Origin of the sequence: Erythrobacter cryptus DSM 12079 (assembly GCF_000422985.1) — a bacterium.
In the GTDB taxonomy this organism is placed as follows: Bacteria; Pseudomonadota; Alphaproteobacteria; order Sphingomonadales; family Sphingomonadaceae; genus Erythrobacter; species Erythrobacter cryptus.
Window position 1 is genome coordinate 55,060 of the sequence record NZ_AUHC01000008.1, and the last position, 99,048, is coordinate 154,107.

Here is a 99,048-nt window from a genome sequence, read left to right on the forward strand (position 1 = left end):
GAAGCACTGCTACGAGCTTGAAAGCGGGCTTTATTTCGATGTTTCAACCGTGGCCGATTATGGTCGGCTTGCCCGGGCGCAGACCGATCAGGGCGAAAGCCGGATCGAGCCGGTGGCGGGCAAGCGCAACCCGGCCGATTTTGCCATCTGGCGCAAGACCCCGCCGGGCGAGAAACGCCAGATGGAGTGGGACAGCCCCTGGGGCCGCGGCGCCCCGGGCTGGCACCTCGAATGCAGCGTGATGAGCGGGGCGGTGCTGGGCTTTCCCTTCGACATCCACACCGGCGGGATCGATCACCGCGAGATCCACCACCCCAACGAGATCGCCCAGAACCAGGCCCATTGCTGCACCAACGGCCTTGATGAGCCGAAAAATTCGGGCGCAAGGTTCTGGATGCACAACAATTTCCTGGTCGAACGATCGGGCAAGATGTCGAAATCCTCGGGTGAGTTCCTGCGCCTTCAATTGCTGATCGACCGGGGCTATCACCCGCTTGCCTATCGGCTGATGTGCCTTGCTGCGCATTATCGCTCGGAACTCGAGTTTTCCTGGGAGGGCCTCGGCGCCGCGCTCACGCGCCTCAAGCGCATGGTGATGGCCGCCGCCCCGCTCGCCGATGTGGCGATGCAGGCGGGCGCTGCCCATCCCAGGCTCGCGCCGGCCATGGCAAGGTTTGCCGAGGCGATCAGCGATGATCTCAACACCCCGGTGGCCCTGACCGCGCTCGAGGAGGTGCTGGGGATGAAGAAGGTCGATCCCGCCGCCAAGCGCGCGGCCATCGCCGAGATCGACAGCGTGCTCGGCCTTGATCTTCTCACCCTCACCCGCGAGGGTCTGCGCATCCGTCCCAAGGATGCGGCCATCACCGAGGATGAGATCGCAGCCGCGCTCGCCCGCCGCAACGAGGCCCGCGCCGCCAAGGATTTCGCCAGCGCCGATGCCATCCGCGCCGAGCTGGCCGCTGCGGGCGTCGAGGTGATGGACGGCGATCCCCTGGGCTGGGAGTGGAAATTGGGGTGAGGCCGTGCGGGGGGATACGATGAAGGGGACAAAGCCATGACCACGCGCCCGGTGATCCTGGCCATTTCCGGCCTCATCCGCCCGCTGCTCGAGCCGCGCCTGCCGCAAGGCCTCGAAGTGCGCTGGTTCATGACCAAGGAAGAGGCGCTCGCGGCGGTGGCCGATGCCGAAATCGGCTGGTTCGACATGAACGATCAGGCCGCCATGGCCGAAACCCTGCGCGCGGCAAAAAAGCTCAAATGGCTCAATTCGATCTATGCCGGGCTCGATTTCCTGCCGATGGAGGTGCTGATCGAACGCGGCATCATCGTCACCAACGGGGCCGGGATCAACGCCATCACCATCGCTGAATATGTGGTGATGGGGATGCTCACCATCGCCAAGGGCTACCGCGAGGTGGTGCGCGCGCAGGATCGCCGCGAATGGCTGACCGATTCGCCCGGCAAGCGCGAACTCGCAGGATCGAAGGCGCTGCTGCTGGGCTATGGCGCGATCGGGCGGCTGATCAAGCCGCGGCTCGAGGCCTTCGACGTTGCGGTGAGCGTGGTGCGCCGTTCGGGCGGGCCGGGCACGCTCGGCCCTGATGAATGGCGCGCGCGGCTGGGCGAGTTTGACTGGGTGATCCTCGCCGTGCCGGCGACGGCAGAAACCGAGGGCATGATCGGGGCCGAGGAACTCGCGGCGATGAAGCGCGAGTGCGTGATCGTCAACATCGCCCGGGGCAGCGTGATCGATCAGGAGGCGCTGGTCAAAGCCCTTGAAGCCAAGGCGATTGCCGGCGCCTTTCTCGATGTCACCACGCCCGAGCCGCTGCCCGCCGATCACCCGCTCTGGGCGCTTGAGAACGCGCACATCACCATGCACCTTTCCGGCCGGGCGCAGGACAAGATGTTCGTCCGCTCGGCCGAGCGCTTCCTCGACAATCTCGGCAAGTATCTCGCCGGAGAGCCGCTCGCCCCGCTGTTCGACCCGCGCAAGGGCTATTGAGCCGGCCTGTCGCCACGGCGTTTTGCACCTTGGCGCTTTTCTGCAATACTCGCTGCGCGTGATGCGCCATCACGTGGGCGCGGCCGGGCAGCGCCGGGGGGCGCGCCGGGCCGCAACTTCAGGCTCGGCCAGCAAGGGGGGTAAGGCATGAGCAAGACGCAGAAGGCATCGGACCTCTTCATCGAGTGTCTCGAGGCCGAGGGGGTGGAATATATCTTCGGGGTGCCGGGGGAGGAAAACCTCGATTTCCTCGAGAGCCTGTCCAATTCCACCAAGATCAAGCTGATCCTCACCCGCCACGAACAGGGCGCGGGCTTCATGGCGGCGACCTATGGCCGCCACACCGGCAAGACCGGGGTGTGCATCGCCACACTCGGGCCGGGGGCCACCAATTTCGTCACCGCCGCGGCCTATGCCCAGCTTGGCGGCATGCCGATGCTGATGATCACCGGGCAAAAGCCGATCAAGAAATCCAAGCAAGGCCGCTTCCAGATCCTCGATGTGGTCGGGATGATGACCCCGATCACCAAGTTCACCCACCAGCTGGCGAGCGCCGACAACATCCCCAGCCGGGTGCGCGAGGCGATCCGCCTGGCCGAGGAGGAAAAGCCCGGGGCGGTGCATCTCGAATTTCCCGAGGACATCGCCGAGGAGCATACCGCCAGCCGCCCGATCGCCGCGAGCCTTGCCCGGCGCCCATCGGCCGAGCAAAAGGCGGTGCGCCAGGCGGTGCTGGCGATCGAGGCCGCCCAGCGCCCGCTGCTGGTGATCGGCGCCGGCGCCAACCGCAAGATGTGCGGGCGGATGCTGCGCCAGTTCATCGACAAGACCGGGATTCCTTTCATCACCACCCAGATGGGCAAGGGCGTGGTCGATGAACGCCACCCGCTGTTCCTCGGCTGCGCGGCGCTTTCGGCGGGCGATTTCGTCCACCGCGCGATCGAGGATGCCGATTGCATCGTCAATATCGGCCACGACGTGATCGAAAAGCCGCCCTTCTTCATGAAGAACGATGGCGAGGGTGCGGTGGGATCGGACAGCCCGCCCACGGTGATCCATGTCTCGACCCGCACCGCCGAGGTCGATCCGGTCTATTTCCCCCAGATCGAGGTGATCGGCGACATCGCCAATGCGATCTACCAGATCAAGGAGGACATCGTCCCCCAGGGCAAGTGGGATTTTCGCCGGATGCGCGAATATCGCGCCGCCGAGGTGGCGCACACCGAGGCGCTGGCGGCCGATGCCCGCTTTCCGATCTTCCCCCCGCATCTGGTGGCGCAGGTGCGCGCGGCCATGCCCGAGGACGGGATCATCTGCCTTGACAACGGGGTTTACAAGATCTGGTTCGCGCGCGGCTACACCGCCTATCTGCCCAACACCGTGCTGCTCGACAATGCGCTGGCCACCATGGGGGCGGGCCTGCCGAGCGCGATGATGAGCGCGATGCTCTATCCGGCGCGCAAGGTGATGGCGATCTGCGGCGATGGCGGGTTCATGATGAACAGCCAGGAGCTGGAGACCGCGGTGCGCCTTGGTCTCAATCTCACCATCCTCATCCTGCGCGATGATGCCTATGGCATGATCCGCTGGAAGCAGGCCAACATGGGCTTCAAGGATTTCGGCCTCACCTATGGCAACCCCGATTTCGTCAAATATGCCGAAAGTTATGGCGCGATCGGGCACCGCGTGACCAGCGCCGAGCACCTTGCCGATCTCTTGCGCCACTGCCTTGCCGAACCGGGGGTGCACCTCATCGACTGCCCGGTCGATTACAGCGAGAACGACCAGATCCTCAACCGCGACATCAAGCGGCTGAGCAAGGAACTGTGAGCAGGGGTGTCATCCCCGCGCGCGCGGGGATCCAGTATTACGCCGGGCGCAAAGCCCGGCCTGCGCGGGGATGATGGATGTGAAACTGAAGGATACCTACCCGCTCTATCTCAACAACAAGGCCTTGCAGCCCAACGCCGATCTTGCCGTGACCGACAAATATACCGGGAAGATCGCGTTCCGCACCGCGTTGGCGACGCCCGACATCATCGAGGAGGCGATCGCCGGGGCGGTGCGCGCGGCCGAGCCGATGGCGCGGCTGGCCGCCTATGAGCGGCAGGATGTGCTGATGCACTGCGTTGCCCGTTTCCGCGAACGCTTCGACGAGCTTGCCCATGCCCTGTGCGTCGAGGCGGGCAAGCCGATCAAGGATGCCGAGGGCGAGGTCACCCGCCTCATCGACACCTTCCGCATCGCCGCCGAGGAGGCGGTGCGCAACTATGGCGAGGTGCAGCCGCTCGACATCTCCCCGCGCGCGCGCGGCTATCAGGGGATGTGGAAGCGCGTGCCGATCGGCCCGTGCAGCTTCATCAGCCCCTTCAACTTCCCGCTCAACCTCGCCGCGCACAAGATCGCACCGGCGATCGCGGTGGGCTGCCCCTTCGTGATGAAGCCCGCTTCCAAGACGCCGCTGGGCGCGCTCATCATGGGCGAGGTGCTGGCCGAATGCGACGTGCTGCCCGAAGGCGCCTTCTCGATCCTGCCCGCGAGCCGCGACGGGGCTGACCTGTTCACCGAGGACGAGCGGCTGAAGCTGCTCTCCTTCACCGGCTCGCCCGCCGTCGGCTGGGAGTTGAAGGCCAAGGCCGGCAAGAAGAAGGTGGTGCTCGAACTGGGCGGCAATGCCGCGGTGATCATCGACAAGGACGCTGATCTTGCCGATGCGCTCGAACGGGTGATCTTCGGCGCCTTCTACCAATCGGGCCAGTCCTGCATCGGGGTGCAGCGCATCCTCATCCATGCCGAGGTTTACGAGGCCTTCAAGGCGATGCTGGTGGCAAGGACCAAGACGCTGGTGGCGGGCGATCCCAAGGACCGGGCGACCTTCATCGGCCCGATGATCTCCGAAGGCGAGGCGCGGCGTTTGAAGGGCTGGATCGACGAGGCGATCGCGGCGGGCGCGACGCTGCTGTGCGGCGGGGGCCTGAGCCGCGGCAACATGCTTGAGGCGACGCTGCTTGAGAATGTCCCCACCGATGCCAAGGCGAAGAACGAGGAGGCCTTCGGCCCGCTCGCGATCCTGCAGAAGTTCGACCACTTCGACGAGGCGCTGGAAGAGGTCAACAATTCCAAGTTCGGCCTTCAGGCCGGGATCTTTACCCGCGACCTCTTCCAGATGTTCGATGCCTGGGACCGGCTCGAGGTCGGCGGTATCGTCATCAACGACGTGCCGAGCTACCGGGTGGACAACATGCCCTATGGCGGGGTCAAGGATTCAGGGCTGGGGCGCGAGGGCGTGCGCTTTGCCATGGAGGACATGAGCGAGATCCGCAATCTGGTGATCCGGCGCACGTCCTGATGGCAAGGCCCCCTTTTGGGGACTTGTTTTCGGGTGCTGTTGCTTCTGCATTGCTAAGGGCACCTGCGGGCGCGCGCCTTTGCGCATGCGGGCTGCTGGCGGCGCGGGGGAAGCGCGCCGCCGGGCCGCTCGTCAGGCTCACCCCTCTTCGAGCAGCAGCAGCACGCAGGTCACCTCGAGCCGCTCGATCGCCCCGAAGCGGTGATCGACCTTGGTGATGCTGGCATCGGCGACCAATTGGCCGGGAATGGCAAATTCGTGCTCGGGCAGGCGCTCGATCAGCTCCTCGCCGGCGGCCACCGCCTCGGGCCCACAGAATTCGAGCACGATCTCGTGGCGGGTGCCGGAAAAGGTGATCGAGGCCCAGGCCCGCTCCTCGTGGCAGAGCACGGCGCCGTGCCCGGCGGTGAGCTGCATCAGACTGCGGCGCAGGCGGTCGGCAAGGCTCGGGCGGGGGCGCAAGGCCCGCCCGCGCGACTTGGCCTCGAACCGCGCCGGGCCGGGCCAGCGATCGGCGAAGGGATCGCGCAGCGACTCGGTCAGCATCAGGCGCGCTCCTTCTTCTCGGCGGCGACGCGGTCGGCATAGCCCTGCATCCAGGCGCGGGTGCGCAGCTCGGTTTCGGGGCGGGGGGTGCGGCCCATCCTGAGGTCGAGCACGAAGCGCGGATCGTGGGCGGCGAGGCGCCCGAACTTGGTGGCGGGCAGCTTGTGCTCGCGCAGGAAGGTTTCGATGGATCGAAGCAGCATGGTTTCGCGTCCCTGTTGGTTGCCGGATCGAAGGCGGTGCACCGGGTGATTCGCCCGATGTTCCTGTTTTGTTTCATCACATTTCCTACTTGTCTAGGAAAAATCCTTCACGTAGGATGTTGTCATGCTTCCTTCCCCGGCAGCCAGGCCCGCAATCCCTCCCGGCCCGCGCGCGCGGCTGCTGGAACTGGCGCGCGCGCGCGGGGTGAGCCTCGCCGCGCTGTCCGACATGATCGGGCGCAACCCTTCCTATCTCCAGCAATTCATCCGCAAGGGCTCACCTCGCAAGCTCGAGGAGCAGGACCGCGCCCGGCTCGCCCGCTTCTTCGGCGTGGACGAGGCGGAATTGCGCGAGGTGCAGGAAAATTCCTACGCACAAGTCCCTGGAGGGCGGAGCGCCGCCGAGTGGGTGGAGGTGCCGCGGCTCGATCTCGGCGCCGCGGCCGGGTTGGGGCGCCTGGCGCGCGATGAGGCCGCCTTCGACACCTTCCGCTTCTCGCGCCGCTGGCTCGCCGAACAGGGGCTCGATCGCGCGCGCCTCGCCGCGCTCAGGGTCGAGGGCGATTCGATGGAGCCGCTGCTCAATGATGGCGATGAGATCCTCGTCGATTGCACCCCGCGGCCCTTGCGCGATGGCATCCACGTGGTGCGCCTCGGCGAGACGCTGATGGTCAAGCGCCTCGCCAGCGCCGGGCCGGGGCGCATCGCGCTGCTCTCGCAGAACCTCGCCTACCCCCCGCGCGAGGTGGCCGCCGAGGAGCTGGCGATCATCGGCCGGGTTGTGTGGAAGGGGGGGCGGGTGTGAGCGGTATGTGTCTTGCCGAAGAAAGCATTTAAACTAACCTGCGCGCATGCAGACCATTATCATCCTTGCCTTGCTTGCATGTGCCGGATTGATCTTGATCGGCATCATCAGACTGGTTGATGGAATCACCCGCCAAATTTGGCGGAAAGTCAGACCTTTTCTGGTTGCGCTCGTAGCAGCCCTCGTTGCGTTGATCGGCGGGGCGGTTGTTTTTGGATCATTGCTGGCAGCCGATGACGCTGCGCTGGCGGGTTTGGCCCTTTCCATCGCTGCTTTCATTGCAGCCTACATGATCGCCCGTGGATGGTTCGCACGGAACTGGTCCGGCAAGATTGATCGCGTCACCGAATTGCGATTTCAGGCAGAGCGTCAAGGTGACCTCCCGCCCCCAAAGCCGCCTGCGCCCTTCAAGCGTCTGCCCGTCAGAAACCCGCGCCCTTGGCGGCGTGGTGACATGCGTGAGCAGGCCCGATTTCTTCATGTTGTGGCCTATCTGCGGTCAGTCTTGCCGGAGCATAGCGAGAGCATCGCTTTTTCAGAGAAGGCGATCCTTGCAATGTGGGGCCGCGCTGCCAATTCGATGGACATGACGTTTCATGATATCGAGACCGACATCACCGTTTGGCTGGGCCATTGCGAGGCATCACTCGAAGAAACGCAAACCCTTAGTCGCATCCAGCATATGGCCCTCTGCGAAAGGCTGGTTCACAGTTTGGAAGCAAAGGCAATCAAGGCACGGCAAGTTTTGTTGCAGCATGGCGATGCGGCAATCGACACTCTGAAGGACCGCACGGATCGGATCGCGAAGCTGTGAGCTTGCACAGAGACAATCAAGCCGCCACATCCCGGTCATGACCGACACCCCCAAGCCCACGCCCCCCATGCGCGCCGCGATTATCCCCGTGACGCCGCTCCAGCAGAACTGCTCGCTGATCTGGTGCACGAACACCATGAAGGGCGCGCTGGTCGATCCGGGCGGGGATTTGGGCAGGCTCAAGGAGGCGGTCGCCAAGGCGGGCGTGACGCTCGAGAAGCTGCTCGTCACCCACGGGCACCTCGATCATTGCGGGCAGGCAGGGATGCTGGCCGAGGAACTGGGCCTGCCGATCGAAGGCCCGCACGAGGATGACCGCTTCTGGATCGAGCGGCTCGATGAGGACGGGGCGCGCTGGGGGATGGTGGCGAAAAGCTTCACCCCGACCCGCTGGCTGAAGCACGGCGACACGGTGAGGGTGGGCGAACTCACCTTGGACGTGATCCATTGCCCCGGCCACACGCCGGGCCACGTGGTGTTCTTCCACGCGCCCAGCCGCTTTGCCATCGTCGGCGACGTGATCTTCCAGGGGAGCATCGGCCGCACCGATTTCCCGCGCGGCAACCACAAGGACCTCATCAATTCGATCACCCAGCGCCTCTGGCCCCTGGGCGAGGATGTGCTGTTCGTCCCCGGCCACGGCCCCACCAGCACCTTCGGCCAGGAGCGCAAGACCAACGCCTTCGTGAGCGATTACGCGCTCTCCTGAAGGCCGCTGCTGCGCCGCGGGCTGGCGCGCCCCTCGCAACGCCCCCCTCTGGCGGGCCGTGCCGCGGGCAAGGGCGGGGGTTCTACATCACCCCCATCACCGTCAGCACCGCGACCGCCGCAAGGCCAAGCTGCACCAGCATCGTCACCAGCGTGCCGACCATCCGGCCGACCTGCGCCTTGCCCCCGTCCATGCCGAAGCCATGCGCCACCCGGCCCACAAAATAGGCCGCCGCGACATAGGCGAGCCAGCCCCCGCCGCGCCCGGCCAGCTCGATTCCCGCAATCAGCACCAGCACGAAGGCGGTGTTCTCGACATAGTTCAATTGCGCGCGCATCCGCCGCTGCAGGCTTTCCTTGCCGCCATCGCCGACGCTGATCTGAAGCGCATTGCGCAGCGCCGCGATGCGCAGGCCCAGCCAGATGTTGAGCACCGCCGCAGCGGCCGCAGCGGCGAGCGTAACCGGAAGCATGATCATTGGTGATGAGACCCCTCTTGTTTAATGCCTGTGATGCTAGGGCGCGGCGCGCCTGCTTGCAACGCGCGATTTTTTCGCTATAGCGCGCGCCTTCCTGCCGCTTCTGGCCAAGGCTTCGCGCGCGCCGGCTTGACCGCTTGTGCGCGCCGCCGCCTTGCCGTAAGGGCGGCGCACGAATCCCGCGCCGGTGGCGCAGATTGACCTGTTTGTTCGAGGAATTGGTGCCGCCATGGCTGTCCCCAAGAGAAAAGTAACGCCCTCGCGCCGCGGGATGCGGCGTTCGCACGATGCGCTGAAGGTCGAGGCCTTCCACGAATGCCCCAATTGCGGGGAATTGAAGCGCCCGCACAACATCTGCGGCCATTGCGGCTTTTACAATGGGCGTCAGGTGGTGGCTGTCGGCTAAGCGCCGCTGACACCGCAATCAGGCCGGAGAGACGCATCATGACCTTGCCGCGTATCGCCGTTGACGCGATGGGCGGGGACGAAGGCGTGCGCGTGATGGTCGAGGGCGCGGCGCTGGCCCGGCGCCGCCATTCCGATTTCAAGTTCCTGCTGGTGGGGGACAGTGCGCGGATCGAGGCTGCGCTCGAGCATCACCCCAATCTGCGCGCCGCCTCCGAGATCCTCCACGCCGATGACGTGGTGGGGGGCGACGAGCTGCCGAGCAAGGCGATCCGCCGGGCCAAGACCACCAGCATGGGCCTCGCAGTCAACGCGGTGAAAACCGGCGCGGCCGGCGCCGCGGTGAGTGCGGGCAACACCGGCGCGCTGATGGCGATGAGCAAGCTTGCGCTGCGCACCATGCCGGGGATTGATCGCCCCGCGCTCGCCGCGATCATGCCGACGCTTCAGGCCCATGATGTGGTGATGCTCGATCTGGGCGCCAACACCGAGGCCGATGCCCGCAACCTGGTGCAGTTCGCGGTGATGGGCGCGGCCTATTCGCGCATCGTCAACGGCTTTGAAAAGCCGGTGGTGCGGCTGCTCAACATCGGCACCGAGGAGATCAAGGGCACCGAGGAGCTGCGCGAGGCCGCCGCCATCCTCGCCGAAGCCACCCGCGCCGAGGGCCTTGCGCTCACTTTCGACGGCTTTGTCGAGAGCGACAAGATCAACCGCGGCGAGACCCACGTGGTCGTCACCGACGGCTTTTCCGGCAATATTGCCTTGAAGGCGATCGAAGGCTCGGCCCGCTTCGTCACCGATCTGTTGCGCCAGGCCTTCACATCCTCGCTGCGTTCGAAGATCGGCTTTCTGGTCTCGCGCCCGGCGACCGAGCTGCTCAAACACCACCTCGATCCCAACAACCACAATGGCGCGGTGTTCCTTGGCCTTAATGGCGTGGTGGTCAAAAGCCATGGCAGCGCCACCGCCAAGGGCGTGGCCAATGCCGTGGCGGTGGCCGCGCGGCTGCTCGAGAACAAGCTGACCGAAAGGATCGCGCAGGACCTTGCCCAGCTCGGCGAATCTGCGCTGCGCCGGCCCGCCCGCGCGCCATCAGCGGCGGCGGCGCGCAGCGGCGAGAGCGGCGCCGGCGGGGGCGCGGCGTGAGCGGATCGCGCCTGCTCGGCACCGGCTCGGCCCTGCCGCGCCGGATCGTCACCAATGCCGAGCTTGCCAGCCGGGTCGATACCTCGGACGAATGGATCACCGCGCGCACCGGCATCCGCCAGCGCCACATCGCCGGCGAGGGCGAGACCACCTCGACGCTGGCGATCGCCGCGGCCCGCGCGGCCCTGGCCGATGCCGGGGTGGAGGCTTCGAGCATCGGCCTCATCGTGCTCGCCACCGCCACCCCCGACAACACCTTTCCCGCCACCGCCACCAAGGTGCAGGCGGCGTTGGGGTGCACCGGCGGCATCGCCTTTGATGTCGCGGCGGTGTGCTCGGGCTTTCTCTATGCGCTTGGCGTTGCCGATTCGCTGCTCAAGACCGGCATGGCCCGCCGCGCGCTCGTGATCGGCGCGGAGACCTTCAGCCGCATTCTTGACTGGGAGGATCGCACCACCTGCGTGCTTTTTGGCGATGGGGCAGGGGCGGTGGTGCTCGAGGCGCCCACGGCCGCGGCGGCGGGCGATCCGCAGGCGCCGGGAATCATCGCCACCCGGCTCCACGCCGATGGCACCTGCCACGATCTGCTCTATGTCGATGGCGGGCCTTCGACCACGCAGAGTGTCGGCTACGTGCGCATGCGCGGGCAGGAGGTGTTCCGCCACGCGGTTGTCAACCTTGCCGATGTGCTCAAGGAAGTGCTTGAGGAAGCCAAGGTTTCGGTCGATGAGATCGATTGGGTGGTGCCGCACCAGGCCAATGCCCGCATCCTCGATGCCACCGCCAGGAAGCTTGGCATCGCGCCTGAAAAGGTGGTGATGACGGTGCAGGATCACGCCAACACCTCGGCCGCCTCGGTGCCGCTGGCGCTCGATGTCGCGCGCCGCGACGGGCGCATCCGCGCGGGCGATCTCGTCATGCTCGAGGCGATGGGCGGGGGCTTTACCTGGGGGGCAAGCCTCATCCGCATGTAACGCGGCCGGCCGCTTGTCTCCCGGCGGCTAACAGGCGCCTTGCGCTGTCCCCGCCGTTCTCCGGCATCGCATTGCAAAAGCGGCGAAAAATCTGTAAGAGCCAAGCTATCTTTCGGGTCGCGCCGCGAGGGAGAGTTCGCATGATGCGTTCGGTGGGCACCTTGACCCGGGCCGATCTGGCCGAAGTGATCAACCGCAAGATGGGTTTCAGCCGGGCGGAGTCGCTCGATCTGGTCGAGGCCATCATCACCAAGATGAGCGATGCCCTGGTTCGGGGTGAGAACGTCAAGATCTCAGGGTTCGGCAGCTTCGTGCTGCGCGACAAGAACGAGCGCATCGGGCGCAATCCCAAGACCGGCGTGGAAGTGCCGATCACCCCGCGCCGGGTGCTCACCTTCCGCGCCAGCCAGCTGCTCAAGGAACGGATCGCCAAGGGGTGATCGCCAAGGCAAGGTGAGGCACGATGCCCGGGTTTGACGAGCGCAAGGACGAGGGCGCGCTGCGCACCATCGGCGAGGTGAGCGACAGGCTCGGGATCAAGCCCCATGTGCTGCGTTACTGGGAAGCGCAGTTCCCACTGCTCAGGCCTCTGAAGCGCAGTGGCGGGCGGCGCTACTATCGGCCCGAGGACGTGGCGCTGATCGCCGAGATCGACCGGCTGGTCAACCGCGAGGGCTATACCTTGAAGGGCGCCGAGGCGGTGCTGCGCGCCGCCGCGCGTTCGCCGCATGATCGGCGCGCTGCCGAACGGCGCAGCGGTGAGCGCCGTGCCGCCGCACCCGATGCCGATGGCGCGCCCGGGGTGCGGCTGGTGGTGGACGAAGGGCCTGAAGACCTCGCCGAGACGATCGCTGCGCTCAAGGCCATCCGCGCCCGCCTCGCCGCCGCGCTCGAGGCGTGAGGATCACTCCGCCGCCAGCAGCGTCGCTTCGCCAAGATCGACGCTGACGAGGCGCGAGACCCCTTTTTCGGCCATGGTCACGCCGAACAGGCGGTGCATCCGGCTCATCGTCACAGCGTTGTGGGTGACGATGAGGTAGCGTGTGGTGGTGGTGCGCACCATCGCATCGAGCAGGTCGCAAAAGCGCTCGACATTGGCATCATCGAGCGGCGCATCGACCTCGTCGAGCACGCAGATCGGCGCCGGATTGGTGAGAAACAGCGCGAAGATCAGCGCGGTGGCGGTGAGCGCCTGTTCGCCGCCCGAAAGCAGCGAGAGCGATTGCAGCCGCTTGCCCGGCGGCTGGGCGTAGATTTCGAGGCCCGCCTCGAGCGGATCGTCGCTGTCGATCAGCGCAAGGTGCGCGCTCCCGCCCTCGAACAGGCGGGTGAAGAGCTGGCGGAAATGGCCGTCCACCGCCTCGAAGGCGCTGCGCAGGCGCTCGCGCCCCTCGCGGTTGAGACTGCCAATCGAGCCGCGCAGCCGCGCGATCGCCTCGACCAGTTCGGCCTGTTCGGCGGCGCTGGTGCCGGCCTCGGCCTCGATCCGCGCCAGTTCCTCGGCGGCCACAAGGTTGACCGGGCCAAGCCGCTCGCGCGCCGCGGTGAGCCGCTCGAGCGTGGCCGATTCCTCGGCCGCCGGGGCAAGGTCTTCCTCGGCAAAGCCGAGCCGGGCAGGCAGCAGCGGCGGCGGGCACTGGAAGCGCTCGCCCGAAATGCGCGCCATCTCGGCCCGGCGCAGCTCCTCGTTCTCGGCCCGGGCACAGAGCCCGGCGCGGGCCTCGCGCGCCTCGGCCAGCGCCTCGCCCGCCGCGGCGAGCGCCGCATCGGCAGCGCGCTGGCGCGTCTCGGCCGCGCGCATCGCGGCCTCGGCCTCGGCCAGCTCGGCGGCAAGGCGCTCAGCGGTCTCCTCGCCTGCGGCAAGTTCGGCGGCGAGCGCGGCGGGGCGATCGGCGTGGAGCGCGTGCTCCTCGGCGATCTCGGCGAGCCGCCGGGCGGTTTCGGCGAGGCGCCGATCGGCATCCGAGGCGCGCGCCTGCCAGCCGGCATGGTCGGCCTGCTGCGCGGCGAGCCGCTCGCGCGCGGCGGCCAGCGCCTGGTCATGCGCGGCCAGCTCTGCGAGCGCGGCCTGCACCGCGGCGCGGGCCGCAGCGTGGCGGGCCTGCGCCGCCTCGAGCGCGGCGCGCCCGGCATCGCGCGCGGGCAGGCGGCTGCGCGCTTCTTCGGCGGCGGCAAGATCGGCGCGCGCGGCAGCGAGCTGGGCCTCGATCTCGCTGGCGCTCGCGGCCAGCTCGGCGAGGCGCGCGGCGCGGCGCTCGCGCGCGGCCTCGGCCTGATCGAGCCGCCGCAGCGCCTGGCGCTCGGTCTCGATCGCCTGGGCAAGCGCACGCTCCGCGGCGACCAGCGCGGTCTGGAGCGCGGCGAGTTCCTCGCGCACCGCGCGCTCGTGCGCCTCGGCGGCCTCGGCCGCGGCGCGCCGGGCGGGAAGGGCCGCATCAAGCTCGGCGAGGCGGTTGGCGGCCTCGAGCTGGGCGGCCTCGGCGGCGCCCTCGCCGCGGGCGATGAAGCCGTCCCAGCGGCGCAGGTGGCCGGCGCGGGTCACCAGCCAGTGCCCGGGGGCGAGCGCACGACCATCATCCTCCTCGAGGCAGTGGACGAGCGCGAGCCGCGCGGCAAGCTGCGGCGGACAGGCGGACAGGCGATCAAGCAGGCTGTCCGCCACCGGCGCGGGAGCCTCGGCCCCGGCCCAGAATCGCCCCTCGGCCGCGGGCGCGGGTGCGCCGAGCGGGGCCTTGGCATCGCGCCCGAGCACCGCGGCGAGCGCGCGCTCGTAGCCGGGGGCGACCTTGACCGCCTCGAGCGCCGCAGTGAGGCCTTGGCGCCCGGCCTCGCGCCGCGCCCGCGCCTCGCGGTCGCGCAGCAGCGCGGCGTGCTCGCGTTCGATCCCGGCAAGCTCGGCCCGCGCCGCGGCGAGCGCGCTTGCCGCCTCATCGCGCTTGGCCTGGAGCGCGGCCTTGCGTGCCTGATCGGCGGTGAGCGTCTCGCGCTGGCGGGCAAGCGCGGCGGCGGCTTCCTCGGCGGCGCGGCGCGCGGCGGCAAGCTCGGCCTCGGGATCGCCGCTCGCTTCCAGCTCAGACCGCGCCCGGGCCAGCCGCGCGGCCTCGGCCTCGATGCGGGCGAGCCGCGCGGCGGCCTGTTCGCAGGCGGCTTCGGCGATGCGCCATTCGGCCTCGACCCCGGCGTGATCGGCGGTGGCCTTGGCAAGCGCCAGTTCGGCGGCGCGGTGGGCGCGCTCCTTGTCCTCGCTCACCGCGGCAAGCCCTGGGCGCGCGGCTTCGGCGGTGGCCACCGCGGCGCGGCTCGCCTCGAGTTCCTGCCCCAGCCGGGCGAGCGCCTCGACCGCGGCGCCGGTGAGCCGGTCGGCATCATCGCGGTCTTGCTCGAGCCGGCGCTGCTGGCGGGCCAGATCGGCAAGCCGCGCCTCGGCCGCCTCTAGCTTCTCCGCGACCGCTGCCATGCGGTGCGAATGGGCGGTGCAATCATCGCGCCGGTCGGCCAGTTCCTCGCGCGCGGCGGCCAGCGCCGCGGCGGCGGCGGCCTGTTCGGCCTGGGCCTCGGCCTGGCGCGCCTGGGCGGCAATGACCTCGGCCTCGGCGGCGCTCGCCGCAGCGCGCGCGGCGGCGGCAGCAGCGGCGGCCTCGCGCCAGCGGGCGAACAGCAGCCGCGCCTCGGCCGCCTGGATCTGCTGCGACAGTTCGCGGTAGCGCTCGGCCTGGCGGGCCTGGCGCTTGAGGCTGGCGATCTGCGCGTCAAGCCCGGCCATCAGGTCTTCAAGCCGGGCGAGGTTGGCCTCGGCGGCGCGCAGCTTGGCCTCGGCATCCTTGCGGCGCACGTGCAGCCCGGCGATCCCGGCGGCTTCCTCGAGCATGGCGCGGCGCTCGGCCGGGCGGGCGGCGATCACCTGGGCGATCTTGCCCTGGCTCACCAGCGCCGGGGAATGGGCCCCGGTGGCGGCATCGGCAAAGGTCAGCGCCACGTCGCGGGCGCGCACGTCGCGGCCATTGACCCGGTAGGCGCTGCCCGCGCCGCGCTCGATCCGGCGGGTGACGATGAGTTCCTCGCCGCGATCATCGCTGGCGTGGAGCACCACCTCGGCAAAGTCGCGCGGCGGGCGGGTGGCGGTGCCGGCGAAGATCACGTCCTCCATCCCGCCCGAGCGCAGCGACTTGGCCGAGGTCTCCCCCATGACCCAGCGTATCGCTTCAAGCAGGTTGGACTTGCCGCAGCCATTCGGCCCGACGATCCCGGTCAGCCCCGGTTCGATGCGCAGTTCGGCCGGCTCGACGAAGCTCTTGAAGCCGCTGAGCTTGAGCCGGTGGAACTGCATCACCTGCGCGCCTGCCCCCCGCTGCCGGCGCCTTCAGCGCGCCCCGGCGCGTTGCAGCAGCGGTTCAAGCTGCTGCCACTGGGTCACGTCGAGCTTGCTGCCGTTGAGCAGGAAGGTCGGGGTGCCGGTGACCTTGTCGCGGGCATTGTTGGCTTCGACCTGTTTGACGAGGGCGTCGATCCTGGCGCTGTCGGAGAGGCAGACACGCGCCTGATCGGCGCTGATGCCGCGGGCGGAGAAGAACGCGATCAGGCCTGTCGCCTCGGCGATCGCGAAGAAGCGCTGATCGATCGGCAACTGGCCGGCCGCCTCGACCGCCTGCGGATTGCTCTGCAGACCCTGGAACACGGCTGGCAGGTTCTGCCACACCTGATCGGAGAGCGGCTGATATTGTTCCTTGGCCCCGCACCGGGCCAGCAGCGCAATCACGAGATCGAAGCTGTTGAGAAAGGTCTCGCGCTGTTCAAAGCTGACCACACCGCTCGCCACATACTTGTCCTTGAGCACCGGCTTGCCGGTCTGGGCAAACTCGGCGCAGTGGGAACAGGTGTGCGAGGCATATTCAACCAGCTTGAGCGGCGCTTCCGGATTGCCGATGCGATAGCCGCCCTCCTCGGTCACCGCGACGACATCGGCCCATTTGGTGCCCGGCGGCGGGGCGATCGCCGGGATCGGCTCGCCATTGGCCGCGCCGCTCGCACCGGTGGCATCCGTGGCATCGGAGCAGGCGGCAAGCGCGAGCGGGGCTAGCGCGAGGAGGAGGGGCAGGCGCAGGCGGGACTTTCGCATCGGCACGGGATCCTTGAGCAAGGGTCTTGGGGTGGGGTGATAGCCGCGCGCGCGCCCGCGCAGCAAGGGGCGCCGGCGCGGCTGTGAACAGCCGGGATCAGCCCGGAGCTTGCGGGGCAAAGCGGGCCGAGAGCACCGGATAGAGCGCCTTCCAGCTGTGGACATCGGCAAGCAGCTTGCCATCGAGGGCAAAGCTCGGGGTGCCGGGCACCGCGAACTCGTCATAATCATCCCTGGCATTGCGGATCAGCGCCTTGGCGGCGGCATCATCCATCAGGCAGGCGTCGATCTCGGCCTGGCTCTGCCCGCGCTTTGCCAGCATCGCCGAAAGCCCCAGCGCGCTCGCCATGTTCATCCGCGCCGCCTTGTCGCCCCGCGCCCAGATCTGCTGCTGGCTCTGCGGCGCGTTCTGGGCGCGCGCCAGCCAGTCGCTCTGCGAGAGCATCAGCACCTGGTGCCGGGTCTTGAACCCGGCAGGATCGCCACACTGGGCGAGCAGCGAGACGGTAAGATCGATGGCGTTGCGGATCACCGGGCGCACCTCGAGCGCGAGCTTTCCGGGGCCAAGCAGCGCCAGCTCGATCGCCGGTTCGCCCTCGATCGCAAATTGCGCGCAATGCGGGCAGGTGTAGCTGATGAACTCGATCAGCCGGCCATCCGCCTCGGGGTTGCCGATCAGGTGACCGCGCGGCGTGCGGGTGATGGTCGCCTGCCAGGCCTTGGCCTTGGGCTTGGGGGCAAGGCTGCCCTGGGGGCTGGCAAGGCTCGGCTGCCCGGCGAGCGGGGTGGCCGCGGCGAGCGCCAGCGCGCCCGCGGCGGCGGCAGCGGCAAGAAGGAGCGGCTTCATCATCGGGGGTATTCGTCCTTGGTGGGGAGGCTTGAGGCCTCGCTCTCGGTGAGGCTGCGCGCCAGCGATTCGAGCACCGCGCGCAGTTCCGGATCGCCAATATCGCGCAGGCTGTCGCCCAGTTCCAGCGGGATCGGCTTCAATGAGGGCGGAGGCGGGGGCGGGCGGCGTTCGGGCGGGGGGGGCACCCGGCCCTGGCGCAGCTTGATGCGCGCCACCGCGCGATAGCCGAAGAAGCGGTTGACCCGCGTGATGATCTCCTCGCCAAGCTGCTGGATCAGCGGGGCATGGGCCGGAACCACCACCAGATCGAGGATGCCTTCGGCCTTCTCGCCCGGGGGAAAGCGGATCGCCTCGGGCCGGCACACCCGGGCGTGCTCGGCCCCGACGATCTCGCTCCAGCGGGTGACGATCGAGCTTTGCACGAAGCCGAAGCGGCGGAAGGCCGCCCGGCCGATCTCGGGCGTCAGCTCGCCGATCGCGCGCACCCCCTGTCCGCGCGGGCGGACATAGGGCTGGGGCTTGCCGGGGGCCTGGGGCTTGCCGGGTTTGGCTTGGCCGGGTTTGGCGGGATGGCGCGGGCCGCTTTGCGTCATGGCGCCTGCCATGCCATAGGCGCGGCGTGGGTGCCAGCATCTCCGACAAACTGCTTGCCTGGTATGATCGCCATGCCCGCGATCTGCCCTGGCGCCTGCCCCCCGGGGCGCCGCGGCCCGACGATCCTGATTTTCCCTATCGCGTGTGGCTGTCCGAGATCATGCTTCAACAGACCACGGTGGCCGCGGCCAAGCCCTATTTTGCCCGCTTCATCGCCACCTGGCCGAGCATCGCGGCGCTGGCGGAGGCTGACGAGGCCGCGGTGATGGCGGCCTGGGCGGGCCTTGGCTATTATTCGCGCGCGCGCAACCTGTTGCGCTGCGCCCGCGAAGTGGCGGCGCGCGGCGGCTTTCCCCGCAGCGAGGCCGAGCTGCGCCGGCTCCCGGGGCTTGGGCCCTATACCGCCGCGGCGATCGCCGCGATCGCCTTTGGCGCGCGGGCGGTGGTGGTCGATGCCAATGTCGAGCGGGTGGTGGCGCGGCTCTTTGCCATCACCGTGCCCTTGCCAGCGGCGCGGCCGCAAATCCGCGCCGCGGCCGAGACCATCACCCCCGCGGGGCGCGCCGGGGACTTTGCGCAGGCAATGATGGATCTGGGCAGCCAGGTCTGCACCCCGCGCGCGCCGCGCTGCCCGCTGTGCCCGCTGGTCGAGGCTTGCGCCGCGCGCGCTGCGGGCGATCCTGAGGCCCTGCCGCAGCGCGCGCCCAAGCGCGCCGTGCCCGAGCGGCGCGGCACCGCCTTCTGGATCGCCCGCGCCAATCCCGCAGTCGCTGGCGGCGCCGAGGTGTGGCTTGTCACCCGCCCGCCGCGCGGGATGCTGGGCGGGATGCGCGCGCTGCCCGATGATGGCTGGAGCGCGCGCGCCGATGGCACGGGCCGCGCCCCGATCGCGGGCCCGCGCCGGGCGCTCGGCGCGGTGCGCCACGGCTTTACCCACGCGCGCCTCACCCTTGCCGTCGAGGCGCTTGAAACCAGCGCCGATCCGCCGGGTGAGGGGGCTTGGTGGCCGGTGGGCACGATCGAGGAGGCCGGGCTTGCCAGCCTGTTCCTCAAGGCTGCACGGCTGGCGCGCGCGGCGGGCGCCTAGATCACCCCACCGCCCAGCGTCAGGCGGAGGGCCGCGATCAGCAGCACGATCAGGCAGAAATTGCGCCCGCCCTCGCGATCCGACAGCGCCCCCAGAACGATCCCGACCACGATCAGCGGCAGGGCCAGCCAATTGGCCCAGCCCAGCAGCGGGATCTGCGCCGGGATCACGATCACCAGGCTCACAAGCCCGACGAGGTAGGCAAGCGCGTTGAGCATGTGTCTTATATAGATAAGACACTGCCCGCGCGCAAGCCGCGCGCGGCCCGGCGCTTGCTGTGCGGTGATTGACCAGCCCCGCGCCCTGCCGCAGGAAGGGGCGCGCATCCCAGTCGGAGATTCTTGCCCCATGACGATTGACCCCGCTGCCGCCCCCGTGCTCTCCCGCCGCGCGCTGATCCGCACCAGCGTGCTGATGAGCGGCGGGGCGATGCTGTCCACCTTGCCTTTTGGCCGGGCGGCCCTTGCGCTCCACGATGTCTCGGAAAGCTGGCCCCATGTCGCGGCCCTGGCCGAACGCTATGTCGCCAGCGGCAAGGTTGCCAACATGCTGATGACCTTCGGTTGGGGGGACGCGCCCCATGCCCACACGGTGGGCGGCGGCACGCTCGCGCTCGGCAAGGCCGAGCCGGTGGACGAGAATTCGCTCTACCGCATCTATTCGATGTCCAAGCCCATCACCGGCATGGCGACGATGATCCTGATCGACGAAGGCAGGCTCGGGCTTGACCAGCCGCTTTATGAGATCCTGCCCGCCTTTCGCGACATGCAGGTGCTCCTTGATCCCGAAGGCCCGCTCGACAACACCGTGCCGGCGATCCGCCCGATCACCATCCGCCACCTGCTCACCCACACCGCCGGGCTTGGCTACCAGATCGTCAGCAAGGGGCCGCTGCGCGATGCCTATAATGCGCAAGGGATCGTCGGCGGGCGGGTCAGCCGTATGCCGCTGCCGGGCTTTCCGCCTGTCACCCCGGCGCCGGGGCTTGCCGCCTGGGCCGATCGGCTGGCGCAATTGCCGTTGATGTATCAGCCCGGCACGCGCTGGAGCTATTCCTGCAGCATCGACCTGCTCGGCCGGGTGATCGAGGTGGCCAGCGGGATGCCCTTCGAGGCCTTCCTGCAAAAGCGCATCTTTGAACCCTGCGGCATGACCAGTACCTTCATGACCGTGCCGCGCAGCGAGGCGCACCGCCTCACCGACAATTACGGGATCGTCGGCGGCACCCCCTTCCCGATCGATCCGGGGACCAATTCGGTCTATCTCGATCCGCCCGAGGTGCCCGCGGGCGGCGGCGGCCTCGTCTCGAGCCCGAAGGACTATGACCGTTTCCTGCGGATGCTGCTTGGCTATGGCCGCATCGATGGGCGCTTCGTGATGAGCGAGGAAGCGGTGCGGGTGGGCACATCCAACCTGCTGCCCGAAGGGGTCGATCTTTCCGGCACCTGGATTGAGGGTGAGGGGCACGGCGCGGGCGGGCGCGTGCGCGGGGCGCAATATGGCTGGGGCGGGGCGGCGGGCACGCTCGCCGCGGTCGATTTCGATCTCAAGCTGCGCAGCGGTCTGTTCACCCAATACATGCCGGCCGAGGCCTATCCGGTGCGAACCGAGTTCCAGGCGGCGATCGAGGCCGATCTTGCCGCGCTGCGGGCAGAGCGCAAGGCGGCGTGATGCTGAGCACCCTGCCCGCCGCCGCGCCCAAGCCAATCGCCTTTGCCGGATCGCCGCTCGATCGGGCCGATCACATCCGCATGGACGATGAGGCGCTTGCCGGACTGATGAACTGGCGCGCGCGGGTGCTGCTGCTCGATGGGCTGCTGCCGGGGGTGGACGATCAGGGCGGGCTTGTCTGGGGCAGCCTTGCCGATGTCCCGCCCGAGGCCGAGCTGGTGTTCCTCGGCCTCATCGAGGGCAAGGCCCATTTCGCCCCCGTGCCGGCGCAGGGGGCCGAGGGGCCGGCCTATGCCATGCCGCGCGCCTGGGCGCTGATGACCCAGCTCTCACCGCCCGATCTTGCCATCTATGGCGCCGCGCGCAGCCTGGTTGATTGGCACGCGCGCCACCGCTTCTGCGCCCGCTGCGGCGCGCCCACGCGGCTCGCCAAGGGCGGCTGGCAGCGCCACTGCGCGGCCTGCGGGGCCGATCACTTCCCCCGCACCGATCCGGTGACGATCATGCTGGTCGAGCACGAAGACAAGCTCTTGCTCGGCCGCCAGCCGCGCTTTCCGCCCAAGATGTATTCGGCGCTCGCAGGCTTTGTCGAACCGGGCGAGACCATCGAGGAAGCCGTGGTGCGCGAGATCCGCGAGGAGGCGGGCGTGGCCGTGCGCGATGTGCGCTACATCGCCAGCCAGCCCTGGCCCTTTCCCAGCCAACTGATGATCGGCTGCACCAGCGTGGCCGACGATCCCACGCTCGCGATCGACACCACCGAACTCGAAGACGCGCGCTGGTTCACCCGCGCCGAGCTCGAGGCCGCGCGCGCCGCGGGCGAGGCGGGGACCGAGCTGCTCTATTTCCCGCGCCCCTTTGCGATTGCCCATCATCTCATCTGCTGGTGGCTCGACCGATGAGCAGCGCCGGGCCCGAGCATGTCACCATCGACATCTTCTCCGATGTCATGTGCCCCTGGTGCCTGATCGGCTATGGCCAATTGTCGCGCGCGCTTGACCAGTTGCAGGGCGAGATCGCCGCAAGCATCCGCTGGCGCCCGTTTGAACTCAACCCCGACATGCCACCCGAGGGGGAGGAACAGGAAGCCCACCTCGCGCGCAAATATGGCCGTTCGGCTGCGCAAGGCGCGGCGATCCGCGGCCAGATGCAGGCGCTTGCCGCCGAGGCCGGGGTTTCGCTTGCCTGGGAAGGCGAAGGCGCGGCGCCGACGGCAATGATGTGGAACACCCGCGCCTGTCACAAGCTTCTGTCCTTCGCGCTCGATGAAGCCGGGCCCGAAGTGCAGACCGCGCTCAAGCTCGCGCTGTTTCGCGCCCATTTCAACCAGCGCCGCAACATGGCCGATGCGCAAGTGCTGCTCGAGATCGCCGCGCAGGTGGGGCTGCACCGCCTGGCGGCGCGCGCGGCGCTCGCGGATGCGGCGCTCGATGCGCGCGTGCGCGCCGAACAGCGCGAGGCATGGGACATGAACATTACCGGGGTTCCGGCGATGATCGTCGAGGGGCGTTTTCTCATCCCCGGGGCGCAGGCGCCCGAGACCTATGTCAATGCCCTGCGCCGGGTGGTGGAGAGGCGCCGCGCCGCAGCGGGCGAGGCGCTCACATAAGCCCCAGCTTTTCCAGCTTCATGGCAAGGTGCCCGGGCAGGGCATCGCCCAGCGCCTCGCCCTCGGCCAGATCGCGCGGGGCATCGGCCGCGGAAAGATAGCGCCAGCCCTGGTGCGCGCGTTTGGGCTGAGGATGGACGCGGATCAGCCGCGGTGCAAGGCAGATGTCCCAGCGGCCATCGGCGGTCTCGGCAAAGCCGAGGATCGGCGAACGCGCCACCAGCGTGTGGTTGACGATCCAGTAGAGCGAGCCGCCGATGCACTCGGCATGGCGCGTCGGGCGGTTGCGGGTGGTGAGGCGCACCTCGCGCCGGCTCTGATACCAGCTTGCAAGCTCGGCATAGCTTTTCGCGCCATAGGCGATCTTGGTGAGATGGAGAGGCATGGGGCAAGGGTTCATGCCCGGCCGCGCGGGCAAGTCAACCGGCGAGGTATTGTTCGAGCGTCAGGTGCAGCCGGCGGATGCGCGCTTCCTGGTAGTTCCCGAGCGTCTGCCCGCCCTTGCGCGAGGCCCGGGCGCCCTCGCGCTGGAGCAGCAGGTTCTCGGTGTCCTGATCGAGGATTTCGGCGAGGGCAAAGCCGGGGATGGTGGTGTAGCTGTCCTCCACCCCGAGGCGGATCGGGGTGGCCGGGGCAGGGCGCGCGCCGCTTGCGGGCAGGGGCTGGAGCAGCAGGATCTCGTGCAAGGTCTCCTCCACCCCCAGCGGGCGGAAGCGATAGCACAGGCGGATATTGATGCCGGGGAAGAAGAAGGCGTTGGGAAAGAGGAAATATTCGATCGAATCGAGCATTTCCGCGGTCGAGACGCGCGACAGGTCGGTGCCGAAGGCCGCGCCCAGCTCGGCGCGCAGCAGCCGGGCATGTTCGGCCCGGGCGCTGGTGCCGGGGGACAGCGCTGCCGGATCGCGCCCGAGCCGGGCGAACACCGTCTCCTCGCGCACCGGGCGCGGCAGGTGGGGGCTGGGCACCCCGATGGCGTGGATGAAGCGCGAGACATGGGGACCGAAGATGTCATACTGGGCATTGGCATCAGCGGCGGTGTAAAGCGCCTGCGGATGGGTGGCGAGCACGTGCCAGGCCTCGAGGAAGGCCTCCATCGCCATCTTCCAGTTGGCGGGCAGCACCTTTTCGGTGTGGAGCGCGACATAGCGATCATCCATCGGCCAGTGGCGGAAATGCTCGGGGATCACCTCGAGCTGATGGGCCAGCGGGGGCGGCGCTGCCCCCATGTGGATGAAGACGAAGCCGCCCCAGGTCTCGCAGGCGATTTCGTCCAGCCCGAAATCGGCCTCGCGCACATGGGGAAAGTCCCAGCGGCACGGCATTTCGCGCAACGAGCCATCGAGGTTCCAGCTCATCCCGTGGAAGGGGCAGCGGATCGCCCTGCGCACGCCGCCGCGGCTGCCCTCGCGGGCAAACTTCATCCCCCGGTGCGGGCAGGAATTGATGAAGGCGCGGATGCGGCTGTCCTCGCCCCGGACCACCAGCACCGAATGGCGCCCGATGTCATAGACATGGCGATCACCCGGCGCCGGGATGTGCTCCTCGCGGCAGGCCCATTGCCAGACATTGGGCCACAGCCGCTCCATCTCCGCCTCGTAAAAGGCCGGATCGTGGTAGCGGGCAAAGGGAATGTCACCATCGCCGAGGAAGGCATAGCGCTGCTCGCGCAGCGGCGGCGGCGGATCGTCGCCATCGGCGGCAAGAATGTCCTGATAGGAGGGGCCGGGGCAGCGCGCCGCCCCCGGGGGCAGAGCAGGATCGCGCGGCGGGGCAGGATCGCGTCTGCTCACGCTCGCATCGCCTCGCGCCGGTAGAGAGGGTCATCGGGCTTGCGCGCGCCGATGAGGAAGGGCGCGCGTGCGAGCATGGCATCGCTTGCCGGATCGTCGCGCAGCCAATCGACGAGTTCGGCGCGATAGGCGATCTTCCAGATGCCGCCGCGCCGCTCGTAGCGATCGAGATAGCGCCCGGCGATGAACAGATCGCGCGGCGCGCCTTGCGCATCGAAGCTGCGGTGCCAGGCCTGATAATAGACCTCGCCAAAGGCCTCGTCCGCGCCGGCAAAATCAACGAGGTGTTGGCCGATCAGATGATGGTTGCGCGCATGATCCTCGAGCGCGGCCATGCAGAAGGCGGCAAAGTCCGCAGGGCCGCCGGAAAAGATGCCATATTCGCAGCGCGCATCGGGCCAGAACTGGGCCGCGAGCAGCGCTTCGTCGAGCCGGTCGAGTGCGCGCATGTAGAGCGCGGCAAGATCGGCAAGGGCAAAGCGGTCCTCGGCCCTGGCGCTCATGCGATCGACAGGCCCCCATCGACGATGAAGGGCGCACCGGTGGCAAACTTGCTTTCATCGCTCGCAAGATAGACGACGAGATGGGCAATATCCTCGACCTCGCCCATCCGCCCGATCGGCTGGGCGATGCTGAAGGCCGCGCGGGTCGCTTGCGGGTCGGGCGTGCCGGCAATCACGCTTTCGACATTGGGGGTGAGGATCGTGCCGGGCTGGATGCAATTGACCCTGATGCCGTTCTTCTCGCGCGCGCAATAGAGCGCGATCGACTTGGTGAGCATCGCCACGGCCGCCTTGGCCGAATTGTAGGCGGCCAGATCGGGGGAGGGCTTGTTGCCCGCGGCGGAGGAGAAATTGATGATCGAGCCGCCGGCGCTCCCCCACTCCTTGTGGCGCGCCATCAGCGGGATCGCTGCCTTGCAGCCCATGAAGATCGAATCGACGTCAACCGTGTAGCAGCGGCGGAAATCTTCCGGCGTTATGTCCATCACCGAGCCATAGACGGTGATCGCGGCGTTGTTCACCAGCACGTCGAGCCGCCCGTGGCGCGCTTCGACCGCGCCGATCACCTCCTGCCAGCGCGGCCAATCGGTCACGTCCTGGTGGAGGAAGTCGCAGCCCAGCGCCGCCGCGCTCGCCGCGCCGACTTGCGCATTGATATCGGTGATGATGACGCGCGCGCCCTCGGCGATCAGCGCCCTTGCCGCGGCCTCGCCGAGGCCCATCGCCCCGCCGGTCAGCAGCACCACCTTGCCGGCCACGCGCCCTGCCATCCTGCTCTCCCCTCGTCTCCTTGGGGAAAGAGGGCTATCAGCCGACCAGCCCGCTGACCACTGCCAAACTGAGGAAGACCAGAAAGCCCATCGAATCGGTCGTCATGGTGACGAAGATCGAGGAGGCGATCGCCGGGTCGCCCTTGAGCTTCTGGATGGCGAGCGGCACCAGCACCCCGGCAAAGCCGGCGATCATGATGTTGCACAGCATCGCCGTGCCGATCACCGCGCCGAGCAGCGGGTTGCTGAACAGGAGGGCGACGATGGTGCCGATCACCAGCGCCACGGTGCTGCCGTTGAGCGCGGCGATCGACAGCTCGCGCCGGATCGCCCGCCAGGTGTTGGCATCAGTGAGCTGGTTGGTGGCAAGCGCGCGCACCGTCACCGCCAGGGTCTGCGTCCCGGCATTGCCGCCAATGCCAGCGACGATCGGCATGAGCGTGGCGAGCGCGACCATGGTGGCGATCACCTCCTCGAATTGGGCGATCACCGAGGATGCGACCGAGGCGGTGAGCAGGTTGGCAAGCAGCCAGCGCACCCGGGCCTTGTAGCTGTCAGTGATCGGCTCGTTGATGTCGCCATCGCCCGCGCCCGAGAGCAGCAGCGCGTCCTCGCCGGCTTCCTCGGAGATGATGTGGACGATGTCGTCCACCGTCATCTGCCCCACCAGCCGCCCGCTCTCGTCCACCACCGCGGCCGAGATCAGCGCATATTTCTGGAACATCAGCGCCACCTCTTCCTGATCCATGGTGACAGGGATCAGGGTCTGGTCGCGCTTCATCACATCGGTGAGGCGGACGTTGCGCGGGGTGGTGAGGATCCACGAGAGCGCGCAGGTGCCGACCGGGTGGAAGCCCTCGTCCACCACGAAGACCTCGTAGAAATCGTGCTCGATATCGCCCTGTTCGCGCAGGTAATCGATGAGATCGCCCACGCTCATGTGCTCGGGCACGGCGACGAAGTGGCGGCTCATCAGCCGCCCGGCGGTCTCCTCGGGATAGGCGAGTGCGCTTGCCACCGCGGCGCGGGTTTCTGGCTCGAGCTCGGCGATCACCGCGGCCTGATCGGCCGCGTCGAGGTCCTCGATCAGCTGCACCGCATCATCGGTGTCGAGCTGTTCGGCGATGGTGGCGACCGCCTGGGCGGGCAGGGCCTCGATCAGGTCCTCGCGCACGTAATCGTTGAGCTCGGCGATCACCTCGCTGGTCATCAGGTCGCTGATCGCTCGGGCAAGCTCGGCCCGTTCGGAGCGCTCGAGCAGTTCGATGAGGTCGGCAATGTCGGCGGCATGGAGCGGCTCGACCAGGTCATAGACCGCGCCCTTGTCGCCCGCCTCGAGCGCGGCGCGCACGGAAGCGACGTAATCGGCCTTCAGCCGGTTCTCGCTGTCGAGCCGCTCGTCATCGACCCGGTCATCCGGGCGCACGGCAACCTCGCCCGGATCGGCGATCCCTGCCGGTTCGTCGATGATGCGCTCCTCGGCCATGGCGCGGCGTTTACGGGGGGAGGCGCGAAAAGCAAGCGCGGGAGGGTGACAGCGCGCGATTGCCTGCTAAAAGCCGCGCCCAGCACCAACAGGAGACCGCAGCCATGGCCGAAACTCTTACCTTCACGCTCGATACCGGCGATGGCGTGCCCAAGGAGGTGGTGATCCGCCTGCGCCCTGATCTGGCCCCCGGCCATGTCGCGCGCATCACCGAGCTGGCGCAGGAAGGCTTTTATGATGGCGTGGTGTTCCACCGCGTGATCGATGGCTTCATGGCGCAAGGGGGCGATCCTACCGGCACCGGCATGGGTGGCAGCGACAAGCCCGATCTCAGGGCCGAGTTCAGCGATGCCCCGCATGTGCGCGGCACCTGCTCGATGGCGCGCACCAGCTATCCGCACTCGGCCAATTCGCAGTTCTTCATCTGCTTTGACGATGCCACCTTTCTTGACGGGCAATATACCGTGTGGGGCGAGGTTGAAAGCGGGATGGAGCATGTCGATGCCCTGCCGCGGGGCGAGCCGCCGCGCGCGCCGGGGAAGATCGTGAAGGCGACCGTCGCCTGAGCGGCTGCGCCCTTCCGGGCGAGGGGAAGCCGGCAGGGCCGGGGCGCGGCGCGGTTGTGCGCGCGTCGCCCTGCGGCTAAGAGCGCGCCGATCATGAAACCCACCCGCGCCCCCCAGACCTACCGGGTCAAGAGCTTCGGCTGCCAGATGAACGTCTATGACGGCGAGCGCATGGGCGAGCTGCTGGCCGAGCAGGGCATTACGCCCGCGGCGGAGGGTGAGGAGGCCGATCTCGTCATCCTCAACACCTGCCACATCCGCGAGAAGGCGGCCGAGAAGGTCTATTCCGATATCGGCCGGCTGGTCGCGGCGGGCAAGGAGAAGGGCAAGGCGCCGCTGATCGCGGTCGCCGGCTGCGTCGCCCAGGCCGAGGGTGAGGAGATCATGGCGCGCGCCCCGGCGGTCTCGATCGTCGTCGGCCCGCAGGCCTATCACCGCCTGCCCGCGATGATCGCGGAAGCGACGCGCGGCCGGCGCGCGACCGATACCGACATGCCCGCGATCGCCAAGTTCGACGCGCTTCCGGCGCGGGCGAAGCGCGGGCCCAGCGCCTTCCTTACCGTGCAGGAGGGCTGCGACAAGTTCTGCACCTATTGCGTGGTGCCCTATACCCGCGGGGCGGAGATCTCGCGGCCCTTCAACGATCTCATCGCCGAAGCGCACCGGCTGGTGGAGCAGGGCGCCAAGGAGATCACCCTGCTCGGCCAGAACGTCAACGCGTGGAGCGGCGAGGACGACAAGGGCCGCCGCGTGGGGCTTGGCGGGCTCATCCGCCGGCTGGCCGTGATCGACGGGCTGGAGCGCATCCGCTACACCACCAGCCATCCCAAGGACATGGATGATGACCTCATCGCCGCGCATGGCGAGGTCGAAAAGCTCATGCCCTATCTCCACCTGCCGGTGCAGAGCGGCAATGACCGCGTGCTCAAGGCAATGAACCGCCAGCACAGCGCCGAGAGCTATTTGAAGATCATCGAGAAGGTGCGCGCCGCGCGCCCCGATATCGCGCTTTCGGGCGATTTCATCGTCGGCTTTCCGGGCGAGAGCGAGGCCGAATTTGCCGACACGCTGAAGCTCGTGGACGAGGTGCGCTATGCCGCCTGCTTCAGCTTCAAGTTCTCGCCCCGGCCCGGCACCCCTGCCGCGACCATGGAGGGCCAGGTCGCGGCGGACGTGATGGATGATCGGCTCCAGCGGCTTCAGGCCCGCATCGCCGCGCACCAGCTGGCCTTCAACGAAGCCAGCCTCGGCAAGACCTGCACGGTGCTGGTCGAACGCCGCGGGCGCCACCCCGGCCAGTGGCTGGGCAAATCGCCCTGGCTGCAATCGGTGCACTTCACGGGCGATCACGCGATCGGCGATCTCGTCGAAGTGGAACTGGCCGCAGCCGGGCCCAATTCGCTTTCAGGGCGGGTGCGCACCGCGGTTGCCGTGTGATGACTTTCCACCGCCGCGTGGGCGCGCGGCGCTTGCTTTGGCCCGAGGCGCGCCTAGGCTTGCGACTCGTGGGCCGGGGATCGCCCCCGGCCTCAGCCGAAGGAACCTATGGGCCGCAGACCCTCCCGTGCCGGCAATCCGGCGCTCTCGTCTGATCCGCGCGGAGGCGCCGCAGGCCGGCGGGCGCGGGCCGATCTCACCTTTGAGAACCAGGCGCTGCTCGGGCCGCTGTTCGGCCAGTTCGATGCCAACCTGGTGCAGGTGGAAAACCGCCTCGGGGTGTTCATCCACGCCCGCGGGCACCAGGTGATGATCGAGGGCGCCGAGGATGATGTCGCCCGCGCGCGCGATACGCTCAATTCGATGTATGATCGGCTCGCCCGCGGCGAGGCGCTCGATGCCGGGGCGATCGAAGCGCTGATCGCCATGTCGGCCGAGCCGACGCTCGAGGGGATCATTTCGGGCGAGCACGATGCGCCCGCGGTGATGATCCGCACCCGCAAGAAGACCATCGTGCCGCGTTCGGCCACCCAGATCGCATACATGCGCGCGCTGGCGCGTGATGATATCATCTTCGCGCTTGGCCCGGCGGGCACGGGCAAGACCTATATCGCGGTGGCCCAGGCGGTAAGCCAGCTCATCACCGGCTCGGTGCAGCGGCTGATCCTTTCGCGCCCGGCGGTCGAGGCGGGGGAGAAACTGGGCTTCCTGCCCGGCGACATGAAGGACAAGGTCGATCCCTATCTGCGCCCGCTCTATGATGCCCTCAATGATTGCATGCCGCCCGAACAGGTGCAGCGCCGGATCGACAGCGGCGAGATCGAGATCGCGCCCATTGCCTTCATGCGCGGGCGCACGCTCGCCGACAGCTTCATCATTCTCGATGAGGCGCAGAACACCACGCGCGAGCAGATGAAGATGTTCCTCACCCGCTTCGGCCAGAACAGCCGCATGGTGATCTGCGGCGATCCCAAGCAGGTGGACATTCCCGGAGGCCCGGCGATGAGCGGCCTCAATGATGCTGTGCGGCGGCTCGAAGGCGTCGAAGGCTTCGGCACCATCCGCTTCACCGCCGCCGACGTGGTGCGCCACCCGATCGTCGGGCGGATCGTTGCGGCCTACGAGAACGACGGCGAGGACGCAGCCTAAGGCGCGCTAGCGATCGGGGTGATCGGCGGATCGGCAAGCGGCCAAAGGCGGGTGGGGCTGATGGTCTGGAACCACACCAGCACATCATGGCCGACCACCGGATCGCCCGGTATCTGGCCCGTGGCCGGATCGCTGATCTGCCAGGCATCGGGCACCACCACCGCACCGGCCCAGCCGCGCCAATAGGGTCGCGTGGCCCAGCTGGCGATCAGCGGGGTTGCCGGGCGGGTGGCCATGTCGATCCACATCGCCTGCGCTCCGGTGCGGTCGAACAGGTTGCCGAGTTCCCCGGGGCGGTTGTTGGCAAGGCTCACCACGTCGAGATTGCGCCGCGTCCTGAGGTCGGGCGCGCCGTCCGGGCCGAGCGCGGTGATGGTCGAACGGAAGCTGCCCTTCGACCAGGTGAAGCCCACCGCGGCATAATCTGCGCCCAGCCTGTCGCCGATGGTGCTGCCGAGCGTCTGGAAACCCATCGCCCGGACAAAGCCGGGCACGTCCCTCATCACATGCGAATCATGCGCCCACAGCACCGCGCGCTCGCCGGGGGCGAGCATGGCGATGGCGTTCTCGCCCATGAAGCGGTCGCGCCGCGAGAAATAGGCCGGATCGGCCTTTGACTTGTCGGCATCCTCGCGGTCGAACTCGAAGGCGGCGAGCGCCTGCTGCGCGGTGATCGCGGCAAAGCGTGCGCGGGCAAAACCGGGCGCGGCGCGCACCGCAGGGGCAGCACTCTCGAACCATTGGACGAGCGCGGCGGTGGTGGCCATCACCCGGTCAAATTCGGCGCGGCTCGAGGTATCGACCCAATCGACGAAGCGCCCCCCGGGTTTGAGCCCCCCCATGTCTGCCGCCCATTGCGCGGCTTTTGCCGGATCGTGCGCGGCGATGAAGTCGAGCGCCACGGCGCTGTCGCGCCCGGCATCCTGACAATCAAGGCCGACGATCCGCACCGGGTTTGCCGCGTTCTGGTTCCAGGCGCGCAGCCACAGCAGCAAGCCGGCAAATTCGTCGTTGCGCCAGATGCGGAAGAAGGATCCCGTGCGCATCACCGCGGCCGGATCGCCCGTGCCTTCGCGCACATAGCGATCGAACTGCTCGCCCGCATCGCGGTTGGCTTCGAGCAGCAGCGCCGTCACCTCGCCGCTGCGCACCAGCTGCTTGATCAGCTCGGCCTTGAAGGCCTGGTCCTGGTGCGAGCCGTGCGTTGCCTCGCCGATCCCGACAATCCGCGCGCGGCCCAGCCTCTGCGCGAGCGGGGCGAGGGTATCGCCATCATAGGCCGAAGGATCAAAGGCGATGCCCTTGTCCTTGAGCCAGGCGATCGCGGCGGCCTCTTCCTCGACGGTTGCGGGCGCGGGATCGGGCATGGCCGGCTGGGCAAACGCCCCGCCTGTCCCATGAGCCCACAACAGCGCGGCCATCGCCAGCGTGAAAAAGCGCATCGATTGTCCCCCCCGGGAAGTGCACAAGGCGCTAGCTTAGCCGCAGCCCTGCGCCGAGCGAAGCGGAAAATCACGCCAGGCCAAAATTCTGTCCGGCTGGCCCTGCGCGCCTTGCCCAAGCCGCAAAAGCAAGGTTTCGCGCCGCGTCCGTTGGCACTATCGGCACCTCATGCAGCTGGATATCGACATCGTGGACTGGCCCGAGGGCCCGTGGGAGGAACTGGCGCAGCGCGCCGCGCGGGCCGCGGCCGAGCACGAGCCGCTGCTCGCCAATGCGCGGCTTGCGGCGAGCCTGCTGTTCACCAGCGATGCCGAGGTTCACGCGCTCAACCGCGAATGGCGCGGGCGCGACAAGCCCACCAACGTGCTTTCCTTCCCGATGCTCGCGCGCGGCGAACTCGCGGCGCTTGCGTCCGATGGCCCGCCGGTGCTGCTCGGCGATATCGCGCTGGCGCATGAAACCTGCGCGCGCGAGGCGGCGGACAAGGGCATCGCGCTTGCCGATCATGCCACCCATCTGATCGTCCATGGCCTGTTGCACCTGGCTGGCCACGACCATGTGGCCTCGGACGAGGAGGCCGAGGCGATGGAGGCGCTCGAGCGGCGGATACTTGCCAAACTGGGCATCGCTGACCCATATGGCGACTGAGGCAACAGGGAGCACCCCACAAGGCCATGGCCGATTCCCATTCGTCCGCACCCCCGACGGGAGAGGCGGACAGTAGCAGCGGGCTGATGTCCGCGCTGCGCCGGCTGCTCGGGCTCGACAGTGCCCGTTCGCTGCGCGAACAGCTTGAAGAGGCGATCGACGAGCACGAGGAGGAGGGCGCCGATCCCGGTGCCGATGCCGCCCGCAGCAGCCGCGGCGATCTGTCGCGGGTCGAGCGGCAGATGCTGCGCAACCTTTTGCACTTTTCCGAGCACGATGCCGATGACGTGGCGGTGCCGCGCGGCGAGATCATCGCGGTCGATGCCGCGATCAGCTGGGCCGAGCTGGTCGCCGCCTTCGCCGAGCATGGCCATTCGCGCATGCCGGTCTATCGCGAGACGCTCGACAATGTCATCGGCATGATCCACATCAAGGACGTTTTCCCCTTTCTGGCCAAGGGTTTGCCGCCGCCCGAGGACTGGACCACGCTGATGCGCCAGCCGCTCTATGTGCCGCAGACGCGCGGCGCGCTCGACGTGCTCGCTGACATGCGCACCCAGCGGGTGCACCTCGCCATCGTGCTCGATGAGTTTTCCGGCACCGATGGCCTCATCACCATCGAGGATCTGGTCGAGGAGATCGTCGGCGAGATCGAGGACGAGCACGATGATGCCCCGCGCCCGCTGATCGTGCCGATCGGCGAGGGCATGTGGGACTGCGATGCCCGCGCCGAGCTTGATGACATCGCCGAGGAGATCGACCCGCGCCTCGCCGAGGTCGAAGAAGCGGTGGACACCCTGGGCGGGCTTGCCTTCGTGCTGGCCGAGGCGGTGCCGCAGGTCGGCACGGTGCTGGAACATCCGAGCGGCTGGCGCATTGAGGTGACCGCGGGGGATGAAACCCACGTCACCCGGCTGCGGCTGCACCCCCCGGCAAGCGAGGCAGAGGTGCAGTAAGCGCAACGGAGCGCTTGTCCACACAAATTTCCTTTCCTTTTTTGCATCCTTTCGGCGTCTCGGGCGTATCTGCGCGCACAAGGAGACCCGTCATGCCCGCCCGTCGCTTGCCTCCCCTGCGCGCGCTCGAAGCCTTCATGCGCACTGTCCGCCTCGGCTCAGCCCGGGCCGCGGCCGAGGAGATCGGCCTTTCGCCCTCGGCGCTCTCGCGGCGGATCAGCAATCTCGAGGAATTCGTCGGCAAGAAGCTCTTCACCCGCGCGCGCCAGTCGATGCAACTCACCGACGAGGGCCAGGCCTTCTACGAGGCGGTCAATCCGCACATGGAAGCGCTCGCCCGCGCGATCGAGAGCCAGTCGGACAATATCTCGCTGCTGCGCCTCAGGCTCGGGGTGCTGCCGATGTTCGGCAGCCAGCGCCTGTTCCCGCGCCTTGGCGAATTGCGCAAGCGCCACCCGCTGCTCCACATCGACATCGACACCGCCCCCCATCTAGAGGACCGCGTGGGCGACACGCTCGATGCCGCGATTATCCTATCGCGCGGGCCGGCAAGTGGGCTCCATGCGGTGCGGCTCGATCACAACCTCGTCCATGCGATCTGCTCGAAGGAGGTGGCGCGCGCGATCGGGCCCGCAATCACCCCCGAGGTGATGGCCAAGCAGACCTTCCTCATCCACAACGAGCTGCCCGAAAGCTTCATCGCCTGGAAGAAGGCCAATGGTCTGGAGAACATGGATCCGGTGGCGATCGACCACTATGATTCGGGCGCGCTGATGCTCGAGGCGGCGGCCCAGGGGCTGGGCATTGCGATCATGCATGATGATCACCTGCGCCGCGCCAATGACAACCGCCTGACCAACCTGCCCGGCGTGCCCGTGGAAAGCCCCTATTCCTACTGGTTCGTGTGCAAGCCCGTCGCGCTGGAGAGCCGCCCGGTGCGCATCTTCCACGATTGGCTGGTGCGCGCCGGGCTTTAGGCGCCAGGGCGTGCGGCGGCCTCAATCCGCCGGGGGCTCGACCGCCTCGGGGGCATAGCGCACCGGCGGCACGCTGTGGGCAAAGGGGCGCAGCGGGCGCCCGAGGATCTCCAACAGCCCTTCCTCGATGCGGCGGCGCGATTCCTGCCCGATCGCCTTGCGGCCCTTGAAGTCCTCGGGGCTGAAGGGTTCGAGAAAATGCACCCGCAGGCGGAAGCTCCCCCGGCGGGCGAGCACGCGCTTGGCGTTGTTGATCCCGCTTTCATTGCCGATCCAGCCGATCCACTCGGCCACCGGGCCATAGTCAAGGATCACCGGCTGCACCAGCACCCCCGGCGGGGGCGGCTCGAGCACCGAGAGCATCGAGGTCTTGAACGGCAGCAGCGATTGCCCGTCGGTGGTGGTGCCTTCGGGGAACACCGTCACCGACCAATTGTCGACCAGCGCTTCCTTGAGGGCATTGATCTGTTCGGCAACGCCCATGCGGTGCTCGCGCTTGACAAAGACGGTGCGGTTGAGCCGCGCGAGCCAGCCGACCAGCGGCGCCTCGGCCAGTTCGGCCTTGGCGACAAAGGCGGTGCCGCTCGCCCCGGCGAGCGCGAGGATGTCGATCCACGAGACATGGTTGGCGACGAAGAACACGTCGCGCTTCAGATGGGTGCCGATCACCTCGACCCGGGCGCCACAGACCCGCGCGGCATAGCGCAGGAACAGCATCGGGAAGGGCGAGCCATAGGCAAAGGCCCGGTAGAGATAGTGCAGCGGCACGAAGATGAGGAGCAGGCCGACAAGCGCGAGCGCGCGCAGGCCGATGCGCAGCCAGCCGAGCGCGGAAACCGGCGTTGCCTCACCCCTTGCGGCCGCCTCGCGCAGCGCCCGTGCGCGCGCATCCGGCGCCGCGGCGGCGCGCTCAGTCATTGCGCGAGAGGCGCACGCCGTAAAGCTCCATGCGGTGATCGACCAGGCGATAGCCGAGCCGCTCGGCGATCTGGCGTTGAAGCGCCTCGACCTCGGGATCGACGAATTCGACCACCTTGCCGGTCTCGACATCGATCAGGTGATCGTGATGGGCCTCGGGCACGGGTTCATAGCGCGAGCGGCCATCGCCGAAATCGTGGCGATCGAGGATGCCGGCCTCCTCGAACAGGCGCACGGTGCGATAGACCGTGGCGATCGAGATGCGCGGATCGATCGCCGCGGCGCGGCTGTGCAGCAGCTCGACATCGGGGTGATCGTCGCTCTCCGAGAGCACCCGGGCGATCACCCGGCGCTGTTCGGTGATGCGCAGGCCCTTTTCGGCACAGAGTTGTTCGAGATCGATTTTCCGGGTCAAGGAAACGCTCCATCGCAAGGAGGCGCCCGCCCCGCCGGCGGGAAGGCGCGCCCAAAAGCCAAGCCGCCCCAACCCTACAGGGACGAGGCGGCTTGCTCAAGCGGGCCGGGGGCCCTCTCAACAGCGGCCTTGCGGCCGGTGCCCGCGGCTGCGACCCGGGGCGGCACAGTCAGCGGCCGATCAGGCGGCCTTCTTGGCGCGGCGGCCGCGCGGCGCGGCGCCGGGCTTGCGCCCCAGCCCGATCTGCTTGGCAAGATCGCGGCGCTTTTCGGCATAATTGGGGGCGACCATCGGATAATCGGCCGGCAGGCCCCACTTGGCCCGGTATTCCTCGGGGCTCATGTTGTAATTGGTGCGCAGATAGCGCTTGAGCATCTTCAGTTTCTTGCCGTCTTCAAGGCAGACGATGTAATCGGGCTTGACCGAATTGCGGATCGCCACCGCGGGCTGCGGCTTGGGTTCTTCCGCCGCCGGGGCCTCGCCCAGCGCCGCCAGCGCAGCATAGACATTGGTAATGAGCGCGGGCACATCGGCCACGGCCACCTCGTTATTGCTGACATGGGCAGCGACGATATCGCTCGTCAGCGTGATAAGCGTTTCTTTCATTGCGAATTCCGGTTCCTGCATGAGTTCCTCTTTGGCGTTTTTTGAGGTGCGCCTGATCGCGCCCATGGCGCATTTGCGCAAGCTTTGCAATTGTCCCGAGATCATTTCGCACGGTTTTGCGGCAAGACCTGCAAATTACAGGCTACGCGCAAAAGTAATCGCGTCGATGCGCGTGCCATTGGCCATGCGGTAATAATTGCGGCGCTCGCCGATCGGTTCGAAACCGAGCTTGTGATAGAGGTGGATCGCCGGGTTGCCGCGGCGCATCTCGAGGAAGATGCGGTTGACCGCGCGGGTGCGCGCCGCGGCGAGCAGGTGCCCGATCAGCGCCGTGCCCACCCCGCGCCGCCGCGCTCCGGGCACCACCGCGATGAGCAGCAGTTCCTCCTCGTCGAGCACGTGGCGCGAGAGCACGAAGCCCGCAGGCGCCGGGGCCGGGCCGGGGCCTGCGTCGATCGGCGCGCCCTCGGCATCGACCACCAGCGCATGGGTGCTGGGCAGCACCAGCGCCTCGGCCACCTGGCGCCGCGTCCAGGCCTCGCCATAGGCCGGATCGAAGGCCGCCTCCATCACCGCCATGATGCGGTCGAGCTGATGGGGGCAGGGGCTGGTCATCGCGGCGCCCGGGCGGCCATGGGGGTGGCATCGGCGCCGCGGCCATAGATCGGCGCGAGGTGATCGCTGAGCAGCGCCGGGGGGATGAGGGGGGCGCAGGACGCATCGGGCAGGAGCGCGAGCGCCTCGTGCCCGGCGCCGATGAGGCCGGCAAGTTCGGCGGCGCGGTTGCCCGCGATCAGCGGCGCGGCCCCGCGCGCGGCCGCGGCCGCGGGGGTGAGCGAGCGCGGAGCGCCCAAGGGCAGGCCCGCCGCATCGAAATCGGCGACGAACCATTCGCCGTGCCCGCCGTGGACGCACACCGTTACCCTCGCGCCGGGGCGGGCGGCACGCGCCTGCGCGGCGATGAGCGCGAGCGTGGGATAGCCCAGCACCCTTGCGTCCCAGGCCAGCCCGAGCGCGCGCGCGCTGGCGAGCGCGATCCGCACCCCGGTGAAGCTGCCCGGCCCGAGGCCGACGAGGATGCGGGCGGCATGGCCCTTGTCCGGCAGAGCGGCGATCATCGGCACCAGCGCCTCGGCATGGCCGCGGCCGATCACCCGGTGATCGCGCGCCAGCAACGCCTCGCCCGCGAACAGGGCGATGCTGCAGGCTTCCGAAGCGGTCTCGATCACGAGGGTGCGCATCGCCGCCGCCCTGCCTCAGCGGCGCGCCGCCCGCAAGCGGGCAATGCGCGCTCAAGCGATGCGGGTGAAGCGCTCGAACTCGGGCCGCGGCGAGCGGGCAAAGATGCTGTCCGGATCGCCATAGCCAAGCGCGCAGATGAAATTGACCCGGTGACGCGGCTCTTCGGCAAAAAAGGCGGCGTTGACCGCAGCCGGATCGAAGCCCGACATCGGCCCGCAATCCAGCCCCAGCGCGCGCGCGGCGAGCATCAGATAGGCGCCCTGAAGCGAGGAATTGCGCAGCGCCGCCTCCTCGCGCTGGGCCTCATCGCCCTCGAACCAGCTTTTCGCATCGGTGTGGGGGAAGAGCCAGGGCAGCTCCTCGTGAAAATCGATGTCATAGCCGATCACCGCGACCACGGGGGCTGAGAGCACCTTGGCCTTGTTGCCCTCCATCACGCATTCGGCAAGGCGCGCCTTGGCCTCGGGCGATTTGACCCACACGATCCGCACCGGCTGCATGTTGGCCGAGGTCGGCCCCATCTTCATCAGCTCCCAGATCGCGCGCAGCTGCGCGTCGCTCACGGGCCGATCGCGCCAGCCATTGTAGCTGCGCGCCTCGCGGAACAGCTGGTCGAGCGCCTCGGGGCTCAGCGCCTGATCGTGGAACTGGCGGGTCATGCGGCGCGCACCTCGGTCACCTGCGGCACATAGTGTTTGAGCAGGCCCTCGATCCCGTGCTTCAGGGTCGCGGTGCTCGAGGGGCAGCCCGAGCACGAGCCCTGCAAGGTGAGATAGACCACTCCGTCGCGATAGCCGCGATAGGCGACATCGCCGCCATCGCCCGCCACCGCCGGACGCACCCGGGTTTCGAGCAGTTCGTGGATCGCCGCAATCACCTCGGCATCCTCGGGCCGCTCCTCCACCGCCATGTCGGTCTCGGGCGGCACGGCGATGTCGCTGGCGCTCGCCGGGGCAAAGAGCGGGGCTTCGGAGACGAAGTGATCGAGCAGGATTGCGATCACCTGCGGCTTGAGCGCGCCCCAATCGGCCCCCGGCGCAGCGGTGACGGCGATGAAATCGGTGCCGAACAGGACATTGACCACCTCGCCCGTGTCGAAGATCGCCTGCGCCAGCGGACTGGCGGCGGCGGCCTCGGGGCTGGCGAACTCGCGGCTGCCCGCCGGCATCACCGCCCGGCCGGGCAGGAACTTGAGGGCAGCAGGGTTGGGGGTGGTCTCGGTTTCGATGAACATGGGGGCGATTTAAGAGCGATTTTGTCCGATTTCAAGCGCGCTGCGCGGCGTGCCTTGCCCCCCTCGTGCATTCACTATCGCTTCACCTTTTGCCGCCCTATAAGCCCGCCATGGCCTTGCTTTCCCGCGCCGCGCGCGCTCTCGCCCTCGTTCTTGCCCCGATCGCGCTGGCCCAGCCGCTGCTCGCCCAGAACAGCCGCCCCAACGCGCCGGCGGCGGTGGCCGATGCGCTTGCCGAGGTGCCGCCGCCGCGCTGGCTCCAGCAAGCGGGCACGGTGCCGTGGCTCTACCGCGGCAGCGATGTGCCGGTGGATGACCAATGGCTGTTCGGCGAGCTTCCCAATGGCCTGCGCTATGCCGTGCGACGCAACGGCGTGCCGCCGCAGCAGGTCTCGATCCGGGTGCGGATCGATGCCGGCTCGCTCCACGAGGAGGAGGGCGAGCAGGGCTTTGCCCATCTTCTCGAACACCTGTTGTTCCGCGAGAGCAAATATTTGCGCCCCGGCGAGGCGATCCCGGCCTGGCAGCGGCTCGGCGCCACCTTCGGCAGCGACACCAATGCCGAGACCACCCCCACCCACACGGTTTACAAGCTCGACATTCCCAATATCGGTGCGGCCAAGCTGATCGAGAGCTTCCGCCTGCTTTCGGGCATGGTGCGCGCGCCGGTGCTCAATGATGCCAATGTCGCGGCCGAACGCCCGATCGTGCTGGCCGAGAAGCGCGAGCGCGGCGGGGCCGGGCAGCGCGCCGCCGATCTTACGCGCACCACCTTCTTTGCCGGCCAGCGCCTGGCCATCCGCAATCCGATCGGCACCGACGCAACGCTCAAGGCCGCCACGGGCAAGGCGGTGCGGGCCTTCTACGAGCGCTGGTATCGCCCGGAAAACGCGGTGATCGTGGTGGCGGGCGATTATGATCCCATCGTGCTCGCCGGGCTGGTCGAGCAGTGGTTCGTCGACTGGCAGGGCGCGGGCGCCCCCGCGGCTGCGCCCGATTTCGGCGATCCGGTGCCACCCGCAGATGCCGCCCCCGCGGCGGGGCTTGCCGCGCCGATCGGCGAAGTGGCGATCGGGGTCGAGCCCGATCTGCCGCGCAGCCTCACCTATGCGGTGCTGCGTCCCTGGCGTCAGGTCAATGACACCATCGTCTATAACGAGGGCCTGCTGATCGACGGCATCGCCCAAGCGATCATCAACCGCCGGCTCGAGGCGCGGGCGCGCGGCGGGGGCAGCTTCCTCTATGCGCAGGTGCGCCAGGAGGACGTTTCGCGCTCGGTCGATGGCACCTTCGTCACGCTCGCCCCGCTCAGCGAGGACTGGCAGGCCGCGCTGGCCGATGTGCGCAGCGTGATCGCCGATGCCCTCGCCAATCCGCCGACCCAGGAGGAGATCGACCGCGAGGCCGCCGAGTTCGAGGTCGCCTATGTCAACGCGGTCGAGCAGGCCAGCGTCGAGGCCGGTTCGCAAGTGGCTGACAATCTCGTCAACGCGGTCGATATCCGCGAGACCGTCGCCGCGCCGCAGGTGGTGCTCGATGTCTTCCGCGGCATGAAGCGGCGGCTCACCCCCGAGGAGGTGCTCGCACGCACCAGGGCGCTGTTTACCGGGGTGGTGACCCGGGCGGTCTATATCACCCCGGCGGCGGGCGAGGCCGATGCGGCGCGTCTGCGCCTTGCCCTTTCGCGCGAGGCCGCCGCCGATGGCACCGCGCGGCTTACCGCGCAGACCATCCGCTTCGAGGATCTCCCGGCGATCGGTGCGCCCGGGACCATCACCGAGGAAGCCCCGCTCGGGGTGCTCGAGATCGAGCGGGTTGCATTTGCCAATGGGGTCAAGGCGCTGCTGTGGTCGAACAATGCCGAACCGGGCCGGGTGACGGTGCGGGTGCGCTTTGGCGCGGGCTGGCGCGCCTTTGATGCGAAGAATGCCGTCTATGCTGCGCTGGGCGAGGCGGCGCTGGTCGGCTCGGGCCTGGGCGATCTTGGCCAGAACGAGCTTGATCGTCTCGCCACCGGGCGCAAGCTCGGCTTTGACTTTGCCATCGAGGAGGGGGTGTTCACCTTCACCGCCCAGACCCGTTCGGAGGACGTGAACGACCAGCTCTATCTCTTTGCCGCCAAGCTCGGGATGCCGCGCTGGGACAAGGAGCCGGTGCTGCGCGCCCGCGCCGCGGCCGAGCTTGCCTACAACACCTATGCCACCAGCCCCGGCGGGGTGCTCAATCGCGATCTCGATTATCTCGTCACCGGCGGGGACCAGCGCTTTGCCACCCCCGATCCGGCCGCGCTCAGGGCTGCCACGCCCGAGGGTTTCCGCGAGGTGTGGGAGCCGCTGCTTGCGCAGGGGCCGATCGAGGTGCTGGTGTTCGGCGAATTCGATGCGGCCAAGGTCAAGGAGCAATTGCGCCTGACCTTCGGCGCGCTGCCCGAGCGCGCACCCATCCCGGCCGAGATCGCCGCGCGCCCCGTGCCTTTTGCCGCGCCCACGCCGCGGCCTGCGGTGATCGCCCATCGCGGTGATGCCAACGAGGCCGCGGCGGTGGTCGCCTGGCCGAGTGGCGGGGGCGTTGCCAGCCTGCGCGAGAGCCGCCAGCTCGAAATCCTCACCCAGCTGTTCAACAACCGCCTGCTCGATGCCCTGCGCGAGCGCGCCGGGGCGAGCTATTCGCCGCAGGTCTTCTCCAACTGGCCGGTCGATATCGACAGCGGCGGGCGGATCACCGCGATTGCCCAGCTCGAGCCGGGGTTCGTCCCTGCCTTCTTTGCCGAGGCGGATCGCATCGCCCGCGATCTTGCCGCCAATCCGCCCACGGATGACGAGCTGGCGCGGGTCACCGGCCCGCTCGGCCAATTGATCCGCCGGGCTTCGACCGGCAACCAGTTCTGGCTCTACAACCTCGAGGGGGCCACGAGCGATCCCATGCGGGTGGCGCTGCTGCGCACCCTGCTTGCCGATTATTCGCAGACCACGCCCGCGGCGATGCAGGCGCTCGCGGCGCGCTATCTCGCGCCCGAGAAGGCCTATCGCCTCGCGGTGCTGCCCGAGGGCCAGAGCCTTGCCGCCGAGCCGAAAAGGGCAAAGGCGGGGCGCGCGGCCAAGGGGCGCTGATCGGCCCGCTCGCTTGGGCCAAGCGGGAAATATCATTGTCGCAAGGCCCATTGCCGCTTTACAATTGCTGCCCGCCTCCTGTAGCGCGCGCGCCCGAACCTGCGCGCCCCCTCGAGGCGCTGGCTGATGGAAAGTGATTGCACCGTGCCCGAGACCTGGACCCCGGAGAGCTGGAAGGCCTTTGAAGCGCGCCACCTGCCGCATTACGAGGATGCCGCGGCCCTCGCCGAGGTGGAGCGCACGCTTTCGACCTATCCGCCGCTGGTCTTTGCCGGCGAGGCGCGCGCATTGAAGGCCGAGCTTGCCGAGGTCGCGCGCGGGCGCGGCTTCCTGCTCCAGGGCGGGGACTGCGCCGAGAGCTTTGCCGAGTTCCACCCCAACAATATCCGCGACACCTTCCGCGTCATCCTGCAGATGGCGGTGGTGATGACCTTTGCCAGCAAGCGCCCGGTGGTGAAGGTCGGGCGCATGGCCGGGCAGTTCGCCAAGCCGCGCTCCTCGCCCACCGAGACCATCGGCGATGTCACCCTGCCGAGCTATCTGGGCGACAATATCAACGGCATCGAGTTCGATCCCGAGGCGCGGCGCAACGATCCGCAGCGCATGGTGCGCGCCTATTCGCAGGCCGCGGCGACGCTCAACCTGCTGCGCGCCTTTGCCGGCGGGGGCTATGCCAATTTGCGCCAGGTGCACCAGTGGACGCTCGATTTCATGGGCCGCACGCCGTGGACCGAGAAGTTCAGCGAGATGGCCGACCGCATCGGCGAGGCGCTCGATTTCATGGAGGCCTGCGGGGTCGATCCCGAAACCGTGCCGCAGCTCAAGGGCACCAGCTTCTACACCAGCCACGAGGCGCTGCTGCTGCCCTACGAACAGGCGATGACGCGGCGCGATTCGCTCACCGGCGCCTGGTATGCCACCAGCGCCCACATGCTCTGGATCGGCGATCGCACCCGCTTTCCGGGCAGCGCCCATGTCGAGTTCGCCCGCGGGATCGGCAATCCGCTGGGCATGAAATGCGGCCCCAGCCTCGAGCCCGATGTGCTGCTGCGGCTGCTCGACACGCTCAACCCCGCGCGCGAGCCGGGGCGCATCACCCTCATCAGCCGCTTCGGGCACGACAAGGTCGAGGAAGGGCTTTCACGCCTGGTGCGCGCGGTGCAGCGCGAAGGCCACCCGGTGGTGTGGAGCTGCGATCCGATGCACGGCAATGTCGTCAAGTCCGAAAGCGGCTTCAAAACCCGGCCCTTTGATCGCATCCTCAAGGAGGTGAAGGGCTTCTTCGCCGTCCACCGGGCCGAAGGCTCGCACCCCGGCGGGATCCATATCGAGATGACCGGGCAGGATGTGACCGAATGTGTCGGCGGCGCGGTGGCGATCACCGAGGAGCGCCTGGGCGACCGCTATCACACCCATTGCGATCCCCGGCTCAACGCCGAACAGTCGCTGGAACTCGCCTTCCTTGTCGCCGAGATGCTCAACGCCGCGGCCGCCGGGCGCGAGAGCGAGCTGAGCGCCGACGCGGCCTGATCGGCGCCGGGCGCGCGCAGAGCGGCCCCTCGGCGGGCAAAAAGGGTTGATTTTGCGATAGCCCGCGGCTTCGTCCGGGCGTCTTTCCTGTGTCATCACCTCAGGGCATGACATCGGGGGCGCGCGCGGCGCGCGGCAGAAGGGAGCACGGCGGCGCGATGCAAGGCCAGCACCAGGCGTTCGAGCAGCAGGGGGACGCGGGCACCGGCCGCGCCGCGCGTTTTGCTGCGGTGCGCGCGCTCAGCGAGGCGCTGGCCGCACCGCTGAGCGAGGCCGATGCCTGCCTCCAGTCCATGCCCGATGCCTCGCCCGCCAAGTGGCATCTCGCGCACACCACCTGGTTCTGGGAAACCTTCCTCCTGCGCGATCACCTGCCGGGCTATCGCCTGTGGCGGGATGATTGGCCCTATCTGTTCAATTCCTACTACGAGGCCGAAGGGCCGCGCCTTGCCCGCCACCAGCGCGGGATGCTCTCGCGCCCCAGCATGGCCGAAGTGCTCGCCTGGCGCGCCCACGTGACCGAGGCGATGGCGCCGCTGCTCGCCGATCCGGCGCTTGGCGATCTGATCGCGCTGGGGATCGCGCACGAGGAGCAGCATATCGAGCTGCTGCTCACCGACATCAAACACGCCCTGTTCCTCAACCCGCTCGGCCCGGCGATGTGGGAGGGCCTGCCGCCCCCGCCGCCTGCCGCGCCTGCGCCGCCGCTCGGCTGGACTTTCCACCCGGGCGGGATCGTCGGCATCGGCCATGAGGGGACGGGATTTGCCTTCGACAACGAGGGCCCGCGCCACCGCGTGCTGATCGCGCCCTTCGCGCTCGCCGACCGGCTGGTGACGAACCGCGAGTGGGAGGCCTTCATTGCCGCGGGCGGCTATGCCGATCCGCGCCTGTGGCTTGCCGATGGCTGGGCCTGGGTGCAGCGCGAGGGCATCACCGCGCCGCTCTATTGGCGCGATGAGCTGCACTTTACCCATCAGGGCTGGCAGCCACGCGACCCGCACGCACCAGTCACCCACATCTCCTATTTCGAGGCCGATGCCTATGCCACCTGGGTGGGGGCGCGCCTGCCGAGCGAGTTCGAATGGGAAGCGATCGCCGCTGATCACGATCCTGCCGCGGGCAACCAGCTCGGTGGGGCAGGGCCGGTGCTGCCGCGGGGGAGCGCGGGGCTGTTCGGCGATTGCTGGCAGTTTACCAGCTCGGCCTATCTGCCCTATCCGCGCTTCCGCCCGGCAGCCGGGGCGATCGGCGAATACAACGGCAAGTTCATGAGCGGGCAGGTGGTGCTGCGCGGCGCCTCCTGCGCCACGGTGCGCGGCCACGCCCGCGCCACCTATCGCAACTTCTTCTACCCCCACCAGCGCTGGCAGTTCACCGGCCTTCGCCTCGCACGGGATGCCTGAGATGACGATGCCAAAGGGCCTCAAGCTGGTGGAGCGCGATGCGGGCGGCGTTGATCCGGCGTTCCGTGCCGATGTGCTCATTGGCCTTGCGCAGCCGCAAAAGGCGGTGCCGGCGCGCTGGTTTTATGATGATGCCGGTTCCGCCCTGTTCGAGGCGATCACGCGCCTGCCCGAGTATTACCTTACCCGCGCCGAGACCGCGATCCTCGAGCGCAGCGCCGGCAAGATGGCGGCGCTGATCGGGCCGGGGCGGGCGGTGGTCGAGTTCGGCTCGGGCTCCTCGCTCAAGACCCCGCTGCTGCTCGCCTCGATTGCCCCTGCGGCCTATGTCCCGATCGACATTTCCGGGGATTTCCTGCGCGCGTCGGCCGCAGCGCTGGCGGCCAAGTTCCCGGGCCTGCCGGTGCACCCGGTCGAGGCCGATTTCATGCGCCGGGTCGAATTGCCGGGCGAGGTCGCGGGCCTGCCCAAGCTCGGCTTCTTTCCCGGATCGACCATCGGCAATTTCGTGCCCGCCACCGCCACCGATCTGCTGCGCACCATGCGCGCCGCGCTGGGCGAGGGGGCGCTGCTGCTGATCGGTGTTGATCTGGTGAAGGACCGGCGCGCGCTCCTTTGTGCCTATGATGATGCTGAAGGGGTGACCGCGGCCTTTAACCGCAATCTCCTTTCTCGCATCAATCGCGAGCTTGAGGGCGATATCCCGGTTGATCGCTTTGCCCATCAGGCGCGCTGGAACGATGCCTATGCCCGGATCGAGATGCATCTTGCCGCGCAGGAAGACCTTGCCTTCAGCGTCAGCGGGAAGCGCTTTGCCATGCGCCGCGGCGAGACCATCCACACCGAGAACAGCCACAAGTTCACCCGCCGCTCGGCAGGCTTGCTGCTGGCCGCGGGCGGGTGGGAGCCGCGCGCCTGCTGGTACGATCCCGCGCGGCGCTTTGCCGTGCTGCTGGCCGAGGCCTGCCCGCCGCGTTCGGCGCCCTGAAACCGGGCGCGCTCCCCAAGCGTAGTGGGGCCATGGACAGGAATGCAGACATTCTGGTGATCGGCGGCGGCATGGCCGGGCTTGCCGCGGCGCGCGCGCTGCACGAGGGCGGGGCGCGGGTGATCGTGATCGACAAGGGCCGCGGGCCCGGCGGGCGCATGGCCACCCGGCGGGTGGAAGTCGCCGGCCATCAAGTGAGCTTCGATCACGGGGCGCAATATTTCACCGCGCGCGATCCGGCCTTTCGCGCCGTGGTGGCGGGCTGGGAGGCGGCCGGGGTCGCGGCGCGCTGGCCCGCGGCAGGAGAAGAGGCCTGGGTCGGCACCCCGGGGATGAACGCGTGCCTGCGCGCCATGGCCGCAGGGCTGGAGGTGCGCTGGGGTCTCAGGGCCGAAGGCGTGGCGCGGGTGGACGCGCGCTGGCAGGTGACGGCGGGCGGGGAGAGCTTCGCGGCCCCGACCCTGATCGTGGCGATCCCGGCAGAGCAGGCGGCGGTGCTCCTGGCCGAGCCTGCCCCCGCACTTGCCGCGCGCGCGGCCAGCGTCACCTCGGCCCCGTGCTGGGCGGTGATGGCGCTGTTCGCCGCGCCGCTGCCGCTGGGCGATACCTTCCGTGCCGAACAAGGCCCGATCGCCTGGGCGGCGCGCAACGGGACCAAGCCCGGGCGCGAGGGGGCCGAGACCTGGGTGATCCACGCCAGCCCGGCGCGCACCCGCGCATTGCTCGACCTGCCCAAGGATGAGGTGGCAAAGGCCCTGCTTTCCGATTTCTTCGCCGTCACCGGCACCGACCCAGTCGTGCCCCTGCATTGCGATGCACACCGCTGGCTCTATGCCCTGCCCGAGCCGCTGGCGGGCGAGGGCGCGGTTTTCGATGCGGCGCTCAGGATCGGGATCGCGGGCGACTGGCTGCACAGCCCGAGGGTTGAAGGGGCGTGGCTTTCGGGCCGACGCCTTGCCGCGCTGGCAGGGGACGAGGCACGCGCGCTTCCCGCCTGAGCCCGCCGCCCCCCGTCAGCCCGCGGCGCGGCACTCCCGGATCGCGGCGATGATGCGCGCCATGTCGCTCTCGAGCCGGGCGGCGAGCGCGGCATCGTCGAGCCGGTCGAAGGCGCTGACCTGCGGCATCGCGATCCCAACCCGCAAGGTCGCACCCCAGCGCCCGTCGGGCAGCTTCACGCATTTGACCGGCTGGCCGAGCCGCACCCCGCGCCCGACGAGCGCGCGGTGCAGCGCCACCGCGGCATCGAGATCGGGGGCGCCGGGCTGCGGCGTCAAATCAATGGTTGAGAGCGTGCGCATCTCCACCGGGTGGGCATCGCCCTCGGCCCGCGCCCCCGGCTCGTAGGGCGCCAGCCGCCGCCCGCCGAGCGTCTCGACAAAGGCGGCGCGCACTGCGGCGTGGAAGGCCAGCACCACCCGCTCGACCCGCGGCAGGGCCAACGCCTGGAAGCGCTCGAGCTCGAAGATGCTCGCTTCGAGCCGCAGCAGCAGGCCGAGATTGGCCTCCTCGGGCAATTGCGCGGTGCCCGGCCACTCTGCGGGCCATTCGGCGCGGCGGAAGATCGCGGCAAAGCCGCTCGGCAGTTCGGCGGCTTCGGCGATCACCGCTTCGGGCACCAGGGCAAACCCGCTGAAGGGCGGGCCGCCCATGAACTTCGATCCGGTCAGCATGACGATGCAGCCGCGCGCCAGATAGGCGCGGATCGCCGCGCTGGTGATGCGCGCCTGGCAGGCATCGACGATGAAGCTGATCGCGCCGCCGTGGCGCGCCCGGAGCGCGTCGATATGGTCAAGATGCGGCACCACCAGCCCGGTCTTGCTGCCGTGGAGCACGTGGACGAGGCTGTGCAGCCCCTGCGACCGGGCCTCGCTCACCGCTGCCTCGATCCCCGCGGCGATCTCGGCGGCACTGTAGGCGCGCCCGGCATCGTCGCGCACCGGCAGGTTGTGGAGCGCCACCCGGGCGGGCAGCGCGCCGCCGATCGGCGCGCCCTTGGTCACCGGCACCCCGCGCGCGGTCTCGCTCGCAAAGAACTGCCCGCGCGCCGAATAGATGCAGCCCGAGCCGACCTCGTCCGCCCCGATCAGGATGTTGCGGATGCCGCCCGCCGCGCGCCCCTTGGCCTCGGCAAGGCCGATATATTCCAGATCGGTGCCCGAGGCGGCAAACACCACCCCGATCGTGCGATCAAGGCCATAGGCCGCGCGGATGCGCGCGCGCAGCGCCTCGAGCGCCGCGGCATAGGCTTCCGGCGTGAGCGCATCGCCCGGGGCGAGCGCTTCGAGCCGGCCGAGGCAATGGGCAAAGGCATCGGCGGAAATGTCATTGGCGGTGGACGAGGCATAGGCGAGCGTCTCGACCGGCCAGGGCGAACTCATGTACTGGTTGCGCCGGGTGGCCGGATCGATGGCGATGCGCGCATCGCCGCCGCTGCTCAGCAGGCGGCCGAGCCGCTCATGCGGGGTCTCGCCGCCCGCGGCAGCGCGTGGGTGGGGCAGGGTCATAGAAGCGCCCTTAGCCAAGCGCGCGCGCCAAGGGTAGCGGTTGATTGTCGCGCGCCCATCCTTTAGAGCGCGCCGCCTTCCTTGCCGCAAGAGACCCGGAAAACAACATGGCGAGCCCGACCATCCGCCCCACCTTGATCCCTGACGAGGCCAAGGCGCGCCTCACCGTGCTGTTCATCGCCAAGCACGCACTGGGCGATGGCTCGCTCCACCCCGAGGACGGCAACCACGCGATCTATCACCACGAGGTGCGCACCATCCTTGAAGGGATTGGCATCGGCTTGAAGGTTGCCAACAGCTACAACGCCCTGTTCGAGCGGCCCGAGGGGGTGGATTTCGTCTTCCCGCTGCTCAACCGCGGGGGCTTTCTCAATTCGGAGATGCTGCTGCCGCTGCTGTGCACCCGGCTGGGCCTGCCCTATCTTGGCGCTACCCCGATCCTGCGCGGGCTTTCGGACGACAAGCACCTCTCCAAGCTCGAGGCGCGCGCGCGCGAGGTGCCGACCGCGCCTTGGGCGATCTTCCGCCGCGGCGCCCCGGTCGATGTCAGCCGCTGCCCGCCGGCCGAGCGCTGGGTGATCAAGCCCAATGCCTCCTCGGCAAGCTGGGGGGTGCAGGATGCCTTCGACGCCGAAGGGCTGGAGCGCGCGATCGCCTCGGTCCATGCCGATGGGCACGATGCGATCGTCGAGCCGTTCCTCGTTGGCAGTGATGTCGAGGTGCCGGTGATCACCGTCAATGGCCGGCCGACGATCATGCCGATGATGCAGTTCCTGCAGGCCGATCCGGCGCATCTGCGCACCTATTACGAGAAGCGCGATCTGGTTGACCGTTCGAGCAAGTATAGCCTCGTGCCCTATGAGCGGCCCGAGATGGTGGCGCGCATCACCGCGATGACCGAGGCGCTGATCGGGATCTTCGAGCCGTTCGATTATGGCCGCTTCGAGTTCCGGGTCGATGATGCCAGCGGGCGGATCGATTTTCTCGAGGTCAATCTCAACTGCAACCTGTGGTCGCAGAAGGTGTTCGGCCGCTCGGCCCTGCTGGCGGGGATGAGCCAGGAGCAGCTGATCGAGACCATCCTTGCCGAAAGCATGGCGCGACAGGGCCTGTTTGCGCGATGAGCCGGGCCTCGGCGATCGTGCTCGCTGGGCGGCGCGACGGCGCGCTCGATCCGCTCGCCGCCGCGCACGGCGTGGCCGACAAGTGCCTGGTGCCAGTGCTGGGCACGCCCTGCATCGAGCATGTGCTCGCTGCGCTCGCCGCGGCGCCCGAGATCGGCCAGATCGTGGTCTCGATCAACGATCCGGCGATCCTTGCCGGCCTGCCCATGGCCGAGCGGCTGATGGGCGAGGGGCGGTTGATCGCGATCAGGGCCGCAGCCAATCTTGCCGACAGCGTGATCGAGGCAGCCGGACGGGCGCCCTTTCCGCTGCTGGTGACCACCGCGGACAATGTGCTCATCACGCCCGAATCGATCGCGGCGCTGATCGCCGGGGCGGGCGATGCCGATGCCGCAGCGGCCTTTGCCCGCAAGGCCGATATCCTTGCCGCCCACCCCGAAGGCCAGCGGCGCTTCTATGAATTTGCCGATGATGGCTATTCCAACTGCAACACCTACTGGATCGCGCGCAGCGATGTTCTCAGGGTGGCGGAGATCTTCCGCGAGGGCGGGCAATTTGCCAAGCAGCCGCGTCGGGTGATCGGCGCCTTCGGCCTCATCAACACGCTGATGTTCCGCTGGGGGTGGCTCAGCCTCGAGGCGGCGATGCGGCGGGTGTCGCGGCGGATGGGCCTAACCCTCGTGCCGGTGGTGCTCGCGGATGGGAGCTATGCCATCGATGTCGACAATGCGCGCACCCACGCCTGCGCCAGCGAGATCATGGCCCGGCGCCGTCAGGCCGCGAGCGCCGCGGGGCAATAGCGCGCCAGATATTCGCCATGCCCCGGCATGGCGCCCACGAGATAGCGGATCGAGCGCTCCATCTCGTTGACCTCATGCGCGGTCGTGGCCGGATCGAGCGCATCGGCCATGGCATTGTGGCTGCCCATCTCGATCCCCTGGCCCATCATCACCGCCGCCCAGCTGGTCTCGGTGAACAGCTCGTCCTCCTCGCGGAAGATCTGCCCGTTGGCCTTGAACAGCTCGACCTTCTCGGTGAGCGTCTCGGGCACCTCCATGGTGCGGACATGGTTCCAGAAGTCCGAATCATCGCGGCTCGTGGCGTTGTAGTGGAGGATCAGGAAATCCCGGATGCGGGCATATTCGCGCCCCGTCAGCCTGTTGAAGGTATCCTCCTGCACCTTGGTGATGCCCTCGAGCGAGAGGAGCGAGATCAGCTTGTCGATCCCGGTGTTGATGAGGTGGATCGAGGTGGATTCGAGCGGCTCCATGAAGCCCGCGGCAAGGCCGAGGGCGACGACGTTCTTGTTCCAGAACTTCTTGCGCCGCCCGGTGACAAAGCGCAGCCAGTTGGGCTCGGCCTGGGGTTTGCCGGCGATGTTGCCAACAAGGATGTCGAGCGCTTCGTCATCTTCCATGAAGGCGCTGCAATAGACATGGCCATTGCCGTTGCGGTGCTGGAGCGGCACCTGCCATTGCCAGCCGGCGCGGTGCGCGGTCGCGCGGGTGAAGGGCGGGGGCGGGCTGCCATCCTCGCGCAGGCAGGGAAGGGCCACCGCACGGTTGCAGGGCAGCCAGTGACTCCAGTCCTCATAACCGGTCTTTAGTGCCTGTTCGATCAAGAGGCCGCGAAAGCCCGAGCAATCGATGAACAGGTCGCCCGCAAAGCTGCGCCCGTCCTCGAGCCGCACGCTGGTGACAAAGCCGCTCTGGCCATCGAGCGCGACATCGACAACCTTGCCCTCCTCGCGCACCACCCCGCGCGCCTCGGCAACGCGGCGCAGATAGGCAGCATAGCGGCCCGCATCGAGGTGATAGGCATAGTTGACCGGGGGCAGATCGTCGCGGCGATAATCCTGCGTGCGGGCGAACTTGCCGAAACAGGCGGCCATGGTCTCGAGGTTGAACACCTGAATCGGGCGCGGATCGCCGGCCTTGGCCATGCGGTGCCAGACATGGTGGAAGCTGATCCCCCCCATCGAATAGCCATAGGCGCCGAAGGGGTGGATATAGCTGTCGCCGATCCGGCCCCAGTTTTCAAACTGGATGCCGAGCTTGAAGGTGCCGCCGACCGCGCTCAGCATGTCTGCCTCGTTGATGCCGAGCAATTCGTTGAAGCCAACGAAGGGTGGAATCGTCGCTTCGCCCACGCCCACGGTGCCGATCGCCTCGGATTCGATCAGCACGATTTCGAGCGGCCGCCCGGCCTTGATGCGCGAGAGCGCGGCGGCCGCCATCCACCCGGCGGTGCCGCCCCCGACGATGACAATCCGTTCAATCGCCATGCCTTTTTCCTCTCCCGCGCGGCCACGCACCGGCTCTGGTGTGGGCCTTGGGCTTCCTTCCCGACTGTTGCCAAGATGCAATATGAACGGCGGATTACAAGTCTTGAGAACGCTCTCAAAATGCGCTAAGCCAGCGCTTGCAACCGCGGTGCCGGCATAGAACCGGCGCGCGGCAAGGGGAGGCTTGAAGCATCATGCATTGTGCAACCGTGGCGCCGCGTCGCCGCTTTTTCGCTCTTGGCACTGTCTCGGCGCTGGCGATTGCCGCGGCCTGCCCCGCGCCCGTGCTGGCGCAGGACAGCGAGGCCGAGCCTGCCACCGAGGACGAGGTCGCCGACGAGGTTTCGGCGCGCGAGATCATCGTCTCGGGCTTCCGGGGCGCGCTCCAGAACGCCCAGACGATCAAGCGCAACGCCGATACCTTCGTCGATGTCATCACCGCCGAGGATATCGGTGCGCTGCCCGACCGCTCGGTTGCAGAAGCGCTCCAGCGCGTGCCCGGCGTCAATATCGGCCGCTTTGAGAAGCCCTCCGATCCCGATCGCTTCTCGGTCGAAGGCACCGGCGTGATCGTACGCGGCCTGCCCTTCGTGCGCTCCGAACTCAATGGCCGCGACATCTTCTCCGCCACTGGCGGGGTGGTGCTGAGCTTCAACGATGTCTCGCCCGAGCTGCTCGGCCGGGTCGAGGTGTTCAAGAACCTCACCGCCGACATGATCGAAGGCGGGATCGCCGGCACGGTCAATCTCGTCACCAGAAAGCCGCTTGATCGGCGCGGCACCCATATCGCCGGCACGATCGAGACCAATTACGGCGATTTTGCCAAGGAATGGTCGCCGGGCTTTTCGGTCACCGGCTCGACCACCTGGGAGAGCGAGGCCGGCACGCTCGGCTTCCAGCTCGGCTATGCCCGTTCGGAGCTTATCAGCCGCACCGATGCCTCGCAGATCACCGATCCGTGCTACCGCGCCGCCAGCCTCAATGCGGGGTGCATCCGGGTGCGCCCGGTAGGCAGCGGCGGCTTCCTGCCCGGGCCGGTGCTCGGGCCCGACAATTTCCCGCCCGCCGGCGCGCTGGTGGTGCCCAAGGGGGCGGGTGTGCGCACCACCGATCTCGAGCGTGACCGCGAGGCCATCTCCGCGGTGGTGCAGTATGAAAGCCCCAACCGCGATGTGCTGATCACCTTCGAGTGGCTGCGTTCGGAAACCAGCTTCTTCACCAAGGAATTCGCCGCGCTGGCGCAGGTCAATGACGATGCCCTGTTCCCGGTGCCGGCGGCGGGCAGCACCTGGGAGTTTGACAGCAACGGCATCTTCCGGCGCGGGGTGCTGAGCCAGCGCATCGGCGATGCCTATGCCAACCCCTTCGGCCGCGGTGGCATTCCTTTCGAGACCTTGCGCTTCGAGCGCAACACCGATGCGACCACCGAGGACTTTTCGCTCGATATCGACTGGAGCGTGACCGATCGCTTCCGCGTCAACTTCGAGGCGCAGCGGATCTCCTCCGACCTGCGTCAGGACGCGATCATCGGCGCGATGAACTCCTGGGCCAACATCGCCATCGATGCCTCGGGCAAGGTGCCCAAGGTCGAGTTCCTTGCCCCTCCGGGCGCGCCGAGCGACTATTTCTCGAGCGGGCGCAACACCTATTACTGGTTCCTGCTCGACAGCATCGCCCGCAACGAGGGCGAGCTTGATAGCCTGCGCTTCGATGCCGAATATGACATCAGCGACGAAGGCTTCTTCAAGCGGGCGCGCTTCGGGGCGCGCTGGTCGGACCGTGACCGGGTGACGCGCGACACCAACTTCACCGCCTGGGGCAACCTTTCGGCGCCTTGGGCCGGGCGGGCGGGCTGCGCGCCGTGGAACGCCGGGCCGGGCTGCGCGGCGACCGGCGGGTTCCAGCCGGGCCGCTTCTTCACCGGCCTTCCGGGGCAGGAATTCGCGATCGGCGGCGGGGCCTATGTCGATGACTTCCCCACCTATGCCACCTCCTTTGCCCCCTTTGCCCGCAACTTCCAGCGCGGCAAGGCTCCCTCGCCGGTGCCGAGCAGCTCGTTCTTCTTCGGCGGCGACAACCTGCTGCAGGAATACCTCTCGGGGCTTTCAGCGCGGCAGGCGCGCGAGATCAACGTCTTCTCGCAGACCCCCAATCCCTTCTTCGGGGTCCGCGGGCGCGAGTTCTTCAACCCCGTCAATGGCGAGGTGACGCAGTGCGATCCGTTCTGCCCGCCCGAGATCAACGATGTCGCCGAGGAGACGAGGGCGGCCTATGTGCGGGTCGATTACGGCACCGAATTTGCCAATGGCTGGAAGCTGTCGGGCAATATCGGCCTGCGCTATGTCGAGACCGAAGTGGTCGCGGCCGGGCTCATCGGCTTTCCCAATCCGCAGCAATTCGACAGCCCGCTTGCCGGGGGCAATGGCGATGGGGTGGTGCAGGTGGCCGAGATCAACGCCGCCTGCGCCCAGGCGGCCAATCTTCCGGCCGACCAGCGCCCGGCCTATTGCAGCCTTTCAGCCGGGCGCCTGGCTGAGTTTGCGGCGGCCCATACCGGCGAGATCCTGATCGATGACCGCGCGGTGGTGTTCGACAACTGGTTGCCGAGCTTCAACGCGCTGCTCGATACGGGCAACGGTCTGTTGTTCCGCTTTGCCGTGTCCAAGGGCATCACCCGGCCCGACCTTGGCGATTTCCGCTCGGGCGGGACGATTGGCGACAACACCGGCGTCCTGCGGAACGAGGGCACGCTTGAGACTGGGCCGCTCTTTGCGCTGGCCACCGGCAACCGCAACCTGCGCCCGATCAGCTCGTGGAACTATGACCTTTCGGTCGAATGGTATTTCGACCGGGTTGGCTCGCTCACCCTCAGCGGCTTCATCAAGGACTTGAAGGGGATCGTCGGGCCAGGGATCGACGTGGTCAATTTCGAAAGCCCCAAGGTGCCCGCGCTCGATGTGCAGGTGTTCGGGCCCGTCAACTTCCAGGACGGCACGCTCAAGGGCGTCGAACTTGCCTATCAGCAGACCTATGACTTCCTGCCAGGGGTGTTGAGCGGGCTGGGCACGCAGCTGACCTATACCTATGTCGATGGCGGTGATTTCACCAATATCGACCGCGGGGGCACGCAGGGGCCCTTTGCCGCCGGGCAGCCGCTGGCCGGGATCTCCAAGCACACCGTCAACGCGACGCTGTTCTACGAGAAGGACTGGCTGTCGATGCGCGCCGCCTACAACTGGCGCTCGGCCTTCCTCATCACCCCGCGCGATGACATCTTCCCCTTCTCCCCGATCTGGGGCGAGGAGACCGGCCAGCTCGATGCCTCGCTGTTCGTCACGCTCAAGAACGGGATCAAGCTCGGGGTGCAGGGGGTGAACCTGCTCGATGAGGTGTTCCGCACCAGCCAGGTGATCGATTTCGACGGCACCCGCATCGCGCGCTCGGCCTTCCGCAACGACCGACGCTACACCTTCCTGGCCCGCTTCGACTTCTAGCCGGGGCGGGGCATGAGGCGGGCCGGGTTGGCACGCATTGCGGCAGGGCTTGGCGCCCTGCTGCTGGGCGGGGGCGCCGCTGCGCCCCCGCCTTCGGGTGCCCCAGCCGATCCGCTCGCCGCGGCCGGCTGGGAGCTGGTGTGGGCCGACGAGTTCGAGGGCGATGCGCTCGATCGCAGCAAGTGGACGCCCGAGGTCTCGTGCTGGGGCGGGGGCAATGGCGAGCGGCAGTGCTATACCGACCGGCCCGAGAACATCGCGGTCGAAGGCGGCCTCCTGCTCCTCAAGGCGCGCAAGGAGCGCTTTGCCGGCCCGGCGCGCCCGCCCGAGATCGCGGGCCGCGACAATCCCACGCTGGTGCAGTCGCACACTTCGGGCAAGGTGCGCACCATCGGCCTGCACGCCTGGCGCTATGGCCGGATCGAGGCGCGCGCCAGGGTGCCCGCCGGGCAGGGCACCTGGCCGGCGATCTGGATGATGCCCGACAACCCCGCCTATGGCCCCTGGCCGCGATCGGGCGAGATCGACATTCTCGAGGCGGTCAATATCGGCGCGAGGTGCAAGCAATGCGCGGGCGGGCGCGAGAACCGCACCATCAGCGCGCTTCATTTCGGCGATTTTCCGCCCGCCAACCGCTTTATCGACAGCCGCACGGCGCTTCCCGATGGCGCCCTGCCTTCGGCGGATTTCCACGTCTATGCGGTGGAATGGGGCGCCGGGCTGATCCGCTTCCTCGTCGATGGCCGGGTGCATCTCACCGTCACCGCCGACCAGTGGAGCACCGCCTCGCCGCGCGCGCGGGGGCGGCCCCATGCCCCCTTTGACCAGCCCTTCTATCTCATGGCCAACCTTGCCGTGGGCGGGCGGCTGGCCGAGGAGAACAATGCAAAGGGGCTTGCAGCGGCGAGCTTTCCCGCGCAATTCGCGATCGACTGGATCAGGGTCTATCGCTGCGCCCGCGACCCGGTGACGGGCCGGGCCTGCATGGGCTAGCCGGGCTGAGGGCAGGCACAGGGGCAGACATCGGGATGGCGCGCAGGCGCAAGAATGTCACCATCAGGGACGTGGCCGAGGATGCCGGGGTCTCGTTGCAGACGGTGAGCCGGGTCATCAACGACGGGCCCAATGTCCGCCCGCATCTGCGCGAGCGGGTGCGCGCCTCGATCAAGAAGATGGGCTATGTGCCGAGCCTTGCCGCCCAGCGGATGAGCGGCTCGCGTTCCTATATCCTCCTTGCGATCAACGACCGCGAGCGCACACTCGCCGACTGGCGCGAGCGGCGCGGCACCGACTGGGTCGATCAGATGCTGCTCGGCGGGGTGCTCACCGGCGCGCCGCATGGCTACAGGATGATGGTGGAGCTGATCGACACCCGCTCCGAGCATGTCGAGCGCGAGCTGGGCGCGGCGATCTCGGCGCTCCAGCCCGATGGGGTGATCCTCACCCCGCCGCACTCGGAAAATCCGCTGATCACCGCGCTGCTCGAGGATCGCGGTATCCGTTTTGCCCGGATCGGTTCGAAGGCCCGAGGGCCGGGGATCGCGCTGACCATGGGGGACGAGGGCGCCGCCGCGCTGGCGACCCGCCATCTCATCGAACTTGGCCATCGCCGCATCGCCATGATCGCCGGGCCGGAGCAATATAGCCTCAGCGGCTGGCGCATCACCGGCTGGCGCGCTGCGCTGGCCGAGGCGGGGCTGCGCGATGAGGGCCTGCTGGCGCGCGGCGATTTCGGCTTCGAGAGCGGGCTTGCCGCCGCCCGCGCGCTCATCGCCCGCGCGCCGCGCCCCAGCGCGATCATCGCTTCTTCCGACCAGATGGCGCTCGCCACGCTCGAGGCGGCGCGCGAGGCTGGCCTTGCGGTGCCCGATGATCTCTCGCTCATCTCCTTCGACAACACCCCGATCGTGCGCTTCACCCAGCCGCCGCTCACCGCGATCGACCAGCCGATCGCCGAGACCGTGAGCCGCGCGGTCGAACTGTTGATCGCGCGGGATGAGGAGGCAGGCGCGCAGGGCGTGATCGAGGTTCCCGCGGCGCTCGTCCCCCGTTCCTCGACCGCGGCGCCGCGCGCGGTGGACAGGGCTTGAGCGCAAGCGCGTCTGCCAGTCCGGCGCCCCAGCCGCGCTGGTTCCTGGCGCTGTTCGCGCTCGCCTTTGCCGGGGGGGCGGTCGCCTATGTCCCGCTGCTTACCGTGCTGCTGCCGCAGCGCCTTGCCGAATTGCAGGGCGGCGAGGATGTCGCCGCGCTCGCCCAGGTGACCTTTCTTGGCGCGCTGGCGGCGAGCCTTGCCAATATCGCCGCCGGGACGCTGAGCGACGTGAGCGGCACGCGGCGCCCATGGATCCTTGCCGGCCTCGTGATCTCGGGCCTCTTGCTGGTGGCGCTAGAGGACGCGCGCAGCCTCGATGAGGTCGTGCTCCTGATCATGGCCTGGCAGGTGGGCCTCAACCTGATGCTCGGCCCGCTTCTGGCCTGGGCCGGCGATTGCTTTCCCGACAGCCAGAAGGGCGAGCTTGGCGGGGCGCTGGCGCTGGCCCCGGCGCTGGGGGCGCTGGCGGGATCGCTGGTGACCTATGGCGGGCTGGTTGCGCCCGCGGCGCGGCTCGAGCTGGTGGCGCTGCTGGTGGCGGCGCTGGTGCTCCCGGCGGTGCTGCTGGGCGGCGGGCGCGCGCGGGCCGAGCTGATGGCGCCGCGCCCGGCCGTGGCCGCGCCCGAAGACGCGGCGTCGCCACTGCCCTGGCGCGGGGTGGTCGCAAGGATGTGGGCGGCGCGGCTGCTGGTGCAGGTTGCCGAAGGGGGGATGTTTGCCTTCCTGCTCTATTGGCTGCGCGCACTCGCCCCCGGCTATCCCGAGCACGGCGCGGCCAATATCTTCAGCCTGGTGCTGCTCTCGGCGGTACCGCTGTCGCTGCTGGTCGGGCGCTGGTCGGATCGCCATGGCCGCCCGGTGCTCCCGCTGGTGCTCGCCGCGCTCGCCTGTGCCGCTGGGCTTGCGGTGATGGCGGCGGCCTCGGGCCTCGCCATGGCAATCACGGGTTATGTGCTCTTTGCGCTGTCGGCGGCGGTGTTCCTCGCGCTTCATGCGGGGCACACCCTGCGGGTGCTGCCCGCGCCGCAGCACCGCGGGCGCGACCTTGGCCTGTTCAACCTCACCAACACCGTGCCGGGCATGGTGATGCCGGGGCTGACGGTGCTGTTGGTGCCGCATTTCGGCTATTCCGGGCTGTTCGTGCTGTTCGCGGCGCTGGCGCTGGCAAGCGCAGCGCTGCTCGCCGGGACGCGCCGCCCCGCCTGAGCGTGGCCCCATCCGCGCACAAGCCCGGGCCGCGGCGATCCGGGCCTTGCCAAAGGCAGCGCGCCCCGGCATATCCTGATAACGTTCTCAATAATTCGCGACACGGTCTTGGGAGGGACTGGCCCGATGCAGCGCAAATGGCTCGGCATGCTAGCCGCGACGGTGGCTCTTGCACCCCTGCTCGCAGGCTGCGCCGCAGCACCCGGAGGCACGGCGGCGGCGCCATCGGCTGGCAGCGCTGCGCCGCTCGCCCCGGCGATGCACACCAGCCCCGAGGCCCTGCTCGCGCGCATGAGCCTCGAGCGCAAGGTCGCCCAGCTGATCATGCCCGATATCAGCGCGATCACGCCCGAGGACGTGCGCACCTATCGCTTCGGCGCGATCCTCAACGGCGGCAATTCCGGCCCCTATGGCAATGACAAGGCCCCGGCGCGCGATTGGCTCACGCTGGCCGATGCCTTCTGGGAGGCCTCGCGCGCGCCCCTGCCCGGGGGCGAACCGGCGATTCCGACGCTGTGGGCGACCGATGCGGTCCACGGCCATGCCAATGTGCCGGGGGCGACGGTGTTTCCGCACAACATCGCGCTTGGCGCTACCGCTGATGCCGATCTGGTGCGCCGCATCGGCGCTGCCACCGCGCGCGAGATCGCGGTGACCGGGCTCGACTGGACCTTTGCTCCCACGGTGGCGGTGGCGCAGGATCTGCGCTGGGGCCGCACCTATGAGAGCTTCTCCTCCGATCCGGCGCTGGTCACCCGCCTCGGCGTGGCGATGATCGAGGGGCTGCAGGGCCGCCTGGGCGATCCCGACTTCCTCGGCCCCGGCAAGGTTGCCGCCACGGCCAAGCATTTCTTCGGCGATGGCGGCACCGAGCAGGGGGTCGATCAGGGCGATGTCAACGGCGATCTTGCCGAGCTGATGGCGGTGCACGCCGCGCCATACCCTGCTGCGATCAAGGCCGGGGTGCTGAGCGTAATGGCCAGCTTCAATTCGATCAACGGCACCAAGATGCACGGCAACAGGGCGCTGCTCACCGATGTGCTGCGCGGCGAGCTGGGTTTTGCCGGAGTGGTGGTGGGCGACTGGAACGGCCACGGCCAGATCCCCGGATGCAGCAATGCCGATTGCCCCGCCGCGCTGCTCGCCGGGCTTGATGTCTATATGGTGCCCGAGGACTGGAAGGGGTTGCACGCCGCGCTGGTGCGGCAGGTGCGGGAGGGCACCATCCCGCTGGCCCGGCTCGACGAGGCGGTGCTGCGGGTGCTGCGGCTGAAGCAGGCGCTCGGCCGCCTCGAGGGCGCCGCCATGCCCTCGGCGCGGCCGCTTGCCGGGCGCTGGGAGCTGCTCGGCGCGCCCGAACACCGCGCCCTCGCGCGCGAGGCGGTGGCCAAATCCCTGGTGATCCTCAAGAACACGGGCGTGCTGCCGATCCGCCCGGGCGCGCGCATCGCGGTGGCCGGGCGCGCGGCCGACAACATCCCGCAGCAGGCCGGGGGCTGGTCGGTCACCTGGCAGGGCGGCGGCGATTTGACGGCGGCCGATTTTCCCGGCGCGACCTCGATCTGGCAGGGGATCGCCGCGGCCGCGCGCGCGGCAGGTGGCGAGGCGGTGCTGGTGCCATCCGCGGACGCCGCGGCAGCGGACGGCGCGGCACCTGATGTTGCCATCGTGGTGTTCGGCGAGGAGCCCTATGCCGAGTTCGTCGGTGATCGCAAGGATCTCGCCCTGCGCGACGAGGAGGGTCTCTCGCTGCTGCGCGCCTTCCGCGCCCGCTCCGTGCCGACCGTGGCGGTGTTCCTCTCGGGCCGGCCGCTGTGGATGAACCGCGAAATCAATGCCGCCGATGCCTTCGTCGCCGCGTGGCTGCCGGGGAGCGAGGGGGCAGGGGTGGCCGACGTGCTGTTCGGCACCGCCGCGCCCAGCGGGCGGCTGCCCTTCGCCTGGCCAGCAAGCTGCGATGCAGCCGAGGTGCGCGCCGGGCGGGCGACGCTCTATGCGCGCGGCTTCGGGCAGGGCTATGCCGCCGGGGTGCCCGCCGCACCGCTCGATGAGACCTGCGCCCAGCTTCAGGCAGAGGGCGGGGCGGTGTGGTTCGGCGCCGGGCGGTTGGGGCCGCGGGTGCAGGCGCTGGCGGGCAACGCCGTGCTTCCTGACCTGCGCGGGCGCGGCAACGGGATCGTGGCGAGCGGGATCGACCGGCGCGCGCAGGAAGATGCGCGGCGCATCGCCTTCGGCCCTGGCTCGCAGCTCAGCCTCGTCGGCCCGCCGAGCGGCGGGGCCTTCCGCATCACCTATCAGGTCAGCACCCGCCCGGCCGGGCCGGTCACCATCACTTCCGGCGCGCAGGCGCTCGACATTGCGCGGCAGCTGGCGCTCGCCGAGGGCAAGGGCTGGCGCGAGATGGTGCTCACCCGCGCCTGCCTCGGCGAGACCGGGGAGCGGCTGACGATCGCCTCCGAGGCGCCCTTTGCTCTCGAGATCAGCACCATCACCCGCGACGAGGCCGCCGCGCCGCGTGAGTGCTCGTTCTAGGCCCTGATGAGCCCGCCGAGCGGAGGGGTGCTGCGGCCGGGAAAGAGCCGTGCCATCACCAGCGCAGGATCGAGGCGGAAGTGCCCGGCCACCGCGCCCGCGAGCACGCTTTCGAGCGCGGTCGTGGGGGCAAGGTCGCGGTTCTGGTAGAGCTGGCCCGGCCCCAGCCCCGGCCAGTCGGCGATCACTCGCCCGCCGCGCACGCCGCCGCCGAGGAGCAGCGCTGCCGTGGCGGTGCCATGATCGGTGCCGCGCGTGCCGTTGAGCCGGGCGGTGCGGCCGAACTCGGTCGCCACCACCACCAGCGTCTCGGCCCAGGCCGGGCCCATGCCCGTGCGATAGGCCGCCAGCAGCGCATCGAGCCGCTGGGCTGAACGGGCAAAGCCGATGCGCTGGTTGGCGTGGGTGTCCCAGCCGCCCAGCTCGATCATCGCGATCCGCGCGCCATCGGCCCCGCGCATCAGCCGTGCCGTGAGGTTGCCGGTGGCAGAGGCATCGCGCAGGCTGGTGGCATCGGTGTTGCCCGCCATCGCCCGCGTCTCGAGCGCGCGCGCCCATTGCGGGCCAAGCTCGCTGTCGGCAGCATAGAGCTGGCTGACCCGCTCGAGCAGCGTCTCGCTCGCCTCGGGCAGGGCCGAGGGCGCATAGTTCGACACCGGCGCCTCGCCGCGTAAGGCCAGCGGCACGCTTGGGGCGATCGCCAGCGCCCGCGTGGCCTGCGGCGCTTGCCGGTTGAGCAATGCCGCCAGCCGGTTGAGCCAGCCATCCTTGGCGGCAAAGGGCGCCGTCCCGCCGCTTTCGAGCAGGTTCTGCCCGTCAAAATGCGAGCGCTCGCGATAGGCGGTGGCCGCGGCATGGACGAACAGCGCCTCGCCTCTGGCCGCCAGCGCCGCGACCTCGCCGAGCGCGGGGTGGAGCGCGAAGAAGCCATCGATCCGCGGCGCGGACGCATAATCGGCGAGCAGCGCGCCGCGCAGGGCTTCAAGCCCCGGATCGCCCACCGGCGCGAGCATCGCCATCCCGTCAGCCGCCCCGCGCAGCAGCACGAACAGCAGGTTGCGCTCGCCCGGTGCCTGGGCAAGGGCGATGCGCGGCAAGGCAAGGCTGCCGGCGCCGAGCGCCAGCGATCCGGCAAGCAGCGAGCGGCGATCAAGTTCATGGCGCATGGGGCTTACCTCCGCAGCATTTCGGGCGAGACCAGCAACAGCGCGAGCGCCTCGCTGCTGCTTTCGGCGCCGGCGATCTGGGCGCGCGTCGCTGCGCCGAGCACATCGCCAAGGGTTGCCTCGGCGCGCATGACAAGGTCGTCCGTGGCGACCGCCTGGGCGAGGCGCGCGGCAAATTCGACCCGGCGCATCAGCATGTCGGGCCCGCTCCAGCTTGCGGCGATGTCGTCATAACCCGCCGGCGAGGGCGCGCGCCAGGGCAGGTGGCCGAGCTGGTTGAGCGCGCCGACGACGCGCTGAGGGGGCCAATCGTGACTGCCGGTGAGGCGCAGCGCGGCGATAAGCCATTCGAACGGGGTGCGCAGCTTGAGCGGCCCTTTGGCCCAGGTCTCGGGCGCAGCGATCAGCGTTTCGGCAAGGCTGGCCAGATCGCCCCCGGTGCGCAGGAAATCGGCCTCGAGCCGCGCCACCAGCGTGGCGGGCGGCACGTCGCCGGCAAAATGGCGCGCGAGCTTGGTGGCGATGTGGCGCGCGGTTGACGGATGGACCGCAAGGTCATCGAGGATCGCGAGCGCCTGGCGCGCTCCGGCCTCGCCATAGGTGCGGCCCAGCACGCGGCGCGCACCCGGCTCGTGCACCAGCGCCACGAAGGCGGCGCCACTCGTCTGGGCCTCGGCAAGGCGGCCCACCCGGCCGATGCCGGGCACGGTCCAGCCGGTGAGCGCCCGGGCAAGCTCGGTCACATCCTCCTGGCTGTAGCCGCCATTGACCCCGAGCGTGTGTAGCTCGAGGATCTCGCGCGCGAGATTCTCATTGAGCCCGCGCCGGCCCTCAAGCTGTTGCTGGCGCTGCGCCGCTTGCGCCCCGGCGCGGCGGGGCGCGGCAAAGGGCGCGTTGGGGCCGATCGACTGGAACTGGTCGAGATAGATCAGCATCGCCGGGTGCAGCACCGCGGCCTTGAGCAGATCAGCAAAGCGCCCCAGCACATGCGGGCGGATCGCTGCAAATTCGTGCGCGCCGACTTCGAACTGGGTGCCCGGCTTGCCGACCGAGACGCTGAAATGGTTCGACCAGAAATGCACCAGCCGCTCGACCAGCGGCGTCTCGCTGGTCACGGCGCAGGTGAGGCGGGCGGCGATGTCGGTGGCAAGCTGCCGCTGGCCTTCGGCAATCCGCGCGCGCAGATCGCTTGGTAGCGCGGCGAGCGCGGCGGCGCGCGCCTCCTTCCCGGCCATGGGGCGGTCGATGGCCCCGGTCATCCCGGGCATTTGCCCGGCCGCTGCTTCCCCGGCCTCTCCGCCGCGCCGGCGGGTCTCCTGGCGCAGACGCCGCAGCTCGCCCAAGAGTTCTGCTGCACCCGGGCGCCTTTCGAGCCGCGCGGCGATCACCGGCGGGGCGGGATCGAAGCGGGTGAGCTGGCGCCGCAGCGTGCCGCGCGGGTCATCCGGCGGGGCGGCGCCGAGCGCGGGGCCATAGCCAAAGCGGCTGGCAGCGATCATGGCCGCGGTCATGGGTGGGCCTCGGGAGGATCGATCACGCGCATGGCAAAGCTGTCCTGACCTTGGTGCGCCGCCTATCGCAGCGCGCGGCACCTGACCAACGCCTGAACGGGCCTAATCCTTCGCCCGGATGGCGCATCGATCAGGGCAGCACGATGTCAAAGCCCTGGGGCATGGGATCGAGCGCGTCGATGAGATGCTGGAGCGCGGCGGCATCGCCCTCGACCACAAGCCCGGCCCCCGCCAGCGCGTTCACTGGCTGCTTGAGGAACAGCAGCGCCAGCAGCAGCGCGCGCGGGCCACGGATGGTGACATCGGGGGATGGCGGCAGGCTGCCCACCCGCCCGATCAGCACCCGGTCATTGGCCTCGATGAGCGCTTCCTCCTCGCGGTCGGTGAGCACGATGGCGACCGACAGGCGCCGCCCGGTGCCGAAGCGTTCGGGGGCAAAGCGGGTGGCGGCAGCATCGAGCAATTCGCCCGTGCCCAGTGCGGCGATGAGATCGCTGCTCTGCGCAGCCGCGCCGCCGGCGCGCCCTCGGCGCAGATCCCCCGCGGCGGCGAGGAACTGGTTGCGCCAGATCGCGCTTTCGGCGTGATAGCCCTGCTGGGCATAGCTTTCGGCGAGCAGCGCGCGCGCTGCGGCATCATCGGGCGCGGCAAATACAAGGTTCTGCAACAGCTCGCTGGCCCAGCGATAGTCGCCCTCGGCCATCGCCGCGCGGGCGAGCGCGCGGGTGCGCTCTGCCCCGCCGAGCGCGTCGATGAGCCGCCGGGCGCGCGCCACCGGCGGGTGGGCATGGAGATTGGCGGGCACGCTGTCATACCAGCCGAGATAGAACTGGTAGATCGCCTTGGCGTTGTGACTGATGGTGCCATAATAGCCGCGCGTTGCCCATTCTCCGGCCAGGCCCGCGGGCAGGGCGGCGGCGAGCGCTTCGGCGATCTCGGCCATGGTCTCGCCGCGGTTCATGCGCCGCACCGTCTGATCGTGCAGCCAGCGGTAATTGTCGCGCTGGGCGGCAAGCCAGGCCATACCCGCCGCGCGCCCGAAGATCGGCCAGCAATGGCTCGAGATCACCACCTCGCTCTGCGGGGCATAGCGGGTGGCGGCCTCATCGAGGAAATGCGCCCAGGCGCGCGCATCGCGCACCTTGGCCCCGCGCGGGGTGAGGATGTTGTGCAGCGTGCAGGTGGCGATTTCGGCGGCGAGGAAGGTCTTCTCGGGCAGGATCATGACATTCAGTTCCGCCGGGGCCTCGCTGCCCGAGACGATCTGGAAGCCAAGCTCCACCCCGTCCACCACCCGCCTCTCGCCGGTGGCGGCGATGGTGTCGGTGGGCGCGATCAGCGAGAGGGTGCCGCCCGCCACCGCCATGCCGATGCCGCTGCCCATCTGCCCTTGGGGCCCGGGCGCAATCCCGGCGCCGAACTGATAGGCGGCGCGGCGCGTCATGGCGGCGCCGGCCATGACATTTTCCGAAACCGCTTCTTCCAGAAAGCCCTTGGGCGCGATCACCGCCACCCGGCCCGCGGCGACCTCGACCGGATCGATCACCCCGCGCACCCCGCCGAAGTGGTCGGCATGGGAATGGGTGTAGATCACCGCGCTCACCGGGCGCGGGCCGAGCGTCGCATTGACGAGATCGAGCGCGGCGCGTGCGGTCTCGATGCTGGTGAGCGGGTCGATCACGATCCAGCCGGTGTGGCCGCGGATGATCGTCATATTGGCAAGATCAAAGCCGCGCACCTGCCAGAGATTGTCGGTGACGCGGAACAGGCCGTGGTGCTTGAGGTGGCGCATGTGCCGCCACAGGCTGGGGTGGACGCTGTCGGGCGCCGGCCCCTCGACAAAGGCATAGGCGGCAAGGTTCCACACTGGCTGGCCATTGGCGGCGCGGATCAGCGGATCGGCGCGGGTGGCAAGAAAGCCCCGCCGCACGAATTCATCGTCGCGCCCGTCCTCGCTTGGCAGCGCCGCGGCGGCGGCCTCCTGCGCGGCGCGGGTGGCGGGGCTTGCCGGGCTTTCAGGAGCGGTATCCTCGCCTGCAGCCTGGGCGATGCTCGCAAGCGATGCGCACAGGGCCGCCGCGGCGAGGCAGATGCGGATGGTCATGGCTCTTTCCCCTCTCAAGGCGCGGTGATGCCCGCCCGGGGCGCGGCTGGCAAGGCGGGGCCGGCGGGGGATTTTCAGATATTCAGATAATAGAACATTTCGGAAGAAAGATTGAATTTTTCCTATTTTGCCCCCGCGGCTAGAGCACCGCGGCTTGTTCGCAACAGGATGAAGGAGCCGCAGGATGGACAGGGGCAGCCAGCTGATCGATCGCTCGGCCACGAACCGCAGCGCGCCCTCGAGCCGCAGCGACCTGCGCCCCGCGCGACCGCAGCTCGCGCTGGTGAGTCCGCAGCTCAGACTCGGCCTGCCGCAGGAGGCTGCGCCTGTCGATTGGTATGAGGGCCTTGCGCGGCTGGTCGCCTGGCTTGGCATCACGGTCGAATTTGTTCCGTCCGCACCCGAGGGGCGGCTGGCGCGCATGGCCGAGTGGGTGCGTCCTGGCGCCGCAATTGTGGAGTTTGCGCCCTGGCTCGGCTGGGCGCCGAGCGCCTTCCAGCACGGTGGCCTGCCGATCCTGCCGCAGGCACACTGGGTGGCAAGCTATCTGCACGAACAGGGTCGCGGGGTCATGGCGGCTCCGGGCGCCGTTGATCTGGCACTGCTCTCGCCCCATCCTGCCGGTTGCAGTGCCGATGAGGCTGGCATGCCGCCGCTGCCACGCCCGGCGGTGCTGCGGGCGATGATCGAGTCGCTGCGCGCCGAGGGCCGTCAGAAACTGGCGATCATTGTTCACGCACGCCAGCGCAACGCGATGACGCTTCAGCTGCACGCGCAGCGATCAGGCCTTGCCGGCGCAGGGCTGGCGATCAGCGTGCTTGCCATTGAGGAAGCGCTCGCGTCGCTCAGCGACGGCGGAACCTGCTGGGACGCGCTCATCGCCGTGCCTGATCTGCGCAGCATCGTCTTTACCCTGCTTGCCCGCGCGCACGGGATTGCCGGGCCCTGGCCAATGCTCTGGCATGGCGGGCCGCGCGGTTGCGGCCTGCTGCGCATCACCACCGAGGGCTCGGGCGAGGGCAGGCTGCACCCCGCGCTCGATGCGCCAGCCTTGATCCAGGCGCTCGCCCTCGCGCTCGATCGCAGCGGCGCCCCCGGCGCCGCGCGGCGCCTGCACGAGGCCTGGGCCCGGGCCCGCGCCCATGGCCTTGCCACGCCGACGCGGGCGGTCGAGGCGCCCTATGTCAACACTATAGAGGATGCCCGCCTTGTCGCCATGCTGACCGAGACCTTGCCGACCAGCCAGCGTTCGGTGCAGCCCTGGCGCGCGCTCGCTGCCGAGCCTTCGGCACCCGTCGGGAGCCGTTCGGTCGATCTGCGCCTTGTTCAATCACAGCCCTGACCCTCAACCCTGCCAGCCAAGGATTGCCCCATGCCCAGCCGCAAGATTGTCGCCACTGAACTCGCGCATGTGCTTCGCCAGATCTCACACCCCGATCGCATCCGCCTGCTGCTCAAGCTCCAGGGGGGCGATCAGACCGTGAACGAACTCGCCGACCAGCTCGAGATCACTCCCACCCGGGTGTCGCAGCATCTGGGCGTGCTGCGCGCGATCGCGCTGGTCGAGACCGAGGCACTCGGGCAGCGGCGCGTTTATCGCCTGGCCCAGCCCGAACTGGCGCTGTGGCTGATCGAGGGGATCGATTTCGTCGCCCATCGCCTCAGCCGCGCCAGCGCCAGCGACATCGAGCAGGCCAAGCGGCTGTGGCGCGAGGAGGCGGCCGCAACCGTCACCTGACGGCTGCAAACGCGGTCCGTGTGCGGTTGGGGGCGCTTATGCCGCGGATCTGTGCGTGAGGCTGGGGATGGCAACCTTGCTGGGATCCCCGGCACGGCGTCCATAGCGTTCGACCAGCTCGCTCCATTCGACGATCAGTGTGCCGCCGGTCGACTGGTGCAGCTTCTCCCAGGAGGAGAGCATTTCAAGGCAGGCATGGTCGATATAGTCGAGCTTCTCGACATGGATGTGCACTTCCGAGCCGAAGGGCGCATTTTCGAGCACCTGGGAGAGCTGCGGGATCGAGAAGAAGGTTGCTGAACCGGTCAGCCACAGATCGATGCGGTTGGTCGCTTCCTCGCGCGTGGTCCTGATCTCGAGGTGCGAGAAGGTATAGACCAGCTTGAGCGTCGCCAGCACGAAACCGAGGATCACCCCGGTCAGCAGATCGATGGCAACCACGCCGATGAGCGTGACAAAATAGATCGCCAGTTCCTGCCGTCCGAACTCGGCGATCTTGCGGATCTGCGCGATGTTGATGAGCTTGTAGCCGGTGTAAACAAGGATCGCTGCCAGCACCGACGTCGGGATGGCGTTGAGCACGAAGGGGAAGGCAACCACCGCAAGCAGCAGCCAGGCGCCGTGCAGGATCGCCGAGAGACGCGTGGTTGCCCCAGCCTCGACATTGGCGGCCGAGCGCACGATCACCCCGGTGAGCGGGAGGGCGCCGAGCGCGCCGCAGAGGAGGTTGCCGATGCCTTGTGCGCGCAGTTCCTTGTCGTAATCGGTGCGCGCGCCGATGTGCATCTTGTCCACGGCGGTGGCGCACAGCAGGGTCTCTGCACTGGCGACGAAGGCGAACACCAGGCCCAGCGTGAGGATCGCCGGATCGGCGATGCCGGCCAGGGCCTCGGGCGTGGGAATGTTCAGCCCGCTCGCCAGGGTTTCCGGCAGCGCGACCTGCGCGATCGGCAGGGCAAAGGCGAGCGCGAAAAGCGTCCCCGCGATCACCCCGATCAGTGGCCCGGGGATGAGCGCCATCCGCTTGGGCCGGAAGCGGTTCCACAGCACGATGCTGGCGATCGTCACCAGACCCGCCATGGCGGCAAGGTGATGCACCGAACCGTCCATCGGGAAGACCTTGATCACCGCCTCCGGGATCGCCGCGAGGTTGCGCAGGCCGCTGGCGCGCGGGGCATCATCGAGCATGACATGGATTTGCGAGGCGAGGATCAGCACCCCGATGCCGGCCAGCATCCCGTGGATCACCGAGGGCGAAATCGCCCGGAACCATTGGCCGAGGCGCAGCACCCCGGCGAGCACCTGGAGTGCCCCGGCGAGCAGCCCCACCACGCCAAGCATGACGAGGCCATGTTCCTGCACCAGCTGATAGACCAGCACCGCCATGCCCGCCGCCGGGCCGCTTACCTGCAGCGGCGATCCGGCGAGTGAACCGACCACCAGCCCGCCGATGATTCCCGTCACCAGGCCGAGCGCAGGCGGGGCGCCGGAGGCAATGGCAATGCCCATGCACAGCGGCAGGGCAACCAGAAACACCACGATCGAGGCCAGCACATCGCGCCCCAGCGCGGCGGGCGTCGGGGTGGCAGAGGCTTGCTGGGTCATGATCGCGGCTCCGGGGGTGAAAGGGCAGGCCCAGGGGGCAGAAAATCAGCAGGCGTGGCGGTGCAGCACAGTGGCAGCGAGATCGGATGCATAGCGCTCCTCAACCGGCAGCCAGCGACCGGCGGTCTCGTCATAGGCAGAGACCGCGCCGGTCTTGATGTCATAGACCCAGCCGTGAAGCTGAAGCGCCTTCTGCGCCAGCGCCACCGCCACGGTAGGGTGGGTCTTGAGGTGCTGGAGCTGCAGGATCACGTTCTGCTCGAGCAGCATGCGCATCTTGGCCTCGGGATCGAGCCCGGCGCCGAGCGCCTCGACGATGTCGACCGCGCCCTGGGCATAGCCGAGCCATTCGCGCACATGCGGCAGGTTGGTGAGCGCGGCGCGGTTCATCGCCCCCTTCATCGCCCCGCATTCGGTGTGGCCGCAGATGACGATATGCGGGATTTGCAGCGCGCCGATGGCAAATTCGATCGAGGCCGTCATCCCCCCGGTCTGGTTGGTGTGCGGGGGCACGATGTTGCCGGCATTGCGGCAGATGAACAGCTCGCCGGGATCGGTTTGCGTGAGCATCGCGGTCTCGATCCGGCTGTCGGAGCAGGTGATGAACAGCGCCTCGGGGCTCTGGCCGATTGCGAGGCGCTCGAACAGCTCAGCCTTCTCGGGGAAGACCTCACGCTGGAACTTGACCACGCCTTGGGCAAAATTGGGCATCGCAGATCCTTTCACTCGACATTGTGGTGGGGAGGCTGGGCGCTCCACAGGGCGCGGACGCGCTCGATATGTTCGGCTTCGCCCAGGCGGTTGCGGATATCGACGAAGGGAAGGGCGTCGAGGATCCAGGTGGCAAGCTGGGGATGGGTGAGGTGGTAGAAATGGCTGCGCCCGTTGCGTCGCTCCGCGACCAGCCGGTGTGCCCGCAGCAGCGCCAGATGCTGCGAGATCCGGGTGGATGGCAGTGCCAGCGCAGCGGCAAGCTCGCTGACGGTCTTCTCTCCTTGGCCCAGTTCCTCGATCAGGCGCAGGCGATCGGCATGGGCGAGCAGCCGCATCAAATCGGCAAGGTCGCGCGAGACGATCACCCGGCTGGGCATGAACCCTCCCCATAGATGCATAATTTTGCAGATATGCATTCATGAGGCTATGTGATAATGATGGGGCGGTCAACCCGCGATGGGCGAGGCGAGCCCCGGCCCGGTTCTCCGGCCCGTGGCGGGAGGTTCCGCAGCTGCCCATTGCGCCCGCGCCCGCGCCCGGCCAAAGCAGCGGGCATGGCGTTTCGCCCCGATCTCGTCCTGTTCGTGCGCTATCCCGTGCCCGGGCAATGCAAGACCCGGCTGATCCCGGCGCTGGGGGCCGAGGGCGCCGCCGCGCTCCACAGGCGCCTGGCCGAGCGCAGCGCCGCGGTGCTGCGCGCCGCCGGCGGGCCGGTGGTGATCGCCTATACCGGGGCGGACGAGGCCGCCTTTCGCGCCTGGCTGGGCCCGGATCACGCCTATGTCGCTCAGGCCGAGGGCGATCTTTCGGCCCGCCTCATTCCCTTTGCCGCACGCGCCCCGGTGATCTTTTTCGGCGCCGATACCCCCGATCTGGCGCCCGCCCATGTCACCGCGGCGGTGGCGGCGCTCGCCACGCACCCGGTGGCGGTCGGCCCGGCCGAGGATGGCGGCTATTATTGCCTTGCCTTGCGCGAACCCCGGACAGACCTGCTCACCGATATGCCCTGGAGCACCAGCGCGGTGCTGGGCGAAACCCTGCGCCGGCTCGCGGCGACCGGCACTCCCGTTGCGCTGCTCGAGACCCTCGCCGATTGCGACCGGCCCGAGGACCTTGCCCGCTGGCCGGGCCTCGCACCATGCTGAGCCTCACCATCCTCATCCCCACCTACAACGAGGAAGCGGCGCTCCCCGCCACGCTCGCGGCGCTCGACGCGCTCGATCCGGCGCCCGATGAGGTGCTTGTGGTCGATGGCGGCAGCAGCGATGCCACCTGCGCCATCGCCCGCGCGGCGGGCGTCATCTGCATAGTCGCGCCGCGCAAGGGCCGCGGGGCGCAGATCAACCACGGGGTTGCCGCAGCGAAGGGCACGATCGTCTGCGTGCTCCACGCCGATACCATCCTGCCGCGCGATGCGGTGGCGCTGATGCGCGCGGCGATGGCCGATCCTGCCACCGCGCTTGCCGGCTTCATGCCGCGCTTCGTCGGCGCGCGGGGCACGCGCTGGGGCTCGACCTTCCACAACATCATCAAGACCTGGTACATCCCGGCGCTGTTTTGCCCGCGGCTGTTCCTGCGCGGGGTGCGGCTCCTGTTCGGCGATCATGCGATGTTCTTCCGCCGCGATGATTTTCTGCGGCTCGGCGGCTGTGACGAACGCGCCCCGGTGCTCGAGGAGGCGGGGCTGTGCCTTGCCTTTGCCCGGATCGGGCGCATCCGCCTGCTGCCCCGCTGGGTGCTGACCTCGGACCGCCGCATCGCCGCCTGGGGCAGCTGGCGCGCCAACTGGATCTATTTCAAGGTCAGCGCGCTGTGGGCGCTGGGCGCGCGCGAGGAACTGGCCGCGCACTACCCCGACATCCGCTGAGCGGCTGGCGCGCGGCTCAGGCGCTGAGCACGTGGAGCTGGTAATAGCCGAGCGGGCCGCGGCGACTGGCGATCATCAGCCCGCGCGTCTGCGCGATGCGCCGCGCCGCGGCGGGCAGGCCCTCGCGCGGGCTGACATGGAACCTCGCCAGCCAGGCGCGCAGCAGCCGCGCGGCGGGGCGGGGCAGGCCGGAAAGATCGCCGAAATCGACCACGTGCAGCGATCCGCCCGGGGCGATGAGGCTGGCAGCCTGATCGAGCGCGCGCTCCCACTCGGGGATCATCGAGAGCGAATAGGACAGCACGATCCGCTCGAAGGCAGGTTCGCCGAGCAGCGCCGCGGCATCGAAGCTGCAGGCATCGCCTTGGCCAAGCCGCGCCTTGGGGCCGAGCGCGGCGCGCGCGCTCTTGAGCATCTCGGCCGAAATATCGAGGCCAAAAAGCCGCGCGCCCGGCCACGCCTTGCCCACCTTGGCAAGGTTGCGCCCGGTGCCGCAGGCCAGCTCGAGCACGCGCATCCCGGGGCGGGCATCAAGCCCGGCAATCAGCGTGTCGCGCCCGAACAGATAATATTTGCGTGTGAGATCATAGATATGGCGCTGGCCGCGATAGATCTCGTCCATCAGCGCGGCGTGCGAAGAACCGCGGCTTGCCATCACGCCAGCTCATAGACATGCACGCCGCCATAGATCGAGGAGCGATCGCGGCGGGTGAGATCGGCGGAAAGCGCCTCAAGATAGCGCCATTGCGACAGGATCGCATGGTCGAGCCGGCCGGGCAGCAGGCTCGGCTCGGCCGCGGTGCGGAACAGCACCCGCGCGCCGGGGCGGCTGGCACGGGTGATCCGGCTCCAGAGCTGATCGAGCTGGGCATTGTTCATCCAGTCCTGCGCATCGAGCAGCACGAAGCGGTCGATGCTCGCCGGTTCCTGCGCGCCGATCCAGTCCACCATATTGGCGCGGGTCACGGCGATCCGGTCGATCCGCGCGCGCATCGCCTCCCAATTGGCGCGCTGGAGATAGGGCGGCAGCGGCGCGCCCTCGGCCCGGCTGTAGCCGCGGCCAAAGGCCTGCCAGGCAAAGTAATTGTCCTTCATCGCAAAGTCGCAGGCGAGCTTTTCCAGCCGCCGCCGCAGCACCTCGGCCATGCGTTCATCGCCCGCAAGGTGCGCGAACTGCGCCGGAGGGATGCCGAGGCCGAAAAGCGAGGCCGGCTGATCGGTGAGCCAGCGGATGAAGCGCTTGTCGAACACCGGGGCAAGCTCGCGCGCGAACACCGCGCGCTGCTCCTCGAGCGTCTCGGCGGCGAGCAGCTTGCCAAGATCGATCTTGTAGAGCCGGGCAAAGACATGGGCGAGGCCGATGAAATTGCCGAGCAGGCCCTGCTTGTAGAGCCCCTTGGTGAAATAGGAGATGCGCCGCCGCCCGCGGATGTCGCGCGCTTCCCAATAGGCGCGGCTTTCCGCATCGAGATGCGGGGCGATCATGGTGCGATAGACCTCGGCATTCTCCTTGTGATCGGCTTGGGCGAAGAAGCGGTGGAAGCGCTCGTAATTGGGCAGGTGGCGGATCGCCGCGATCTTGAGCCGCCCGAGCGCCACATGCGCGCGGTTGAGATCGACCGCGGTGACGCTGGCTGGCCCGGCGGTGAGATAGGACAGCGCGTTGCAGCTGCCGCTGGCGATGCACATCACCCGGCTTTCGGGCGTGATCGCGAGGCCATCCATATCGACCACCGGGTCTTCCCAGATCTGGGCATAGACAAGCCCGCGGAAAGCCAGGGCAAAGGCCTTGTCGAGCAGCTTGTCGCCAAGCCCTGCCTCCTTGCGCACCACCGCATCCTCGATGATCCGCTTCGCCTGTGTTGCCATGGCCTGTCGGGGTTCCTTGTGCCTGAGGTCAGGCGGCGGTCATATGTGCCGCTCATGTCGGCAATGTGACGCTTTCCACAGGCCTGTTGGTTGCCGCGATGGTGGCGGCAAAGGCGGCTGGATCGGCATTGCCGCCGGTGAGCATGATCACGCTGTGCTCATCCACCGGCACCTTGCCCGCCAGCGCCGCGGCGAGCGCCGCCGCCCCGCCGGGCTCGAGCACCAGCCGCAGCCGGGCAAAGGCAAAGGCCTGGGCGGCGCGCACCTCGTCATCGCTCACCGTCACCCCCGGTTCGGCCCGGCCCGCAAGCACGGCAAGATTGATCGGATAGGTCGCGGGCGGCTGGAGCGCATCGCAGATGGTCTTGGGCGCATCGGGGCCGGCCTCGACGATCCGCCCGGCGCGGAGCGCCTGGCCCACCATGTCCCAGCCCTGCGGCTCGACGATGTGGATCGCGGCTTGCGGCGCGCCGAGCGCAAGCCCTGCGGCCAGCCCCCCGCCGCCGCAGCAGGCAATGATGCGCGAAGGCGCGCGCCCCAGTTGCGCGGCGATCTCGATCGCGGCCGAGCCCTGCCCCTCGATCACCCAGGGGTCGGCAAAGGCATGAACCAGCGTGCCGCCTTTCTCGCCGATGAGGCGCGCGGCCACCTGGTCGCGGTCTTCCTCGCCGCGGCGGTAGAGCACCACCTCGGCTCCGAGCGCGCGGGTGCCTTCAAGCTTCACCGCCGGGGCATCATGGGGCATGACGATGGTGGCGACGATCCCCAGCCGCCGTGCCGCCCAGGCCACGCCCTGCGCGTGATTGCCCGAGGAGACCGCCACCACCCCCGCGGCGCGCTCCGTGGGGCTGAGGGTGGAGAGCCGCCACCACGCGCCCCTGATCTTGAAGGCGCCGATCGGTTGCAGGCTCTCGGCCTTGGCCCAGGCGCGCACCCCGCCGATCTCGAGCGGCAAGAGCGGGGTGGGCGGCAGGATCTGCGCGATGGCCCGGGCGGCGGCGCGCACGCCCTCGGCGTCTGGCGTTCGGCTCTGGCTCATGGGCATTGGTCCTCAAGGTTGGGCCTGCGATCATCAGGCCCGCCGGCTGCGATCCCGAAAAGCGGTTCCCACAGCTCGGGCCAATGCTCTAAGGCGCGGGGCCGGATTCGTTTCACGAAAGGTTTTCGTCATGTCGCCAGCCAAGTCCAGCACGGTTCTCGTCATCGGCGCGGGCGGGGTCAGCTCGGTGTGCGTGCACAAGATGGCGTTCAACCCCGAGATCTTCCCCGAAATCCACCTCGCCAGCCGCACCAAGGCCAAGTGCGACGCGATCGCCGCCTCGGTCAAGGCGCGCTGCGGTCGCGACATCGCCACCTACGAGATCGATGCCGAGGAAGTGCCGGCGATGGTCAACCTCATCCGCAAGGTTCAGCCCGGCCTCGTCGTCAACCTCGCGCTGCCCTATCAGGACCTGCCGATCATGGAGGCCTGCCTTGCCGCCGGGGTCGATTATCTCGACACCGCCAATTACGAGCCCAAGGACGAGGCCAAGTTCGAATACAAGTGGCAATGGGCCTATCACGATCGTTTCCGCGAGGCCGGCCTGATGGCGCTGCTCGGCTCGGGCTTCGATCCCGGGGTCACCTCGGTCTTCACCATGTGGCTTAAAAAGCACAAATTGAAGACCATCCGTCAGCTCGACATCCTCGATTGCAACGGGGGCGACCACGGCCAGCACTTTGCCACCAACTTCAATCCCGAAATCAACATCCGCGAAGTTACCGCCCCGGCGCGCCACTGGGAGAAGGGCCAGTGGGTCGAGACCCCGGCCATGTCCACCAAGGTCGCCTTCGACTTCGAGGGCGTGGGGCAGAAGAACATGTATCTCATGTATCACGAGGAGCTTGAAAGCCTCACCCGCTTCGTCCCCGAGCTTGAGCGGGCGCGCTTCTGGATGACCTTTGGCGATCAATACATCAACTATCTGACCGTGCTGCAGAATGTCGGCATGACCAGCATCGAGCCGGTGAAGTTCCAGGGCCGCGAGATCATCCCGCTGCAATTCCTCGCCGCGGTGCTGCCCAAGCCCGAAACCCTGGGCGAGACCACCAAGGGCAACACCAATATCGGTGTCATCGCCACCGGCGAGGCGATCGATGGCAGCGGCGAAAAGACGTTCTACATCAAGAACATCTGCAGCCATGAGGCGGCTTACGAGGAAACCGGCAACCAGGCGGTGAGCTACACCACCGGGGTGCCGGCCATGATCGGCGCGGCGCTGATGGTGCAGAACATCTGGCGCGGGGAAGGGGTGTTCAACATGGAGCAGATGGATCCCGATCCCTTCATGGAGATGCTCAACCGGCACGGCCTTCCCTGGACGGTGGAGGAGCTGCCAGAGCCGGTGGCGTTCTGATGCCTGCGGCCGGAGCGATCCTGCCCGTCATCCTGCTCGCGCTCGCGGCGGTGCTGATGAATGTTGCCTGGTATTATCACCTGAAGCAGCCTTCGCTCGGGCTGCTGGCGGCGATCGGGCTCGCCTGGGGCATTGCCCTTGTCGAATATTGCCTGGCGGTGCCGGCCAACCGCATCGGCATTGCTCATTTCTCGCTCGCCGAGCTCAAGACCATCCAGGAAGTGCTCTCGCTCGCCGGCTTTGTCGTGGTTGCCTGGGTGCTGTTCGGCCAGGCCCCCGGCCCCAGCCAGCTTGCCGGCTTTGCCCTCATTGCAGGAGGCGCGTTCATGATCTTCAAGAGCCCGCTCGGCTGATGCAGACGAAGGCCGGCGATCCGGGCGCCTTTGCCCATTTCGATCTGGCGCGGGTGGATAGCCCCGCCTTCGTTGTCGATGCCGCGAAGCTGCGCGCCAATTGCCGCGTGCTTGCCGCGGTGCGCGATGCCGCGGCGGCCGAGGGCGGGGATATCCGCATCTTCGCCGCGCTCAAGGCCTTCAGCATGTGGGCCACCGCGCCGATCATCGGCGAATATCTCGATGGGGTGGCGACCTCAGGCCTGTGGGAAGCGCGCCTTGCCAGCGAGTTCTATGATGGCGAGATCGCTACCTATTCGGCCGCCTTCAAGCCCGAGGATCTGCCCGAGATCTGCCGCCTGTCCGATCATCTGATCTTCAATTCGCCCTATCAGCTCGCCCGCGCCCGCCCGATCCTTGAGCAGGCGGCAGCGAGCGGGGCGCGGGTGAGCCTGGGCTTGCGCGTCAATCCGCAGGTCGCCACCGGAGAGGTTGCCAAATATGATCCTTCCGCCCCCGGCTCGCGCCTCGGCTTTCCGCTCGACCAGCTTCTGCCCGAGCATCTGGAAGGGATCGAGGGCATCCACTTCCACAACCTGTGCGAGCAGGATTTCCTCCCGTTGCAGACGACCTGGGACCGGGTGTTCGATGCGATCGAGCCCTATTTCGACCAGCTCAAGTGGATCAACATGGGGGGCGGCCACCACATCACCCGCGCCGATTACCAGCGCGCCGAACTCGTCCAGTTCCTCAAGGATGCCGCGGCCGACACCGGCTGCCAGATCATCCTCGAGCCGGGCGAGGCGGTGGCGCTCGATGCCGGGATCCTGGTAGGCACGCTGCTCGACACCCACGAGAACGGGGTGATGGTGGGCATCACCGACATCTCGGCCACCTGCCACATGCCCGATGTGCTCGAGGCGCCCTATCGCCCGGCGATGCTGGGCGAGCGCGACGATCCGGCGATCGCCCCGATCAGGCTCGGCGGGCCCTCGTGCCTCGCGGGCGATGTGATCGGCGATTATCGCCTGCCCGTGCCGGCCGAGCCGGGGGCGCGCTTTGCCTTTCTCGATCAGGCCCATTACTCGATGGTCAAGACCAATACCTTCAACGGCGTGCCCTTGCCCTCGATCTGGCTGTGGGACAGCGAGACCGACGCGCTCGAATGCATCAAGCGCTTCGCTTACGAGGATTTCCGTGATCGGCTGAGCTAAGCGGCCGGCATGGCCTTCACCGGGCTGCCGCGCTCGTTCTGGTTGATCGCCAGCGCGAGGCCGGTGAGCGCGGTGAACTGCGCCACCGTGCGTTCCACGCGCTCCGCGTCGTTGCGGGGATCAAGACCGCCGCTTTCGAAGCGGTTGCCACCTTCGACCACGACCACCACATCGCCCTCGGCAAACAGGGCGCGAACCTGCTCGCTGGCAAAGGCACTTTCGAGCCTCAGCAGATGCTCGACATAGGCGGGGTGGACCAGCACCCGCGCTTCGACCTGATCGTCGCTGAACAGGGCAAAGGTCTCGGCAAAATCGGGGTGCACCTGATCGATCCGGTCGAGCTGGTGGCCGTTGAAGGTCAGTTTCTCGGGGATCGCGCCAAGGCCCATCAGGCCCCGCTTGCGGCCGGTGCGTTCGAGCAGTGTGGTCGATCGGAACGGGCGACCAAAGGCCATGCGGATGATCGCGCCGCGAAACACCTCGTTCCAGTCGTCATGCTTGTCCCGGTCGCGGCGCCGCTCGTGCAGCACGGCCTCGTAGAGCCGGAAATCATGGCCGGCAAGGCTGCCTTCCCAGCAATCCTCGATAACGGCACGGTCATGGTGCGGCACCAGGCCAAAGACATGCGCGCGCTGCAGCTCTGCGCCGGGGCTGGCCCGGAGCTGGTAGGAGACGCCGAAATGCTTCGCGATGGCGGAATTGATGGCGTGCTTGACCTGCTGCCTGACCTTGGCCGACGCGAGAAGAACCCAGACAAGCCCCAGAACCAGCGCCATGGCTGTTACCAGCGCTTTCACTTCCCAGGGCAGCATCGGCGCCCACCACAACAGCCCGAGCAGTGGCACCAGGATCACCGCGGCGATCACGGCGCGCCTGCGTGACCTATGCCTTGCGGCGGCGCGCTGGCCATCCTGCCCGGCCAGCCACGCGCCGAGCTCACCCTGCATGATTGCCTCAATATCGCTCTTCATGATCTTCCCCCCAAATACCAGTTGCTATAGTGAACATGGTTTGAGGTTGAGGTAAAGGGAGGCAGAATGGACACAATCTGGTGGGGCGTGCTTGCGATCTTCGTAATCGGGCTGCTGATTGTTGTTGGAATTTACAACAAATTGGTGCGCTTGCGGCAGGCCGTGCGGCAGGGTGTTGCCGATATTGATGCGCAGTTGCGCCAGCGGCACGATCTCATCCCCAATCTGGTCGAGACCGTCAAAGCCTATGCCGGACACGAGGCGGCCACGCTCGATGCGGTGATCGCGGCGCGCAGCGCGGCGGCCAGCGGGGCACCCGCATCCGGCACTGAGCGCAAGCTCAAGGCCGCGCTCGGCAATCTGCTGGCGCTGGGAGAGGCCTACCCCGATCTCAAGGCCTCGGCCAATTTCCAGGCACTCCAGCGCGAGCTTGCCGATGTCGAGGACAAGCTCGCGGCAGCCCGGCGGGCGCTCAATGCCGCCGCAGCGCGGTTCAATGCCGCGCGCGAATCATTTCCGGCAATCCTTGTCGCCGATGTCCTCGGCTTTGCTCCGGCCGATTTTCACCGGCTCGACGACAGCGAGCAAGGCAACCTCGATCAGACGCCGCGCGTGGCCTTCTGAGGCGCGCAAGCAAGCCTACCCAAGCCTCTGAAAAGCGGCTTGTTCCTGTCACATTCCGATCGTCTTCGGGCGGCGTGGTGGCGGCTGTCTTCAAAAAGTAACATTTCGCCGGGCCGCATGCGATTTTTCGTTTGCATTTCCCCCCCCAGACCCTAAATGCGCGCTTCCGCTGCCCCATGGGGACTTCCAAACCGCAAGGCAGCTTGTCGTTTTATGGTTTCAACAAACCGTTTTGGGGGTCCCTTGAGTTGCACATCTATCCTGACGCACGCGCTGTAGTCCGCGACCTTCGTCCGGACGAACCCGTCATCCTCAACCGCCCGCACGCGGCGCGGCGCGCTGCCCGCTTCTTCGTCGAGAAGTTCCCGGGCAAGGTGCTCTACGCCGTCAAGGCCAACCCGGCGCCCGATCTCATCAAGGTGCTGTGGGAAGCGGGCATCACCCATTTCGATGTCGCCTCGATCGCCGAGGTGCGGCTGGTGCGCGCTCTCCTGCCGGAGGCAGTGCTGTGCTTCATGCACCCGGTCAAGACCGCGGCGGCGATTGCCGAGGCCTATTTCCAGCACGGCGTGCGCACCTTCAGCCTCGACAGCTTCGAGGAGCTGGAGAAGATCATCGCCGCCTGCCGCAACCCCGAAACCGGCGCGCCGGCGCGTGACCTCAGGCTGTGCGTGCGGCTGCGCGTGTCGAGCGAATATTCCGAGCTCAGCCTCGCCTCGAAGTTCGGCTGCGACCTGATCGAGGCGCCGCGGCTGCTCCAGCAGGCCCGCCAGCACTGTGACTGGCTGGGGGTGTGCTTCCATGTCGGCAGCCAGGCGATGACGCCTTTCGCCTATGTCCAGGCGCTCGATCGCACCCGCGCGGCGATCGCCGAGGCCTCGGTGGTGATCGACATGATCGATGTCGGCGGGGGCTTCCCGAGCGCCTATCCCGGGCTCGAGCCGCCGCCGATGGAGGATTATTTCACCATCATCGCGCGCCACTTCGAGGCCCTGCCGATCGCCTACAACGCCGAGCTGTGGTGCGAGCCGGGGCGTGCGCTTTCGGCCGAATACAGCTCGATGATCGTGCAGGTGAACAAGCGCCGCGGCGAGGAGCTTTACATCAATGATGGCGCCTATGGCGCGCTCTACGATGCCGCCCATGTCGCCTGGCGCTTCCCGGTGCGCGCGCTCGGCGAGGATCTCATCGAGGACAATCTCGATTTCGCCTTCTACGGGCCGACCTGCGATGATGCCGATTACATGAAGGGGCCGTTCCCGCTTCCGGCGGACATCCAGGCGGGCGACTATATCGAGATCGGCATGCTCGGCGCCTATGGTGCGGCGATGAAGACCGGGTTCAACGGCTTCGGCGCGGCCGAGCAGGTGATCGTGGCGGACGAGCCGATGATGAGCCTGTTCAACGGCACGCGCAAGCGCGAGGCGGCCGACAACGTGGTGAGCCTGCGGCTGACGTGATCGCGGGTGGAGGCTTGCGGCGCGCGCCGCTTGTCTCCACCATTACCGCCATGTCGCTTGCGCTCTACGCCCTTGCCGCGCTCGCCGAGATCGCCGGCTGCTTTGCCTTCTGGGCCTGGGCGCGCGGCAATGCCTCGCCGCTGTGGCTGGTGCCAGGGCTGGCGAGCCTGGTGCTCTTTGCCTTTCTGCTCACCAGGATCGAGGTCGATTTCGCCGGGCGCGCCTATGCCGCTTATGGCGGGATCTACATTGCCGCGAGCCTTGCCTGGCTGTGGGCGGTGGAAGGGACGCGGCCCGATCGCTGGGACGTGATCGGCGCCGTGGCGTGCCTCATCGGCGCCGCGATCATCCTGTGGGGCCCGCGCACAGGCCTGGGCTAGGCCTCAATCAAACCCCACGAAGCGCGCCGCCTCGGCGACGCTGCGGCGTTCGCTCACCACGGCGTTGGCAGGAAAGTCGGGATCGGGCCAGCCCATCGCCACCGCCTTCATGATCACCTGATCGTCCGGGATGCCGGCATGTTCGCGCACCACCGGGCTTTGCATGATCCCTTGCGAATTGATCACGCAGCCCAGCCCCTTGCTCCAGGCGGCGTTGACCAGCTGGGTGGTCACCGCGCCGCAATCAAAGGCGGTGTCGTCCGAGCCCGAAAGCGCGCGGTCATAGGTGATGATGATGCACACCGGCGCATCGAACTGGCGAAAGCCGCGCAGCACCCAGTCCTGCCGGGCTTCCTGGTCATCGCGGGCGATACCCATGGCGCCGAACAATTGCTTGGCCACCGCGATCTGGCGTTCGCGGTGCACACCCGCGAAGGGCTCGCCGCGGCGGAACTCGCGCGAATCCGGGTATCCGGCAAGGATGCGCTCGGTGTTGCCCTGGCGGATGCGCGCGAGCGGCGCGCCGGTGATGACGTGGAAGTGATAGGGCTGGGTGTTCATCGAGCTTGGCGCGCGCATGGCGAGCGCAAGCACCTCCTCGATCAGCGCGCGCGGCACCGGCTTGTCGAGATAGCCCCTGATGCTGCGCCGCCCCAGCACCACCTCGGCATAGGTTTGCTCAGGGTTTCCCCCCATCCGCGCTCTCCCGAATCTGCTTTGGCAGCAAGGCTTAGCCGAGAGGCGGGCGCCGACAAAGGACGCTACGGCAGGGCGGGGGGCAGGGGCGCAAGACCGCCTGGCAGCGCGCGATCACGCCGCCTTGCGCAATTCCAGTTCGAGCCGGTCCCAGATTTCCACCAGCGCGGCTGTCAGCTCGTCCATCATCGCCTCGGTGTGCATCGGCCCGGGGGTGAAGCGCAGCCGCTCGGTGCCGCGCGGCACCGTGGGGAAGTTGATCGGCTGCACGTAAATGCCGTATTCGGCCAGCAGGATGTCGCTGATCTTCTTGGCGCGCACCGGATCGCCCACCATCAGCGGCACGATGTGGGTGACGCTGTCCATCACCGGCAGGCCCGCTTCGGCAAACTTGAGCTTGAGCAGGGCGGCGGCGCGCTGCTGCGCATTGCGCTCGACGCTGCTCTCCTTGAGGTGCCTCACGCTCGCCAGCACGCCCGCCACCAGCACCGGCGACAAGGAGGTGGTGAAGATGAAGCCCGGCGCATAGGAGCGGATGCAATCGACGATGCGCGCCGAGGCGGCGATATAGCCGCCCATCACCCCGAAGGCCTTGCCGAGCGTGCCTTCGATGATGTCGATCCGGTGCGCCGCGCCGTCGCGTTCCGAGATGCCCCCGCCGCGCGCGCCATACATGCCCACCGCGTGCACCTCGTCGATATAGGTGAGCGCGTTGTATTTCTCGGCGAGGTCGCAGATCGCGTGGATCGGGGCGACATCGCCGTCCATCGAATAGACGCTTTCAAAGGCGATCAGCTTGGGGGCCTTGGGATCCTCGGCGGCGAGCAATTGCTCAAGATGGGCCACGTCATTGTGGCGGAACACCCGCTTGGCGCAGCCCGAATTACGGATCCCGGCGATCATGCTGGCGTGGTTGAGTTCGTCGGAAAAGATGATGCAGCCGGGCAGCAGCTTGGCGAGCGTCGAGAGCGTCGCATCGTTCGAGACATATCCGCTCGTGAACAGCAGCGCCGCTTCCTTGCCATGGAGGTCGGCCAGCTCGGCCTCAAGCTCGACATGGAGGTGGGTGTTGCCGCCGATATTGCGGGTGCCGCCCGAGCCAGCGCCCACATCATGCAGCGCGGCTTCCATCGCGCCGATCACCTTTTCGTGCTGGCCCATGCACAGATAGTCGTTGGAGCACCACACGGTGATCGGCTTGGGGCCGTTGTGTCCGTGAAAGCAGCGGGCGTTGGGATAGGCGCCCTTGTTGCGCAGGATATCAATGAAGACGCGGTAGCGGCCTTCCTCGTGCAGCCGTTCGATCGCCTGGTCGAAGATCTGATCGTAATTCACGTCGCGCGTCTCTTTGCCCTTGGCGCGCGGTCGGCCCGGCGCTCATCCTGCCTCGTCTTGCCGTGTCCGCCCCCAAACGCGCGGGCGTCCGGATTGTTTCGGCGGTATTTAGGGGCGCGCGCGCGCTTTTGCCACAGCGATCTTTGCGAGCCGCTCGCAAGCGCTGCTGCGGCCTAGAATGCCTCTGCCGAGGCAAAGCCGCGCGCGGCGAGCGCCGCCTCGAGCCCGGCGGCACCGGCAAGCGGCCCGGTGACGATGAAGCGATCCGGCCCGGTGCGGGCAAAGCCCTGGCCCTGGGTCAGCGCGGCGATGCGCCGGGCGATCCCGGTCGCGCCGTCGATCTGCGTCACGTTCGGGCCGAAAGCCGCGGTGAGCTCCTCCCCAAGCAGGGGGAAATGGGTGCAGGCCAGCACCAGCACGTCCAGCCCCTCGGCTCCCGGCATGGCGAGGAGCCGGGCCTTGACCGCGGCGATCAGCGCCGGATCGACCGTACGCCCGCGCAGCTTGGCTTCGGCCGCGCCCACCAGCTCGGGCGCGGCGATGCGCAGCAGGCGCTTGTCGGCGGCAAAGCGTGCCTCGAGATCATCGACATAGGCCTGGCGGATGGTCGCCTCGGTGCCGACCAGCCCGATCGTGCCGCTGCGGGTGAGCGCGGCGGCGGGCTTGATCGCGGGCACGGTGCCGACGATCGGGATCTCAAGCACCTCGCGCACCATGCCGAGCGCGATCGTGCTGGCGGTGTTGCAGGCGATGCAGGCAAGGCGCGGCTGCCAGCGCTCGGCCATGCGCCCGAGCAGCCCGGCCACGCGCGCGGCGATCTGCGCCTCGGTCTTGGAGCCATAGGGCAGGCCGGCAAGGTCCGCGGCATAGATCACCGGGGCATCGGGCAGCAGCTTGCGCAGGGCATCATAGACGGTGAGCCCGCCGACCCCGGAATCGAACAGCAGGATGGGCGAGGCAGGATCGGGCGGCACGCGGTCTCCATGGCGGCACGCGGGGCGCTCCGGCCTTGGCGTGCTTTTCTTTTCGCGCCCGGGCATTAGAAGATGCGGCAGGGTTTCAGCAAGCACAGAGCAGGGAGGATGTCTTGGACTGGCTCATTGCCGCGGTGATCGGCTTTCTGTTGGGCTCGGTGCCCTTCGGCCTCATCCTCACCCGCGCGGCGGGGCTGGGCGATGTGCGCAAGATCGGCAGCGGCTCGATCGGCGCCACCAATGTCCTGCGCACCGGCAACAAGGGCCTTGCCGCGGCCACCGTGCTGCTCGATGCCGGCAAAGCGGTTGCTGCGGTGCTGCTGGCCCGGCACTTCCTGCCCGGCAGCGAGGCCGTGGCCGCGGTTGCGGCCGTGGCCGGGCATTGCTTCACCCCGTGGCTTGGCTTCAAGGGCGGCAAGGGCTTTGCCAGCGCTGCCGGTGTGCTCGCGGTGCTGGCCTTCCCGGCCTTCTTCGTCTGCGCGATGATCTGGACGGCGAGCATTGCCTTGAGCCGCATTTCCAGCCTCTCCTCGCTCGTCAGCGTCACCGCCGCGCCGCTGGTGGCCTGGGGCATGGGCTTTGGCGCGGCGCTCGCGCCGCTGATTGCCATTGCCGCGATCGTGATCGTCCAGCACCGCGCCAACATCGGCCGGCTGCTGCGCGGGCAAGAGCCGCGCATCGGCGCCGCGCCCGGGGCCTGAAGGCAGCGCCTGCGGCCCATGGAGGAGGAGCGCGCGCCGCCCCCTTTGAGCCAGGCCGAGGCCTTCGCCCGCATCCGCCTGCTGCGCTCGCCCAATATCGGCCCGATCAGCTACCGCCAGCTGCTCGCCCGCTTCGGCAGCGCCGAGGCCGCGCTCGCGGCCCTGCCCGATCTCGCCGGACGGCGCGGGGTGGCCTATCGCGCTGCGAGCGCGGAGGCGATCGAGGCCGAGGTGGCCGCGGTGCGCCGCGCCGGGGCGCGCTATCTGTTCCACGACCAGCCGGGCTATCCGGCGCTGCTTGGCGAACTCGTGAGCGCCCCGCCGATCCTCATCTGCCGCGGTGATGGGGCGCTGGCACAGGCCCCGTGCGTGGCGGTGGTGGGGGCGCGCAATGCCAGCGCTGCCGCGGTGCGGCTCGCGCGCGATTTTGCCGCGGCGCTTGGGCAGGCGGGCTTGGTGGTGGTCTCAGGGCTTGCCCGCGGGATCGACGGGGCCGCGCATGAGGGCGCCTTTCCGCGCACCATTGGCGTGATCGCGAGCGGCATCGACATCGCCTATCCGCCCCAGCACGCCCCCCTGCAGGAGCGGATCGCGCGCGAGGGCCTGCTGATCGCCGAGCAGCCCCCCGGCACCGAGCCGCGCGGGCGGCATTTTCCCAGCCGCAACCGCATCATCGCCGGCCTTGCGCTGGGGACGCTGGTGGTCGAGGCCGCGCCGCAATCAGGCAGCCTCATTACCGCACGGCTGGCGGCCGAGGCCGGGCGCGAGGTGATGGCGATCCCCGGCTCGCCGCTCGAGCCGCGCGCGATGGGCTGCAACCAGCTGATCCGCGAGGGCGCGGTGCTGGTGCAGCGGCCCGAGGAGGTTATCGAACTGATCGAGGGCTTCACCGGCGCGCCGCGGGCGCGCTTCCGGGTGGGCGAGGGCACGGCCGCCTTCGATCATGCCGCGCTGGCGCAGCTCGAATGGGGCGAGGCGCGCGCAGACACCAGCGCCGAGATCGCCGCGCTGCTCACCCACGCGCCGCTGTCGATCGACGAACTGATCCGCCAGAGCGGGCTTGGCGCTGCCGAGGTGCATATGGCGCTGCTTGAGCTGGAACTGGCTGGCGAGCTTGAACGCGAGGCCGATGGCGCGGTGCGAAGGGCGCTCCAGGCGCGCGCGCCACAAGCCCCTTGACGCCGCGCCGCGCCGCGCCCCACCCTCGCGCGTGCACACGTAAAGCCACCTCTCGAAAAGGCCCATGCAGCTCGTCATCGTCGAATCCCCCGCCAAGGCCCGCACCATCGAGAAATATCTCGGGCCCGATTACAAGGTGCTCGCCTCCTACGGCCATGTCCGCGACCTGCCGCCCAAGGACGGCAGCGTGAAGCCGGAGGAGGATTTCGCGATGGAATGGGAGGTCTATCGCGACAAGCAGGCCCGCCTGAAGGACATTGCCGAGGCGGCCAAGGCGGCCGAGCGGCTGGTGCTGGCGACCGACCCCGATCGCGAGGGCGAGGCGATCAGCTGGCACGTGCAGGAGCTGCTGAAGAAGCGGGGGGCCCTGCCGGCAAAGGTCGATCGGGTCACCTTCAACGCCATCACCCGGCAGGCCGTGACCGAGGCCATGGCCCATCCGCGCCCGCTGGATCAGCCGCTGATCGACGCCTATCTGGCCCGCCGCGCGCTCGATTACCTGTTCGGCTTCACCCTTTCGCCGGTGCTGTGGCGCAAGCTGCCCGGCGCCAAGAGCGCAGGGCGGGTGCAATCGGTGGCGCTGCGCCTGATCGTCGAGCGCGAGCGCGAGATCGAGGCCTTCCGTCCGCAGGAATATTGGAGCGTGATCGCTCGGCTCCAGCACGATGGCATCGCCTTCGAGGCGCGGCTGGTGATGTGCGATGGCCAGAAGCTCGATCGCCTCAGCCTCGGCGATGAGGCGAGCGCCATGGCCGCCAAGGCCGCGGTGGAGGCGGCGCGGTTCACCGTCGAGGCGGTCGAGACCAGGCCGGTCAGGCGCAATCCGGCGCCGCCCTTTACCACCTCGACCTTGCAGCAGGAGGCCGCGCGCAAGCTCGGCTTTTCCGCGCAGCACACCATGCGCCTTGCCCAGGCGCTCTATGAGGCGGGTGCGATCACCTACATGCGCACCGACGGGGTGCAGATGGATGCCGGCGCCATCAATGCCCTGCGCGGCGCCATCGCGGAGCGCTTCGAGCCGGCCTATCTGCCCGAAAAACCCCGCCATTACAGCACCAAGGCCAAGAATGCGCAGGAAGCGCATGAAGCCATCCGACCGACCGATTTTGCCCGCCAGCGCGCCGGGACGGGGGATGAGGCCAAGCTCTATGACCTCATCTTCAAACGCGCCATGGCGAGCCAAATGGCGAGCGCCCAGCTCGAGCGCACCACCATCACCCTTGCCGATCCCACCGGCCGCCACCAGCTGCGCGCCACCGGGCAGGTGGTGCTCTTTCCCGGCTTTCTCGCGGTCTATCAGGAGGGGCTCGACGAGGCCGAGGACGAGGAGGGCGCGCTGCTGCCGGTGCTGCGCAAGGGCGATCAGCCGGCCCGGCTCGGGGTCGAGGCGAGCCAGCACTTCACCCAGCCCCCACCGCGCTTTTCCGAGGCGAGCCTCGTCAAGCGGCTCGAGGAACTGGGCATTGGGCGGCCATCGACCTATGCCGCGATCATTCAGACCCTGCGCGAGCGGGCCTATGTGCGGATGGAGAAAAACCGTTTCGTTCCAGAGGAATCCGGGCGGCTCCTCACGGCCTTCCTCGAACGCTTCTTCCCCACCTATGTCGCCTATGACTTCACCGCCGGGATGGAGGAGGAGCTCGACATCGTCTCGGACGGACGCGAGGATTACAAGGCGCTGCTCAAGCGCTTCTGGCAGGACTTCAAACCCCGCGCCGATGGGGTGATGGACAAGCTGCCCTCGGAAGTGACCGAGGCGCTCGATGCCTATCTGTCGGACTATCTCTTTCCCCCGCGCGCGGACGGGGGCGATCCGCGCGCCTGCCCGCTGTGCGCGGCCGAGGGGCGCAGCGGCGGGCGGCTGGCGCTGCGGGGCGGGCGCTTTGGCGCCTTTGTCGCCTGCGCCAACTATCCGGCGTGCAAATATACCCGCCGCTTTGCCCAGGGCGACAGCGCGGGTGCGGGCGAGGGCGCGGGCGAGGATGGGGTGCTGGGCGTGCATCCCGAAACCGGCGAGACGATCTATCGCAAGTCCGGGCGCTTTGGCCCCTATGTGCAATTGGGCGAGGGCAAGGAGGCGAAGCGCGCCTCGATCCCCAAGGACCTCGAGGACTTTGATCTTGATTGGGCGGTGAAGCTGCTCGGCCTGCCGCGGATCATCGGGTTGCATCCCGATACGGGCAAGCAGATCGAGGCCAATATCGGGCGTTATGGCCCTTATCTGAGGCATGATGGCAAGTATGGCCGGCTTGGCTCGACCCGCGAGGTGTTCGAGATCGGGATGAACCGCGCGGTGGCGATCCTGGCCGAGGCGGGTGCGCGCACCGGGGCAGGGGGCGGACGGGCGAGCCCCGCACCGATCGCCGATCTCGGCCCCCACCCGCAAAGCGGCGCTGCGATCCGGGTGATGCCGGGGCGCTATGGCCCCTATGTCACCGATGGCACCACCAATGCCACGCTGCCGCGCGAGATGAAGCCCGAGGAGGTGACGCTCGAGACCGCGCTGGCGCTGATCGAGGCGCGCGCCGCCAAGGCCCCGGCGAAGGCCACCAGCAAGCGGGCGGGCAAGGCCAGGGGCGCAACGGCCAAGGCTTCGGGCACGAAGGCGGGGGGCAAGAAGGCCGCTGCGGGCAAGACCCGTCGCAGCAAGGCCCCGGCGCCGGGCTGACCGGGGCTCCTCGCCGCCACCTGCTGCGGCGGGCGCGTTGGTAAATCATAAAGCATTGCCCCCTTATCACGGCGGTGCGCGATTCAAGGACGCCGCCGTGATCGAGATCGAAGTCCAGAACGAGACTCACCAATCGCAGACCCGCCTGCGCTTTGCCGCGGTGCCGCGCATCGGCGAGGGCATTCGCCTGCGCGAGCCCGACGGAATGTGGGCAAGCTATGACGTGCTCGACGTGTGGTATCAGAAGGCCGAGTTCGGCGATGTGTGGATGCCCTATCTGCACGTACGCATGACCCCGGGCGAAGGGGCGGCGGCGCCAGCGGTCGATCCCTATTCGGATGCCTATGCCGCGGCTTCCTATGAGGCCGGCTTCGGCGGGTTTGGCGGGGAGCAGCAGCCGTGCAGAATCTGATCAAGCGCCAGACCGGCCCGCACCGCCGCGTTCCGGGCGAGGGCAAGACCTTGATGGAAAAGCTGGCCGAGAGCGAGAAGGGCGCAGCCGCGCCCGCTGCCGGCCCCGCCGCTGCGTCGGCCGCACCTGCGGCGGCACCCGGCGCCCAGGCCCCGACTGCGGGCGATCCCGATGCCACCGCGGCGATCGTGGCGGCGGCCAAGGCGATGCGCGAGCGCTATCCCGCGCAAGGCGCGCGCCCCGCGGCCCAGCGCACCTGCCTGATCGTCGATGACAGCCGGGTGATCCGCAAGGTTGCGGCCAAGATCGCGCTCAGCCTCGGCTATGTCCCGATCGAGGCGCAGGACGGCACCGAGGCGCTGGCGCGCTGCAAGCAGGCCATGCCCGATCTGGTGCTGACCGACTGGAACATGCCCGAGATGGACGGCATCGCCTTCGTCCAGAAGCTGCGCGCCATCCCCACGCCCAAGGAACCGATCGTGGTGTTCTGCACCTCGAACGGCGAGGCGCGGGACATCCACGATGGTATCGCCGCCGGGGCGGATGACTACATCGTCAAGCCCTTCGACGAGGCCGCGCTGCGCGCCAAGCTGGAGAAGCTGGGGCGGGGATGACTGCTTGTCCCTGCGGATCGGTGCACGCCTTGTGCGTCGCGCATCCGCACGCGCCTAGCGCACCCAATCGAGCCCGATCTCCTCGAACACTTCCCTGTCCTCGGCCCAGTTCTCCAGCACCTTCACGTGCAGGAACAGGTGCACCTTGGTCCCCAGCACCTCGGAAAGTTCCTTGCGCGCCGCCTCCCCGATCGCCTTGATGCGCGCGCCGCCCTTGCCCAGCACGATGGCGCGCTGGTTCTCGCGCGCAACCACGATCTGCTGGTGGATCTCGATGCTGCCATCGCTGCGCAGCTGATAGCGCTCGGGCCGCACCGCGCTGTCATAGGGCAGCTCCTCGTGGAGCTGCCGGTAGAGCTGCTCGCGGGTGATCTCGGCGGCGAGCAGGCGCTCGGAGACATCCGAGACCTGGTCTTCGGGATACATCCACGGGCCTTCGGGCATCATCCGGGCAAGCACGTCCTTCATCTCGGCCACGCCCTCGCCGGTGAGCGCCGAGATGAAGAACACCTCGGCAAATTCGGCCTTGGCGCTAAGCTCCTGCGCCAGCGCGAGGAGCGGCTCCTTCTTCGCCCGATCGACCTTGTTGAGCACGAGGATCTTGCGCTCGGGCCGCGTGGCTAAGGTTTCCAGCAGCGGCTCCAGCTCATGGCGGCGCTGCTTGATCGCATCGACCAGCAGCAGCACCGCATCGGCGGCCTCGGCGCCCTCCCAGGCGGCGTTCACCATCGCCCGGTCGAGCCGGCGGCGCGGGGCAAAGATGCCGGGGGTGTCAACCAGGATCATCTGCACCGCCGCGCCGTCCACATGGTGCAGCGCCAGGCCCAGCATCCGCGCCCGGGTGGTCTGCGCCTTGGGGCTGGTGATCGCCACCTTCTGGCCGACGAGGGTGTTGACCAGCGTGGACTTGCCGGCATTGGGCGCGCCGAGCACCGCCACCACGCCGCAGCGGGTGGGGGCGGGGCTTGCGGGGGCGTGAGGGCTTGCGGGGGTATCGCTCATGGCGCGCTCATACCGCCAAGCTCCGGGCTTGTCGAAGGGCGTGATGCGCGGCCGGGCGCGTCAATGTTTCACGTGAAACATTAGGTGAACGCGCACTCAGCCGAAGCGTTCAAGAAAGGCCTTGGCGGCAAGCCTTTCGGCCTCGGCCTTGCTGGTGGCGCTGGCCTCGGCTTCGCCGACATTGCGGATGCTCACCCGCACGGTGAAGCGGGCGGCGTGATCGGGGCCGGAGCGGTCGATCACCTCATAGACCGGGGGGGCGCGGCGGTTGCCCGCGGCCCATTCCTGCAGCGCGCTCTTGGGATGCTTGGCCTTGCCGACATCGCCCTCAAGCTCGCGCGCCCAGAGGCGATAGACTTGCGCCTGCGCGGTCTCGAAGCCGTGTTCGAGAAAGCAGGCGCCGATCAGCGCCTCCATCACATCGCCGAGGATCTTGTCGCTGTCGGCCCCGCCATCCTCGCGCGCCTGCTTGCCAAGGCGGACATGGGCGGGAAGGCCGATGGCGCGAGCGATGCGGGCGCAGGTGGTGCCGCTGACGAGCGCGTTGAGCCGCTGCGAGAGGCGCCCTTCGGGGGCATCGCCGGCGCGGAACAGCCAGGCCGCAACCGCAAGGCCCAGCACCCTGTCGCCGAGAAACTCGAGCCGCTGGTAATCGGCCGCCTCGCCGCCGGTGGAATTGAAGCTGCCATGGGTGAGCGCCTCGAGCCAGAGGGCCTCGTTCTCCACCGCAAAGCCGGTGGCGGCAAGCCAGGTGCGGGTTTCTGCCGGAAGGCCGCTCACAGCACCGCTCCGATCCGTTCCCAGCGCACCGCGGCAAGCCAGCTTGCCGGATTGCTCCAGGTGGCGCTGCCATCGCTCGACCACACGATCACCCAGGCCCGCCCGACGAGGAGATCCTGCGGCACCAGCCCCACCGCATCGCCCGCCGCGGCAGAAAAGCGGCTGTCGCGCGAATTGTCGCGGTTGTCGCCCAGCACGAACAGCGCGCCGGGTGGGACGGTGAGGGGAGCAAGATTGTCGGCAAAGGTCGGCCCGAAATCGAGCACGGTATAGGCGCGGCCCGAAGGCAGGGTCTCGCGCGCGGCGGCATAGCGACACAGGGCGCGGCCATCGCGCGCCGCGATCACTCTCCCGCCCCAGGCGCAGGGGCTGTTCGGCGAGACCGGGATGGTGATGCCTCCCAGCGGCTGTTGGGCAAGGCGCTGGCCATTGAGCACCACCACGCCCCCAACCAGCGCCACCCGGTCACCCGGCAGGCCGATCACGCGCTTCACATAGTCGCGCCCGTCGATCGGGTGGCGGAAGATCACGATATCCCCGCGCGCCGGGCTGCGGGCGATGAGGCGCCCCTCGCCCAGCGGCAGATCGAAGGGCAACGAATGGCGCGAATAGCCATAGGGCCACTTGGCCGCGAGCAGATAATCGCCGCCAAGGAGCTGCGGCACCATGCTTTCGGACGGGATCACGAAGGGCGCCACCACCAGTGTGCGCAGCGCCAGCACCAGCGCGATGAGCTTGGCGAGGAACCAGAAGAAGCCCGTCCACCCGCCAGCGCCCGCCTCAGCCGAGCCTGCCGCGGGGCGCGCGCCCGCGGCCGCGGCTGGTGGCGGCGCGGGGCCGAGCGATTGGGGCTTTCCATCCATCCGCGAAGCCCTTAGTCGCAGCCGCCGCAAGGCGCAAAGGGGATTGGCGATGACGGGATCGGACAGCACCGAGCGGATGGCGGCACTCTGGGCGCAGCTGCGCGCTGCCCCTCCGGCGCGGCTCGATCAGCTCTTTGCCGCCGATCGCGCGCGGGTGGCGGCGATGACCCGGCGGATCGCCTGGCGCTCGGGCCTGCCCGAGGGGGCCGGGCAGGGCATGACCATCGACTTTTCCAAGACCCATCTTGACGCGCGCCTGCTCGACCTGTTCGAGGAACTGGCCGAGGCGGCAGGCTTTGGTGCGGCGCGCGCGGCCCTCAAGGATGGCGGCATCGTCAATGTCACCGAAGGCCGCCCCGCCACCCACATGGCGCTGCGCGGAATTGGAGCGCCTGCCGCGGTGGAGGAGGCCGAGGCGCTTCAGCGGCGCATGGCGATGCTGGTCGAGGCGATCCTTGAGGGCGCGCTTGGGCCTGTGCGCCATTGCATCGCCATCGGCATCGGCGGCTCGGCGCTGGGGCCGGCGCTGGCGCTCGATGCGCTCACCCGCGATCTCAAGCTGGTCGATACCCACGTGGTTTCGAACATTGATGGCCTCGCGCTCGAGGCGGCCTTTGCCGCCTGCGATCCGCACACCACGCTGGTCGCCGTCGCGTCCAAGACCTTCACCACCATCGAGACCATGACCAACGCGGCCAGCGCGATGAAGTGGCTGGCCGATAGCGGGGTGGCCGATCCCTATGGCCGGGTGGTGGCGCTCACCGCCGCGCCGGAAAAGGCGGTGGCCTGGGGGGTGGACGAAACCCGGGTGCTGCCTTTCCCCGAAAGCGTCGGCGGGCGCTATTCGCTGATGTCTTCGATCGGCTTTCCGGTGGCGCTTGCGGTGGGGATGGAGGAGTTTTCGGCCATGCTCGCCGGGGCGCGCGCGGTGGACGAACATTTCCTTTCCACCGAAGGCCGCGCCAATGCCCCGCTGCTCGCCGCCTTCTGCGACCAGTACTACACCCGGCTGCGCGGCTGCCAGACCCGCGCGGTCTTTGCCTATGACGAGCGGCTGCGGCTGCTGCCCGCCTATCTCCAGCAGCTCGAGATGGAATCGAACGGCAAGCAGGTGAAGGCCGATGGCAGCCCCGTTGATGGGCCGACCGCGCCGATCACCTGGGGCGGGGTGGGCACCGATGCCCAGCACGCGGTGTTCCAGCTGCTCCACCAGGGCACTCACCTGGTGCCGGTCGATTTCATCGCCTCGGTGGCGCCGGGCGATGATCTTGACCCGGCCCATCACCGCATCCTGTTGATGAATTGCCTCGCGCAGGGCGCGGCGCTGATGGCGGGCAAGCCCTCCGAAGATCCGGCGCGCGCCTATCCGGGGGATCGGCCCTCGACCACCTTCCTGCTCGACGATGCCGATGCCGCGGCCCTCGGCGCGCTCATCGCCTTTCACGAACACCGCACCTTTGCCAATGCGGTGCTGATGGGGATCAACCCCTTCGACCAGTTCGGGGTCGAGCTGGGCAAGGCGATCGCCAAGCAGATCGAGAAGGGCGAGGGCGATTTCGACCCATCGACGCGGGCGCTGATGCAGGCAGCCGGGCTGGGCTGAGGCGCGCGCTTGACTTCTGGGCGCAGGGCGCCCACATGGCGGCCCAAGCGAAGCGCGCCAGCCAGCGTGAAGCGGCGGAACACAGGAAAATATCCGCCCCGGCCGCGCCTCGGTTTTCCCACGGACTTCCCTTTCACGCGGGCGGTTTCACTCCCCCGCGCCGTGCGCGCCCCTCCGGCGCGCGCGCCGCATGTCTTCAAGCGAGTTTTCATGACCACATTTGCTGATCTCGGGCTGTCGCAGCCCGTGCTCCAGGCCCTTGATCTCAAGGGCTATGCCACCCCCACCCCGATCCAGCGCCAGGCGATCCCGCCGGTGCTCGCCGGCCGCGACCTCCTCGGCATTGCCCAGACCGGCACCGGCAAGACCGCCGCCTTCATGCTCCCCGGCATCGACCGCCTGCGCGCTGCCGGCAGGCATGCGCCGCAGCGCTCGTGCCGGATGCTGGTGCTGGCTCCCACCCGCGAGCTTGCGGTGCAGATCGGCGAAAGCGCGAAGGATTATGGCGCGCTTGCCGGGCTCAAGGTCGCGGTGGTGGTCGGCGGCACCAGCGTGGGCAAGGATCGCCACAAGCTTGCCCGCGGCACCGATATTCTTATCGCCACCCCGGGCCGCTTGCTCGATCTGGTCGATCAGAAGGCCCTGCAGCTCGGCGGGATCGAGATCCTCGTGCTCGACGAAGCTGACCAGATGCTCGATCTCGGCTTCATCCACGCGCTCAGGCGCATCCGCACGCTCGCCCCGCAAGAGCGCCAGACGCTGTTCTTCTCCGCCACCATGCCCAAGGCGATCAGGGAGCTGGTGGGCGGCTTCTGCCACGATCCGGTGCAGGTGGCGGTGACCCCGGCAAGCACCACCGCCGAGCGCATCGACCAATATCTCTATATGGTGCAGCAGGAGGAAAAGACCGCGCTGCTCGCGCTCATCCTCAAGCGCCGCCATCCGGTGCCGGGCGCGCTCGAGCGGGTGCTGATCTTCACCCGCACCAAGCACGGGGCCGATCGGGTGGCGCGAAAGCTCGCCCAGGCCGGGATCGCCGCCAACGCGATCCACGGCAACAAGTCGCAGCCCCAGCGCCAGCGCGCGCTCGAGGCGTTCCGCGCCGGCGCGGTGCCGGTGCTGATCGCCACCGATGTCGCCGCGCGCGGGATCGACATTCCCGGGGTCAGCCACGTGATCAATTACGAGCTTCCCAACGTGCCCGAACAATATGTCCACCGCATCGGTCGCACCGCGCGGGCTGGGCGCGACGGGGTGGCGATCGCCTTCTGCGCCGAGGACGAACGCGCCTATCTGAAGGACATCCGCAAGACCACCGGGGCAGAGCTTGAGCGCCTTGAACTGCCAGCAAATTTCCGCGCGGTGGTCGAGGGCGTGGGGCCCGAGCGGCCCGCACCCCGCACGCCGCCCCAGCGGGTGCAGCCGCGCCCGCTCGGCGCGCGCCAGCCGCATGGTGAGAAGCGCGAGAGCCACGGCGAAGGCCGCGCGCGGTCGGCTTTCGGCACGCGCGGCAGCGGCGGGCACAATGCAAGTGAAGGCAGGCACGGCCATCCTTCTGGCCAGCGCGATGCACGCGGCGGCCGCGGGCGCCGGCGCGCCGGCGGGCGCGGTCGTCCTCGCGCAGCCCAGGGCTGAGGGCGCGGGCACGCGGGGGCGCCGGGGCGAGTTGGCGCAGCAGAAATGCTGCATTGCCTGCGCCGATGGTTGCCCGGGCCGCCGCGCGCCGCCATATGCGCAGGCGTAAGCGACGGGAGCGTTCCATGGCCGATGCCTATGACTATGACCTCTTTACCATCGGGGCGGGATCGGGCGGGGTGCGCGCCAGCCGCGTTGCCGCCGGGCACGGCGCGCGGGTGGCGGTGGCCGAGGAATATAGGGTCGGCGGCACCTGCGTGATCCGCGGCTGCGTGCCCAAGAAGATGCTGGTCTATGGCGCCCATTTCGCCGAGGACCTCGTCGATGCCGAGGCCTTCGGCTGGACGATTGAAAACAAGCGCTTCGACTGGCGCGCCCTGCGCGATTCGGTGCAGGGTGATGTGACCCGGCTCGAGGGGCTTTATGGCGAAACCCTCGCCAGCCACAATGTCACCGTCTTTCACGAACGCGCCACCATCACCGGCCCGCATGAGGTGACCCTCGCCAGCGGGCGCAGGCTGACCGCGCGCTTCATCCTGGTGGCCACCGGCGCGCGCCCGCACGTGCCCGATTTTCCCGGCAACGAGCATGTCATCACCTCGAACGAAGCCTTCCATCTCGAAGCCGTGCCGCGCCGTATCCTGATTGCCGGCGGGGGTTATATCGCCAACGAGTTTGCCGGCATCTTCAATGCTTTTGGCGCGAAAGTGACGATCGCCAACCGTTCCGAAACCATCCTGCGCGGCTATGACGAAGGCGTACGCGACCGGCTGCTCCAGATCTCCATGGCCAAGGGCATCACCTTCCTGTTCATGGCCGAGCTGGAATGGGTAACAAAGCAGGACGATGGCACCCTGCTGGTCAAGCTCACCGGGCAGGAGCCGGCCGCATATGACGCGGTGATGGTGGCGACCGGGCGCGTGCCCAACACCGAGGGGCTTGGGCTGGAGACTGTCGGGGTGGAACTGGGCCCGCGCGGCGAGATCGTGGTCGATGCCTACAGCAAGACCAGTATCGATCACATCTATGCCGTGGGCGATGTTACCGATCGGGTGCAGCTCACCCCCGTTGCCATCCGCGAGGGCCAGGCCTTTGCCGATTCGGTGTTCGGCCCGGGCGCGCCCTATGCGGTTGATCATTCCTGCGTGCCGAGCGCGGTGTTCAGCCACCCGCCGATCGCCGCGGTGGGCCTGACCGAGGGCGAGGCGCGCAACAAGCTCGGCAGCATCCGCGTCTATCAGGCCGATTTCCGCCCGATGAAGAACGTGCTTGCCGGCCGCAACGAGCGCAGCCTCTACAAGATGATCGTCGATGCCGCGACCGATCGCATCGTCGGGCTGCACATGATCGGCCCCGAGGCCCCGGAGATCCTCCAGGCCGCCGCGATCGCGGTGAAGGCGGGGCTGACCAAGGCCGATTTCGACGCCACTATCGCGATCCACCCGACCATGGCCGAGGAGCTGGTGCTGTTCAAATAGGCGCCTGGCGCTTAACCCGCGCGCCGGGCGCTGCCCAGTTTCGGCACAGGCCAAGGTGCGGCGCAAGACTTTGGCAAAGGCCATGGTTTACAGTGGGATCATGACGAGCCTCGCCCTGACCGCCCGCCAGCAGCGCGAGCTGGACTATCACCGCGAACATGCCGCCGCCAACGCCGATGAGGTGCTGCGCCCGGTGGATGAGGACGTGATCACCAGCCCTGCGCGGCGCCCGTGGAATGCCTATTGGTCGATGTATGACCGGCTGCTCGCCGCCGATCTTGCCGGCAAGGCGGTGCTGGTGCTGGGCTGCGGCTTTGGCGATGATGCGATCCGCTTGGCGCGGCTGGGGGCGCGGGTGTTTGCCTGCGATCTTTCGCCCGATTCGCTTGCCATTGCCGAGGCGCGCGCGCGCCGCGCCGGGGTGGAGATCGCCTTTGCCGCCATGCCGGCCGAGGCCATGACCTATCCGGCCGACAGCTTCGATGCGGTGGTGTTCGTCGATATCCTCCACCATGTCGATATCGCCGCGGCGATGGGCGAGGTGGCGCGGGTGCTCAAGGCGGGCGCGCTGGTGATCGGCGATGAGCTTTACACCCACACCCGCCTGCAACGCCTGCGCGAGAGCGCGCTGGTCGATGGCTGGCTCTATCCGGCGATGCGGCGCTGGATCTATGGCGAGGAGACGCCCTACATCACCGCCGATGAGCACAAGATCGACGAGCGCGAATTCGCCCTCGTCACCGCGCACCTTTCCGGCCTTGAGACCGACTGGTTCAACATTCTCGAAGGCCGGCTTTACCCGTCGCGCCTCAGGTGGGCGGCGCGGGCCGAGCGGGTGGCGCTGCGCCCCTTGCGGCGCCTTGCCCCGGTGCTCGCCGGGCGGGTGGTGTTCAGCGGGCGGCTGGTGAAATAGGGCGTCACGCCCCGAGCCGCGCGGGCGCGAACTGCGCAAAGCCAAGCCCGGCAGCAGCGCAATCTTCCGGCATGGCCTCGCCCAGCACCGCCGCGGCGGCGATGCGCGAGAGGGCAGGGGCGGTCTGGAAGCCGGCACCGCCCTGGCCTGCACACCAGAAAAACCCCGGCGCACCGGCCGCTTCGCCCACCACCGGCAATTCATCCGGGGCAAAGCTCCTGAGGCCCGCCCAGCTGTGGGCTATGCGGCGGATGGCAAGCGTGGTGGCGCGCTCCACCCGGTCTGCGGCGATGGCGATGTCGAGTTCTTCTGCCGCGGCATCGCAAGGGGGGGAGGGCGCCTGATCCATGCTCGAGGCGAGCAGCGCCCCGCGCCCCTCGGGCAGCAGGTAGAAGCCCTCGCCCACGGTCTTGGTGAAGGGCCAGGGGCGCACATCGACGCCTTCGGGCGCGGCAAAGCTGATGACGGTGCGCCGCCGCGGCTCGAGGCCGATCGGCGCGGCGCCGGCAAGCCGGGCGACCTCATCCGCCCAGGCGCCCGCGGCATTGACGATCACCGGCGCGGCAAAATCCCCCGCGGCGCTGGCGATGCGCCAGCATCGGCCATCATGCGCAAGTGCCCTGACCGCTGCCCTCGTCACCAGAGCGCCGCCATGCTCGCGCAGGGTGCGCCCATGGGCCTCGAGCATGGCGTTGGTATCGAGCTTCAAGGCGCCGTGATCGATCAGCGCCGCGGCGCAGGCCTCTGCACGCAGCACCGGCAGCAGCGCGCGCGCCTCGTCTGCGCCGATGCGGCGATAGGTGCAGCCATGGAGGCGGTGCACCTCCTCGAGCGCATCGAGCGCGGCAAGCTCCTCGGCCCGGGCGATGTGGAGTGCGGGATGCACCGTGCCATGCGTGGCCAGTTCGCCCATGCTGAGGGCGGTGAGCATGCGCACCGGGGCATTGCCGAGGCCATAATGGGCCACGGCGACCGAGCGGCCCGAGGCGTGGATTCCGGGCGCGCTCTCGCCTTCGAGCACCACCACCTTGAGCCGCGGGGCCAGGCGCGCGGCCAGGCTGAGACCGGCGATCCCGCCCCCGATCACCACCACATCGGCGCTGTCCATGTGCTCTCTCCCGCCACTTTTGCCACATTGACGCTTGGGGCAGGCTAAGCCGTGGACTCATTAGCTGCGATCCATAGGCGAGTTGAGAAGAGTTTGGCAGCGGCGAGGAAGTTGTCGGCGCGTTTGTCGTATCGCGTGGCCAAGCCTCTGGCGTGCTTGAGTTTTCCGAAGAAGCGCTCGATCAGGTTGCGATAGCGGTAGAGGAAGGAGCTGAAGGCGAAGCCCTTCTTGCGGTTGGCCTTTGGCGGGATGTTGGCGAAGCTGCCGCGCGCCTCGACCTTGTCGCGGATGGCGTCGCTGTCATAGGCCTTGTCGGCGAGGAAGATGCTGCCTTCCGGCACGGCCTCGAGCAG

General features: G+C 68.6%; 94 protein-coding genes (1 of these 94 only partly in view). 53 read left to right on the forward strand and 41 right to left on the reverse strand.

Annotated features, from left to right (window positions below; genetic code table 11):
• From cysS to G524_RS0106380, 4 genes are all read left to right on the forward strand, one after another.
• On the forward strand, positions 1-1,021 hold the 3' portion of the coding sequence (gene cysS, locus G524_RS0106365) for a cysteine--tRNA ligase (RefSeq protein WP_027442967.1). It extends 455 nt beyond the left edge of the window; only the last 1,021 of its 1,476 coding nucleotides appear in the window; the start codon falls outside the window, past its left edge; the stop codon is at positions 1,019-1,021.
• 36 nt (positions 1,022-1,057) lie between these two features.
• Positions 1,058-2,008: a D-2-hydroxyacid dehydrogenase gene (locus G524_RS0106370; RefSeq protein ID WP_027442968.1), complete on the forward strand. Its 951-nt coding sequence runs from the start codon at positions 1,058-1,060 to the stop codon at positions 2,006-2,008.
• A 147-nt stretch (positions 2,009-2,155) separates the two neighbouring features.
• Positions 2,156-3,838: an acetolactate synthase large subunit gene (locus tag G524_RS0106375; RefSeq protein ID WP_027442969.1), complete on the forward strand. Its 1,683-nt coding sequence runs from the start codon at positions 2,156-2,158 to the stop codon at positions 3,836-3,838.
• Positions 3,839-3,908: 70 nt separating this feature from the next.
• The gene (locus G524_RS0106380; RefSeq protein WP_027442970.1) at positions 3,909-5,357 is read left to right on the forward strand and encodes an aldehyde dehydrogenase family protein; all 1,449 of its coding nucleotides are present in this window, start codon (positions 3,909-3,911) and stop codon (positions 5,355-5,357) included.
• Positions 5,358-5,495: 138 nt separating this feature from the next.
• Here G524_RS0106380 and G524_RS15155 read toward each other — a convergent pair whose 3' ends face one another.
• Together G524_RS15155 and G524_RS0106390 are read right to left on the reverse strand one after the other, a co-directional pair.
• The gene (locus G524_RS15155) at positions 5,496-5,903 is read right to left on the reverse strand and encodes a hypothetical protein (RefSeq protein WP_245561312.1); all 408 of its coding nucleotides are present in this window, start codon (positions 5,901-5,903) and stop codon (positions 5,496-5,498) included.
• Positions 5,903-6,106, reverse strand: coding sequence for a hypothetical protein (locus tag G524_RS0106390; protein ID WP_027442972.1), 204 nt, complete (start codon positions 6,104-6,106; stop codon positions 5,903-5,905). The genes G524_RS15155 and G524_RS0106390 overlap by 1 nt, the downstream gene beginning before the upstream one ends.
• Before the next feature lie 124 nt (positions 6,107-6,230).
• On the opposite strand from G524_RS0106390, the gene G524_RS0106395 reads away from it, so the two are divergent.
• The 3 genes from G524_RS0106395 (at position 6,231) to G524_RS0106405 (ending at position 8,434) form a co-directional block, all read left to right on the forward strand.
• Positions 6,231-6,911 (forward strand): LexA family transcriptional regulator, encoded by a 681-nt coding sequence (locus G524_RS0106395; protein ID WP_051220950.1) that lies wholly within the window; start codon positions 6,231-6,233, stop codon positions 6,909-6,911.
• 46 nt (positions 6,912-6,957) lie between these two features.
• Positions 6,958-7,725, forward strand: a complete 768-nt coding sequence (locus G524_RS0106400) for a hypothetical protein (protein WP_027442974.1) — start codon at positions 6,958-6,960, stop codon at positions 7,723-7,725.
• Between the two features lie 67 nt (positions 7,726-7,792).
• Positions 7,793-8,434, forward strand: coding sequence for an MBL fold metallo-hydrolase (locus tag G524_RS0106405; RefSeq protein WP_027442975.1), 642 nt, complete (start codon positions 7,793-7,795; stop codon positions 8,432-8,434).
• A gap of 82 nt (positions 8,435-8,516) precedes the next feature.
• Here the strand turns inward: G524_RS0106405 and G524_RS0106410 are convergent, their stop codons facing one another.
• Positions 8,517-8,912 carry an MAPEG family protein gene (locus tag G524_RS0106410; RefSeq protein WP_027442976.1) on the reverse strand — a complete coding sequence of 132 codons (396 nt, stop codon included), beginning with the start codon at positions 8,910-8,912 and terminating at the stop codon, positions 8,517-8,519.
• A 229-nt stretch (positions 8,913-9,141) separates the two neighbouring features.
• Between G524_RS0106410 and rpmF the strand changes: the two genes are divergently transcribed.
• The 5 genes from rpmF to G524_RS0106435 all read left to right on the forward strand — a co-directional run bounded on the left by rpmF (position 9,142) and on the right by G524_RS0106435 (position 12,341).
• Entirely contained in the window at positions 9,142-9,318 is a 177-nt protein-coding gene (gene rpmF, locus G524_RS0106415) for a 50S ribosomal protein L32 (RefSeq protein WP_027442977.1), read from the forward strand.
• A gap of 38 nt (positions 9,319-9,356) precedes the next feature.
• Positions 9,357-10,466 carry a phosphate acyltransferase PlsX gene (gene plsX, locus G524_RS0106420; RefSeq protein WP_027442978.1) on the forward strand — a complete coding sequence of 370 codons (1,110 nt, stop codon included), beginning with the start codon at positions 9,357-9,359 and terminating at the stop codon, positions 10,464-10,466.
• Positions 10,463-11,440: a beta-ketoacyl-ACP synthase III gene (locus G524_RS0106425; RefSeq protein WP_027442979.1), complete on the forward strand. Its 978-nt coding sequence runs from the start codon at positions 10,463-10,465 to the stop codon at positions 11,438-11,440. Before plsX ends, G524_RS0106425 begins: the two co-directional genes overlap by 4 nt.
• 140 nt (positions 11,441-11,580) lie before the next feature.
• On the forward strand, positions 11,581-11,880 hold the full coding sequence (locus G524_RS0106430; protein WP_027442980.1) for an integration host factor subunit alpha: 300 nt from the start codon (positions 11,581-11,583) through the stop codon (positions 11,878-11,880).
• Between the two features lie 23 nt (positions 11,881-11,903).
• Positions 11,904-12,341: a MerR family transcriptional regulator gene (locus tag G524_RS0106435; protein ID WP_027442981.1), complete on the forward strand. Its 438-nt coding sequence runs from the start codon at positions 11,904-11,906 to the stop codon at positions 12,339-12,341.
• Positions 12,342-12,344: 3 nt separating this feature from the next.
• Here G524_RS0106435 and smc read toward each other — a convergent pair whose 3' ends face one another.
• The 4 genes from smc to G524_RS15165 form a co-directional block, all read right to left on the reverse strand.
• Positions 12,345-15,767, reverse strand: coding sequence for a chromosome segregation protein SMC (gene smc, locus G524_RS0106440; RefSeq protein WP_027442982.1), 3,423 nt, complete (start codon positions 15,765-15,767; stop codon positions 12,345-12,347).
• A gap of 33 nt (positions 15,768-15,800) precedes the next feature.
• The gene (locus G524_RS0106445) at positions 15,801-16,556 is read right to left on the reverse strand and encodes a thioredoxin domain-containing protein (RefSeq protein WP_027442983.1); all 756 of its coding nucleotides are present in this window, start codon (positions 16,554-16,556) and stop codon (positions 15,801-15,803) included.
• Positions 16,557-16,653: 97 nt separating this feature from the next.
• The gene (locus tag G524_RS15160; RefSeq protein ID WP_036857567.1) at positions 16,654-17,406 is read right to left on the reverse strand and encodes a DsbA family protein; all 753 of its coding nucleotides are present in this window, start codon (positions 17,404-17,406) and stop codon (positions 16,654-16,656) included.
• Positions 17,403-17,999 carry a DUF721 domain-containing protein gene (locus G524_RS15165; protein WP_036857582.1) on the reverse strand — a complete coding sequence of 199 codons (597 nt, stop codon included), beginning with the start codon at positions 17,997-17,999 and terminating at the stop codon, positions 17,403-17,405. The genes G524_RS15160 and G524_RS15165 overlap by 4 nt, the downstream gene beginning before the upstream one ends.
• Before the next feature lie 26 nt (positions 18,000-18,025).
• Between G524_RS15165 and G524_RS0106460 the strand changes: the two genes are divergently transcribed.
• Complete coding sequence (locus tag G524_RS0106460) at positions 18,026-19,087, forward strand: A/G-specific adenine glycosylase (RefSeq protein ID WP_027442984.1); 1,062 nt, start codon at positions 18,026-18,028, stop codon at positions 19,085-19,087.
• On the opposite strand, the gene G524_RS0106465 is transcribed toward G524_RS0106460, so the two are convergent.
• On the reverse strand, positions 19,084-19,305 hold the full coding sequence (locus tag G524_RS0106465; protein ID WP_027442985.1) for a hypothetical protein: 222 nt from the start codon (positions 19,303-19,305) through the stop codon (positions 19,084-19,086). The two genes, G524_RS0106460 and G524_RS0106465, sit on opposite strands and share 4 nt — an antisense overlap.
• A 130-nt stretch (positions 19,306-19,435) precedes the next feature.
• Here G524_RS0106465 and G524_RS0106470 point away from each other — a divergent pair, with 130 nt between their 5' ends.
• The 3 genes from G524_RS0106470 to G524_RS0106480 are packed head-to-tail and all read left to right on the forward strand — an operon-like array spanning position 19,436 to position 22,367.
• Positions 19,436-20,758, forward strand: a complete 1,323-nt coding sequence (locus G524_RS0106470) for a serine hydrolase domain-containing protein (protein WP_027442986.1) — start codon at positions 19,436-19,438, stop codon at positions 20,756-20,758.
• Entirely contained in the window at positions 20,758-21,660 is a 903-nt protein-coding gene (nudC, locus tag G524_RS0106475; protein ID WP_027442987.1) for an NAD(+) diphosphatase, read from the forward strand. Before G524_RS0106470 ends, nudC begins: the two co-directional genes overlap by 1 nt.
• Positions 21,657-22,367: a DsbA family oxidoreductase gene (locus G524_RS0106480; RefSeq protein ID WP_027442988.1), complete on the forward strand. Its 711-nt coding sequence runs from the start codon at positions 21,657-21,659 to the stop codon at positions 22,365-22,367. Before nudC ends, G524_RS0106480 begins: the two co-directional genes overlap by 4 nt.
• On the opposite strand, the gene G524_RS0106485 is transcribed toward G524_RS0106480, so the two are convergent.
• The 5 genes from G524_RS0106485 to mgtE are packed head-to-tail and all read right to left on the reverse strand — an operon-like array spanning position 22,360 to position 26,919.
• Positions 22,360-22,752 carry a DUF1489 family protein gene (locus G524_RS0106485; RefSeq protein ID WP_027442989.1) on the reverse strand — a complete coding sequence of 131 codons (393 nt, stop codon included), beginning with the start codon at positions 22,750-22,752 and terminating at the stop codon, positions 22,360-22,362. The two genes, G524_RS0106480 and G524_RS0106485, sit on opposite strands and share 8 nt — an antisense overlap.
• A gap of 34 nt (positions 22,753-22,786) precedes the next feature.
• Positions 22,787-24,160, reverse strand: coding sequence for an aromatic ring-hydroxylating oxygenase subunit alpha (locus G524_RS0106490; RefSeq protein ID WP_051220951.1), 1,374 nt, complete (start codon positions 24,158-24,160; stop codon positions 22,787-22,789).
• Positions 24,157-24,663: a nuclear transport factor 2 family protein gene (locus G524_RS15170; protein WP_051220952.1), complete on the reverse strand. Its 507-nt coding sequence runs from the start codon at positions 24,661-24,663 to the stop codon at positions 24,157-24,159. The genes G524_RS0106490 and G524_RS15170 overlap by 4 nt, the downstream gene beginning before the upstream one ends.
• Positions 24,660-25,433: a glucose 1-dehydrogenase gene (locus tag G524_RS0106500; protein WP_027442991.1), complete on the reverse strand. Its 774-nt coding sequence runs from the start codon at positions 25,431-25,433 to the stop codon at positions 24,660-24,662. Before G524_RS0106500 ends, G524_RS15170 begins: the two co-directional genes overlap by 4 nt.
• A 37-nt stretch (positions 25,434-25,470) precedes the next feature.
• Positions 25,471-26,919, reverse strand: a complete 1,449-nt coding sequence (gene mgtE / locus G524_RS0106505) for a magnesium transporter (RefSeq protein WP_027442992.1) — start codon at positions 26,917-26,919, stop codon at positions 25,471-25,473.
• A 104-nt stretch (positions 26,920-27,023) separates the two neighbouring features.
• On the opposite strand from mgtE, the gene G524_RS0106510 reads away from it, so the two are divergent.
• The 3 genes from G524_RS0106510 (at position 27,024) to G524_RS0106520 (ending at position 30,071) form a co-directional block, all read left to right on the forward strand.
• Positions 27,024-27,485, forward strand: a complete 462-nt coding sequence (locus G524_RS0106510) for a peptidylprolyl isomerase (RefSeq protein ID WP_027442993.1) — start codon at positions 27,024-27,026, stop codon at positions 27,483-27,485.
• A 93-nt stretch (positions 27,486-27,578) separates the two neighbouring features.
• On the forward strand, positions 27,579-28,922 hold the full coding sequence (gene miaB, locus G524_RS0106515) for a tRNA (N6-isopentenyl adenosine(37)-C2)-methylthiotransferase MiaB (RefSeq protein ID WP_027442994.1): 1,344 nt from the start codon (positions 27,579-27,581) through the stop codon (positions 28,920-28,922).
• A 108-nt stretch (positions 28,923-29,030) separates the two neighbouring features.
• Complete coding sequence (locus G524_RS0106520; RefSeq protein WP_027442995.1) at positions 29,031-30,071, forward strand: PhoH family protein; 1,041 nt, start codon at positions 29,031-29,033, stop codon at positions 30,069-30,071.
• Here G524_RS0106520 and G524_RS0106525 read toward each other — a convergent pair.
• Positions 30,068-31,513 carry an erythromycin esterase family protein gene (locus G524_RS0106525; protein ID WP_027442996.1) on the reverse strand — a complete coding sequence of 482 codons (1,446 nt, stop codon included), beginning with the start codon at positions 31,511-31,513 and terminating at the stop codon, positions 30,068-30,070. The two genes, G524_RS0106520 and G524_RS0106525, sit on opposite strands and share 4 nt — an antisense overlap.
• A 169-nt stretch (positions 31,514-31,682) precedes the next feature.
• On the opposite strand from G524_RS0106525, the gene ybeY reads away from it, so the two are divergent.
• From ybeY to G524_RS0106540, 3 genes are all read left to right on the forward strand, one after another.
• Positions 31,683-32,162, forward strand: coding sequence for an rRNA maturation RNase YbeY (gene ybeY / locus G524_RS0106530; RefSeq protein WP_027442997.1), 480 nt, complete (start codon positions 31,683-31,685; stop codon positions 32,160-32,162).
• A gap of 86 nt (positions 32,163-32,248) precedes the next feature.
• Positions 32,249-33,118 (forward strand): hemolysin family protein, encoded by an 870-nt coding sequence (locus G524_RS0106535; RefSeq protein ID WP_245561313.1) that lies wholly within the window; start codon positions 32,249-32,251, stop codon positions 33,116-33,118.
• A gap of 92 nt (positions 33,119-33,210) precedes the next feature.
• Entirely contained in the window at positions 33,211-34,095 is an 885-nt protein-coding gene (locus tag G524_RS0106540) for a LysR substrate-binding domain-containing protein (RefSeq protein ID WP_084625079.1), read from the forward strand.
• A gap of 21 nt (positions 34,096-34,116) precedes the next feature.
• On the opposite strand, the gene G524_RS15175 is transcribed toward G524_RS0106540, so the two are convergent.
• From G524_RS15175 to G524_RS0106575, 7 genes are all read right to left on the reverse strand, one after another.
• Positions 34,117-35,013, reverse strand: a complete 897-nt coding sequence (locus tag G524_RS15175; RefSeq protein WP_036857569.1) for a lysophospholipid acyltransferase family protein — start codon at positions 35,011-35,013, stop codon at positions 34,117-34,119.
• A complete protein-coding gene (locus tag G524_RS0106550) occupies positions 35,006-35,428 on the reverse strand; it encodes a Fur family transcriptional regulator (RefSeq protein WP_027443000.1) in 423 nt (140 codons plus the stop codon). The genes G524_RS15175 and G524_RS0106550 overlap by 8 nt, the downstream gene beginning before the upstream one ends.
• A gap of 180 nt (positions 35,429-35,608) precedes the next feature.
• Positions 35,609-36,055 carry a Ros/MucR family transcriptional regulator gene (locus G524_RS0106555; protein ID WP_027443001.1) on the reverse strand — a complete coding sequence of 149 codons (447 nt, stop codon included), beginning with the start codon at positions 36,053-36,055 and terminating at the stop codon, positions 35,609-35,611.
• A 114-nt stretch (positions 36,056-36,169) separates the two neighbouring features.
• On the reverse strand, positions 36,170-36,649 hold the full coding sequence (locus tag G524_RS0106560) for a GNAT family N-acetyltransferase (protein ID WP_036857570.1): 480 nt from the start codon (positions 36,647-36,649) through the stop codon (positions 36,170-36,172).
• Positions 36,646-37,275 carry a tRNA (adenosine(37)-N6)-threonylcarbamoyltransferase complex dimerization subunit type 1 TsaB gene (gene tsaB, locus G524_RS0106565; RefSeq protein WP_027443003.1) on the reverse strand — a complete coding sequence of 210 codons (630 nt, stop codon included), beginning with the start codon at positions 37,273-37,275 and terminating at the stop codon, positions 36,646-36,648. The genes G524_RS0106560 and tsaB overlap by 4 nt, the downstream gene beginning before the upstream one ends.
• Positions 37,276-37,326: 51 nt before the next feature.
• Positions 37,327-37,935, reverse strand: a complete 609-nt coding sequence (locus G524_RS0106570; protein ID WP_027443004.1) for a malonic semialdehyde reductase — start codon at positions 37,933-37,935, stop codon at positions 37,327-37,329.
• Positions 37,932-38,510, reverse strand: a complete 579-nt coding sequence (locus tag G524_RS0106575) for a NifU family protein (protein WP_027443005.1) — start codon at positions 38,508-38,510, stop codon at positions 37,932-37,934. The genes G524_RS0106570 and G524_RS0106575 overlap by 4 nt, the downstream gene beginning before the upstream one ends.
• A 110-nt stretch (positions 38,511-38,620) precedes the next feature.
• Between G524_RS0106575 and G524_RS0106580 the strand changes: the two genes are divergently transcribed.
• From G524_RS0106580 to G524_RS15180, 5 genes are all read left to right on the forward strand, one after another.
• Entirely contained in the window at positions 38,621-41,620 is a 3,000-nt protein-coding gene (locus tag G524_RS0106580; RefSeq protein WP_027443006.1) for a M16 family metallopeptidase, read from the forward strand.
• Between the two features lie 144 nt (positions 41,621-41,764).
• Positions 41,765-43,150 (forward strand): class II 3-deoxy-7-phosphoheptulonate synthase, encoded by a 1,386-nt coding sequence (locus G524_RS0106585; RefSeq protein WP_027443007.1) that lies wholly within the window; start codon positions 41,765-41,767, stop codon positions 43,148-43,150.
• 158 nt (positions 43,151-43,308) lie between these two features.
• On the forward strand, positions 43,309-44,556 hold the full coding sequence (gene egtB, locus G524_RS0106590) for an ergothioneine biosynthesis protein EgtB (protein WP_027443008.1): 1,248 nt from the start codon (positions 43,309-43,311) through the stop codon (positions 44,554-44,556).
• A 1-nt stretch (position 44,557) separates the two neighbouring features.
• The gene (egtD, locus tag G524_RS0106595) at positions 44,558-45,544 is read left to right on the forward strand and encodes an L-histidine N(alpha)-methyltransferase (RefSeq protein WP_027443009.1); all 987 of its coding nucleotides are present in this window, start codon (positions 44,558-44,560) and stop codon (positions 45,542-45,544) included.
• 32 nt (positions 45,545-45,576) lie between these two features.
• Positions 45,577-46,542, forward strand: a complete 966-nt coding sequence (locus tag G524_RS15180) for an NAD(P)/FAD-dependent oxidoreductase (protein WP_036857571.1) — start codon at positions 45,577-45,579, stop codon at positions 46,540-46,542.
• A 15-nt stretch (positions 46,543-46,557) separates the two neighbouring features.
• On the opposite strand, the gene G524_RS15185 is transcribed toward G524_RS15180, so the two are convergent.
• Positions 46,558-48,051: a hypothetical protein gene (locus tag G524_RS15185; protein ID WP_051220954.1), complete on the reverse strand. Its 1,494-nt coding sequence runs from the start codon at positions 48,049-48,051 to the stop codon at positions 46,558-46,560.
• 107 nt (positions 48,052-48,158) lie between these two features.
• Between G524_RS15185 and G524_RS0106610 the strand changes: the two genes are divergently transcribed.
• Both G524_RS0106610 and G524_RS0106615 read left to right on the forward strand, forming a co-directional pair.
• Entirely contained in the window at positions 48,159-49,175 is a 1,017-nt protein-coding gene (locus tag G524_RS0106610; protein ID WP_027443010.1) for a D-alanine--D-alanine ligase family protein, read from the forward strand.
• Positions 49,172-49,975 carry a nucleotidyltransferase family protein gene (locus G524_RS0106615; RefSeq protein WP_027443011.1) on the forward strand — a complete coding sequence of 268 codons (804 nt, stop codon included), beginning with the start codon at positions 49,172-49,174 and terminating at the stop codon, positions 49,973-49,975. The genes G524_RS0106610 and G524_RS0106615 overlap by 4 nt, the downstream gene beginning before the upstream one ends.
• Here the strand turns inward: G524_RS0106615 and G524_RS0106620 are convergent.
• Positions 49,948-51,459 (reverse strand): tryptophan halogenase family protein, encoded by a 1,512-nt coding sequence (locus tag G524_RS0106620; RefSeq protein WP_036857572.1) that lies wholly within the window; start codon positions 51,457-51,459, stop codon positions 49,948-49,950. The genes G524_RS0106615 and G524_RS0106620 overlap by 28 nt on opposite strands.
• Positions 51,460-51,653: 194 nt before the next feature.
• On the opposite strand from G524_RS0106620, the gene G524_RS0106625 reads away from it, so the two are divergent.
• The 5 genes from G524_RS0106625 to G524_RS0106645 all read left to right on the forward strand — a co-directional run bounded on the left by G524_RS0106625 (position 51,654) and on the right by G524_RS0106645 (position 60,783).
• Positions 51,654-54,953 (forward strand): TonB-dependent receptor, encoded by a 3,300-nt coding sequence (locus G524_RS0106625; protein ID WP_027443013.1) that lies wholly within the window; start codon positions 51,654-51,656, stop codon positions 54,951-54,953.
• Positions 54,954-54,980: 27 nt separating this feature from the next.
• Positions 54,981-55,946, forward strand: a complete 966-nt coding sequence (locus G524_RS0106630) for a glycoside hydrolase family 16 protein (RefSeq protein WP_245561314.1) — start codon at positions 54,981-54,983, stop codon at positions 55,944-55,946.
• 35 nt (positions 55,947-55,981) lie between these two features.
• Positions 55,982-57,043, forward strand: coding sequence for a LacI family DNA-binding transcriptional regulator (locus G524_RS0106635; protein WP_156894033.1), 1,062 nt, complete (start codon positions 55,982-55,984; stop codon positions 57,041-57,043).
• Entirely contained in the window at positions 57,040-58,251 is a 1,212-nt protein-coding gene (locus G524_RS0106640; protein ID WP_027443016.1) for an MFS transporter, read from the forward strand. Before G524_RS0106635 ends, G524_RS0106640 begins: the two co-directional genes overlap by 4 nt.
• Positions 58,252-58,413: 162 nt before the next feature.
• A complete protein-coding gene (locus tag G524_RS0106645; RefSeq protein WP_245561315.1) occupies positions 58,414-60,783 on the forward strand; it encodes a glycoside hydrolase family 3 protein in 2,370 nt (789 codons plus the stop codon).
• Here the strand turns inward: G524_RS0106645 and G524_RS0106650 are convergent.
• The 3 genes from G524_RS0106650 to G524_RS0106660 all read right to left on the reverse strand — a co-directional run bounded on the left by G524_RS0106650 (position 60,780) and on the right by G524_RS0106660 (position 65,564).
• On the reverse strand, positions 60,780-61,949 hold the full coding sequence (locus tag G524_RS0106650; protein ID WP_027443018.1) for a DUF1501 domain-containing protein: 1,170 nt from the start codon (positions 61,947-61,949) through the stop codon (positions 60,780-60,782). The two genes, G524_RS0106645 and G524_RS0106650, sit on opposite strands and share 4 nt — an antisense overlap.
• A gap of 5 nt (positions 61,950-61,954) precedes the next feature.
• On the reverse strand, positions 61,955-63,460 hold the full coding sequence (locus tag G524_RS0106655) for a DUF1800 domain-containing protein (protein WP_027443019.1): 1,506 nt from the start codon (positions 63,458-63,460) through the stop codon (positions 61,955-61,957).
• A 130-nt stretch (positions 63,461-63,590) separates the two neighbouring features.
• Positions 63,591-65,564 (reverse strand): alkyl/aryl-sulfatase, encoded by a 1,974-nt coding sequence (locus G524_RS0106660; RefSeq protein ID WP_027443020.1) that lies wholly within the window; start codon positions 65,562-65,564, stop codon positions 63,591-63,593.
• A gap of 184 nt (positions 65,565-65,748) precedes the next feature.
• Here G524_RS0106660 and G524_RS0106665 point away from each other — a divergent pair, with 184 nt between their 5' ends.
• Together G524_RS0106665 and G524_RS15190 are read left to right on the forward strand one after the other, a co-directional pair.
• Entirely contained in the window at positions 65,749-66,906 is a 1,158-nt protein-coding gene (locus G524_RS0106665; protein ID WP_027443021.1) for a hypothetical protein, read from the forward strand.
• Positions 66,907-66,936: 30 nt separating this feature from the next.
• Positions 66,937-67,302, forward strand: a complete 366-nt coding sequence (locus G524_RS15190) for an ArsR/SmtB family transcription factor (protein ID WP_036857573.1) — start codon at positions 66,937-66,939, stop codon at positions 67,300-67,302.
• A gap of 36 nt (positions 67,303-67,338) precedes the next feature.
• Here G524_RS15190 and G524_RS0106675 read toward each other — a convergent pair whose 3' ends face one another.
• Genes G524_RS0106675 through G524_RS0106685 form a run of 3 tightly spaced genes read right to left on the reverse strand, consistent with a single transcriptional unit; the run spans position 67,339 to position 69,998 of the window.
• On the reverse strand, positions 67,339-68,907 hold the full coding sequence (locus G524_RS0106675; RefSeq protein ID WP_027443022.1) for a SulP family inorganic anion transporter: 1,569 nt from the start codon (positions 68,905-68,907) through the stop codon (positions 67,339-67,341).
• A gap of 45 nt (positions 68,908-68,952) precedes the next feature.
• Positions 68,953-69,618: a carbonic anhydrase gene (locus tag G524_RS0106680; RefSeq protein WP_027443023.1), complete on the reverse strand. Its 666-nt coding sequence runs from the start codon at positions 69,616-69,618 to the stop codon at positions 68,953-68,955.
• A gap of 11 nt (positions 69,619-69,629) precedes the next feature.
• Positions 69,630-69,998, reverse strand: a complete 369-nt coding sequence (locus tag G524_RS0106685) for an ArsR/SmtB family transcription factor (protein ID WP_027443024.1) — start codon at positions 69,996-69,998, stop codon at positions 69,630-69,632.
• Between the two features lie 177 nt (positions 69,999-70,175).
• Here G524_RS0106685 and G524_RS0106690 point away from each other — a divergent pair, with 177 nt between their 5' ends.
• Positions 70,176-70,766, forward strand: coding sequence for a TIGR04282 family arsenosugar biosynthesis glycosyltransferase (locus G524_RS0106690; RefSeq protein WP_027443025.1), 591 nt, complete (start codon positions 70,176-70,178; stop codon positions 70,764-70,766).
• On the forward strand, positions 70,760-71,488 hold the full coding sequence (locus G524_RS0106695) for a glycosyltransferase (protein ID WP_027443026.1): 729 nt from the start codon (positions 70,760-70,762) through the stop codon (positions 71,486-71,488). Before G524_RS0106690 ends, G524_RS0106695 begins: the two co-directional genes overlap by 7 nt.
• A 16-nt stretch (positions 71,489-71,504) precedes the next feature.
• Here the strand turns inward: G524_RS0106695 and G524_RS0106700 are convergent, their stop codons facing one another.
• The 3 genes from G524_RS0106700 to G524_RS0106710 are packed head-to-tail and all read right to left on the reverse strand — an operon-like array spanning position 71,505 to position 74,402.
• Positions 71,505-72,143: a class I SAM-dependent methyltransferase gene (locus G524_RS0106700; protein ID WP_027443027.1), complete on the reverse strand. Its 639-nt coding sequence runs from the start codon at positions 72,141-72,143 to the stop codon at positions 71,505-71,507.
• The gene (locus G524_RS0106705) at positions 72,143-73,357 is read right to left on the reverse strand and encodes a BtaA family protein (protein WP_027443028.1); all 1,215 of its coding nucleotides are present in this window, start codon (positions 73,355-73,357) and stop codon (positions 72,143-72,145) included. The genes G524_RS0106700 and G524_RS0106705 overlap by 1 nt, the downstream gene beginning before the upstream one ends.
• A 52-nt stretch (positions 73,358-73,409) precedes the next feature.
• On the reverse strand, positions 73,410-74,402 hold the full coding sequence (locus tag G524_RS0106710) for a threonine ammonia-lyase (protein ID WP_051220955.1): 993 nt from the start codon (positions 74,400-74,402) through the stop codon (positions 73,410-73,412).
• A gap of 124 nt (positions 74,403-74,526) precedes the next feature.
• Between G524_RS0106710 and G524_RS0106715 the strand changes: the two genes are divergently transcribed.
• Genes G524_RS0106715 through G524_RS0106725 form a run of 3 tightly spaced genes read left to right on the forward strand, consistent with a single transcriptional unit; the run spans position 74,527 to position 77,299 of the window.
• Positions 74,527-75,753, forward strand: coding sequence for a saccharopine dehydrogenase family protein (locus G524_RS0106715; RefSeq protein ID WP_027443030.1), 1,227 nt, complete (start codon positions 74,527-74,529; stop codon positions 75,751-75,753).
• Entirely contained in the window at positions 75,753-76,106 is a 354-nt protein-coding gene (locus G524_RS0106720) for a DMT family protein (RefSeq protein ID WP_027443031.1), read from the forward strand. The genes G524_RS0106715 and G524_RS0106720 overlap by 1 nt, the downstream gene beginning before the upstream one ends.
• A complete protein-coding gene (locus G524_RS0106725) occupies positions 76,106-77,299 on the forward strand; it encodes a carboxynorspermidine decarboxylase (protein WP_027443032.1) in 1,194 nt (397 codons plus the stop codon). The genes G524_RS0106720 and G524_RS0106725 overlap by 1 nt, the downstream gene beginning before the upstream one ends.
• Here G524_RS0106725 and G524_RS0106730 read toward each other — a convergent pair.
• The gene (locus G524_RS0106730; protein ID WP_027443033.1) at positions 77,296-78,270 is read right to left on the reverse strand and encodes a DUF3137 domain-containing protein; all 975 of its coding nucleotides are present in this window, start codon (positions 78,268-78,270) and stop codon (positions 77,296-77,298) included. The two genes, G524_RS0106725 and G524_RS0106730, sit on opposite strands and share 4 nt — an antisense overlap.
• Positions 78,271-78,336: 66 nt before the next feature.
• Between G524_RS0106730 and G524_RS0106735 the strand changes: the two genes are divergently transcribed.
• The 3 genes from G524_RS0106735 to G524_RS0106745 all read left to right on the forward strand — a co-directional run bounded on the left by G524_RS0106735 (position 78,337) and on the right by G524_RS0106745 (position 80,734).
• Positions 78,337-78,894, forward strand: a complete 558-nt coding sequence (locus tag G524_RS0106735) for a LemA family protein (protein ID WP_027443034.1) — start codon at positions 78,337-78,339, stop codon at positions 78,892-78,894.
• A 248-nt stretch (positions 78,895-79,142) separates the two neighbouring features.
• On the forward strand, positions 79,143-80,354 hold the full coding sequence (locus tag G524_RS0106740; RefSeq protein ID WP_027443035.1) for a type III PLP-dependent enzyme: 1,212 nt from the start codon (positions 79,143-79,145) through the stop codon (positions 80,352-80,354).
• 50 nt (positions 80,355-80,404) lie between these two features.
• Positions 80,405-80,734, forward strand: coding sequence for a YnfA family protein (locus tag G524_RS0106745; RefSeq protein ID WP_027443036.1), 330 nt, complete (start codon positions 80,405-80,407; stop codon positions 80,732-80,734).
• Positions 80,735-80,737: 3 nt separating this feature from the next.
• Here the strand turns inward: G524_RS0106745 and G524_RS0106750 are convergent, their stop codons facing one another.
• From G524_RS0106750 to murI, 3 genes are all read right to left on the reverse strand, one after another.
• On the reverse strand, positions 80,738-81,430 hold the full coding sequence (locus G524_RS0106750; RefSeq protein WP_027443037.1) for a nitroreductase: 693 nt from the start codon (positions 81,428-81,430) through the stop codon (positions 80,738-80,740).
• A gap of 114 nt (positions 81,431-81,544) precedes the next feature.
• On the reverse strand, positions 81,545-82,765 hold the full coding sequence (gene hemA / locus G524_RS0106755) for a 5-aminolevulinate synthase (protein ID WP_027443038.1): 1,221 nt from the start codon (positions 82,763-82,765) through the stop codon (positions 81,545-81,547).
• Between the two features lie 173 nt (positions 82,766-82,938).
• Positions 82,939-83,739: a glutamate racemase gene (gene murI, locus G524_RS0106760; RefSeq protein ID WP_027443039.1), complete on the reverse strand. Its 801-nt coding sequence runs from the start codon at positions 83,737-83,739 to the stop codon at positions 82,939-82,941.
• Positions 83,740-83,852: 113 nt separating this feature from the next.
• Between murI and plsY the strand changes: the two genes are divergently transcribed.
• From plsY to G524_RS0106785, 5 genes are all read left to right on the forward strand, one after another.
• Positions 83,853-84,440: a glycerol-3-phosphate 1-O-acyltransferase PlsY gene (gene plsY / locus G524_RS0106765; protein WP_027443040.1), complete on the forward strand. Its 588-nt coding sequence runs from the start codon at positions 83,853-83,855 to the stop codon at positions 84,438-84,440.
• 18 nt (positions 84,441-84,458) lie between these two features.
• On the forward strand, positions 84,459-85,619 hold the full coding sequence (gene dprA, locus G524_RS0106770) for a DNA-processing protein DprA (RefSeq protein ID WP_027443041.1): 1,161 nt from the start codon (positions 84,459-84,461) through the stop codon (positions 85,617-85,619).
• Between the two features lie 64 nt (positions 85,620-85,683).
• Positions 85,684-88,287, forward strand: coding sequence for a type I DNA topoisomerase (topA, locus tag G524_RS0106775; protein WP_027443042.1), 2,604 nt, complete (start codon positions 85,684-85,686; stop codon positions 88,285-88,287).
• Between the two features lie 97 nt (positions 88,288-88,384).
• Positions 88,385-88,699, forward strand: a complete 315-nt coding sequence (locus G524_RS15195; RefSeq protein ID WP_245561316.1) for a hypothetical protein — start codon at positions 88,385-88,387, stop codon at positions 88,697-88,699.
• Positions 88,687-89,313: a response regulator gene (locus tag G524_RS0106785; RefSeq protein ID WP_342662449.1), complete on the forward strand. Its 627-nt coding sequence runs from the start codon at positions 88,687-88,689 to the stop codon at positions 89,311-89,313. Before G524_RS15195 ends, G524_RS0106785 begins: the two co-directional genes overlap by 13 nt.
• 54 nt (positions 89,314-89,367) lie before the next feature.
• On the opposite strand, the gene era is transcribed toward G524_RS0106785, so the two are convergent.
• From era to lepB, 3 genes are all read right to left on the reverse strand, one after another.
• Complete coding sequence (era, locus tag G524_RS0106790) at positions 89,368-90,315, reverse strand: GTPase Era (RefSeq protein ID WP_027443044.1); 948 nt, start codon at positions 90,313-90,315, stop codon at positions 89,368-89,370.
• 96 nt (positions 90,316-90,411) lie between these two features.
• A complete protein-coding gene (rnc, locus tag G524_RS0106795) occupies positions 90,412-91,095 on the reverse strand; it encodes a ribonuclease III (protein WP_027443045.1) in 684 nt (227 codons plus the stop codon).
• Positions 91,092-91,958, reverse strand: coding sequence for a signal peptidase I (lepB, locus tag G524_RS15200; protein WP_036857574.1), 867 nt, complete (start codon positions 91,956-91,958; stop codon positions 91,092-91,094). The genes rnc and lepB overlap by 4 nt, the downstream gene beginning before the upstream one ends.
• Before the next feature lie 49 nt (positions 91,959-92,007).
• On the opposite strand from lepB, the gene pgi reads away from it, so the two are divergent.
• From pgi to G524_RS16280, 4 genes are all read left to right on the forward strand, one after another.
• Positions 92,008-93,561 (forward strand): glucose-6-phosphate isomerase, encoded by a 1,554-nt coding sequence (gene pgi / locus G524_RS0106805; protein ID WP_027443046.1) that lies wholly within the window; start codon positions 92,008-92,010, stop codon positions 93,559-93,561.
• A 210-nt stretch (positions 93,562-93,771) separates the two neighbouring features.
• Complete coding sequence (locus tag G524_RS15205; protein WP_036857575.1) at positions 93,772-95,196, forward strand: DEAD/DEAH box helicase; 1,425 nt, start codon at positions 93,772-93,774, stop codon at positions 95,194-95,196.
• A 125-nt stretch (positions 95,197-95,321) separates the two neighbouring features.
• Positions 95,322-96,674: a glutathione-disulfide reductase gene (gorA, locus tag G524_RS0106815; protein ID WP_027443047.1), complete on the forward strand. Its 1,353-nt coding sequence runs from the start codon at positions 95,322-95,324 to the stop codon at positions 96,672-96,674.
• 100 nt (positions 96,675-96,774) lie between these two features.
• The gene (locus G524_RS16280; protein WP_051220956.1) at positions 96,775-97,587 is read left to right on the forward strand and encodes a class I SAM-dependent methyltransferase; all 813 of its coding nucleotides are present in this window, start codon (positions 96,775-96,777) and stop codon (positions 97,585-97,587) included.
• Between the two features lie 4 nt (positions 97,588-97,591).
• Here the strand turns inward: G524_RS16280 and G524_RS0106825 are convergent, their stop codons facing one another.
• Together G524_RS0106825 and G524_RS0106830 are read right to left on the reverse strand one after the other, a co-directional pair.
• Positions 97,592-98,695: an NAD(P)/FAD-dependent oxidoreductase gene (locus tag G524_RS0106825; protein ID WP_027443048.1), complete on the reverse strand. Its 1,104-nt coding sequence runs from the start codon at positions 98,693-98,695 to the stop codon at positions 97,592-97,594.
• 44 nt (positions 98,696-98,739) lie between these two features.
• Positions 98,740-99,048, reverse strand: a 309-nt coding sequence (locus tag G524_RS0106830) for an IS5/IS1182 family transposase (protein WP_027443049.1), incomplete at its 5' end; no start/stop codon positions are given.

What these genes read in the sequence shown, in the direction of transcription:
- G524_RS0106370 (WP_027442968.1), top strand. Translation starts at nt 1,058, where the DNA reads ATGACCACGCGCCCGGTGATCCTGGCCATTTCCGGCCTCATCCGCCCG.
- G524_RS0106375 (WP_027442969.1), top strand. Translation starts at nt 2,156, where the DNA reads ATGAGCAAGACGCAGAAGGCATCGGACCTCTTCATCGAGTGTCTCGAG.
- G524_RS0106380 (WP_027442970.1), top strand. Translation starts at nt 3,909, where the DNA reads ATGATGGATGTGAAACTGAAGGATACCTACCCGCTCTATCTCAACAAC.
- G524_RS15155 (WP_245561312.1), bottom strand. Translation starts at nt 5,903, where the DNA reads ATGCTGACCGAGTCGCTGCGCGATCCCTTCGCCGATCGCTGGCCCGGC.
- G524_RS0106390 (WP_027442972.1), bottom strand. Translation starts at nt 6,106, where the DNA reads ATGCTGCTTCGATCCATCGAAACCTTCCTGCGCGAGCACAAGCTGCCC.
- G524_RS0106395 (WP_051220950.1), top strand. Translation starts at nt 6,231, where the DNA reads ATGCTTCCTTCCCCGGCAGCCAGGCCCGCAATCCCTCCCGGCCCGCGC.
- G524_RS0106400 (WP_027442974.1), top strand. Translation starts at nt 6,958, where the DNA reads ATGCAGACCATTATCATCCTTGCCTTGCTTGCATGTGCCGGATTGATC.
- G524_RS0106405 (WP_027442975.1), top strand. Translation starts at nt 7,793, where the DNA reads ATGCGCGCCGCGATTATCCCCGTGACGCCGCTCCAGCAGAACTGCTCG.
- G524_RS0106410 (WP_027442976.1), bottom strand. Translation starts at nt 8,912, where the DNA reads ATGATCATGCTTCCGGTTACGCTCGCCGCTGCGGCCGCTGCGGCGGTG.
- rpmF (WP_027442977.1), top strand. Translation starts at nt 9,142, where the DNA reads ATGGCTGTCCCCAAGAGAAAAGTAACGCCCTCGCGCCGCGGGATGCGG.
- plsX (WP_027442978.1), top strand. Translation starts at nt 9,357, where the DNA reads ATGACCTTGCCGCGTATCGCCGTTGACGCGATGGGCGGGGACGAAGGC.
- G524_RS0106430 (WP_027442980.1), top strand. Translation starts at nt 11,581, where the DNA reads ATGATGCGTTCGGTGGGCACCTTGACCCGGGCCGATCTGGCCGAAGTG.
- G524_RS0106435 (WP_027442981.1), top strand. Translation starts at nt 11,904, where the DNA reads ATGCCCGGGTTTGACGAGCGCAAGGACGAGGGCGCGCTGCGCACCATC.
- smc (WP_027442982.1), bottom strand. Translation starts at nt 15,767, where the DNA reads ATGCAGTTCCACCGGCTCAAGCTCAGCGGCTTCAAGAGCTTCGTCGAG.
- G524_RS0106445 (WP_027442983.1), bottom strand. Translation starts at nt 16,556, where the DNA reads ATGCGAAAGTCCCGCCTGCGCCTGCCCCTCCTCCTCGCGCTAGCCCCG.
- G524_RS15160 (WP_036857567.1), bottom strand. Translation starts at nt 17,406, where the DNA reads ATGATGAAGCCGCTCCTTCTTGCCGCTGCCGCCGCCGCGGGCGCGCTG.
- G524_RS15165 (WP_036857582.1), bottom strand. Translation starts at nt 17,999, where the DNA reads ATGACGCAAAGCGGCCCGCGCCATCCCGCCAAACCCGGCCAAGCCAAA.
- G524_RS0106465 (WP_027442985.1), bottom strand. Translation starts at nt 19,305, where the DNA reads ATGCTCAACGCGCTTGCCTACCTCGTCGGGCTTGTGAGCCTGGTGATC.
- G524_RS0106470 (WP_027442986.1), top strand. Translation starts at nt 19,436, where the DNA reads ATGACGATTGACCCCGCTGCCGCCCCCGTGCTCTCCCGCCGCGCGCTG.
- nudC (WP_027442987.1), top strand. Translation starts at nt 20,758, where the DNA reads ATGCTGAGCACCCTGCCCGCCGCCGCGCCCAAGCCAATCGCCTTTGCC.
- G524_RS0106480 (WP_027442988.1), top strand. Translation starts at nt 21,657, where the DNA reads ATGAGCAGCGCCGGGCCCGAGCATGTCACCATCGACATCTTCTCCGAT.
- G524_RS0106485 (WP_027442989.1), bottom strand. Translation starts at nt 22,752, where the DNA reads ATGCCTCTCCATCTCACCAAGATCGCCTATGGCGCGAAAAGCTATGCC.
- G524_RS15170 (WP_051220952.1), bottom strand. Translation starts at nt 24,663, where the DNA reads ATGAGCGCCAGGGCCGAGGACCGCTTTGCCCTTGCCGATCTTGCCGCG.
- G524_RS0106500 (WP_027442991.1), bottom strand. Translation starts at nt 25,433, where the DNA reads ATGGCAGGGCGCGTGGCCGGCAAGGTGGTGCTGCTGACCGGCGGGGCG.
- mgtE (WP_027442992.1), bottom strand. Translation starts at nt 26,919, where the DNA reads ATGGCCGAGGAGCGCATCATCGACGAACCGGCAGGGATCGCCGATCCG.
- G524_RS0106510 (WP_027442993.1), top strand. Translation starts at nt 27,024, where the DNA reads ATGGCCGAAACTCTTACCTTCACGCTCGATACCGGCGATGGCGTGCCC.
- miaB (WP_027442994.1), top strand. Translation starts at nt 27,579, where the DNA reads ATGAAACCCACCCGCGCCCCCCAGACCTACCGGGTCAAGAGCTTCGGC.
- G524_RS0106520 (WP_027442995.1), top strand. Translation starts at nt 29,031, where the DNA reads ATGGGCCGCAGACCCTCCCGTGCCGGCAATCCGGCGCTCTCGTCTGAT.
- G524_RS0106525 (WP_027442996.1), bottom strand. Translation starts at nt 31,513, where the DNA reads ATGCGCTTTTTCACGCTGGCGATGGCCGCGCTGTTGTGGGCTCATGGG.
- ybeY (WP_027442997.1), top strand. Translation starts at nt 31,683, where the DNA reads ATGCAGCTGGATATCGACATCGTGGACTGGCCCGAGGGCCCGTGGGAG.
- G524_RS0106535 (WP_245561313.1), top strand. Translation starts at nt 32,249, where the DNA reads ATGTCCGCGCTGCGCCGGCTGCTCGGGCTCGACAGTGCCCGTTCGCTG.
- G524_RS0106540 (WP_084625079.1), top strand. Translation starts at nt 33,211, where the DNA reads ATGCCCGCCCGTCGCTTGCCTCCCCTGCGCGCGCTCGAAGCCTTCATG.
- G524_RS15175 (WP_036857569.1), bottom strand. Translation starts at nt 35,013, where the DNA reads ATGACTGAGCGCGCCGCCGCGGCGCCGGATGCGCGCGCACGGGCGCTG.
- G524_RS0106555 (WP_027443001.1), bottom strand. Translation starts at nt 36,055, where the DNA reads ATGCAGGAACCGGAATTCGCAATGAAAGAAACGCTTATCACGCTGACG.
- G524_RS0106560 (WP_036857570.1), bottom strand. Translation starts at nt 36,649, where the DNA reads ATGACCAGCCCCTGCCCCCATCAGCTCGACCGCATCATGGCGGTGATG.
- tsaB (WP_027443003.1), bottom strand. Translation starts at nt 37,275, where the DNA reads ATGCGCACCCTCGTGATCGAGACCGCTTCGGAAGCCTGCAGCATCGCC.
- G524_RS0106570 (WP_027443004.1), bottom strand. Translation starts at nt 37,935, where the DNA reads ATGACCCGCCAGTTCCACGATCAGGCGCTGAGCCCCGAGGCGCTCGAC.
- G524_RS0106575 (WP_027443005.1), bottom strand. Translation starts at nt 38,510, where the DNA reads ATGTTCATCGAAACCGAGACCACCCCCAACCCTGCTGCCCTCAAGTTC.
- G524_RS0106580 (WP_027443006.1), top strand. Translation starts at nt 38,621, where the DNA reads ATGGCCTTGCTTTCCCGCGCCGCGCGCGCTCTCGCCCTCGTTCTTGCC.
- egtB (WP_027443008.1), top strand. Translation starts at nt 43,309, where the DNA reads ATGCAAGGCCAGCACCAGGCGTTCGAGCAGCAGGGGGACGCGGGCACC.
- egtD (WP_027443009.1), top strand. Translation starts at nt 44,558, where the DNA reads ATGACGATGCCAAAGGGCCTCAAGCTGGTGGAGCGCGATGCGGGCGGC.
- G524_RS15180 (WP_036857571.1), top strand. Translation starts at nt 45,577, where the DNA reads ATGGACAGGAATGCAGACATTCTGGTGATCGGCGGCGGCATGGCCGGG.
- G524_RS15185 (WP_051220954.1), bottom strand. Translation starts at nt 48,051, where the DNA reads ATGACCCTGCCCCACCCACGCGCTGCCGCGGGCGGCGAGACCCCGCAT.
- G524_RS0106610 (WP_027443010.1), top strand. Translation starts at nt 48,159, where the DNA reads ATGGCGAGCCCGACCATCCGCCCCACCTTGATCCCTGACGAGGCCAAG.
- G524_RS0106615 (WP_027443011.1), top strand. Translation starts at nt 49,172, where the DNA reads ATGAGCCGGGCCTCGGCGATCGTGCTCGCTGGGCGGCGCGACGGCGCG.
- G524_RS0106620 (WP_036857572.1), bottom strand. Translation starts at nt 51,459, where the DNA reads ATGGCGATTGAACGGATTGTCATCGTCGGGGGCGGCACCGCCGGGTGG.
- G524_RS0106625 (WP_027443013.1), top strand. Translation starts at nt 51,654, where the DNA reads ATGCATTGTGCAACCGTGGCGCCGCGTCGCCGCTTTTTCGCTCTTGGC.
- G524_RS0106635 (WP_156894033.1), top strand. Translation starts at nt 55,982, where the DNA reads ATGGCGCGCAGGCGCAAGAATGTCACCATCAGGGACGTGGCCGAGGAT.
- G524_RS0106650 (WP_027443018.1), bottom strand. Translation starts at nt 61,949, where the DNA reads ATGCGCCATGAACTTGATCGCCGCTCGCTGCTTGCCGGATCGCTGGCG.
- G524_RS0106655 (WP_027443019.1), bottom strand. Translation starts at nt 63,460, where the DNA reads ATGACCGCGGCCATGATCGCTGCCAGCCGCTTTGGCTATGGCCCCGCG.
- G524_RS0106660 (WP_027443020.1), bottom strand. Translation starts at nt 65,564, where the DNA reads ATGACCATCCGCATCTGCCTCGCCGCGGCGGCCCTGTGCGCATCGCTT.
- G524_RS0106665 (WP_027443021.1), top strand. Translation starts at nt 65,749, where the DNA reads ATGGACAGGGGCAGCCAGCTGATCGATCGCTCGGCCACGAACCGCAGC.
- G524_RS15190 (WP_036857573.1), top strand. Translation starts at nt 66,937, where the DNA reads ATGCCCAGCCGCAAGATTGTCGCCACTGAACTCGCGCATGTGCTTCGC.
- G524_RS0106675 (WP_027443022.1), bottom strand. Translation starts at nt 68,907, where the DNA reads ATGACCCAGCAAGCCTCTGCCACCCCGACGCCCGCCGCGCTGGGGCGC.
- G524_RS0106680 (WP_027443023.1), bottom strand. Translation starts at nt 69,618, where the DNA reads ATGCCCAATTTTGCCCAAGGCGTGGTCAAGTTCCAGCGTGAGGTCTTC.
- G524_RS0106685 (WP_027443024.1), bottom strand. Translation starts at nt 69,998, where the DNA reads ATGCCCAGCCGGGTGATCGTCTCGCGCGACCTTGCCGATTTGATGCGG.
- G524_RS0106690 (WP_027443025.1), top strand. Translation starts at nt 70,176, where the DNA reads ATGGCGTTTCGCCCCGATCTCGTCCTGTTCGTGCGCTATCCCGTGCCC.
- G524_RS0106695 (WP_027443026.1), top strand. Translation starts at nt 70,760, where the DNA reads ATGCTGAGCCTCACCATCCTCATCCCCACCTACAACGAGGAAGCGGCG.
- G524_RS0106700 (WP_027443027.1), bottom strand. Translation starts at nt 72,143, where the DNA reads ATGGCAAGCCGCGGTTCTTCGCACGCCGCGCTGATGGACGAGATCTAT.
- G524_RS0106705 (WP_027443028.1), bottom strand. Translation starts at nt 73,357, where the DNA reads ATGGCAACACAGGCGAAGCGGATCATCGAGGATGCGGTGGTGCGCAAG.
- G524_RS0106710 (WP_051220955.1), bottom strand. Translation starts at nt 74,402, where the DNA reads ATGCCCATGAGCCAGAGCCGAACGCCAGACGCCGAGGGCGTGCGCGCC.
- G524_RS0106715 (WP_027443030.1), top strand. Translation starts at nt 74,527, where the DNA reads ATGTCGCCAGCCAAGTCCAGCACGGTTCTCGTCATCGGCGCGGGCGGG.
- G524_RS0106720 (WP_027443031.1), top strand. Translation starts at nt 75,753, where the DNA reads ATGCCTGCGGCCGGAGCGATCCTGCCCGTCATCCTGCTCGCGCTCGCG.
- G524_RS0106725 (WP_027443032.1), top strand. Translation starts at nt 76,106, where the DNA reads ATGCAGACGAAGGCCGGCGATCCGGGCGCCTTTGCCCATTTCGATCTG.
- G524_RS0106730 (WP_027443033.1), bottom strand. Translation starts at nt 78,270, where the DNA reads ATGAAGAGCGATATTGAGGCAATCATGCAGGGTGAGCTCGGCGCGTGG.
- G524_RS0106735 (WP_027443034.1), top strand. Translation starts at nt 78,337, where the DNA reads ATGGACACAATCTGGTGGGGCGTGCTTGCGATCTTCGTAATCGGGCTG.
- G524_RS0106745 (WP_027443036.1), top strand. Translation starts at nt 80,405, where the DNA reads ATGTCGCTTGCGCTCTACGCCCTTGCCGCGCTCGCCGAGATCGCCGGC.
- G524_RS0106750 (WP_027443037.1), bottom strand. Translation starts at nt 81,430, where the DNA reads ATGGGGGGAAACCCTGAGCAAACCTATGCCGAGGTGGTGCTGGGGCGG.
- dprA (WP_027443041.1), top strand. Translation starts at nt 84,459, where the DNA reads ATGGAGGAGGAGCGCGCGCCGCCCCCTTTGAGCCAGGCCGAGGCCTTC.
- topA (WP_027443042.1), top strand. Translation starts at nt 85,684, where the DNA reads ATGCAGCTCGTCATCGTCGAATCCCCCGCCAAGGCCCGCACCATCGAG.
- era (WP_027443044.1), bottom strand. Translation starts at nt 90,315, where the DNA reads ATGAGCGATACCCCCGCAAGCCCTCACGCCCCCGCAAGCCCCGCCCCC.
- lepB (WP_036857574.1), bottom strand. Translation starts at nt 91,958, where the DNA reads ATGGATGGAAAGCCCCAATCGCTCGGCCCCGCGCCGCCACCAGCCGCG.
- pgi (WP_027443046.1), top strand. Translation starts at nt 92,008, where the DNA reads ATGACGGGATCGGACAGCACCGAGCGGATGGCGGCACTCTGGGCGCAG.
- G524_RS15205 (WP_036857575.1), top strand. Translation starts at nt 93,772, where the DNA reads ATGACCACATTTGCTGATCTCGGGCTGTCGCAGCCCGTGCTCCAGGCC.
- gorA (WP_027443047.1), top strand. Translation starts at nt 95,322, where the DNA reads ATGGCCGATGCCTATGACTATGACCTCTTTACCATCGGGGCGGGATCG.
- G524_RS16280 (WP_051220956.1), top strand. Translation starts at nt 96,775, where the DNA reads ATGACGAGCCTCGCCCTGACCGCCCGCCAGCAGCGCGAGCTGGACTAT.
- G524_RS0106825 (WP_027443048.1), bottom strand. Translation starts at nt 98,695, where the DNA reads ATGGACAGCGCCGATGTGGTGGTGATCGGGGGCGGGATCGCCGGTCTC.